Source organism: Mesorhizobium sp. Pch-S (assembly GCF_004136315.1).
Taxonomy (GTDB): Bacteria; Pseudomonadota; Alphaproteobacteria; order Rhizobiales; family Rhizobiaceae; genus Mesorhizobium.
Genome location: NZ_CP029562.1, coordinates 1702693 through 1818035 on the forward strand (window position 1 = coordinate 1702693; position 115343 = coordinate 1818035).

The 115343-nt window shown below is 63.2% G+C and carries 100 protein-coding genes, 1 pseudogene and 1 riboswitch (2 of these 102 only partly in view); of the genes and pseudogenes, 57 read left to right on the forward strand and 44 right to left on the reverse strand.

Translation table 11 applies throughout. From position 1 onward, the window contains the following. From C1M53_RS07890 to C1M53_RS07910, 5 genes are all read left to right on the forward strand, one after another. Nucleotides 1–560 carry the 3' portion of a BMP family protein gene (locus tag C1M53_RS07890; RefSeq protein WP_129411740.1) on the forward strand. It extends 469 nt beyond the left edge of the window, so the window shows 560 of its 1029 coding nt (coding positions 470–1029); its start codon lies beyond the left edge, outside the window; the stop codon is at nucleotides 558–560. 268 nt (nucleotides 561–828) lie between these two features. Beyond that, a complete protein-coding gene (locus C1M53_RS07895) occupies nucleotides 829–2367 on the forward strand; it encodes an ABC transporter ATP-binding protein (RefSeq protein ID WP_129411741.1) in 1539 nt (512 codons plus the stop codon). 405 nt (nucleotides 2368–2772) lie between these two features. Then, nucleotides 2773–3822: an ABC transporter permease gene (locus C1M53_RS07900; protein ID WP_129411742.1), complete on the forward strand. Its 1050-nt coding sequence runs from the start codon at nucleotides 2773–2775 to the stop codon at nucleotides 3820–3822. Further along, nucleotides 3822–4763, forward strand: coding sequence for an ABC transporter permease (locus tag C1M53_RS07905; RefSeq protein ID WP_129416071.1), 942 nt, complete (start codon nucleotides 3822–3824; stop codon nucleotides 4761–4763). The genes C1M53_RS07900 and C1M53_RS07905 overlap by 1 nt, the downstream gene beginning before the upstream one ends. Continuing rightward, the gene (locus C1M53_RS07910) at nucleotides 4760–6037 is read left to right on the forward strand and encodes an amidohydrolase family protein (RefSeq protein ID WP_129411743.1); all 1278 of its coding nucleotides are present in this window, start codon (nucleotides 4760–4762) and stop codon (nucleotides 6035–6037) included. The genes C1M53_RS07905 and C1M53_RS07910 overlap by 4 nt, the downstream gene beginning before the upstream one ends. 218 nt (nucleotides 6038–6255) lie before the next feature. Here C1M53_RS07910 and C1M53_RS07915 read toward each other — a convergent pair whose 3' ends face one another. The 5 genes from C1M53_RS07915 to C1M53_RS07935 form a co-directional block, all read right to left on the reverse strand. After that, nucleotides 6256–6756, reverse strand: a complete 501-nt coding sequence (locus C1M53_RS07915) for a MarR family transcriptional regulator (RefSeq protein WP_129411744.1) — start codon at nucleotides 6754–6756, stop codon at nucleotides 6256–6258. Between the two features lie 229 nt (nucleotides 6757–6985). Then, complete coding sequence (locus tag C1M53_RS07920) at nucleotides 6986–7219, reverse strand: hypothetical protein (RefSeq protein ID WP_129411745.1); 234 nt, start codon at nucleotides 7217–7219, stop codon at nucleotides 6986–6988. 329 nt (nucleotides 7220–7548) lie between these two features. Continuing rightward, nucleotides 7549–8727, reverse strand: coding sequence for a porin (locus tag C1M53_RS07925; RefSeq protein ID WP_129411746.1), 1179 nt, complete (start codon nucleotides 8725–8727; stop codon nucleotides 7549–7551). A gap of 541 nt (nucleotides 8728–9268) precedes the next feature. Next, nucleotides 9269–10741: an ATP-binding protein gene (locus C1M53_RS07930; protein ID WP_129411747.1), complete on the reverse strand. Its 1473-nt coding sequence runs from the start codon at nucleotides 10739–10741 to the stop codon at nucleotides 9269–9271. After that, nucleotides 10738–11487: a response regulator gene (locus C1M53_RS07935; protein WP_129411748.1), complete on the reverse strand. Its 750-nt coding sequence runs from the start codon at nucleotides 11485–11487 to the stop codon at nucleotides 10738–10740. The genes C1M53_RS07930 and C1M53_RS07935 overlap by 4 nt, the downstream gene beginning before the upstream one ends. 293 nt (nucleotides 11488–11780) lie before the next feature. Between C1M53_RS07935 and C1M53_RS07940 the strand changes: the two genes are divergently transcribed. Both C1M53_RS07940 and C1M53_RS07945 read left to right on the forward strand, forming a co-directional pair. Further along, nucleotides 11781–12992 carry an efflux RND transporter periplasmic adaptor subunit gene (locus tag C1M53_RS07940; protein WP_129411749.1) on the forward strand — a complete coding sequence of 404 codons (1212 nt, stop codon included), beginning with the start codon at nucleotides 11781–11783 and terminating at the stop codon, nucleotides 12990–12992. Next, complete coding sequence (locus C1M53_RS07945; protein ID WP_129411750.1) at nucleotides 12989–16138, forward strand: efflux RND transporter permease subunit; 3150 nt, start codon at nucleotides 12989–12991, stop codon at nucleotides 16136–16138. The genes C1M53_RS07940 and C1M53_RS07945 overlap by 4 nt, the downstream gene beginning before the upstream one ends. Before the next feature lie 67 nt (nucleotides 16139–16205). Here the strand turns inward: C1M53_RS07945 and betI are convergent, their stop codons facing one another. Next, the gene (gene betI, locus C1M53_RS07950) at nucleotides 16206–16796 is read right to left on the reverse strand and encodes a transcriptional regulator BetI (protein ID WP_165358092.1); all 591 of its coding nucleotides are present in this window, start codon (nucleotides 16794–16796) and stop codon (nucleotides 16206–16208) included. A 103-nt stretch (nucleotides 16797–16899) separates the two neighbouring features. Here betI and choX point away from each other — a divergent pair, with 103 nt between their 5' ends. Both choX and C1M53_RS07960 read left to right on the forward strand, forming a co-directional pair. After that, the gene (gene choX / locus C1M53_RS07955) at nucleotides 16900–17835 is read left to right on the forward strand and encodes a choline ABC transporter substrate-binding protein (protein ID WP_129411752.1); all 936 of its coding nucleotides are present in this window, start codon (nucleotides 16900–16902) and stop codon (nucleotides 17833–17835) included. Next, complete coding sequence (locus C1M53_RS07960) at nucleotides 17832–18650, forward strand: alpha/beta hydrolase (protein WP_245488480.1); 819 nt, start codon at nucleotides 17832–17834, stop codon at nucleotides 18648–18650. The genes choX and C1M53_RS07960 overlap by 4 nt, the downstream gene beginning before the upstream one ends. A gap of 69 nt (nucleotides 18651–18719) precedes the next feature. Here the strand turns inward: C1M53_RS07960 and C1M53_RS07965 are convergent, their stop codons facing one another. Both C1M53_RS07965 and C1M53_RS07970 read right to left on the reverse strand, forming a co-directional pair. After that, on the reverse strand, nucleotides 18720–19211 hold the full coding sequence (locus C1M53_RS07965) for an SRPBCC family protein (RefSeq protein WP_129411754.1): 492 nt from the start codon (nucleotides 19209–19211) through the stop codon (nucleotides 18720–18722). After that, complete coding sequence (locus tag C1M53_RS07970) at nucleotides 19208–19582, reverse strand: metalloregulator ArsR/SmtB family transcription factor (RefSeq protein ID WP_245488481.1); 375 nt, start codon at nucleotides 19580–19582, stop codon at nucleotides 19208–19210. The genes C1M53_RS07965 and C1M53_RS07970 overlap by 4 nt, the downstream gene beginning before the upstream one ends. Before the next feature lie 225 nt (nucleotides 19583–19807). On the opposite strand from C1M53_RS07970, the gene C1M53_RS07975 reads away from it, so the two are divergent. Next, the gene (locus C1M53_RS07975; protein ID WP_129411755.1) at nucleotides 19808–20605 is read left to right on the forward strand and encodes an MBL fold metallo-hydrolase; all 798 of its coding nucleotides are present in this window, start codon (nucleotides 19808–19810) and stop codon (nucleotides 20603–20605) included. A gap of 99 nt (nucleotides 20606–20704) precedes the next feature. On the opposite strand, the gene C1M53_RS32335 is transcribed toward C1M53_RS07975, so the two are convergent. Further along, nucleotides 20705–21412, reverse strand: a complete 708-nt coding sequence (locus C1M53_RS32335; protein WP_129411756.1) for a glyoxalase superfamily protein — start codon at nucleotides 21410–21412, stop codon at nucleotides 20705–20707. Between the two features lie 327 nt (nucleotides 21413–21739). On the opposite strand from C1M53_RS32335, the gene C1M53_RS07985 reads away from it, so the two are divergent. Beyond that, nucleotides 21740–23209, forward strand: a complete 1470-nt coding sequence (locus C1M53_RS07985) for a nucleobase:cation symporter-2 family protein (RefSeq protein WP_129411757.1) — start codon at nucleotides 21740–21742, stop codon at nucleotides 23207–23209. 73 nt (nucleotides 23210–23282) lie between these two features. On the opposite strand, the gene C1M53_RS07990 is transcribed toward C1M53_RS07985, so the two are convergent. The 8 genes from C1M53_RS07990 to C1M53_RS08030 all read right to left on the reverse strand — a co-directional run bounded on the left by C1M53_RS07990 (nucleotide 23283) and on the right by C1M53_RS08030 (nucleotide 33260). Next, nucleotides 23283–24044, reverse strand: a complete 762-nt coding sequence (locus C1M53_RS07990) for an ATP-binding cassette domain-containing protein (RefSeq protein ID WP_245488576.1) — start codon at nucleotides 24042–24044, stop codon at nucleotides 23283–23285. A 62-nt stretch (nucleotides 24045–24106) separates the two neighbouring features. Next, complete coding sequence (locus C1M53_RS07995) at nucleotides 24107–24835, reverse strand: siderophore-interacting protein (protein ID WP_129411759.1); 729 nt, start codon at nucleotides 24833–24835, stop codon at nucleotides 24107–24109. Beyond that, nucleotides 24835–26802: a Fe(3+)-hydroxamate ABC transporter permease FhuB gene (gene fhuB / locus C1M53_RS08000; protein ID WP_129411760.1), complete on the reverse strand. Its 1968-nt coding sequence runs from the start codon at nucleotides 26800–26802 to the stop codon at nucleotides 24835–24837. Before fhuB ends, C1M53_RS07995 begins: the two co-directional genes overlap by 1 nt. Nucleotides 26803–26806: 4 nt before the next feature. Further along, nucleotides 26807–27580, reverse strand: coding sequence for an ABC transporter substrate-binding protein (locus C1M53_RS08005; RefSeq protein WP_129411761.1), 774 nt, complete (start codon nucleotides 27578–27580; stop codon nucleotides 26807–26809). Between the two features lie 189 nt (nucleotides 27581–27769). Further along, complete coding sequence (locus C1M53_RS08015) at nucleotides 27770–30178, reverse strand: TonB-dependent receptor (RefSeq protein WP_245488482.1); 2409 nt, start codon at nucleotides 30176–30178, stop codon at nucleotides 27770–27772. A gap of 160 nt (nucleotides 30179–30338) precedes the next feature. After that, a complete protein-coding gene (locus C1M53_RS08020) occupies nucleotides 30339–31349 on the reverse strand; it encodes a FecR domain-containing protein (protein ID WP_245488483.1) in 1011 nt (336 codons plus the stop codon). Between the two features lie 117 nt (nucleotides 31350–31466). Further along, nucleotides 31467–31982 carry a sigma-70 family RNA polymerase sigma factor gene (locus C1M53_RS08025; RefSeq protein WP_129411764.1) on the reverse strand — a complete coding sequence of 172 codons (516 nt, stop codon included), beginning with the start codon at nucleotides 31980–31982 and terminating at the stop codon, nucleotides 31467–31469. Nucleotides 31983–32402: 420 nt separating this feature from the next. Then, nucleotides 32403–33260: a LysR family transcriptional regulator gene (locus tag C1M53_RS08030; RefSeq protein ID WP_129411765.1), complete on the reverse strand. Its 858-nt coding sequence runs from the start codon at nucleotides 33258–33260 to the stop codon at nucleotides 32403–32405. A 98-nt stretch (nucleotides 33261–33358) separates the two neighbouring features. Between C1M53_RS08030 and C1M53_RS08035 the strand changes: the two are divergent. Further along, nucleotides 33359–33816, forward strand: a pseudogene (locus C1M53_RS08035) (DUF3237 domain-containing protein). Nucleotides 33817–34037: 221 nt separating this feature from the next. Here C1M53_RS08035 and C1M53_RS08040 read toward each other — a convergent pair. Continuing rightward, nucleotides 34038–34256 (reverse strand): hypothetical protein, encoded by a 219-nt coding sequence (locus tag C1M53_RS08040; protein ID WP_129411766.1) that lies wholly within the window; start codon nucleotides 34254–34256, stop codon nucleotides 34038–34040. Nucleotides 34257–34352: 96 nt separating this feature from the next. Then, nucleotides 34353–34751: a DoxX family protein gene (locus C1M53_RS08045; RefSeq protein ID WP_129411767.1), complete on the reverse strand. Its 399-nt coding sequence runs from the start codon at nucleotides 34749–34751 to the stop codon at nucleotides 34353–34355. Between the two features lie 353 nt (nucleotides 34752–35104). Between C1M53_RS08045 and C1M53_RS08050 the strand changes: the two genes are divergently transcribed. Next, nucleotides 35105–35443, forward strand: coding sequence for a hypothetical protein (locus tag C1M53_RS08050; protein WP_129411768.1), 339 nt, complete (start codon nucleotides 35105–35107; stop codon nucleotides 35441–35443). Nucleotides 35444–35518: 75 nt separating this feature from the next. On the opposite strand, the gene C1M53_RS08055 is transcribed toward C1M53_RS08050, so the two are convergent. The 3 genes from C1M53_RS08055 to C1M53_RS31670 all read right to left on the reverse strand — a co-directional run bounded on the left by C1M53_RS08055 (nucleotide 35519) and on the right by C1M53_RS31670 (nucleotide 36760). Beyond that, a complete protein-coding gene (locus tag C1M53_RS08055) occupies nucleotides 35519–35983 on the reverse strand; it encodes a hypothetical protein (protein WP_129411769.1) in 465 nt (154 codons plus the stop codon). Nucleotides 35984–36236: 253 nt separating this feature from the next. Next, complete coding sequence (locus C1M53_RS08060; protein WP_129411770.1) at nucleotides 36237–36569, reverse strand: cupin domain-containing protein; 333 nt, start codon at nucleotides 36567–36569, stop codon at nucleotides 36237–36239. A gap of 29 nt (nucleotides 36570–36598) precedes the next feature. Continuing rightward, nucleotides 36599–36760 carry a hypothetical protein gene (locus C1M53_RS31670; protein WP_165358093.1) on the reverse strand — a complete coding sequence of 54 codons (162 nt, stop codon included), beginning with the start codon at nucleotides 36758–36760 and terminating at the stop codon, nucleotides 36599–36601. Nucleotides 36761–36852: 92 nt separating this feature from the next. On the opposite strand from C1M53_RS31670, the gene C1M53_RS08065 reads away from it, so the two are divergent. Continuing rightward, complete coding sequence (locus C1M53_RS08065) at nucleotides 36853–37041, forward strand: hypothetical protein (RefSeq protein ID WP_129411771.1); 189 nt, start codon at nucleotides 36853–36855, stop codon at nucleotides 37039–37041. Between the two features lie 11 nt (nucleotides 37042–37052). On the opposite strand, the gene C1M53_RS08070 is transcribed toward C1M53_RS08065, so the two are convergent. The 4 genes from C1M53_RS08070 to C1M53_RS08085 all read right to left on the reverse strand — a co-directional run bounded on the left by C1M53_RS08070 (nucleotide 37053) and on the right by C1M53_RS08085 (nucleotide 40003). Further along, nucleotides 37053–38042: an AraC family transcriptional regulator gene (locus C1M53_RS08070; RefSeq protein ID WP_129411772.1), complete on the reverse strand. Its 990-nt coding sequence runs from the start codon at nucleotides 38040–38042 to the stop codon at nucleotides 37053–37055. A gap of 36 nt (nucleotides 38043–38078) precedes the next feature. Beyond that, the gene (locus tag C1M53_RS08075) at nucleotides 38079–38906 is read right to left on the reverse strand and encodes an SDR family oxidoreductase (RefSeq protein WP_129411773.1); all 828 of its coding nucleotides are present in this window, start codon (nucleotides 38904–38906) and stop codon (nucleotides 38079–38081) included. Nucleotides 38907–39025: 119 nt separating this feature from the next. Continuing rightward, the gene (locus tag C1M53_RS08080) at nucleotides 39026–39238 is read right to left on the reverse strand and encodes a 4-oxalocrotonate tautomerase family protein (RefSeq protein ID WP_129411774.1); all 213 of its coding nucleotides are present in this window, start codon (nucleotides 39236–39238) and stop codon (nucleotides 39026–39028) included. A 30-nt stretch (nucleotides 39239–39268) separates the two neighbouring features. Beyond that, nucleotides 39269–40003: an SDR family oxidoreductase gene (locus C1M53_RS08085; protein ID WP_129411775.1), complete on the reverse strand. Its 735-nt coding sequence runs from the start codon at nucleotides 40001–40003 to the stop codon at nucleotides 39269–39271. Between the two features lie 140 nt (nucleotides 40004–40143). On the opposite strand from C1M53_RS08085, the gene C1M53_RS08090 reads away from it, so the two are divergent. Further along, entirely contained in the window at nucleotides 40144–41037 is an 894-nt protein-coding gene (locus C1M53_RS08090) for a LysR family transcriptional regulator (protein WP_129416074.1), read from the forward strand. Between the two features lie 65 nt (nucleotides 41038–41102). On the opposite strand, the gene C1M53_RS08095 is transcribed toward C1M53_RS08090, so the two are convergent. Further along, nucleotides 41103–41354 carry a hypothetical protein gene (locus C1M53_RS08095; protein WP_129411776.1) on the reverse strand — a complete coding sequence of 84 codons (252 nt, stop codon included), beginning with the start codon at nucleotides 41352–41354 and terminating at the stop codon, nucleotides 41103–41105. Between the two features lie 155 nt (nucleotides 41355–41509). Here C1M53_RS08095 and C1M53_RS08100 point away from each other — a divergent pair, with 155 nt between their 5' ends. Beyond that, entirely contained in the window at nucleotides 41510–42517 is a 1008-nt protein-coding gene (locus tag C1M53_RS08100) for a serine hydrolase (RefSeq protein WP_129411777.1), read from the forward strand. Between the two features lie 131 nt (nucleotides 42518–42648). Here the strand turns inward: C1M53_RS08100 and C1M53_RS08105 are convergent, their stop codons facing one another. After that, nucleotides 42649–43011, reverse strand: coding sequence for a helix-turn-helix domain-containing protein (locus C1M53_RS08105; protein WP_129411778.1), 363 nt, complete (start codon nucleotides 43009–43011; stop codon nucleotides 42649–42651). Between the two features lie 124 nt (nucleotides 43012–43135). Between C1M53_RS08105 and C1M53_RS08110 the strand changes: the two genes are divergently transcribed. The 4 genes from C1M53_RS08110 (at nucleotide 43136) to C1M53_RS08125 (ending at nucleotide 46488) form a co-directional block, all read left to right on the forward strand. After that, nucleotides 43136–44017, forward strand: coding sequence for an alpha/beta hydrolase (locus C1M53_RS08110; RefSeq protein ID WP_129411779.1), 882 nt, complete (start codon nucleotides 43136–43138; stop codon nucleotides 44015–44017). A gap of 166 nt (nucleotides 44018–44183) precedes the next feature. After that, complete coding sequence (locus C1M53_RS08115) at nucleotides 44184–44552, forward strand: DUF2147 domain-containing protein (RefSeq protein ID WP_129411780.1); 369 nt, start codon at nucleotides 44184–44186, stop codon at nucleotides 44550–44552. Nucleotides 44553–44556: 4 nt separating this feature from the next. Further along, the gene (locus C1M53_RS08120) at nucleotides 44557–45984 is read left to right on the forward strand and encodes a deoxyribodipyrimidine photo-lyase (protein ID WP_129411781.1); all 1428 of its coding nucleotides are present in this window, start codon (nucleotides 44557–44559) and stop codon (nucleotides 45982–45984) included. 102 nt (nucleotides 45985–46086) lie between these two features. Continuing rightward, nucleotides 46087–46488, forward strand: coding sequence for a DUF2177 family protein (locus C1M53_RS08125; RefSeq protein ID WP_129411782.1), 402 nt, complete (start codon nucleotides 46087–46089; stop codon nucleotides 46486–46488). A 6-nt stretch (nucleotides 46489–46494) separates the two neighbouring features. Here the strand turns inward: C1M53_RS08125 and C1M53_RS08130 are convergent, their stop codons facing one another. From C1M53_RS08130 to C1M53_RS08145, 4 genes are all read right to left on the reverse strand, one after another. Next, nucleotides 46495–47526 (reverse strand): cyclopropane-fatty-acyl-phospholipid synthase family protein, encoded by a 1032-nt coding sequence (locus C1M53_RS08130; RefSeq protein ID WP_129411783.1) that lies wholly within the window; start codon nucleotides 47524–47526, stop codon nucleotides 46495–46497. Continuing rightward, the gene (locus C1M53_RS08135) at nucleotides 47517–48380 is read right to left on the reverse strand and encodes a DUF1295 domain-containing protein (RefSeq protein ID WP_129411784.1); all 864 of its coding nucleotides are present in this window, start codon (nucleotides 48378–48380) and stop codon (nucleotides 47517–47519) included. The genes C1M53_RS08130 and C1M53_RS08135 overlap by 10 nt, the downstream gene beginning before the upstream one ends. Before the next feature lie 195 nt (nucleotides 48381–48575). Continuing rightward, on the reverse strand, nucleotides 48576–49199 hold the full coding sequence (locus C1M53_RS08140) for a ChrR family anti-sigma-E factor (RefSeq protein WP_129411785.1): 624 nt from the start codon (nucleotides 49197–49199) through the stop codon (nucleotides 48576–48578). Next, nucleotides 49196–49747, reverse strand: coding sequence for a sigma-70 family RNA polymerase sigma factor (locus C1M53_RS08145; protein ID WP_129411786.1), 552 nt, complete (start codon nucleotides 49745–49747; stop codon nucleotides 49196–49198). Before C1M53_RS08145 ends, C1M53_RS08140 begins: the two co-directional genes overlap by 4 nt. Before the next feature lie 255 nt (nucleotides 49748–50002). Between C1M53_RS08145 and C1M53_RS08150 the strand changes: the two genes are divergently transcribed. Then, nucleotides 50003–51349, forward strand: a complete 1347-nt coding sequence (locus tag C1M53_RS08150) for an FAD-dependent oxidoreductase (RefSeq protein WP_129411787.1) — start codon at nucleotides 50003–50005, stop codon at nucleotides 51347–51349. Then, nucleotides 51346–52116: a DUF1365 domain-containing protein gene (locus C1M53_RS08155; RefSeq protein WP_129411788.1), complete on the forward strand. Its 771-nt coding sequence runs from the start codon at nucleotides 51346–51348 to the stop codon at nucleotides 52114–52116. Before C1M53_RS08150 ends, C1M53_RS08155 begins: the two co-directional genes overlap by 4 nt. A 220-nt stretch (nucleotides 52117–52336) precedes the next feature. Here C1M53_RS08155 and C1M53_RS08160 read toward each other — a convergent pair whose 3' ends face one another. The 3 genes from C1M53_RS08160 to C1M53_RS08170 all read right to left on the reverse strand — a co-directional run bounded on the left by C1M53_RS08160 (nucleotide 52337) and on the right by C1M53_RS08170 (nucleotide 59844). After that, nucleotides 52337–54037 (reverse strand): phospholipase D-like domain-containing protein, encoded by a 1701-nt coding sequence (locus C1M53_RS08160; RefSeq protein WP_129411789.1) that lies wholly within the window; start codon nucleotides 54035–54037, stop codon nucleotides 52337–52339. 233 nt (nucleotides 54038–54270) lie between these two features. Then, nucleotides 54271–54597, reverse strand: coding sequence for a PRC-barrel domain-containing protein (locus C1M53_RS08165; RefSeq protein WP_129411790.1), 327 nt, complete (start codon nucleotides 54595–54597; stop codon nucleotides 54271–54273). A gap of 117 nt (nucleotides 54598–54714) precedes the next feature. Next, nucleotides 54715–59844, reverse strand: a complete 5130-nt coding sequence (locus C1M53_RS08170) for a putative Ig domain-containing protein (protein WP_129411791.1) — start codon at nucleotides 59842–59844, stop codon at nucleotides 54715–54717. 306 nt (nucleotides 59845–60150) lie between these two features. On the opposite strand from C1M53_RS08170, the gene C1M53_RS08175 reads away from it, so the two are divergent. Then, the gene (locus C1M53_RS08175; protein WP_129411792.1) at nucleotides 60151–61161 is read left to right on the forward strand and encodes a helix-turn-helix domain-containing protein; all 1011 of its coding nucleotides are present in this window, start codon (nucleotides 60151–60153) and stop codon (nucleotides 61159–61161) included. Between the two features lie 48 nt (nucleotides 61162–61209). On the opposite strand, the gene C1M53_RS08180 is transcribed toward C1M53_RS08175, so the two are convergent. Next, a complete protein-coding gene (locus tag C1M53_RS08180; protein WP_129411793.1) occupies nucleotides 61210–61440 on the reverse strand; it encodes a hypothetical protein in 231 nt (76 codons plus the stop codon). Between the two features lie 151 nt (nucleotides 61441–61591). Then, on the reverse strand, nucleotides 61592–62254 hold the full coding sequence (locus tag C1M53_RS08185; RefSeq protein ID WP_129411794.1) for a hypothetical protein: 663 nt from the start codon (nucleotides 62252–62254) through the stop codon (nucleotides 61592–61594). A gap of 196 nt (nucleotides 62255–62450) precedes the next feature. Between C1M53_RS08185 and C1M53_RS08190 the strand changes: the two genes are divergently transcribed. Further along, the gene (locus C1M53_RS08190; protein ID WP_129411795.1) at nucleotides 62451–63425 is read left to right on the forward strand and encodes a nucleoside hydrolase; all 975 of its coding nucleotides are present in this window, start codon (nucleotides 62451–62453) and stop codon (nucleotides 63423–63425) included. A 468-nt stretch (nucleotides 63426–63893) separates the two neighbouring features. Here the strand turns inward: C1M53_RS08190 and C1M53_RS08195 are convergent, their stop codons facing one another. The 4 genes from C1M53_RS08195 to C1M53_RS08205 form a co-directional block, all read right to left on the reverse strand. After that, nucleotides 63894–64331, reverse strand: a complete 438-nt coding sequence (locus C1M53_RS08195) for a VOC family protein (protein ID WP_129411796.1) — start codon at nucleotides 64329–64331, stop codon at nucleotides 63894–63896. Nucleotides 64332–64611: 280 nt separating this feature from the next. Then, nucleotides 64612–65268 (reverse strand): hypothetical protein, encoded by a 657-nt coding sequence (locus C1M53_RS08200; protein WP_129411797.1) that lies wholly within the window; start codon nucleotides 65266–65268, stop codon nucleotides 64612–64614. 541 nt (nucleotides 65269–65809) lie between these two features. Beyond that, nucleotides 65810–66295, reverse strand: coding sequence for a GGDEF domain-containing protein (locus tag C1M53_RS32055; RefSeq protein WP_245488484.1), 486 nt, complete (start codon nucleotides 66293–66295; stop codon nucleotides 65810–65812). Next, complete coding sequence (locus tag C1M53_RS08205; RefSeq protein ID WP_245488485.1) at nucleotides 66289–67491, reverse strand: 7TM-DISM domain-containing protein; 1203 nt, start codon at nucleotides 67489–67491, stop codon at nucleotides 66289–66291. Before C1M53_RS08205 ends, C1M53_RS32055 begins: the two co-directional genes overlap by 7 nt. A gap of 372 nt (nucleotides 67492–67863) precedes the next feature. Here C1M53_RS08205 and C1M53_RS08210 point away from each other — a divergent pair, with 372 nt between their 5' ends. Beyond that, entirely contained in the window at nucleotides 67864–71835 is a 3972-nt protein-coding gene (locus C1M53_RS08210) for a hypothetical protein (protein ID WP_129411798.1), read from the forward strand. A 391-nt stretch (nucleotides 71836–72226) separates the two neighbouring features. Here C1M53_RS08210 and C1M53_RS08215 read toward each other — a convergent pair whose 3' ends face one another. Continuing rightward, nucleotides 72227–72973, reverse strand: coding sequence for a hypothetical protein (locus C1M53_RS08215; protein ID WP_129411799.1), 747 nt, complete (start codon nucleotides 72971–72973; stop codon nucleotides 72227–72229). A 97-nt stretch (nucleotides 72974–73070) separates the two neighbouring features. Here C1M53_RS08215 and C1M53_RS08220 point away from each other — a divergent pair, with 97 nt between their 5' ends. The 25 genes from C1M53_RS08220 to C1M53_RS08345 all read left to right on the forward strand — a co-directional run bounded on the left by C1M53_RS08220 (nucleotide 73071) and on the right by C1M53_RS08345 (nucleotide 96283). Next, entirely contained in the window at nucleotides 73071–73490 is a 420-nt protein-coding gene (locus C1M53_RS08220; protein ID WP_348630032.1) for a terminase small subunit protein, read from the forward strand. After that, nucleotides 73465–74880 carry a hypothetical protein gene (locus C1M53_RS08225; RefSeq protein WP_129411801.1) on the forward strand — a complete coding sequence of 472 codons (1416 nt, stop codon included), beginning with the start codon at nucleotides 73465–73467 and terminating at the stop codon, nucleotides 74878–74880. The genes C1M53_RS08220 and C1M53_RS08225 overlap by 26 nt, the downstream gene beginning before the upstream one ends. A 405-nt stretch (nucleotides 74881–75285) precedes the next feature. After that, on the forward strand, nucleotides 75286–77541 hold the full coding sequence (locus C1M53_RS08230) for a hypothetical protein (RefSeq protein WP_129411802.1): 2256 nt from the start codon (nucleotides 75286–75288) through the stop codon (nucleotides 77539–77541). Between the two features lie 15 nt (nucleotides 77542–77556). Further along, the gene (locus C1M53_RS08235; protein WP_129411803.1) at nucleotides 77557–77859 is read left to right on the forward strand and encodes a hypothetical protein; all 303 of its coding nucleotides are present in this window, start codon (nucleotides 77557–77559) and stop codon (nucleotides 77857–77859) included. Then, nucleotides 77859–78146, forward strand: coding sequence for a hypothetical protein (locus C1M53_RS08240; RefSeq protein ID WP_129411804.1), 288 nt, complete (start codon nucleotides 77859–77861; stop codon nucleotides 78144–78146). The genes C1M53_RS08235 and C1M53_RS08240 overlap by 1 nt, the downstream gene beginning before the upstream one ends. Beyond that, nucleotides 78143–79177 (forward strand): hypothetical protein, encoded by a 1035-nt coding sequence (locus C1M53_RS08245; RefSeq protein ID WP_129411805.1) that lies wholly within the window; start codon nucleotides 78143–78145, stop codon nucleotides 79175–79177. Before C1M53_RS08240 ends, C1M53_RS08245 begins: the two co-directional genes overlap by 4 nt. A 5-nt stretch (nucleotides 79178–79182) precedes the next feature. Further along, the gene (locus C1M53_RS08250; protein WP_129411806.1) at nucleotides 79183–80148 is read left to right on the forward strand and encodes a phage major capsid protein; all 966 of its coding nucleotides are present in this window, start codon (nucleotides 79183–79185) and stop codon (nucleotides 80146–80148) included. Nucleotides 80149–80343: 195 nt separating this feature from the next. Next, entirely contained in the window at nucleotides 80344–80613 is a 270-nt protein-coding gene (locus C1M53_RS08255) for a hypothetical protein (protein WP_129411807.1), read from the forward strand. Nucleotides 80614–80921: 308 nt separating this feature from the next. After that, nucleotides 80922–81701: a hypothetical protein gene (locus tag C1M53_RS08260; protein WP_129411808.1), complete on the forward strand. Its 780-nt coding sequence runs from the start codon at nucleotides 80922–80924 to the stop codon at nucleotides 81699–81701. A gap of 2 nt (nucleotides 81702–81703) precedes the next feature. Next, complete coding sequence (locus tag C1M53_RS08265; protein WP_129411809.1) at nucleotides 81704–82414, forward strand: hypothetical protein; 711 nt, start codon at nucleotides 81704–81706, stop codon at nucleotides 82412–82414. Nucleotides 82415–82425: 11 nt separating this feature from the next. Beyond that, the gene (locus tag C1M53_RS08270) at nucleotides 82426–84036 is read left to right on the forward strand and encodes a hypothetical protein (protein WP_129411810.1); all 1611 of its coding nucleotides are present in this window, start codon (nucleotides 82426–82428) and stop codon (nucleotides 84034–84036) included. Nucleotides 84037–84048: 12 nt separating this feature from the next. Continuing rightward, nucleotides 84049–84510, forward strand: a complete 462-nt coding sequence (locus C1M53_RS08275) for an N-acetyltransferase (protein ID WP_129411811.1) — start codon at nucleotides 84049–84051, stop codon at nucleotides 84508–84510. Further along, complete coding sequence (locus C1M53_RS08280) at nucleotides 84503–85882, forward strand: tail fiber domain-containing protein (RefSeq protein WP_129411812.1); 1380 nt, start codon at nucleotides 84503–84505, stop codon at nucleotides 85880–85882. The genes C1M53_RS08275 and C1M53_RS08280 overlap by 8 nt, the downstream gene beginning before the upstream one ends. Continuing rightward, nucleotides 85882–86130 carry a hypothetical protein gene (locus tag C1M53_RS08285; protein WP_129411813.1) on the forward strand — a complete coding sequence of 83 codons (249 nt, stop codon included), beginning with the start codon at nucleotides 85882–85884 and terminating at the stop codon, nucleotides 86128–86130. The genes C1M53_RS08280 and C1M53_RS08285 overlap by 1 nt, the downstream gene beginning before the upstream one ends. Then, nucleotides 86127–87203, forward strand: coding sequence for a hypothetical protein (locus C1M53_RS08290; protein ID WP_129411814.1), 1077 nt, complete (start codon nucleotides 86127–86129; stop codon nucleotides 87201–87203). Before C1M53_RS08285 ends, C1M53_RS08290 begins: the two co-directional genes overlap by 4 nt. Before the next feature lie 110 nt (nucleotides 87204–87313). Continuing rightward, a complete protein-coding gene (locus C1M53_RS08295) occupies nucleotides 87314–88123 on the forward strand; it encodes a hypothetical protein (RefSeq protein ID WP_129411815.1) in 810 nt (269 codons plus the stop codon). A 218-nt stretch (nucleotides 88124–88341) separates the two neighbouring features. Beyond that, nucleotides 88342–89793, forward strand: a complete 1452-nt coding sequence (locus tag C1M53_RS08300; RefSeq protein ID WP_129411816.1) for a hypothetical protein — start codon at nucleotides 88342–88344, stop codon at nucleotides 89791–89793. A 158-nt stretch (nucleotides 89794–89951) separates the two neighbouring features. After that, nucleotides 89952–91544, forward strand: a complete 1593-nt coding sequence (locus C1M53_RS08305) for a hypothetical protein (RefSeq protein ID WP_129411817.1) — start codon at nucleotides 89952–89954, stop codon at nucleotides 91542–91544. After that, a complete protein-coding gene (locus C1M53_RS08310) occupies nucleotides 91541–92071 on the forward strand; it encodes a hypothetical protein (protein ID WP_129411818.1) in 531 nt (176 codons plus the stop codon). The genes C1M53_RS08305 and C1M53_RS08310 overlap by 4 nt, the downstream gene beginning before the upstream one ends. Before the next feature lie 80 nt (nucleotides 92072–92151). Next, complete coding sequence (locus C1M53_RS08315) at nucleotides 92152–93198, forward strand: glycosyltransferase (RefSeq protein WP_129411819.1); 1047 nt, start codon at nucleotides 92152–92154, stop codon at nucleotides 93196–93198. A 327-nt stretch (nucleotides 93199–93525) separates the two neighbouring features. Beyond that, the gene (locus C1M53_RS08320; RefSeq protein ID WP_129411820.1) at nucleotides 93526–94380 is read left to right on the forward strand and encodes a hypothetical protein; all 855 of its coding nucleotides are present in this window, start codon (nucleotides 93526–93528) and stop codon (nucleotides 94378–94380) included. 231 nt (nucleotides 94381–94611) lie between these two features. Continuing rightward, on the forward strand, nucleotides 94612–95397 hold the full coding sequence (locus tag C1M53_RS08325) for a hypothetical protein (protein ID WP_129411821.1): 786 nt from the start codon (nucleotides 94612–94614) through the stop codon (nucleotides 95395–95397). Nucleotide 95398: 1 nt separating this feature from the next. Beyond that, the gene (locus tag C1M53_RS08330) at nucleotides 95399–95584 is read left to right on the forward strand and encodes a hypothetical protein (RefSeq protein ID WP_129411822.1); all 186 of its coding nucleotides are present in this window, start codon (nucleotides 95399–95401) and stop codon (nucleotides 95582–95584) included. A gap of 2 nt (nucleotides 95585–95586) precedes the next feature. Continuing rightward, nucleotides 95587–95829: a hypothetical protein gene (locus C1M53_RS08335; RefSeq protein ID WP_129411823.1), complete on the forward strand. Its 243-nt coding sequence runs from the start codon at nucleotides 95587–95589 to the stop codon at nucleotides 95827–95829. A 202-nt stretch (nucleotides 95830–96031) separates the two neighbouring features. Then, nucleotides 96032–96283 carry a hypothetical protein gene (locus C1M53_RS08345; RefSeq protein WP_129411824.1) on the forward strand — a complete coding sequence of 84 codons (252 nt, stop codon included), beginning with the start codon at nucleotides 96032–96034 and terminating at the stop codon, nucleotides 96281–96283. A gap of 39 nt (nucleotides 96284–96322) precedes the next feature. Here the strand turns inward: C1M53_RS08345 and C1M53_RS08350 are convergent, their stop codons facing one another. Further along, entirely contained in the window at nucleotides 96323–98020 is a 1698-nt protein-coding gene (locus tag C1M53_RS08350; protein ID WP_165358094.1) for an amidohydrolase, read from the reverse strand. A gap of 514 nt (nucleotides 98021–98534) precedes the next feature. On the opposite strand from C1M53_RS08350, the gene C1M53_RS08355 reads away from it, so the two are divergent. The 6 genes from C1M53_RS08355 (at nucleotide 98535) to C1M53_RS08380 (ending at nucleotide 104917) form a co-directional block, all read left to right on the forward strand. Beyond that, nucleotides 98535–98828 (forward strand): PilZ domain-containing protein, encoded by a 294-nt coding sequence (locus C1M53_RS08355; RefSeq protein WP_129411826.1) that lies wholly within the window; start codon nucleotides 98535–98537, stop codon nucleotides 98826–98828. Nucleotides 98829–98905: 77 nt separating this feature from the next. Then, nucleotides 98906–99112, forward strand: a riboswitch (cobalamin riboswitch). Nucleotides 99113–99380: 268 nt separating this feature from the next. Next, the gene (locus C1M53_RS08360) at nucleotides 99381–101150 is read left to right on the forward strand and encodes a TonB-dependent receptor (protein ID WP_245488578.1); all 1770 of its coding nucleotides are present in this window, start codon (nucleotides 99381–99383) and stop codon (nucleotides 101148–101150) included. Between the two features lie 15 nt (nucleotides 101151–101165). Further along, nucleotides 101166–102080 (forward strand): ABC transporter substrate-binding protein, encoded by a 915-nt coding sequence (locus tag C1M53_RS08365; RefSeq protein WP_165358095.1) that lies wholly within the window; start codon nucleotides 101166–101168, stop codon nucleotides 102078–102080. Then, nucleotides 102077–103078, forward strand: coding sequence for an iron ABC transporter permease (locus C1M53_RS08370; RefSeq protein ID WP_129411829.1), 1002 nt, complete (start codon nucleotides 102077–102079; stop codon nucleotides 103076–103078). The genes C1M53_RS08365 and C1M53_RS08370 overlap by 4 nt, the downstream gene beginning before the upstream one ends. Further along, nucleotides 103075–103884, forward strand: a complete 810-nt coding sequence (locus C1M53_RS08375) for an ABC transporter ATP-binding protein (protein ID WP_129411830.1) — start codon at nucleotides 103075–103077, stop codon at nucleotides 103882–103884. The genes C1M53_RS08370 and C1M53_RS08375 overlap by 4 nt, the downstream gene beginning before the upstream one ends. Next, nucleotides 103877–104917, forward strand: a complete 1041-nt coding sequence (locus tag C1M53_RS08380) for a hypothetical protein (protein ID WP_129411831.1) — start codon at nucleotides 103877–103879, stop codon at nucleotides 104915–104917. The genes C1M53_RS08375 and C1M53_RS08380 overlap by 8 nt, the downstream gene beginning before the upstream one ends. Nucleotides 104918–104961: 44 nt before the next feature. Here C1M53_RS08380 and C1M53_RS08385 read toward each other — a convergent pair whose 3' ends face one another. After that, the gene (locus C1M53_RS08385) at nucleotides 104962–105501 is read right to left on the reverse strand and encodes an invasion associated locus B family protein (RefSeq protein WP_129411832.1); all 540 of its coding nucleotides are present in this window, start codon (nucleotides 105499–105501) and stop codon (nucleotides 104962–104964) included. Nucleotides 105502–105744: 243 nt separating this feature from the next. On the opposite strand from C1M53_RS08385, the gene C1M53_RS08390 reads away from it, so the two are divergent. Next, nucleotides 105745–115343, forward strand: the 5' portion of a protein-coding gene (locus tag C1M53_RS08390; RefSeq protein ID WP_129411833.1) for a hypothetical protein. Its footprint extends 3895 nt past the window's final position; only the first 9599 of its 13494 coding nucleotides appear in the window; the start codon lies at nucleotides 105745–105747; its stop codon lies off the right edge, out of view.

Below are 115343 nucleotides of genomic sequence, written 5' to 3' on the forward strand. Positions count from 1 at the left end.
GTGCGATGACCAAGTCGAAGAACATCGGCATGGTCGGCGGCTATCCGATCCCGGAAGTGAACCGGCTGATGAATGCCTTCATCGCCGGCGTCAAGGAAAGCGCGCCGGACACCAAGTTCCAGATCGCCTTCATCGGCTCGTGGTTCGACCCGCCCAAGGCCAAGGAAACCGCCTTCGCGCAGATCGATGCCGGTGCCGATCTGCTCTACGCCGAACGTTTCGGCGTTTCGGACGCGGCCAAGGAGCGCAAGGTGCTGGCGGTCGGCAATGTCATCGACACGCAGAAGGACTATCCCGACACGGTGGTCGCTTCGGCGCTGTGGCATTTCGAGCCGACCCTCGACCATGCGATCGCGCAGGTGAAGGCCGGCGCGTTCAAGGCCGAGGATTACGGCGTCTATTCCTTCATGAAGAACGGCGGCTGCTCGCTGGCACCGCTCGGCTCATTCGACGGCAAGGTGCCCACCGAGGTAATGGCCAAGGTCGCCGAGAAGGAGAAGGCGATCAAGGACGGCAGCCTGACGATCGAGATCGACGACAAGGAGCCGAAGTCGAGCTGATAGGGGTCGCGATCAGGGAGTTTCGAAGACATGCAGCATCGATCTGGTGCGTCCTTCGAGGCTCGCCCGCATGGTTCTTGGCAATTTTTTCAAAGCTGTGCTGGCTCGCACCTCAGGATGAGGGCTGTCGTGCAACGGCGCCCAAAATCCAACGTGTTTCGAAGTTTCCTCTCGACCTGCCACAACGGTCCTCATCCTGAGGTGCGAGCCCGCAGGCGGTGCAAGGCAAGCCCTGTCTTGGCCGGGCGAGCCTCGAAGGACGCACCGGATGACATCACCTTCGACCAGCTTCATCCAAAATGCTCCGGCACTCAGGCTCTCGGGCATCACCAAGCGTTTCGGTGCGCTGACCGCGAACGACGGCATTTCGTTCGAGCTTCGGCAGGGCGAGGTCATAGCCCTGCTCGGCGAGAACGGCGCCGGCAAGACGACGCTGATGAACATCCTGTTCGGCCACTATGTCGCCGACGAGGGCAGCGTCGAGGTGTTCGGCAAGCCGTTACCGCCGGGAGACCCGAAGGCGGCGCTGGCTGCCGGCGTCGGCATGGTGCACCAGCACTTCACGCTGGCCGACAATATGAGCGTGATCGACAACATCGCGCTCGGCACGCAGCCATTGTTCCGACTGAAACTGGATCGTTCGGCGGCGCGCACCAAGATCGATCAGCTGGCCCGGGATTTCGGCCTGGCCGTCAAGGCGGATGCGCTGGTGGCCGACCTTTCTGTCGGCGAACGCCAGCGCGTCGAGATCCTCAAGGCGCTCTATCGCGACGCGCAGGTGCTGATCCTCGACGAGCCAACGGCGGTGCTGACGCCGACCGAAACCGAAGCGCTGTTCAAGACGCTGAAACTGCTGGTGGCCAAGGGCCTGTCGGTGATCTTCATCTCGCACAAGCTCAACGAGGTGATGATGGCGAGCGATCGCGTGCTGGTGCTGCGCGCCGGCAAGCTGTCGGGCGAGCGCCGAACAGCTGAGACCAACCGCCACGAACTGGCCGCCCTGATGGTCGGGCGCGAAGTTGCGCCGCCTGTCGTGGCCAAGGTCGAGCGCGGGGCGCTGCTTTATGAGCTGAACAATGTCTCGACCGCACGGCGTGCGCATGGCACGGCGCTGCAGGAGATCGCGCTCGCGCTGCATGGCGGCGAGATCACCGGTGTCGCCGGTGTTTCGGGCAACGGCCAGGCCGCGCTCGCCGGCCTGCTCGCCGGCATGGAAGCGCCGGTGTCCGGCACGGTGCGTGTCAATGGCGCCGCCGTGACGACATGGTCGCCGCTGGCAGCGTTAAACGCCGGCATCGCCCGCGTGCCGGAGGATCGGCACAGACAGGGCGCCATCGCCGATATGAGCGTCAGCGAAAACGTGATCGCCGAGCGCTATCGCGACCGCCGCTTCAGCCGTGGCGGACTTGTCGACTGGGCGGCCGCGCGCGCCTTCGCGCAGTCGATCATCGACGATTACGAGGTGAAGTGCCCTTCACCCGAGGCACGCATCCGGCTGCTGTCCGGCGGCAACATGCAGAAGCTGATCCTCGGCCGCGCACTCGACCCAAACCCGTCCGTGATCCTGGCCAACCAGCCCTCGCGCGGGCTCGATGTCGGCGCCGTCGCCTATGTGCATTCCCGCCTGCTCGAAGCGCGTGCACGCGGTGCCGCGGTGCTGCTGATCTCGGAGGACCTCGAAGAACTGCTGGCGTTGTCCGACCGCATCGTGGTGATCTCGGAAGGGCGGCTGTCGAAAGCCTCGGCGCGCGGCGAACTCACCATCAGCCAGATCGGCGCCATGATGGCCGGGCACGAGGCGGCGTGATGGGTGGTGGCTGGCATTGGTTCGGTGCTGTTCCTCTCGTCGAGGCCGGGGAAATTCTCCTACGTTCCGGAATGGATCCCCGACACGCTCCGGTCGCTTCGCTCCCTCACGCGGTCGAGGATGACGGGCGGCATGGGGCGCTCCGGCCAATCGCCAACGCCGAGGCCGGCAGATGGCATATGACGGCTTCACCATTCTCCAACGTAAGCGCTAGCGGCGGCGTCGAGTTCGGCTCAAGCATTGCAGGCGGCACCGACATCGACAATTGGCGCCGGCAGAAAATGAAGCCCGTCATCCTCGACCTCGCAAGCGACCGCAGGGAGCGGCGAGTGTCGGGGATCCATTCCGAAACGTCGAAGACCATGCACATGACTGGTCGTCCCCCACTCCGTCACGGACCCCACCATGCGGCTTGAACCGAAACCGGCGCCGTCGCTGGCGATGTCGATCCTCTACCCGGCCGCGGCGATCGTCGTGACATTCGTCATCGCCGGCGTGCTAGTGATGCTTGCCGGCGCCAATCCGTTCTCGGTGTTCCGGCTGGTGCTGAAAGGCGCCGCCGGTTCGCAATTCGCCATCCTCGAGACGTTGACGCGCGCGACGCCGCTGATCTTCACCGGCCTGGCCGTGGCCGTCGCCTTCCGCGCCAAACTGTGGAACATCGGCGCGGAAGCGCAGCTCTACATGGGCGCCATCATCACCGTGGTGCTGGGCACCGGCGCGCTGCCACTACCGGCGATCATCCTGGTGCCGCTGGTGATGCTGGCATCCCTCATCGGCGGCGCGCTGCTTCTGGCCGGGCCGGCCTGGCTGAAGCTGCGTTTCGGCGTCGACGAGGTGGTGACGACGCTGCTGCTCAACTTCATCGTGCTTTTGTTCGTCTCGATGCTGCTGGAAGGCGTGCTGAAGGACCCGATGGCGCTCGGCTGGCCGCAGTCGCCGAAGATCATCGCCGAGGCGCAGCTGCCGCGCGTCATCACCGGCAAGCGCCTGCATTATGGTTTCGTCATCGCCGTCGCGCTGGCCGTCGGCCTGTGGTTCGTGATGAAGAAGACCGTGCTCGGCTACGAGATGCGCGCCGTCGGCCACAATGCCGAGGCGGCGCGCTTCCTCGGCATGCCGGTCAACGGCGTGCTGATGAAGACGGCGCTGCTTTCCGGCGGCATCGCCGCACTTGGCGGCTTCTCCGAGGTGGCCGGGCTCAAGGGCAGCCTGACGCTCGATCTGTCGCCGGGCTTCGGCTACACCGGCATCGTCGTTGCCATGCTTGCCATGCTGAACCCGATCGGCGTGGTGTTTTCCGCGATCTTCGTTGCCGGCATCTTCGTGGGTGCGGCCGCCATGAGCCGCAGCGCCGGCGTGCCGAGCTACATTGCCGACGTGATGGTGGCGACCTCGCTGCTGACCATGGTGACGGCGATCATGCTGTCGCGATACCGGGTGAAGTGGAAATGATGGACGCAGTCGAGATCCTCTTCACCGCCAGCTTCTGGGTCGCCGCGATCCGCATCGCCTCACCGCTGATCTTCGCCACCATGGGCGAGCTGATCTGCGAGCGCGCCGGCGTGCTCAATCTCGGCATCGAGGGCATCATGACCGCCGGTGCCTTCGCCGGCTGGTTCACCGTCTATATGGGCGGGGACCTGTGGACCGGCGTGCTGGTGGCAGCACTTGTCGGCATGGCCTTGGGCCTGCTGCACTCGCTGCTCACCGTGCCGCTCGGCCTGTCGCAGCATGTCGTCGGCATCGGCGTGACGCTGCTGGCAACCAGCCTGACCTATTATGTCTACCGGCTTGCCCTGCCCGAGGTGACCTCGCCGCCGAAGATCGAGCCGTTCCAGCCCTGGGCCGTGCCCGGCCTGTCGAAACTGCCGGTGATCGGCGAGGCGCTGTTCACGCAGACGTCGTTGACCTATCTCGCCTTCATCCTCGTCATCGTCGTGGCCTGGGGGCTGTACCGCACGCCGCTCGGCCTTGCCGTGCGCGCGGTCGGCGAGAATCCGGGCGCGGTCGAGGCACAGGGTATCTCGGTAACCGCCGTGCGCATGGGCGCGGTGATGGCCGGCAGCGCGCTGATGGCGATCGGCGGCGCGTTCCTGACCATGTCGGCCTTCAACTCGTTCTTCTTCAACATGATCAACGGGCGCGGCTGGGTCTGCATCGCGCTGGTGGTGTTCGGCTCCTGGCGACCCGGCAAGGCGCTGCTCGGCGCGATCCTGTTCGCCGCTTTCGACGCCTACCAGATCCGGCTGCAGCAGCTCTCCGGCGGCGTAGTGCCCTACCAGGTGTTCCTGATGCTGCCCTATGCGCTTTCGATCCTTGCCCTCATTGTGGTTGCGAGGCGGGCGACCTATCCAAAGGCCCTCATGGTGCCCTACCAGAAAGGCGAGCGATGACTTTCGACCTGATCGTCAAGACGGCAACGCTGGCCGACGGCCGCATCGCGGACATCGCCATCAAGGGCGACAGGATCGCGGCCATCGAACCGAAGATCGAGGCCGATGCCGGCCGCGTCATCGACGCGACAGGCAATCTGGTGTCGGCGCCGTTCGTCGACCCGCATTTCCACATGGACGCGACGCTGTCCTACGGCATTCCGCGCATCAATGCCTCGGGCACGCTGCTCGAAGGCATCTCGCTGTGGGGCGAACTGAAGCCGCTTTTGACGCATGAGGCGGTCAAGCAACGCGCGCTCGCCTATTGCGATTGGGCGGTGTCGATGGGGCTTCTCGCCATCCGCACGCATGTCGACACCTGCGACGACCGCCTGCTGGCAGTCGAGGCGCTGCTCGAGGTGAAGAAGGAGGTCGCGCCCTATATCGACCTGCAGCTCGTCGCCTTCCCGCAGGACGGCCTTTACCGCTCGCCCAATGCGCGCGAAAACACCATCCGCGCGCTCGACCTCGGCGCCGATATCGTCGGCGGCATTCCGCATTTCGAACGCACCATGGCGGACGGCCGCCGCTCGCTGACGGAGCTGTGCGAGATCGCCGCCACGCGCGGGCTGATGGTCGACATCCATTGCGATGAAACCGACGATCCGCTGTCGCGCCATATCGAACAGCTTGCCTACGAGACGCAGCGGCTCGGCCTGCAGGGACGCGTCGCCGGTTCGCATCTGACCTCGATGCATTCGATGGACAACTACTACGTCTCGAAGCTGATCCCGCTGATCGCGGAAGCGCAGGTCTCGGCGATCCCCAACCCGCTGATCAACATCATGCTGCAGGGCCGCCACGACAGCTATCCGAAGCGCCGCGGCATGACACGCGTGCCGGAGATGCTGAAGGCCGGCATCCGCGTCGGCTGGGGCCAGGACTGCGTGCTCGACCCGTGGTATTCGCTGGGCACCGCCGACATGCTGGACGTCGCCTTCATGGGCCTGCATGTGGCGCAGATGTCGAGCCCCGCCGACATGGCACGCTGCTTCGACATGGTCACCAGCGTCAACGCCGCGATCATGGGGCTGGATCATCTCGGCATCGAAGTCGGCAAGACCGCCTCTATGGTGATGCTGGATGCCGGCAACCCGATCGAGGCGCTGCGGCTGCGCGCCGAACGGCTGTGCGTGATCGCCAGGGGTAAGGTGGTAGCCGAACGGCCGAAGCGGGACATGGCACTCAACATCGCCGGGCGTCCGTCGAGCATCAACCGGCGGCACAAGGCTTAAGTTCCTCGATTGGCCGCAAAGCCACCCGCAAGGATCGGACCATCGTTTCCTCAGGGGCCGTCCGTCACGAGATAGATCAGAGACAGGATAATCGCGAGCAGATTCACGGCCAGACCAAACACGAGAATCCACAGGAACGCCCTTCGATCAGTGTCGTTCATGGCTAGCCCTTGGCCATTGCAATTGACCGAAATGGCGACGGATTCCGAACAATGAAACTACTGCCAGCGGTCTTGCCGCGGAGCAGCGTCGGTGCGCGGCAGTGTTTTTTTGCTTCGGTTGCGCGACAGCTTTCCGACATTCGTGGCAATGCAACCGATGACGGCTTGTGCCGTTTCCAGTTCCGAAACGATAACGCCTGATACCAGCTTGGCCAGATTGCCGGCGGTCTTTCTCTTGATCGTCGCGACGAGGTCCCGACCTTCCGCCGTCAGAAGAAGCTGCTTGGCGCGCCGATCACCGTCAGCCTCAAAACGCCAGACCAGGCCTCGGCTTTCCAATCGTCTGATCAGGCGCGCAAAAGTAGGGGGTTCGATGCGAAGTCGGTCGGCCAGCTGTTTTTGGCTGCCCGCGCCGGTGCGAACCAATCCATACAAGGTTTGGCCCTCCGCCAGGGAGAGCCCAAACTCGCCGAATTCCGCTTCGAAAACGTCCTCCATCCTGAGAACGATCTCGGTCATTTCGTCCAAAATGTTCGCCTGGCTAAAATGCTCTTTCATTGCCAACCTATGCGAGAGGTTTTGCACCGGACCTTCAAGGCGAGCCTTTGATGGAATGATTTCGCGGGCCGCGGATTTTCCGGTGCCGGGAATCGGAAGACCGGACCCTATCCACCCGAGCGCCGCTCGAACGGACCCGCCCTGGAGATATCAGCGATCAGGCGGCGCCTTCACAAGGCGCCGCTTTGTCCGGGGAGGATCGTAAGGCTCAGGCGACAGTTGCCGCCATTCAATTTCTACCGGCCCAGGGAGCCCGTCCGTCTTCGGTGTCGTAGGGCCGATTTCCCCTGATCGTCTTCGGCGTCTCGATTGAGGGGACCGACGCCGTATGTTCAGCGGAAACCGACCTGGTCTTCTCAGGCGCAAATCCGCGTGTGGGATCGCGATCCGGGTTCAGGTTTGCTGCGTAAGAAACCCCGCAGGTGGCAGCAAGAACAATAGAAGCATAGATGATCTTTTTCATCTGACTTTCCTGAGTTGCGGCGAACCATCTATCGTCATATGCTAAATAACGAAGATACTTTCGCTCTACGATCTCGTCACTTCGACGAGATTTCGTTCTGACAACTGAAAATCTAGATGGCGCTTGTCGCAGAGGTTTGCCGGGAAACTCTTAAATTGTAAGCAAGTGTAGGCAAATTTCCCCGATGTGAAATTTGGTTACACGATCAGCAAGTCAAAATGCCGCTCGCCCGGCCAGAGACCGGGCGAGCGCAATCTTCGTCACCTCAATAAAAAGAGCGAATGACTGGAGGTCAAACCGGCACCCGCTAAACGGAAAAGGCGTGCGACCTAGAAGTCGCGCTGGAAGCGCAACATGCCGCCGAGGCTGTTCTCCTTGTTGGCACCGGACCAGCTGCCCTTGAAATCGGCATCGTTGAACTTGCCTTCGCGCAGGTAGTCCACTTCGGCCGTGACCGTGAAACCGGGCACCAGCTGATAGGCAACGTTGGCGGCGACACCGAACGCCTCGCTGTCATCATACGAAGCCTGGAGGTTGAAGGTGGTCTTCTCGTTGAACTTGTAGGCGCCACCACCGAAGATGGCCCAGTTGCCACCCCATGGCTTGTAGAAGCTGCGGTAGATGTTGTCGTCGGTGCCGTAGCCACCCATGACCCACAGCGACAGCTGGTCGGTGGCGTTCACGTCGAGACGAACCTTACCGGCCCACTCTTCCCAGGACGAGTTGTAGGCGACGACACCGGTAATGCCACCCCAGCCCTGGGCGTACTTGGCGCCGATCACGACGTTGGGAACGTAGCTGTCGATGGTCTGGTCGAGACCCTGGCCATAGACCCAGTTGCCGCCCCCGTCCTTCATGTAGGTGTTGTAGCTGCCCGATGCCTGTTCGAGAGACACGAGCGCCGAGAAACCGTTGCCGGCGTCAAAGGTGTAGCTGATCAGGTTGGTGTCGAAGTCGCCATAAGGGATCAAGGTATCCTGGATGACGTTGCCGGCATAACCGGTGAAGGTGTCATAGGCCGACTCGTCCTTGCCGACGCGCAGGCCACCCAGCTGGATCCATGCGTGGATGAGGCTGACACTCTTGTTGCCGGCCGTCGTGTCTCGTCCCGTGAGATCGTCGCCGCTGTTGATGTTGCCGAACTGGAACCGTGTCTCGGTGTAGGTCTTCAAGGTGCCGAGCTCGGTTTCCTGACCGGTCCAGGTCTTCACCGCCAGACGCAGGTTCTTGTAGTAGGTGCCCTGCTCCTCACCGTCCATACGGTCTCTGGCGCGAGCGCCATCATAGGAACCGAGGTCACCAAAGCCGGCGTCGTAGCGGACGTAGCCGCCAATGCGCAGGCAGGTCTCGGTGCCCGGGATGTAGAAGTAGCCGGCGCCGTAGACGTCGCAGATCCTGACGTATTCAGCCGGCTCCGGTTCTGCAACGACCACCGCGTCGGCGGCGCGCGCACCGGATACTGCGACCAAAGCCGCAGCAGAGCCGAGAAGGAAGGTTTTGATGTTCACTGCAATCCCCTATTCGTATGTATGTGCATCGATAGCGTGATCTAAACCACAGTGATTTTTGTAACTCCTGAGCCGATCTTTTCATATATTCGGAATCAACTTAAAAATACGTGTGTGAAATGCATCACGATGCATCAATGTTTACTTGCAAAATTGCAACATTAATCAATACATTTGACATGATATCATTTGAAAGCAAATCGCATACGCTTGATAAACAACGAATATCCCTTCAGAAGGGACTTCCTGACGCTCCGTTCATTTGAAATTATGGCCAGATGAAATAATTTCTGGCGACGGCATCGGCCTGTCCGGCATGCGAATAGCCGGCACGCTTTCTCATCGAAGCCAAAGCGGGCCGCGATCTTCCAAGGTCATTCTTCACGGAATTGCTTCGCCGCCATTTCTTGGACGGCAGCCAGACATGAACGCGGCAGAGGGCATCCCACTTTGCCTCGCGGACGAATTTGAGGTCTGCTGTGGTTCCGTTTTCTGCGCAATTCCGGACAGAAAACCGCTGCGCACTTTTCCTGGAATTGCCCTAGGCCGTCTCGGCCACGGCATGTTGCGTCAGCTCGCCAGGGATTGGCGGCAAGTGAAGGATCGCCCGCAGTCCTTCCGGCCGATTGTTCAGCAAAACGTCACCGCCGTGAGCCCTCGCGATGTTGCGGGCGATGGCTAGGCCCAGCCCGATCCCGCCGGTGTTTGCATTGCGGGATTCTTCCAGGCGAACGAAAGGCAGGAACACCCGTTCGATTTCACTCTCCGGAATGCCGGGTCCGCTGTCGTCGATCTGTATGTTCACCCCGGCTTCCGAACTCATGATGGAAACCCGTGCCTGTTTTCCGTAGCGGAGCGCATTTTCGATCAGATTTCGCGTTGCACGCCGCAGGCTGTCGGGCCTGCAGCGATAAGGGACGACGCCGTTCTCCTTGTAAAGGACATCGCGTCCGAGATCGGCAAGATCCTCGCAGATGCTTTCAACCAGAGCCGCGACATCAACCGGTCTCGACGGCTCGTCGATCGACTGCTCCTGGGTCAGCTCGAGCGTGGCCTCGGTGATCGCCTGCATCTCGTCGACCGTCTCGAGAAGACGCGACTTCGTTTCGGCATCGGCCACGAACTCGGATCTCAGTCGCATTGTCGTTATCGGCGTGCGCAGATCGTGGCCAATTGCGGCGAGCATCGCAGTCCGGTCTGCAAGGAAGCGCGAAAGCCGCTGCTGCATCTGGTTGAAGGCAACGGCCGTTCGCCGGATATCGTCCGGCCCCTCTTCGGGGATATGGCCGCCCAATTCGCAGCGGCCGAGCGACTCCGCCGCGGATGTGAGCTGTTTCATGGGCCGCGCAATGCGGCGAGCCACGACGACCGCAAGACCCGACAGCACGATCGTGGTGATGGCCAGGGTCACGATGGTCGGCGCCTTCCAAAGGAATGTCTTGGGCGGTTTGTAGCATGCGGCATTCAGCCAGCGCCCGTCCGGCATCTGCGCGGCCAGCCCGGCGCCGCAATGGCCTTCGAGAGACGCGATCTGCGCCTGTGTCGTCTTTGCTCCGGTCTTGAGTTCGATCGGCTCCCAGCGGGCATTCGCGACACTGTTGACGGACTTCAAAGCGGTGCTGTCCGTTTCACCCCAATCCACGCCTTTCGCGCCTGGTACATCCAGAGGGCCGGAACCTTGCGAACCGTTCTGTGACAGCGGCTGCTGCAACCGCCGCCAGGCGTCCCGGCTCCATGCGTCGAGGTCACCCGGACCCTCCTGGCTCAGCCAGAATCTGGAGTAGTTTGTATCCATGACACCGACAAGCGCATCCTGATACGCGCCCGGCATCGTCTCGATTGCCAGGATCGCCGTCGTGGTGCGAACCACAAACTCGTCCTGCGCCATCTCACGCAGCTCCGTGGCGCGTTCGTCGGCGGTCACGACGAAGCCGACGATCTGCGCAACCAGCAGGATGGGCAGCATGAGCCAGATAATCTGCGCTGCCAGGCTTTTGCCCCAAAACCAGTTCATGCCGGCTCCACCTCGGCGGTGAACAGATATCCTCCGCCCCAATGCGTCTTGATCAGTTCAGGATTGCGGGGGTCGACTTCGACCTTCTTGCGGAGACGGCTGATCTGGTTGTCGACGCTTCGATCGAACACGTCGCTGATCCGCCCGACCGTAAGATCAAGCAACTGATCCCTGGTGAGCACCATCTGGGGATGGTCGAGCAGAACCATCAGTAGCCGGAACTCGGCCGTACTCAGCGGAGTTGCCAGGCCGACCTGATTGATGAGTTCCCGCTTGCCCACATCGAGTATCCATTGCCCGAAACGCAACCGCTGGCTTTTCGTGCGCTGCTGTTTAGGCGGCATGCTGTTGGCGCGACGCAGGACAGCCTTCACCCGTGCCAGCAGTTCGCGCGCGTTGAACGGCTTGGTCACGTAGTCGTCGGCGCCCATCTCCAGGCCGATGATCCGGTCCGTCTCGGTGGAGACTGCCGTCAGCAGGATGATCGGAACCGTCGTGGTTTCACGCAGGAACCGGCAAAGCGACAAGCCGTCCTCGCCGGGCATCATGATGTCGAGCACGACCAGATCCGGCACACTCTTCTGCAGGATGCCACGGAATTCCTGGGCGCTTTCTGCGGCCGTCACACGATAACCATGCTCGCGAAGGTAACGGCTGAGCAGGGCCCTGATCTCTTCATGATCATCAACGATTGCGATGTGCAGCTTGCGGTCCCTCGATCTTGTTTGCCATGCCGACAATACCATCCGGGTATCCGCGCAGTCGTGCGAATTTTTGTATTATTGTTTGTCAACGCGCGCTTGCATCTCGCCGACGGGCTGACCATCCGCCTTTCCAGCCGGCGCAGGGCCCCTGCCTTGCGAACCGTATCCGACACTGGGGAGCGCATCGCAGGCGCTTGCCACCCACCTGAAGCAGCGCCGGACACACATTGATGCATTTTCGGCAAACTGCTGGGACATGTCCGGGCTAGCTGAACCGTGAGTTGCAACGCATGGCGACGCGGTCCCGCGGGCCAAACCAATGAGGAAAACAGCGGATGGCCCCCTTGGACGAAGAGCGTCGGGATTTGCCAAACGGTCGCAGCAAAAGGCGCTGGCTCGCCATTCTGGCCACGGCCGTCGTCGTCACCTCGACCGCAGGAGCCGGCATCATGATCGTCAGCTCAAGACCATCGGCCGCGCCAGTTGCGGCGGCTACTGCACCGGTCCCGGTCCAGGTCTCGCTGGCGCGAACAGATGACGTCCGCCACGAGTTGCGCCTCGTTGGAACGGTGCTTCCCCTGAACGATGTCGTGATCCGTTCCCAGGTCGACGGGATATTGAGCGAGCTCCTGGTTCGGGAGGGAGACATCGTCCGCAAAGGGGATCTGATCGCCACCATCGACGATCGGCTCTTTCGATCGGCGCTTCAGGCCGCCCAGGGCCAGCTCGCACGCAACCAGGCCCTGCTGAGGGCAGCAGAACGCGAGCTGGAACGGTCGCAACGGCTGAAATCGATGAACGCCGTCGCAACCGCCATCGTCGATCAGAGACAATCGGACGTCGAGCAGCTGCGCGCGGCGATCGCGATCGACGAGGCAAATGTCGGAACCGCGCAGGTCAACCTGTCCTTTACCCGCATCTACGCACCCGCCGACGGCCGCGTCGGATTGCGCCAGCTCGACCCCGGCAACAACGTCCGTCAATCCGACACGGCGGGCATCATCTCGATCGTGCAGACCAATCCGATCTCGGTCGTCTTCAACGTCCCCCAGCAACAGCTATCCCAGCTCGAACGCTATACAGCCGGTCTCGATGCGGCATCCGTCGCGGTGCTGAATCGCGCCGCCGGCGCGGAGGTCGGCCGGGGACGGATCACGGCTTTCGACAACAGGATCGGCGGAACGAATGGTGCCGCGCGCGTGCGGGCACAGTTCGAGAATGAGGCAGGTATCCTGGCGCCGGGGGAATTCGTTTCGGTGAGCGTCGAAACAGGCCGGTCCAACCAAGCGGTGGTTGTTCCAAAATATGCCGTCCGCCTGTCGATGGATGGCAATTTCGTGTTCCGGGTCGCTGGCGAGACCGCCGAGCGCGTGCCGGTCGAGATCGGATACAGCAACGATGACATCGCGGTCGTCACCAAGGGCATCGCCGCCGGCGACCAGATCGTGACGGATGGTTTCTCACGGCTGCGGGAAAAAACGCCGGTCAGGGTGCTTGAACAAAAGCCGCGAACCGGCCCCGAGAGCGACATGGGGCTGTCGTCATGACGGACGCCACCGACAAGTCGATTTCAGCCTCGGAGCCGGGCAGTTTTTCAGCCTGGTTCATCCGCCGTCCCATCGCGACCGTCCTGACCGCCATAGCGATGACATTGCTCGGCATCGTCGCCATCCCGAACCTGCCGGTCGCGGCGCTGCCGGAAGTCGACTTCCCAACCCTTCAGGTCAACGCGACGCTGCCTGGCGCCAGCCCCGAGACAATGGCCTCGGCTGTCTCCACCGTGCTGGAAACAGCCCTGACCGGCGTTCCCGGCGTGACCGAGATGACGTCGACCAGTTCGCTCGGTCAGGCATCGATCACGCTTCAGTTCGGGCTCGAGCGCGACATCGACGTCGCTGCGCAGGAGGTCCAGGCCGCGATCAACTCCGTTGCCGGACGACTGCCCGACACGATGCCGACCCTGCCGACATGGCGGAAAGTGAACCCGACGGACGCGCCAGTCCTGGTCCTGGCCGTGACATCCAACACGTTGCCAACCACCGAACTGAGCGACCTGATCGACACGCGCCTCGCCCGTCGCCTCAGCCAGATCGACGGCATCGCGCAGGTTCGGGTGGGCGGTCTCCAGCGCCCGGCAATCCGCATCCAGGCGCAGCCGGAGCGGCTGGCAGCCTACGGACTGACGCTGGAAGACATCCGCACGGCAGTCACCGCAGCGAACGTCAACCAGCCAAAGGGTGCCATCTTTGGCGGCTCTTCGACCTCGACGCTGCAGACCAACGACCAACTCGTCACCGACGCCGAATATCGCGACGTGGTGGTTGCAACACGCGACGGCGCACCTGTCCGTGTCGGCGACGTCGCCCGCGTCCAGGTCGGGCCGGAAGACGCCTATGTCGGCGCATGGCCCAATGGCGAGCCGGGCCTGGGCGTCATCATAGAACGACAGCCCGGTGCGAACGTCATCGCCATCGTCGATGCGGTCCAGTCACAAATGCCCGCCCTGCTGGCCGATCTGCCAGCCGATGTAAACGTGACGGTCATGAACGATCGCACCCGCACAATCCGGGCATCCCTGCATGAGGTCGAGATCACGCTGGTGGTGACGCTCATCCTTGTCGTCGTGGTGATGGGGCTGTTTCTTCGGCAGGTGCCCGCGACATTGATCGTCGGCGTGGTGCTGGCAATATCGGTCATCGCCACCTTCGGTGCGATCTACCTGCTTGGCTTCAGTCTCAACAATCTAACCCTGGTCGCTCTCATCATCGCGATCGGTTTCGTCGTCGACGACGCAATCGTGGTGGTGGAGAACATTCACCGGCACATCGAGAACGGGGAGAGCAGCCTTGCTGCCGCCCTCAAGGGCTCAAGGGAAATCGGGTTCACGGTCATCTCGATCACCCTCTCGCTGATCGCAGCATTCATTCCCCTGCTCTTCATGGGCGGTATCGTCGGCAGGCTGTTCAGGGAATTCTCGCTGACGGTCACGGTGGCGCTGCTCATCTCGGTGGTGGTTGCGCTGACGCTGGCGCCGATGCTGTGTGCGAAATACATGAAATCGTCGGCACGGCATCCGGACACGCACGGACACGCCAATCCGGGCCGCCTCACATCCCTCTACGCCGTCGCGCTGCGCTGGACGCTGCGGAACAAGACGCTCACCATGCTCGTGTTCCTGGCGACGATCGCGGCAACCGTGGCCGCCTACGTCTACATTCCCAAGGGGTTCTTTCCCTCGCAGGATACCGCGTTCATAACCGGCCAGACGAGCGCGGCGGAAGACATCTCCTTCGAGGACATGCGGGAAAAACACCGCCAGATCGCCGAGGTCATCGGCGCCGACCCCGCCGTCCGCTCGTTCAACAGTGCCGTCGGCAGAACGGCCGGCATTACGTCGATCGGCAGCGGCCGCCTGTGGATCGCACTGGAAGATCGCAGCGATCGCGATGTCTCGGTGGAGCAGTTCATGGCCCGCATCCGCCCCAAGCTCGCCGCCATTCCAGGAATTACGGTTCAGCTCAGGGCAGCCCAGGACATCAATCTGGGCATCGGCGGCGCAGCCCAATACGCATATCTGCTGACCTCCGCGGACCAGTCGGAACTGGCGCTATGGGCCAACAGGCTGACCGAAGCGCTGAGCGACACGCCGGGCTTTGAAGACGTCAGGAACGATCTCCAGCTCGGCGCGAGAATGCAGTCGATCACCATCGACCGCCAGGCTGCCGCTCACTACGGCGTATCGGTCGAAGCGATCGACCAGACGCTCTATGATGCGTTCGGGCAGCGCCAGGTCGGCGAATATCAGACCCAGGTCAGCCAGTATCAGATCGTCCTGGAGGTCGACCCAAGCCAGTTCTCACGTGTCGACGCGATCAATTCGCTGTATCTGAGGTCCCAGACATCGGGCGACCTTGTCCCGCTGGCATCTGTGGTGAGGATCGAGCCGCAAAGTCCCGGCCCGACGGTGATCAACCGCACGGCCCTGTCTCCTTCGGTGACGATCTCCTTCAACCTGGCTGCCGGAACCCCGCTCGGCGACGCCATGACGGCCATCAACCGCCTGCAGGAAGAGATCGGAATGCCCGAGACGGTGACGGGACGCACGCAGGGTTCGGCCCAGGCATTCGAGGAGTCCCTGCGCACCCAGCCCTATCTGGTGCTGGCAGCGCTGATCTCGGTCTACATCATCCTGGGCATCCTCTACGAAAGCTACCTCACCCCGATCGTCATCCTTTCGACGCTGCCATCCGCCGGCCTCGGTGCGCTGCTGATGCTGTGGCTGTGGGGGCTGGATTTCTCGATCATGGCATTGATCGGGATCATCCTGCTGATCGGCATCGTCAAGAAGAACGGTATCCTGATGGTGGACTTCGCCATGGATGCCGAGCGCGAGCGGGGACTGGGGCCTGAAGCAGCGATCTACGAGGCGGCACTGGCACGTTTCCGCCCGATCATGATGACGACAATCGCTGCGCTGCTGGCAGCGATACCGCTCATGCTCGCTTTCGGCACAGGCGCCGAGCTTCGCGAGCCACTGGGTGTCGCCGTTGTCGGCGGGCTCATCGTCAGCCAGGCGCTGACCCTGTTCTCGACCCCGGTCGTCTACATCGCGGTCAAGTCGCTGGGCTCGATCCGGAAGCGGCGTACGCTGCCGCAAGCGGACCGGGAACAGCCGCAGGCGGTTGCACCCTGAGAACGACCAACCGATCGATCAATCGCGGCAACCGGTTTGCAATGCGGCCAACATCGCCCATCGGCCATCAGCGCAAAGCCTGGTGGCTGAGCCGCGCGGCAACGAAATCCCTGACCTGCGCAACGGCCTGCTCGCGAGAGATGCTGCCGGGCTGCAGCCCCAGTCGGAGCCAGAGGCCATCGATCAGGGCGGTGACGCCGAGGGCGACTTCTTCGGCCAAAACGGCGGGGGCAAGCTGCCGCAACGCCGACATCAGGTTCGAGCGCATGCGGGCGTGAAGCACGGTCTGGATGCGGGCCAGGTTTTCATCCCGCGGAACCTCGGCGCACAGTGAAAGCCAGGCGTGGCAGACGGATGGCTGGAAGAGGTGCGGCTCGAAATTGCCCTCTATCACCGCATCCAGCCTTTCGGCCGGCGTGCGTGCCCGCTGCAACCTGGCGATCACGGCGTCGCGCAACACGGCATTGGCTTCGCGCATCGCATGCTCGAACAATTCCTGCTTGCTGCGGAAATAGTGCAGCACGATGCCCTTGGATGCACCGGCCTGCGCTGCGACCTTCTCCAGGGTCGTCCCGGCGGCACCTTCTTTCTGCAGAACCGCAAAGGCCGCCTGCCGCAGTTCCCTGCGGCGGATGTCGCTGATGCGTGTGAGTTTCAAAATGCACTCCCGATTCCGCAGGCATATTGACAGCGTCGCCCCATCAGATCAAGAATTGACCCATGGGACAATAAATATACCGAATGGTCAAAGGGAGATTGCCATGCACGGATTCAGGAGTATCGTTTCGTTGTTTGCCCTGACGTTTTCAACGGGAATTGCCATCGCCGGCGACGCGGATTCCTGCCGCACGGTGCGCATGGCGGAGCCGGGGTGGAACGACCTGGCGTTCACAACCGGGGTGGCCAACGTGATCCTCGACGCACTCGGCTATACGCCGAAGAGCGACATACTGGGCATCAACGTCATCTACGAAGGCATGAAGAACAACGATGTCGATGTCTTCCTGGGCTACTGGAACCCGGCCATGGTCAGCTATTTCGACCCTTACAAGAAGGACGGTTCGATCGATACCGTGCGCGTCAACCTGACCGGCGCCAAATACACCTTTGCCGTGCCCAGCTATGTCTGGGAAGCCGGCGTCAAGGACTTCAAGGACCTGAGCAAGTTCGCCGACAGGTTCGAGCATCAGATGTACGGCATCGAGCCCGGATCCAACCAGCTCATGCTCGATGCGATCGCCGACCCGGCGCTCGACCTGAAGGACTGGAAGGTGGTGGAATCCAGCGAGGCCGGGATGCTGTCGGAGGTCGGCTACAAGATCAAGGAGAAGAAATTCATCGTCTTCCAGGGATGGGCACCGCACCCGATGAACACGATGTATGATTTCAGATACCTCACCGGCGGGGACAAATATTACGGCCCGGACTTCGGTGCAGCGACCGTGTCGACCCAGACCCGCAAGGGCTATGCCGGTGAATGCCCGAATGTCGGGCAATTCCTCAACAACCTCGCCTTCGACATCGATTTCGAGAATGCCGGCATGGGCTACCTGATCAACGACGGCATGCAGCCGCAGGACGCCGGCCTGAAAGCCATCAAGCAGAACCCCGAAAAACTGACGACATGGCTGGCGGGGGTCACCACATTCGATGGCAAGCCGGGACTGGAAGCGGTCAAGGCGAAGCTCGGCCTGTGAGCGGCCCTCTCGACCAGGACAGCTGGGTCGATCGCAAGCGCCAGCTTCTTTTGGAGAACGGCAGGCTGGCCTTCATGGAGCAGGCTGGCGCCGAGCCGGCTGTCGTCCTGGTGCATGGCTTCACCGACACCAGCCGCAGCTTCTCCCTGCTGATGCCGCACCTGGCCGGGCATCGGCTGGTGATCCCAGACCTGCGCAATCATGGCAGTTCGTTCGGCGCCGAGCCCGACGGACTGGGCTGCTTTGCGTCCGACCTGATCGCGCTGGCGAAGGCGAAAAACCTGCATCGTCCGGTTCTGGTCGGGCACTCGCTTGGTGCGATGGTCGCCATCGAGGCGTGCGCGGCCGCTCCCGGCCTGTTCGGAGCGCTCGTTCTCATCGGCTGCTCGTTGCGGCCCCGGATCGGAAACGAGCATCCGGTCACGACAGGCCTGCAGGCGCTGCGCGACCCGATCCACCCGGCGGATCCATTCTTCGACTACTGGCATCATTGCCGGGAGGATGTGCCCAGAGCTTTCCTGGAGAAGATCGCGCTGGAGGCATCCGGCATGCCCGCTGCACGCTGGCGCTCGGTGCTGGACCTGATCCGGCACGTCGACCTCACGACCAGGGTGCACGAGCGCGGCAGCATCGAAACCGTGCTCATCAACGGTGTCGAAGACATGCTCTTCGGCAGCGTCGACCGTGCCCTGCTGGTGTCGGCACTGCCGGACGCGACGGCCATCGACCTCCCGCGCACTGGGCACAACCCGCATTGGGAAGAACCCGCACTGGTCGCGGCGGTGATCCGAAACTGCGCAGCGGCCGCGCAGTAGAAGCAGCAATTCATCCGCAGTGAAAAGCGGGCGGCAGGACCACCCGCTTCCAAATCGATCGTACCGCCGTCAGGCTGCCACGCGGCCTGACTTGATGTATTCCACCATCTGCGACACCACCGTGCCCCAGCCATCGTGGAAGCCCATTTCCTCGTGCTTCTGGCGGCTGGCTTCCTCACCATGGATGGCGATGGCGCGATAGCGTGTGCCTTCCCCGTTCCTGGCGAAATCCAGCACGGCGGTGAAGAATGGATTGGACGAGGGCCGATACCCGCCAAGCAGCGTGTCTGTGGTGACCAGGCGCTCGAACGGCTTCACCTCGAGATAGCAGCCGCTGTTCGGGAACTCCTGCCCTTCGGGCGAACGAATGGTGAAGTTCATCGCGCCGCCAGGACGCACATCCAGATCGCAGGCCGTGATCGTCCAGGGCTTCGGAACGAACCAGTGGCGCAGGTGTTCCGCAGTCGTCCAGGCACGCCAGACGAGTTCCACCGGCACATCGAGCTCACGTTCCAACACGAGGTCGAGCTTTGGATCGACCGTGATCTTGGGCAATGTCATCTGGTACCTTCCTCCTTCAGTTTAAGCAGATAGCTGTCGAGCCGGTCGAGCCGCCGCTCCCACAGCTTGCGCTGGCGTCCGAGCCAGTCTTCGGCAAGCCTGAGCTGGTCGGCGGCCAGTTCGTAAGTTCGCACCCGGCCGGCCTTTCGGGAGCGCACCAATCCGCTGCCTTCCAGCACCTTCAGGTGCTCGACGAAAGATGGCAGCGCCATGCCGTAGGGAGCGGCCAGTTCGCTCACCGAAGCAGGCTGCGCCGAGAGCCGTTCCAGCACGCTGCGGCGCGTCGGATCGGACAGAGCGCGGAAGATGCGATCCACAACGGCAGGACTGGGCACCTGCGGCTGGGAGCCGCCAGGCATTTGCGGTGTCATGTTCTGTCTCCTCCAGCGTGCGGCGGGTTGCGACCGGACAGCGTCATAGCTCGACAAAATACTTAGGTCAAATCCTTAGTATATGACCTGGGAAAAGAAAGGAACGCCGCCGCCGATGCATCCTGGCGCAGGTCGGCGCCGTCCACCATTTGCAGGCTGCTGGCACACTGATATCGATGCAGGATGTTGTAGAAACCAGGACATCGAAACCGCGACAGGTGCTGCATGAAGGTCCTTTCCCACAGCGTTGACGTGCTGGCCGCGACATCCGGAGGATGGCGCATCTGGTCGCTCTCGGACGGTCATGTCGACATGGAAGCCAACCTGTTGCGGGATGCCGACGACAATCCCTTCCCGGCAACCGTGACGGCGGACGACAGGGTCCGCCTGTCCGTCAATTGTTTCCTCGTGACGAACCCTGACGGGCAGAGCACCCTCATCGACTGCGGCGCCGGCGGCAGCTGGGAGCCGACCATGGGCCGTCTCGAGAATGTGATGAAGCAAGCCGGGATCGATCCGGCTTCGATCACGACCATGGCGGCCACGCATGCCCATGAAGATCACGTCAGCGGGCTGCTGACGCCCTACGGCCGCCCGCTTTTGCCAAAACTTGAGGCGATCATGATCGGCGAAGACGCCGTCAAGGGCTTCTTCGGCAAGTCGCATCTTTCGGCATTCCGGCCGCTGCTGAAGCCTGTTCGCGACGGCGATCGGCTGGAAAACGGGCTGCAGGCGGTGGCGCTGCCAGGCCATGCCCCGGGCCATGTCGGCTATGCGCTCGGGACAGATGAAGACGATTTCCTGTTCTTCGGCGATGTCGTGCATGTTCCGGCGCTGCAGTTCGCCGACCCGACGGTGAGCTGGGGTTACGACGACCATCAGCCGACCGCGCGCGCGACGCGGTCGAATATCCTTGAGCAGGCCGCGCAGGCAGGAACATGGATCGCCGGCGCGCATCTCGGAAGGCCGGGGATTGGCCGGGTGACCGGCGACGCGTCCTATATCTACGAGCCGGCGAGCTGAGGAACGGTGTTCATCTTCCGCTGCCTACCCGGGAGTGATGACGCGACCCGCTGACACGGGCCGCGCTCCGAAGCCGGATCTGATCTGCGCAGCTGAGGCCTATGGAAGCCGTTTCGAAAAATCGAGATTGACCGGCCTCGATCTTTCCGGCCGCGATCCGACCGTCGGCGTCATCTCGATGCCAACCTCGGCCAGTTCGAAGTCGCGTGCCCACGCGCTTCCAGTGCTGCGCAGGTAGAAGCCAAAATTGATGGTCTCGGCGCCCGCTTCCACATCGAGCACGATGCGGCGCGTCGTCCAGCCGTTTGTTCCGCGCAGAACGCCGTCAGCCGCCCTCGCTTCCATGTTGTCGAAATTGAGCACCTTGCCCTGTGCGCCATCCACCCGTAACCACAGCGTCGCCGCGCCTTCGACGGCTGCCGTCTTGAGGCTTGCCGAAAGCATGATGCGCCTGCCGGCATAACCATCGGCCAGGAAGGCCTGCATCAGCGTGCCGAAGCCGTTCCATCTTTCGGCGTCGCCTTCCACGCCTGCCCGGCTGCGGATCAGCGCGGCTTCCTCAGCCTCGTCTACTCCCATCTCGTAGTCGCTGCTGCGGGAGCCACTCACGATCCAGCCTTCCGGCAGGCGCAGCACGCTCCCATCCGGTTGCGGTTCGATCTTCGCCGCCAGGGTGTTCCAGTCGGCAAGGCCGAACTGGCGGGCGACAAGTTCAAGGCAATCGCTGTGGGAGAGGTCAATCCTTCGTTCGCGTAAGCCCTGTCGCAGGGTCTTCGCCATAGCCTTCGCATCGCGGAATGTGCGCATGTCCAATCCTCTGTAGGGACGAACGTGTGGCCAGTGCTCGCATTGCTGACAGGTTCGTCCACAAAGGTCAGACGATCCATGGAAAGCGTGCATTCACCGAACCCGGAGGCGCGAGCGGCAGGCTGCACAAGCCTTGCCACAAGCTACCGCCGGGACGTTGATTCCGCAAGCGCGCCAGACAGTTGCGAACTGAAATGGCGGCATATCCACCGCGTCGATTACCGCTCTCAGCTTTAAAATGCTTCACCAAAAGCAGGTCTAATCTCTTGCACCCAAGTCATCGAAGATAAAGCTGCGTATTTCGTTCAAGCAGGGGAGGAGACCAGTTTGACCGCAACGTTATCGCAAGTGCAGGTGCAGGAGCGGCCCGAGGACGAACAGCTCGGCCTGTTCGCCAATCTCGCCTATGGCTTTCAACATGTGCTGACCATGTATGGCGGCATCGTCGCCGTGCCGCTGATCGTCGGCCAGGCGGCGGGTCTTTCACCCAGCGAGATCGGCCTGCTGATCACCGCTTCGCTGTTCGCCGGCGGGCTGGCGACGATCCTGCAGACGCTCGGCGTCCCCTTCTTCGGCTGCCAGCTGCCGCTGGTGCAGGGCGTGTCCTTCGCCGGTGTCGCCACCATGACGGCGATCGTGACCGGTGGCGGCGGCCTGCCCCAGGTGTTCGGGGCGGTGATGGTGGCCTCCTTCATCGGCCTGCTGATCACGCCGGTGTTTTCGCGCATCACCAAGTTCTTCCCGCCGCTGGTGACCGGCATCGTCATCACCACGATCGGGCTGACCCTCATGCCTGTCGCGGCGCGCTGGGCGATGGGTGGCAACAGCGCCTCGCCGGAATTCGGCAGCATGGCGAATATCGGGCTGGCCGCGCTAACGCTGCTGATCGTGCTTCTGCTCAGCAAGCTGGGCAGCGCCACGATCTCGCGGCTTTCGATCCTGCTGTCGATGGTCATCGGCACGGCAGCGGCGGTGGCGCTCGGCATGGCCGACTTCTCGAAGGTGATGGACGGGCCGTTCTTCGCACTGCCGACGATCTTCCATTTCGGCCTGCCGGTGTTCGGGGTCGCGGCGACGATCTCGATGCTGATCGTCATCATCGTAACGCTGGTGGAGACGTCGGCCGACGTGCTGGCGGTCGGCGAGATCATCGGCACCAAGGTCGATTCCCGCCGCCTCGGCGACGGCCTGCGCGCCGACATGCTGTCGAGCTCGCTGGCGCCGCTGTTCGGCTCCTTCACGCAAAGCGCCTTCGCCCAGAATGTCGGGCTCGTCGCCGTCACCGGCGTGAAGAGCCGCTATGTCGTGGCCAGCGCCGGCATGATCCTGATCACGCTCGGGCTGCTGCCGATCATGGGCCGGATCATCGCGGCAGTGCCGCCTTCGGTGCTCGGCGGCGCCGGCGTGGTGCTGTTCGGCACGGTGGCGGCGAGCGGCATCCGCACGCTGTCCAAGGTGGAATACACCAACAACATGAACCTGATCATCGTCGCCACCTCGCTCGGCTTCGGCATGATCCCGATCGCGGCACCGCAGTTCTACGAGCACTTCCCGGCCTGGTTCGCCACCATCTTCCATTCCGGCATCAGCTCGGCAGCGGTGATGGCGATTGCCATGAACCTGTTGTTCAACCATTTCCGGACCGGCAATTCCGACCAGCAATCGGTGTTCGTCGCGGGCATGGAACGCACGCTGCGCTACCAGGACATCGCCTGCCTGCATGAGGGCGACTATTTCCTCGACGGCAAGCTCTACGATTCCACCGGCAAGCCGGTTCCGATCAAACACGAGCATTGAAGCGCCCCTCGCATACGCGCCTCTGCAACCACTCGCGTCCCCGAAAAGTGTATTTCGCCTTCGGGGACGTATCCTAGTCAGCGATCGCCACCGGGTATCCACCGGAGGGATGCGGCATCACCTGCATCTCCACGCCATAGATCTCGCGAAGCCGGTGCGGGGTGACGATCTCCCGCGGCGTGCCGCGCGCGATCAGCTTGCCTGAACGCAACGCGACGATCTCGTCGCAGAAGCGCGCCGCCATGTTGACGTCGTGCAGCACCACGACGACGCCGCGCGAATGGCCGAGCGCACGAACCAGCGACAGCACCTCGATCTGGTGGGCGATGTCGAGCGCCGAGATCGGCTCGTCGAGCAGCAGGCATTCGGCATCCTGCGCCACCAGCATGGCGATCCACACACGCTGGCGCTCACCACCGGACAGCGTGTCGACCAGGCGGTCGCCGAAAGCAGCGATGCCGGTGCGCTCTATGGCCTCATCGACCTTGTCGCGATCGGTCTTGCCGAAGCGGCCAAGCGCGCCATGCCAGGGATAGCGGCCAAGAGCCACGAGTTCACGAACCTTTAGCCCGGAAGCCGGCGGCGTGTGCTGTGGCATGTAGGCAAGGCGGCGGGCGAAAGAGCGGTCACCCCATTGGCCGAGCGCCTTGCCCTCGAACATGACACTGCCTTTGCTCGGCGGCAACTGACGGGCGAGGATCTTCAGGAGCGTGGATTTGCCGGAGCCGTTATGGCCGATGAGGCCGACGACGCGCCGCGGCGAAAGCGTCAGCGACACCGCGTCGAGAAGCGTCCGGCCGGCAAGCTGGCACGACACGTCGTCGAGCACGAACATGGGCGCGACGTGTTCAGTTTCCGCTACCGTATCGTCGGACGACCCCGCCGATCGGGCCGCGCTCATCGCACCGCCTCCGTGGCGCGCCAGTAGGCGACATTGATGTAGCGCCGCTTCTGGGTGACCTTCAAAGCGGGACGCAGCGCCTCGCAGTCGGAGAACTCCCCGGCGATCCAGATGAAATGGTCTTCGGCCTCGCCCGCCAATGTCGAGATCGCTTTCTCGGCGGCCGCGATGAAATCATCGTGCCCGCGCTGATGCCGGCAGAACCAGCAAAGATCGATGCCGTCGGGTCTGGCAAGATCGCAGACGCCATCGGCATCGAGCGTCTCGATCAGGACGGTGCCCCGCGCCTCCCGCGGCAAGGTTTCGAGAATGCGGGCAATGGCCGGAAGCGCGGTTTCATCGCCGGCCAGCAGATAGTCGCGCGCCGGCTTCACGCCGAGACCGCAAGGTCCGGAGATGCCGCAGACATCACCGACCCTGGCCCGCCGCGCGAAATCGCAGGCCGGCCCGGCAGCTTCGTGCAGGACGAAATCGACATCGATCCAGCCGCGTTCGGCATCGATGCGCCGGATGGTGTAGTAGCGCGTGATATCCTCTCTACCGCCAACCCGTGCCGCCGTCTTTTGTGCCGCATCGGGAATATGCAGCCGCAGATGCAGGTTGGCCGGGGTGTCGAAACGGAGAAGGTTTTCGCCGGCAAGCCGAAGCCGATGCATGCGTGCCGAGATGCGCTGCGTTGCCACGACGGTGACGAGCCGGAATCCGGCCTCCCTTGCGGTGTTCATCAGCGCCTCGCGATCAGAAGGAGGAGGAAAGGGCCGCCGACGATGGTTGCAAGCAGGCCGGCGGGGATCTGGAACGGAAAGATGACGGTGCGGCCGATCCAGTCGGCGACCAGCAGCACCAGCCCGCCGATCAGGGCGGAGGCAGTCAGCTGCAGGCCGGCCCGCTGGAAACCGGACAGCCGTGCCAGATGCGGCCCCATCAGACCGGCAAAGCTCAGCGGCCCGACGAGGATGGTAGCACCGGCGGTCAGCAGCGCGCACAGCGAAAACAGCAGATTGCGGCTGAGGTTTTCCGGCACACCGTTGGCGATAGCCACGCTTTGCCCGAGCGGCAGAAGTTCGAGCCAGCGCCGGATGAAAGGGACGCAGCACAGGGCGGCAGCCAGCATCACCGTTGCGACCAGCGCCTCGCCCGGACGCACGGCATAGGTGGAGCCCGACAGCCAGGCCAGCACCTGGTCGAGGCGCGGATCCTGCGCGGCCATCAGCACGGCCATGACGAAACCGGAGACGGAGCTGAGCGCAATGCCGATCAGCAACAGGCGGTCGCCGTTGAAACCCGGCCTGCGCGACAGCGCCAGCATCAGCACCAGCACGGCGAATGCGCCCACCGAGCCGGCGACGATCTGGTCGGCGCGTGTCGAAGCGGTCGCGGTCAAGAGCAGGACGATCACCGCCAGCATCGCGCCGGACGAAACACCGAGCACTTCCGGCGAAGCCATCGCATTGCCGGTGACGCGCTGCAGGATGGCACCGGCCAGTGCCAGCATGGCGCCCCCGCTGAAGGCGGCAAGCGCGCGCGGCCAGCGCCAATCGATGGCGGTGTCGGCGAAATTCGATACGAAGGTCCAGCCGTCGACATTGCTGCCGAGCGAAACGGCAAAATAGAACAACACAGCAAGCAGCACGGCCAGCCCGAAGAGCGCCGCCACGGGATGCTCGAGACGGCGCGTGGCCGGCTCGCTAGCCGGCGTCGGCGGCGCCAGCATCCTGAGACGCCGGATCAGCATGAACAGCAGCGGCGCGCCGAGCAGCGCGGTGACCGCCCCGGTCGGAAACAGCCGGTAGGTGACGGGAAGCGAAAGCACGACCTGGTCGGTGGCGGTCAGCAGAACCGCCCCGACCGCCGCGGCCCACAGCATCTCGGCCCCGGTTCCTCTCGCCCCCGATGCACGCGCAAGCGCAGGTGCCGCAAGGCCGACAAAGCTGATGACGCCGACAGCCACCGTCGTCACCGCCGTCAGCCCGGCCGCGACGACAAGTGCCGCCAGGCGATAGGTGTTGAGCGGCAGGCCGAGGCTTCGCGCACTGGCGTCGTCGAGGGCAAGCACCGTCAGCGGGCGCAGTAGCAGGCCGGCCAGCACCGACAGCGCCAGCAGGCGCGGCGCGAGATAGGCCGCACCGCTCCAGTCCTGCTGGTCGAGATAGCCGGCACCCCAGATGAAGATGCCGACGAGGAAATCATGGTTGAACAGCGACAGCACGGCGCTCGCCGCGCCGCAATATAGGCTGACGATCATGCCGGCGAGAGTGACCGTGACCGGCGACAGCCCCTTGCGCCAGGACAGTGCGAGCACGGCGAAAAGCGCCAGCAGCGCGCCGGCAAAGCCAAGCCATTCCCGCTGTGCCTCGACCCATTGCGGCAACCACAGCGTTGCGGCAGCAAGCAGCAGATAGGCGCCGGCGGAGACGCCCAGGGTCGCAGGCTCGGCCAGCGGATTGCGCAGGATGCGCTGCAGGACCGCGCCGGCAAGTCCGAGCCCGGCACCGGCCATCAGACTGACGGCGATGCGTGGCAGTACCGTGTAGTGCAGCAGCATCTCGCCGGTCACGTCCGGGTCGGGAAACAGCATCGTGCCGATGCCGGCGCCTTCGGGCAGCAGCGCGCCGACATTGCGCATGATGAGCACCAGCGACAGCATTGCAAGGAGTGCGGTCGGAACAACAGGATTGACGAGCCTGTTCATCCCCTCACCCCGCCGCCAGCGCGGTCGAAACAAGCCGGGCGAACCGATACGCCGGCGGCAACCCGCCATAAAACAGCACGTCGGCGACGCGCGTCACGCGCCCTTCGCGCACGAAGGGCAGGCTTTTGATGACCGGCGCGGCCAGCAGCCTGTCCAGCCTGTCGCCGCTGCTGTCACCAACGCACAAAAGCCGCGCCTCCGGATAAAGGGCCAGACGGTCCGCAGCGACCGTGGTGTGGCCGTAGAGCGAGGCGTGGCCGTCCCAGGCATTCTCGATGCCCAGCAGATCGAGCACATTCTGGAACAGGCTGTTCCTGCCGAACACCAGCAGGCGGCGGCCATCGATGACGGTTGCCACGATGAGTGGCCTGCCGTCATAGGCGGCAAGGCGCTTCTTCGCTTGTTCGATCTCCACCTCGAAACCGGCCTGGAAGCGATCGAACTGCGTGGTCGCTCCGAGCCGCGTGGCAAGTTCCGACAGCGCCTTGCGGCCACCGTCCAGCCGGTTCGGCAGCGACGACAGGCGCTGGTCGAACAGATAGACGGGGGCGATCGCCTGCAGCCGCGCATTGACCGGCCCTTCGTCGGCGCTCTGCACGAGCAGCGTGGGCCTGAGATGATCGACAAGCTCGAGATTGGGTTCCGACCTGAGGCCGAGTTCGGCTGTCGCGGGCGGCAGCGCCGGCTCGACGACGAGGCTGGTGTAGAGTTCGAGCTCCGGCATGGCAGCGGGAAGGATGCCGAGCGCAAGCAGGTTCTGCCCGCTCACCCAATCCATGGCAATGACGCCGCCCGTCGTTGCTGCCCGGGAGACGCCGTGCGTCAGGAAAAGAGCCCCCGCCCCGCAGAGCAGCGCCCTGCGGGAAAGGCCCGGCGAAAACCGTTTCCCGCCTGGGAGCACGTTCCAACCATCTGATTTCACGCAATTCCGGACGGAAAACCGCAACGCACTTTTCCTGGGACTGCTCTAGAACTTCGCCTGCAGCGAGAACGAGACCATCCGTGGCGTGCCGAGATAGTAGCTGTTCTGCCAGTAGTTCTCGTTGGTGATGTTGCTGACGTTCAGCCGCATCGTCAGCGGGCTGCCGAAGCGGTCGACGGTGTAGCGAAAACCGAGATCGGCGGTGACATAGGCCGGGAGACGGTCGGTGTTGGCATCATTGGCCCACTGCTTGCCGGTGTAATAGACACCGCCGGTCAGGAACAGGCCCTGCACCGCCGGCACCTCGTATTCGGCATAGATCTTGGCCAGGACACCGGCGACATTCATCGGGCGAGTACCGTCGAACTCGCCGCCTTCGACGCGCGGATCGAGCCAGGTCAGGCCGCCGAGAATGGTCAGGTTGTCGGTGATGCGGCCGGTGGCGGTCAGTTCGACGCCGCGATGGCGCTGGCGGCCGTCCTGGGTGTAGAGCCCGTCGCTGTTGGTCAGCTCGTAGGCCCTGGAGATGTCGAACAGCGCTGCCGTCCACAGCACGCCGGCGAGGTCCGCCTTGACGCCGACCTCCTTCTGCTTGCTGACCATCGGGGCCATGATCTGACCGGAATTGGTGGCCGTGTCGGGCGCGACGCCACCCTGCTCCAGGCCTTCGGTATAGGTGCCGTAGAGCGTGATCTGGTCGATCGGCTTGAACATCAGCGACACCGATGGCGAGAGCCGGCCCTGATCGTAATCGGGGCTGGTCAGCGCGCCGGTGCTGTCGAGGCTGCGGGTCTGGATGACGCTGTAGTTGGCGCCGACCAGCGCCGACCACTGCTCGTTGAATTCGATATGATCGCCGACGACGAAGTTCTGGTTGCGTACGTAGCCGGAGTCGTAGCGGAACGACTTGTCGACCGGGAAAACCGGCGTGGCCAGATGCCTGGGCTTTGTCATCGGGAACGGGCCGATCCAGCCGGTGTTGGGGTTGTAGTCTGTCGTCCAGCCCTCGTCCTGATACATGTAGTAGCCGGCCGTCAGCTTGTGCGAGATGCCGCCGGTATCGAAGGAAGCATCGGCAAAGAGATTGGCGGCCGAGAAGGTGTTGCCGGTTTGGCCGGAATGGATGCCGATCTGGTAGTATTCGCCGGGCGCGCGAACCGAATTCATGGTGTGGTCCTGGACGGGCCGGTCGATGATCTCGCGCATATAGCCGCCGCGCAGGGTGATGGCGTCGTTCAGCTCATAGGTGAGCTTGGCCGAGACCCGTTTCTTCTCCATCTCGTCGCGGACCCAGGGCTGGCTCCAGTTCCTGCGGGCATCCGGCGCCTTGCCATGCGGCACGCCATCGCTGAACGCCCAATAGGCGTTCGCGACATCGATATCGTTCTTCGACCAGGAGGCATTGAGCTCGAGTTTCAGCTTCTCGGTGATGTTCCAGTCGAAGGCGCCGCTGGCCAGGAAGCGGTCGGTGCGCTGATCGTCGATTGCAGTGCTGCCGCCCGCCCTGACGATGTTGAAGCGATAGCCCATCCTGCCTTCGGCATCGATCGGCCCGCCGAAATCGCCGTGGACAAAGGCCTGCCCCGCACCATAGGTGCCGGCTGTGACACTGCCGAAACGCTCGGCGGTCGGGCGCTTGTAGACATAGTTGATCATGCCGGCCGGCGAGGCAGCACCATAGAGGAAGCCGGAAAGGCCGGACAGCACCTCGGTCCGCTCCTTGTCCTCCAGCATGGTGCCGTGACTGTAGGAGCGACGGAAGCCGTCCTCGGCGGTGTCGTAGGTGGTGAAGCCGCGCAGATTGGCCATCGGCGCCCAGCCGGAGATCTGCGGCGTCTGGCTGCGCACCGTCGGCAGCACGCGATAGATGTCCTCCGGCGACTGCGCCTGGATGTTCTGGATCAGCTCGCGAGGCGCGACGCTGACGGAAAACGGCGTGTCGCGGATGGGTGTCTGGCCGAGCGGACCGAGCGACGACAACGTCGCGGGCCGGTAGCCATCCCTGGCAAGGCCGTCCTGCTGCAAGGCTGCAGCCGTTCCCACCCCGACAAGCGTGATCTTTTCCAGCAGGGTGGCACTGCCGACCGCAACCGTGTCGCCGCCGGCGACTTCAGCGGCTTCGCCCGCTGTCAGCGCCGCGGTGGATGGCCCGGAAATCCGCGCGGCGACGCCGGTGCCCTCCAGCAGCGTGCGCAGCGCCTGTGCCGGCGACATCGCACCACGCACCGGCGCCGAGCGCTTGCCGCTGACAGCCTGGGTGGTGAAGCCTACCTCCCAGCCCGTTGCCTTGATGAAGGCGGCGATCGCGGAAGAAAGCGGCTGGGCCGGGATGTTGAAATTGACGGTCTGCGCGACGGCCTGCTGCAGATGCGCCACGACCGGACCAAAAACGCCGCCGGCAAGAACCGTCGACGCGATCAGGATCGAGAAAAGACGCCGCCTGCTGCCGCCCACCTTACCATCAATCGCCCTAGAAGAAGCCCACGCACCCCGGTTCATCGACGCCCCACTTGTCCCGATACTGTCTCGATCGGGCCGGCGCGCACCCAAGATTTGCCGGCCCATACACACCTGACAATCGGGCGGTGCAAATCTCACAAAAAAAGTTGAGTTTTTAATGCAGGATTAAAATTCCACCCGGGAGACGGGTCACGGCCGCACCCGTGGCGGTGGCCAGCGAGCGCACGATGCGCTCGGGATCGTCGAGGCGGTAATTGCCGTTGACCCGCAGCCCTTCGAGCCTGCCATCGGTAACGACGATCGAATGACCATAGTAGCGGCCGAGCTGCTTCAGCACCGTACCGAAGGGCTGGTCCTGGAAGACCAGCCGGCCCTGCAGCCAGGCAAGCGATGTGGCGGTATCCGTCTTCCTGACGGCGGAAAGCGCGGTCGCGGTCGCGGTGATGCTTTCGCCGGGTTCGAGCGACGCCGTGTCCCCCCGTTCCGTCAGCCGGGTGACATCGACATGGCCACGTTCCAGAACGACCGTGTCCTCTTCGCTGTCCCTCAGTACGGAAAAGGCGGTACCCTTCACCTCGACTTCCGAGAATGCCGCGGCAACCCTGAATGGGCGCAACGCATCCGGAACGACATCGAAATAGGCCTCGCCCCGGAGCAAGGTGACCGAGCGCTTGCGCCCTTCGAAATCCACCGTGACGGCCGAGCCGGTGTTCAGTGTCATGACGGAGCCATCCGGCAACGTGACCACGTCGCGCGCGCCGGTGGCGGTGATGTAGTCCGCCTGCCATTGCAGCATGAGCGTTGGATATTGCTGGATACCGACAGCGAGCAGCAGCACGGCCGCCAGCGCCATCGCTGCCCCGACCCACCTCCTGCTGCGCGCCCGCGGCGCGGCAACAGGCGCCTGCCGGGACCGATCGACGCGAGAGGCGATGTCCCTGGCGACAAGGTCCATCTCGGGAACATCCCAGGCGCCTGAAACGACAGCGAAGGCCTTGGCATGCATGGCATCAGCCTGGCGCCAGGCCTCGAAATCCGCTCGCAGCGCGGCATCCTGCGGCGTGGCCTGCAGCAGCAAAAACCAATCCAGGGCGGCATCCATGACCGGGTCGGGATGCACGAAGCCCTGCTCGTTGTCGTTGCGTCCTGGTTTATCGCGTTCCACTCAGATGAGCCCGATCCGGCATGAAAGCCGCCTTATACCTGAGACACCCGGCCAGCCGGAATCTCACAAAAATCGCTACCGGGTCGCCCGGGAGCGCACCCCACAATCGGAAAGACATCAGCCGCGATCGATCTTCGCCAGCGCGTCGATGCAGTGCGCGTGCGCCAGCTTGAGATCGTTGAAGACCGTTCCCGGCGAGACGCCAAGATGCTCTGCGATCTTCGGATAGGGCCATTTCTCGATGCGGCTCAGGACCCAGACAGTACGCGCCCGCTGCGGCAACCGCGCCACGGCTTCCCTGAGACACTGCAGGCGCTGCCGATGGATGAGGTCAGCCTCCTGGGACGGACTTGCCGAAGCGATGTTGGCCAGATCCGTCTCCGATATGTCGTCCCGTTCGACCCGGCCGCGCATGTCCTGGCGCCGCTTGTGATTGATCGCCAGATTGCGCGCGGTCTGGAAGAGGAAGGCCTCGACGTGGTCGATGGTTCCGGTTTCGGCCACCTTGCTGGCCCGCATATAGGTTTCCTGGGCGACATCCTCCGCCACCTGCGGATCACGCACGATGCGCATCACGCTCCACATGATGGATTTGCGGTTGCTGAGGAAAATGCTGGTGAGCGTGGCGCTCATGATCGCGGCGCTTCACAAGGCAAGAGAACAACGCCGCGCGCAAAGCGGTTCGCAGTCTCGACTGTCCCGGTTCGATCAATTGCCACGCTCGATACGCCTGCAACCCTGCAGGCGTCCCCATCGGATACGGGGCAATCCACTACCAAATCGAAATCGCCGTGCAACCACAATGATTTAGAATGAATCCAGACAACCGGTCGGAGTCACGCTCCGATCCTTGCCACACACCACCTGCTGCGCAGCAAGCCTGATGATTTCATTGACTCATTCGGGTTCGCGGCCAGCCGCCGACAGCCAAAGCCTTCCGTCGCGGAATCGGCAGACGACGTGGCACAACCGCAACATCGTTTTCGGATGCCCCGAGCTGGCCTCCACCATCTCGCACAGCCCCGAACCGGGTGGCTGCAAGGCAATCGTCTGTCAGGCGGTTTCCTGGGCCTGCTCGTGCAGCCAGGCACAAAGCTGACGGGGCGCGAGGCGAACGTCATCGGCGCGCATCAGCGCAAAATGCCAGGCCGGACCGCTCAACACACAGGAGAAGGGCGCAATCAGCTGCCCCGAGGCAAGAAGCGGCTGGAACAGGGAGGGCGACAGCAACGCCACGCCCAGCCCGGCGACGGCGGCATTGGCGTCGAGCTCATGCGTCGGATAATCGACCGACGCGAAGTGCAGGTCCGCGGGCGTTTCACAGCGGGCCGCCGCAAACCACCGCTGCCAGTCGGGGTGCGGCAGCAGTTCGAAATCGGCCAGCGCGCGTGCGTCATCCAGCACGCGCGGGCCAAGCAGTGACGGCGCCAGCATCGGCGTCACATCGACCGGCGTGAGCCGGTATTCGTCGAGCCCGGCCCAGCCGCCACGGCCGGTGCGGATCGCGACGTCGAAGTCGTGGGTGTCGCGCACATCGGCAGAGACATCGATCTCGATGCTGGACGGCACCGGGGACACATAGCGCGCCAGACGCGGGGCGAGCCAGCGCGAGGCAAATGTCGGCGGCGCCGTCAGGCGAAGCGGCGGTGTCGCGGCCTGGAATTCGGCGAGCGCATCGGCGATGCCGGACAATGCCTCATGAACCCGGCCAGCCAGAACGGAAGCCGCAGCGGTCGGCACGACGCGGCGGCCGACACGTTCGAAAAGCGGCTGGCCAAGTTCGGCCTCGAGGGTGCGGATGCGCAGGCTGACCGCCGCCGGCGTCAGGAACAGGCGTTCGGCCGCACGGGCAAAACTGCCGGCCGATACGCAGGCTTCAAGCACTCGCAGGGATTCCAACGATGGCCGCATGATCAGTTTCTCTTGTGAGGCAGACAAGCAATGCGCGTTTTGAAAATGAACCGCCCGGGCACAGATGTCAGCCGAAACCGGAAAATAGGAGATCGGCCATGTCGCTGCAATCACGACATCTGTTCACGCTTTTCATCGCGCTCCATCCCACGTTGGATCTCGGGCAGACGCCGGCCGGCGGCCGGCGCATCTTTCCCGTCGCGGGCGGGCATTTCCGTGGCGACCGTATTCGCGGCGAGGTGTCGCCGCTGATCGGTTCCGACCTGCTGCTCGCCGCCCGGACGGCACGTTCCAGCAGGATGTCAGGCTGCTGCTGGTGGCCGATGATGGCGGCCTGGTGCTGATGACCTATCGCGGCATTCGGCATGCATCGCCAGAGGTCGACGAGCGGCTGCGCCGCAACGAAGCCGTCGATGCCAGCGAATACTACCTGCGCACCACACCCTGTTTCGAAACCGCGGCACCGGCCCATCAATGGCTGAACCGGATCGTCTCGGTCGCCACGGGCGGCAGGTGCCCGGGCGGCGTCGAATATGAAGTCCATGAAATCCTGTGATGCGTCCCGGCTCACCCGAAAACCCGTTGTCCCGATACATGTGGACGGCTCGATGAGAACGAGGCGACGATACCTGCAGCGGGTCCTGGACTGGTGCCATCGACACCGAGCAAGACAGCGCAGCCGCCTGGAGCTACTCGCTGACAGGGACCTGCAGGATCTCGGCTTCCGGCGCGACGACTTCGACGGCCAGGCATATCCACTGCCGGCTGAAACTCGCGCTATTTTGCCTGCAGCTGCGCGTCATAGGCACTGTCCAGACGGTCCATCATGCTCTGCAGCGCCTTGTCGACGTCGACTGCCGTCGGCCTGATCTGCAGCTGCAGGGCGGCGCGGCGCAACAGGATGGCAATGTCATGCGGAGACAGCGCGGCGAGATTGTCCGCCGCCCGCACGAGTTCCTCGATCAACCACTCGTCGCTGCCCGATGGTACGCCCATGCTTCCCCGCGGAGCGCTGCCTGACCGTTCCCGTATAACACAATCGGGCAGACGAAGAAATCGCCGGGCTTGTCGGCGCGGATTGCGCGCCCGAAGCTATCTCGGCTGCAGGTGACTTGCCAGCTCGGCCCGGAGTGCATCCAGGCTCCAGCGCCCGGCACCGGCGGTGACGAGATACATGCAGACGACGCTCGCCAGCAGGAAGCCGGTCGCCTCCGTCGTCGGCCAATAGAAACCAGACTGATACCAGTAGGGAAACATGACGAGGAAATTGACCGAGAGGACGAATGCGGCGACGCGCGTGAACAGGCCGACGAGGATCAGCGCGCCGGCGAATATCTGCACCCAGCGCGAAGCCCAATAGATCAGGAATGCCGGATGGTCCGTAGCGACGGGCGGATGCACGAGCGTGGGGATGCTGCAGTACAGATAGGTCAGACCGCAAACGATCCGCATGAGACCCAGCATGTGCTGGGAATACTTTTCCGGCTTCATGACACGCGCCCCAATCGTGTCTCATCTATTGCAGAACCGACGACGATGTAAATCGACAAAAATCGCCGACAAATCGATCAAGAAAATCCAAAATACGAAATAAATTTCAATATTTGTCAACCCGTTTTCATATTACAAAACGCATACAGCATCCGTGAATTTATATGGATGTATACTAGTATGCATGACGACAACCATCGTTGTTCATTCCGGCGCCGGCGCGCCGATGGAGCCACCAGACATCGCCTGATCGTGCCCTCGTCACGCTCCCCGCGGTCCGTCAAAATACGTCATCTGCCGTATTTGTGAAACCGCATCGGACTGCTACCTCCGGGAGCAAAACGAGCAGCACCATGGCCCCCTCCGAACCAAGTCGCGACCAGGTCACATGCGAGCAGCATGAGCTCGCCGACCTCAGACACGTGCAGTCGTTCCGCTCGGGGCAGCCGGTGCCCGAATGGCTGCTGTTCCTCGAACCGCAAAGCCGGCAGGCAAACCGCGGCACGTTCTGCTTTGCCGCCGACGCCGACCTCTACGAGAAGCGGGGCAGATACTGGCTGCTGCCCACCAATCCGCTGACGATGGAGTTCATGTTCGCGATGATCGGAACGCAGGATTGCACGCTCATCGCCGGAAGCCAGCAGATGTCATGGCCGGCACAGATCATGACGGCACGTTCGGCCGTGACGTGAGAATGCTCGCGGTGGTGATCGGCCGCCTGCCGACCAACGTCCTGCCGGAATCAGCTGGCCTTCGCGCCTGTTGCGTCAGTTCACCCGGTCGGGGCACAGCGCCTTGAACTGCCCGAGTGCAACGTCGTAACCGGACGCGCTGGAACCGTCCAACGGCTCCTTCCCGTCGGCCTCGACCAGCAGGAATTCTGTCGCGGTTCCGGCCGCGTCATAGTCCGGGTTCCTGCCCTTGAACCGGTAGTCCTGTCCATAGAAGGTCTTGAACGCGCCGGTTTCGCAATTGGCGGTGATTTCCGGCTGCAGTTCGGTCTTCATGGTGTCGGACACGCATTTGCGCGTGACCTTCTGCACATATTCGCGGCAGTAGGCGATGGCGTTGGCCTTGGTGAGTTTGGCGGCGATCCTGGCGTCGACAGAGTCGATGTTCGACTTGTCGGTTATCGTCACTTCCTCGCCGGCGCGTGAGCCGTAGAAAATCGTTTCGGCCTGGGCGACGGCGCTCATGGCAAGCAGCAGCCCGATCGTGGTAACTATGCGCATCTTCGTTCCTTTCCAGCCGGGCTCTGATAACACGCCACGGCTCCCCTTCGCCTCCCATTGCTGCAGATGTTGCGGCGCCCTTCCCCAGCATGCGCGACCTGCCGGAATTCGTGTTCGCCCCAGCTTGGGCTTTTTTGCGGCACCTTGCCCGGCATTGCGCCGTGGACCAAACGATTGGTGCCTTGCCCTGCCATCCGCACAAGGATCGGATGGCCGATCGACAAGCCGGAGGCGACAGGGCTCCTGGCGGCACTCAGGGGAAGATCAGATAGGTCTTGCGAACCGTCTCGATGATGTTCCATTCGCCTTCCGTGTTGGCGGCGAAATAGATCGCGTCGCCGGCACGGAACGGGATCGGTTCGCCGCCATCCGGGGTGAAGCTGCCCTGGCCCGAGATGAAATAGCTGTATTCTGCCTGCGGCACCTGACGACGGAAGCGGCCCGGCGTGCATTCCCAGAAACCGGTGGAGCCGACCGGGATCTCCTGATCGGCCGCGGTCCTGAAAAGAGCTGCCGGCTCGCTCGTCGGCCTGCTGACCGCCACCGGCGCACCGAACGCGTCGGCACGGATCAGGGTTGGGGACACGATAGGGTTCTCCTGTTTTTGGAAGACGATCAGACAAGCCGATAGAACTTGTAAGAGTAATAGGAGATCACCAGCGCAATGGCGATCATACGCAAGCCGTTTCGTCTGTTAATCCACTCTCCGAAGAACGTGCCTAGGAAATCCAGCAGAATGCCGATGAGGTCGACCATCGAATGGATCTGGGCACTCACGCGCGGATTTCCAATAGCCCGTATCCGTTGAAATTGCGCGGCGCCCGTTTCTGGCAGTCTTCGACCGATCCGAAATGACGACCACGTATCGCATGAAGCGCCACAAGAACAGCGTCAGCCACATGCTGCGCCTTCGGCAGGAAGGTCAGCGCACGATCTGTCTGAGCCTGGGTGACGGCGATACCGACCAACAATTTGCGCAGATCTTTCCGCAAGCCATGAAAGACTATGCCGACGAGCTGACACGCGAAGGCCGCAACGTGAGGTTTGACATTCCATAGCGCATCGCCAATCAGGCCGGACCTTCCTGCCTGACGCGCTCGGGCGTCGTACCGGTCCAGCTCCTGAAGGCGCGGTAGAAGGAGTTCGGCTCGTCGAAGCCGAGCAGGAAGGCGATCTCGGCGGCCGGGAGCGTGGTCTTTTCGAGATAGTGGCGTGCCAGCGCCTCGCGCGTTTCGTTGAGGATCTGCTGGTAGCTGGTGCCTTCCGCCTCGACCCGACGCTGCAACGTACGCTTGCTCATGGCAAGCTTGCGGCCGATCGCCTCCATCGAGACGAGACCACTGGGCAGCCCTTCGAGCAGGGCGGAGCGAACACGCCTGGTCGTCGTCACCGGCATGTCGAGATCGGACAGGCGCCGGCGCAGCTCCGGCTCGAAAGCCGCCCACAATTGTTCGTTCGAGGTGAGGAAGGGTCGCCTCGCATCCGCCGTCGCAAAGGTCACGGCATGGCCGGCGCCGCATTTCATGCCGACCCCTAGGAACGCTTCATAGGGTGCGAGCGGTGACGGCAGCACGGTGGTCGAAACATCGAGTGGCCGGATTGTTTCGCGTGTGCCCATGCGCACCAATGCCACACAGAACAGCAGCTCCATCACCACCAGCGAGACCGGTGGTGTCAGCGGCGCGTCGAGCCAGGTGAATTCCATGGTGGTGACGTCACCCTTTTCGAGGACATCGAGCCGGATCGGCGCGACGAGCGCCTTGTATCTGGCGATGCGCTGCGCGGCCACGATGAGGTTCGGGCTGCACAGCGCGGCAAACAGAGGCGGCGAGAAGGACTCCGCCCGGACCACCTCGCAGAAGCGGATGGGCAGGAGTGCATCCTGCATCTCATCCTCGATGCCGTGCCAGAGGCGGTAATAGTCCTGCGAAGACAGGCGTACCGACGGCTGCCGCATGAGATCGTCCGCCAGCCCGGCGCGGCGCAGCACATTGGCCGGCACCACGCCGAGATCGCGCAGCAGCGACTGCGATGTGGTGTTGAGGGCGTAGCTGTGCATGGCAGCGTTAGACCACCAAGGCGCGCCGCGTGTCCATCACTTCGCGCCTTCGATGCTGAAGCGGGCCTTCATGCCGGAGAAGAATGCCGCATCGCTGCTGGCACGGCGCTCCGCCAGAAGGGCCACCGCATCCGCGCCGGCTTCCCAGCGCAGCTGACCGGTCTTGTCGGCCGTCGCGGCGTAGACGACCTCGGCGATGCGCTCGGGCGACGAGCCCTGCGCCATCATCGGGCCGAGCACCTCGATGGCCTTCTGCACCAGTGGCTGGTATTCGACGAGCCCGGGATCGTTGCTGACGTCGAGCGAGCGGCCGCCGAAATCGGTGTCGATGCCGCCCGGCTGCACGATCTTCACCTCGATGCCGAGCGGCGCGAGTTCGTATTGCAGTGCCTCGGACAGGCCTTCCACGGCGAATTTGGTGCCGTGGTAGAGGCTGTTGAGCGGGAAGGTGATGCGGCCACCGATCGACGACACGTTGACGATGGTGCCGCCGCGGTTGGTGCGGAAATGCGGCAGCAGCGCCTTGGTGGTCGCGATCAGGCCAAGCACGTTGACATCGAACTGGCGCGCGATCTTTTCCTGCGACGTCGCCTCAAGCGGGCCATAGGTGCCGTAGCCGGCATTGTTGATCAGCGCATCGATGCGGCCGAAGCGATCGAGGCCGGCATCCACCGCGGCATGGATGGAGGCGTTGTCCTGAACATCGAGGCGGGTGACCAGCGTGTTGTCGAGCCGGTCGAGTTCGTTCTCATGCTCGGGCCGGCGCATCGTCGCGACGACGTTCCAGCCCCGTGCCTGGAACAGCCTGGCCGTGGCACGGCCAAGCCCGCTCGATGTGCCGGTGATGAAGACGGTGTTTGACATGTCATGCTCCTGTTGATGCGGAGCAAGTTATGGAGGAGCAGCGCTTCATACACTGGCGAACGACGCCAATCCGCAATCCGATCGCGCCAAAATGCGGCGCACGGAACGCACCGTCCGCTCTAGTCTTTCGCCCGATAGGCCTCAGGCACGACAAAGACCTCGTCGGCGCGACCGTAGCCGCCGTCCGGCACTTCCTCGATCAGCACCATCGTGTGCGGGCGCGCGGCCTCGCTGAAATAGTCGACGAACAAGGCGGTGACGCGGTGGACGATCTCCTGCTTCTGGGCTTTCGACAGGGCGGCTTGCGGCACCTTGATGTTGGCGAAGGGCATATCGGTTTCTCCAGCTTTGAGTGAAGCGGCTCAGATGACGCCGCCATTGGCGCGGATGACCTGGCCGTTGACCCAGCCGCCTTCGGGCGAGGCCAGGAAGGCGACGACGCCGGCGATATCCTCAGGTTGGCCCAGCCGCTTTAGCGGGTTCATGGCTTTGATGGCGCGAACCTGCTCGTCGCTCTTGCCCTCGAGGAAAAACCGCGTCTCGACCGGACCGGGCGCAACCGCATTGACGGTGATGCCGCGGGGCCCGAGCTCTTTGGCGAGAATGTGGGTCATGGCCTCGACCGCCGCCTTGGTGGCGGCATAGACGCCGTAGCCCGGCTGGTAGAGGCCGACGACGCTGGACGAAAAGGAGATGATGCGGCCGCCATCGCGCAGCCGTCGCGCCGCTTCGCGCATGCCGCGGAAGACGCCACCGAGATTGAGCGCGACCTGGCGGTCGAAATCAGCATCCGCGACGTCGGCGAGCGCACCGAGTTTCATGGTGCCGGCATTGTTGACGAGAACGTCGACGCCACCGAATGCCTGTTCGGCAGTATCGAACAGCGTCGCAGCGCCGGACGTTTCGCCGATATCGGCCTGGACGGCGACGGCATGGCCGCCTTGCGCTTCGATGGCGGCGACGACCTGTTCAGCCTCCTCGCGGCCCCGCGCATAGTTGACGACGACGGCGAAACCATCCTGGGCGAGCCGTTGCGCCATGGCGGCGCCGATGCCTCTCGATGCGCCGGTGACGATGGCGACACGTTGTTTTTCCATGATGCGATCTCCTGTGTTGTGGTCAGGAGATAGCGATCGCAACGTTCGGGATAATCGTCCTTCTCCCGCCATCACTATTCGGATATTCTGAACAATCATGGACGGCTCCCATGAGCCGCTTTGCGAGGTCTCGACGCCAGATGGATCGCCTCGAGCAGATGCGCCTGTTCGTGCAGGTGGTGGAACGGCGCAGCTTCACGGCAGCGGCGGCGGATCTCGGCCTGCCGCGCTCCACCGCCACAGAGGCCCTGAAAAGCCTGGAAACCAATCTCGGCACCCGCCTGCTGGAACGGACGACGCGGCATGTGGCACCGACACCGGACGGGGAGGATTATTACCGGCGCTGCCTGGACATCCTCGCCCGGCTCGACGAGGCCGAAAGCGACCTGCGCGGCGGCCAGCCGCGCGGGCAGCTGCGGGTGGATGCGCCCGGCCTGTTGACCCACACCTTCCTTCTGCCGCGCTTGCCGGAGTTCCTGGCGCGCTATCCGCTGATCGACCTGCATCTGGGACAAGGCGACCGGCTGGTCGACCTGGTGCGGGAAGGCATCCATTGCGCGATCCGGGCAGGCGAGCCGGCGAGCAGCGGCATGATCCTGCGGCGGCTGGGCACGATCGAGGAGATCACCTGCGCGAGCCCGGCCTATCTGGCACAGCACGGCACGCCGCGAAGTCCGGACGACCTCGACGGGCATAGCATGGCGGGCTTCGTGTCGTCGCGCACCGGCGAGGTGATGCCGCTGGAGTTCACGGTCGAGGGCAGCGTGCGCAAGATCGTGCTGCCCAGCCGCGTGACGAGCAACAATTCCGATACGGCGGCGGGCCTGGCGCGGCTCGGCCTCGGCCTGATCCAGGCGCCGCGCTATCGCTTCACGCAGGATCTGTCGAGCGGCGCGCTGGTCGAGGTCCTCAAGGCAACGCCGCCGCCGCCGACGCCGCTGTCGGCGCTCTACCCGCAGAACCGGCAGGTCGCGCCACGCCTGCGGGTTTTCCTGGACTGGGTAGCGGAGGTGTTCCGGCAGGCCGCGCTTTAGGCCGCTGAAGCGGCAAGGCGGTAATATCACCGTGGGTGGCGGGTGCTTCCCAAAGACCCTCAAGGTCAGCGCGGGGGCCAGGGATCATAGTTTCTTTTGTCGATCAGGTCGTAAGTGACGATGCCGCGCTGCCGGCACCATTGCGAGGCCGTGGTTTCCGCCTCGGCCGTGGCAGCTTCGGTGCGGTCCGGGTTCCGGGCAACAATCCAGCCCGAACCTTCTGTCTCCTGTCCGAGGGCGTCGAAGACAGTGACCTTGTAAAGCATCTGCTCACCGACGCGCAGGATCTCAAGTTCAAGAGACAGGGATTCGGCCACTCGTTCCCCCGAAGCTGTAACGCGATGCGCAAGAACAGATAGTTCAATTCACCAACGTAGTCGCGAGGATTCCCGACGCGACAAGCCGCAGTTGCGCGCGGTCAAAAATTTACCGGATTGTCCAAAGCAAATCCGGTCCCGATTGGAGCATGCGCATGCGACTTCCCGGCTGGATGTTCACCTTTGTCGTTGTCCTGTTCATGCACGGCGTGGCCGCTGCGGAGCCATGGCCGACGGCGGACCCGAAAGCCAGCGGCTGGTCGATGCAGGGGCTTCAGGCGGTCGAGGAGGCTTCGAAGGCGCTGAAGCCGGCGGCCTTCCTGATCGTGCGGGACGGCAAGACGGTTGCCAGCTGGGGCGATGTGAGCGCCAAGATCAACGTCGCCTCGGTGCGCAAGAGCCTGCTCAGCGCACTCTACGGCATCGCGGTTTCAGAAGGGCGCATCGACCTTACGAAAAGCCTGGCCAGTCTCGGGATCGACGACAAGGCGCCCGGCCTGACCGACATCGAGAAGACGGCGACGGTGCGCGACCTCCTGACGGCGCGCTCGGGCATCTACCATCCGGCGGCGCATGAAACCAAGGACATGAAACGCAAGCGGCCGGAGCGCGGCAGCCACGCGCCGGGGTCGTTCTGGTTCTACAACAACTGGGATTTCAACGCGCTGGGCTCGATCTATCGCAAGCTGACCGGCGAGGACATCTTCCAGAGCTTCGAGACGCAGATCGCCCGGCCGATCGGCATGGAAGACTATGTGCCCGGCGACGGTCACTATGTGACCGAGGCTTCCTCCGAACATCCGGCCTATCCGTTCAGCCTCAGTGCCCGCGATGCCGCCCGCTTCGGCCAGCTCTACCTCAATGGCGGGACATGGGCCGGCAAGCAGATCGTGCCCGCCGCCTGGGTGAAAGACTCGACGACGGCCTACTCATGGACGAAGCGCGGGCGGCAGGGCTACGGCTACATGTGGTGGGTGCTACCGGCCGAACAGTGGGGGCCGGGTGCAGCCTATGCCGCCGGCTTCGGTGGCCAGATCATCGCCTATGTGCCGGCCAGGAAACTGGTGGTGGTGCAGATGGTGGATCTGAAGCAGACGCCCAAGGGCATCAAGACCAGCGATTTCATGAAGCTGCTGAAGCAGATCGCGGACGCGGCGCCCTAGGCGGACAAACCCGTCGCATCTCTATGCGGCGGCCCGCCACCCCTCGACTGTCCACGCTGCCCCTCACCCGCCTGCCGGCACCCTCTCCCCGTGAACGGGGAGAGGAAGGCTCCCATCGACGATCCCGCGCGTCACAGACTCCTGCCGTCATAGGCTTCCTGGGCCAGCTCGATCTCGTGCAGGTGGCCAATCGCCCAGTCGAAGGCAGCGCCGAGCGGGACCTGCAGCGTGCGGCCGAGATCGGTGATCGAATATTCGACCGACACCGGCGAGGTCGGGAACACCCTGCGCGCGATCAACCCGTTGCGTTCCAGGCGCCGCAATGCCTGCGTCAGCGCCTTGTGGGTGATGCCTTCCAGCCTGCGCCTGAACTCGTTGAAGCGGGTCGGCTTTTCGATCAGCACGGTGAGGATCATCACCGACCATTTGTTGGCGACCTGATCGAAAAAGGAGCGCGCCGCGCAGTCGGCAAAAAACACCGGATCAACCGCCATGGCGATAGCCTCCCGTATATCTACGCACCAGAAAGTGCATTCTTGATCCTAGATATACGTTGGATATCTAGGATGCAACTTGCGGCGCGACCTTGCGGGCGCAAGCCTTGCAAAGAGGATTTCCATGAACCAGTTCGATCTCTCGCGGCGCGGCCTGCTGAAACTCGCAGGTGCCGCCGCCGTCGTGGCCGCGGCCCCTGCCTCTGCCCGGGCCACCGGCGCTGCCGCGACGGCGAAGCTTTTCTACACCGAGGCCGGCAAAGGCCGGAACCTGATGCTGCTGCATGGCTGGACCTGCGATTCCCACGACTGGAGCTTCCAGCTGCCGGTGCTCGAAAGCCGCTACCGCGTCGTCGCCCCCGACCTGCGCGGGCATGGCCGCTCCGAAGTGATGCCGCAGGGCGCCTATACGCCCGACGACTACGCCAGCGACATCGAGGCACTGATCTCGACCCGCTATCCCGGCCAGACATTCATCGTCGCCGGGCACTCGATGGGCGGCCAGATCGCCGCCCGCCTGGCCGCGAAAAGGCCCGACCTGGTCAGCGCCGTCATCTCCGTCGACGGGGCACTGGGTTTTGACGGCGACGCGGCGAAGCTGTTCGACAAAGCCACGGAGACGCTGAGAACAACAGCAGATCCGGCCGCCACGGCGTCCGCACTGTTCAGGCTGGCCTATGATGCCACGACCGATCCGGCCCTGAAACGCTGGCATGCACGGCGCGCGCAGGGCACGCCGGCCCATGTCGTGCGCGAATCCTGGGCGCCACTGTTTACCGACGCCGGCCAGGTGGGCACCAGGGAGCCAAGCGCAGACTTCTGCAAGAGGCTGACCGTGCCTGTCTACCACCTGTGCCTCGATCCCGCGCAGGCCAAACGCATGCGGCCATGGTTCGGCAACGCCAAATCGAAAGTGGACGTATGGGCGAATGCCGGACACTGGATCATGCAGGACCGCAGGGATGACGTGAACGCCGCGCTGACCAGCTGGATCGATGCACTGTAACGGCATGGGGCGAGCTTCCATCGAAATCGCGGCAACGGGCGAACCGGTTGCCGAAAAGGCTTCCGGCAGTTTTTGTCAGGTTTCCGCGATTTCGGGTGATCCGGCGGCGCGCTCCCGACGTACCCCCTTTGCTTTGCGAGAACCGGGGCTTGCGAGGGGGATGGACATGCGCGCACTTGTCGTATCGACCTTGGCGTTGGCCATGGCTTGCGGAACGGCCACGGCCGACGGGATCGAGGGCAAATGGAAGCGAGGCGACGGCAACGCGCTGGTGCGCATAGCACCCTGCGGCGACAAAGTCTGTGCCACCAATCTGTGGATCGGCGACACCAGCAAGGGCGAGGCAGCCGGCGACCGGCTGGTGATGTCGCTGACGCCGGACGCGGCAGGCAGCTTCTCGGGCACGGCCTACGATGCCAAACGCAAGCTGAACTATTCGATCGTGCTGACGCCGCGAAAGGGTGGCCTGATCACCCGCGGCTGTTTCGTCGGCAAACTGATCTGCAAGGACGTGTCATGGACCGCGGCCAGATGACCTCATGACCGGCAGTCCCATCATCGTGCTATTCCGCAACGACCTGCGGATTTCGGACAACAAGGCGCTTGCCGCCGCCGCTGACACCGGCAGGCCGGTCATCCCGCTGTTCATCCTCGACGAAACGGGTGCGGATGCAAGGCCGGCGGGCGGCGCCAGCCGCTGGTGGCTGCATCACTCGCTGGCCGCGCTCGGCAAGGCGATCGAGACGCTCGGCAACCGGCTGCTGCTGCGGGCCGGCGCAACCGACAGCATCGTGGCGGACACCATCAAGGCGAGCGGCGCCGACACGATTTTCTGGAACCGCCGCTATCATCCGGCCGGAATGGCAGTCGACGCGGCGCTGAAGAGCCGCCTGCGCACCGACGCCCTGCAGGCGGAGAGCTTCGACGGTTTCCTGCTGCATGAACCGTCGCGCGTGGCCACGCAATCGGGCGATTTCTACAAGGTGTTCACGCCCTTCCACAAAAGGCTGCTGGCGGACGGCGAGCCGCGCGACCCGGTCGACGCGCCGAAGCATCTCGCCCGTTGCGGCACGACGCTGGCCTCCGAACCGCTCGACGCGCTCGGACTGCTGCCGACGCCGGACTGGGCTGGCGGGCTGGCCGAGCGCTGGCAGCCCGGCGAGGACGGCGCGCTGCAGCGGCTGGAGACGTTCCTGGACGAACGCCTGGCCAGCTACGCAGAAGGGCGCGACAGGCCAGCCGAAGACGCCACCTCCGGCCTGTCGCCGCATCTCGCGCATGGCGAGATCACACCGTTCCGGATCATGGCCGCGTTGCGGCGCAGACGGGGTCGCGGCGCCGAGAGCTTCGCCAGGGAACTGGCCTGGCGCGAATTCTGCTACCACCTGCTCTTTCATCGCCAGGCATTGCACCGCGAGAACTTCCGTCCGGAATTCGACGCCTTCACATGGCGCAGCACACCGGCGGCGCTGCAGGCCTGGCAGCGCGGACGGACCGGCTATCCGATCGTCGACGCCGGCATGCGCGAGCTGTGGCAGACCGGCTATATGCACAATCGCGTGCGCATGATCGCCGCCTCCTTCCTGATCAAGGACCTGCTGATCGACTGGCGCGACGGCGAGGCATGGTTCTGGGACACGCTGGTCGATGCCGATGCCGCCAACAACCCCGCCAGCTGGCAATGGGTGGCCGGGTCGGGCGCCGATGCCGCGCCCTATTTCCGCATCTTCAACCCCGTGCTGCAGGGCGAGAAATTCGACCCGCAGGGCGACTATGTGCGGCGCTGGGTGCCGGAACTGGTAAAACTGCCCGACCGCTTCGTCCACCGTCCCTGGGAGGCGCCGGCATCGGTGCTGCGCGACAGCGGCGTCGATCTCGGCGAGGATTATGCGCACCCGATCGTCGACCACGCGCAGGCAAGGGAGCGGGCGATGGCGGCCTATCGGGCGACGCGCGGCGATGACTGATCCAATCGCGCGGCCGGCGCGTATCTTCTGCACATGCGCCGATGTGCACCGAGGCAACGCCACAGCCGTCGGAAAATGCGCCAGCCACCGGGAGACGACGCCGTGACCTACATCGTTGCCTACATCGCCTCGCTGATCGTGTTCGGCGCACTCGACGCCATCTGGCTGACCACCATGACCAGCCGGATCTACCGGCCGGTGCTGGGCGATATCCTGCTGAGCGACTTGCGGATCGCGCCGGCCCTCGCCTTCTACCTGCTCTATCCCGTCGGCCTCGTCGTCTTCGCCGCCATGCCGGCGCTGCGCTCAGGATCGGCTGGAACCGCGCTTGCCCATGGCGCGCTGTTCGGCCTGATCGCCTACGCCACCTACGACCTCACCAACTATGCGACGCTGCGCAGCTGGACGTTGCAGATCACGCTGATCGACCTCGCCTATGGAACGGCCGTCGCGGGCCTGACCGCGCTGGCCGCCTACCAGGCGGCACGCTGGGTTGCGGGGTGAGGCTGTTCAACCGCGCGTCGGCGCCAGCCGGTAATGGCTGACACCCCAGGCCGTGCCGTCGGCATGGCCGAACAGGCCTGAGGTGGCGAGGAAGAACAGCCGCCAGCGACGATGCCAGAGGGCGGCTTCCCTGCCGTAGACCTCGCGCAGGATCGCGTCGATCTCGCCAGAGCGGGCATCGAAATTGGCGAGCCAGGCATCGGCCGTGTGGCGATAGTGCTCGCCGCTCCAGCGCCATTCCTGCTCCACGGTGAAGCTCTCGGGAAAAGCGCGCATCAGGCCATGGCTCGGCATGAGGCCGCCGGTGAAGAAGTACCTGGCGATCCAGTCGGCAGGGTTGTCGCTGTCGAAGCGATAGGGTGCAACCGCATGGCTGAAGACATGAACGAAGGCGCGCCCGTCCGGCACAAGCCAGCCCTTCATCCGCGCCAGCAGCAGCCGCCAGTTCGCCATATGCTCGAACATCTCGACCGAGACGATACGGTCGAACCTGCCGACAGTGGCAAAATCGTTCATGTCGGCGGTGACGACCGTCAGGTTGCCCAGGCCGCGCCTGGCAGCCTCGGCCTCGATGAAGGCGCGCTGCGAATGCGAATTGGACACGGAGGTGATGCGGGCATTCCTGAAGCGCTCGGCCATCCACAGCGACAGCGAACCCCAGCCGCAGCCGAGCTCGAGGATCGCCTGCCCGTCGCCAAGGCCGGCATGTTCGGCCGTGCGTCTCAGCGCCATTTCCTCGGCTTCGGCGAGCGTGGTTTCGGAAGAGGCAAACAGGCAGCACGAATATTTGCGGCGCGGCCCGAGGACCAGGCCGAAGAAGCGCTCGGGGAGCTCGTAGTGCTGCGCATTCGCATCGGCAGTGTGGATGGCGACGGGGTAGGCCGACATAGCATCGGCGAACTCGCGCTCGATGCCCTCCGCCGAGAGGCCGAGGCGACGGTCGGTGCGGGCGACCAGCAGGCCGATGGCGCTCCTCAGCACGGGATCCGGCCATGGAAACGCTTCGCCCAGTTGCACGGTGCGGTCGATCAGTCCCATGAAGTCACCCGTGTTTTCACGCCCGGAGGCAAGGGGAAGAAGGTGCTGATGCGCCGCTGATAGGCACGATAGGCGTCGCCGCGCGTGGCCAGCATGTGTTCTTCCAGCGGCGGCACGCCGGACACATAGGCGAGCAGCCAGTACATGCAGAGGGGAGCGGCGAGTGCCGCCCAACCCGATTGCCATGCCCCGATGGCCAGCAGCGGATAGGCAAGCCAGCCGAGCCATTCGAAGAAATAGTTGGGATGGCGCGACCAGCGCCACAGACCAACCTCGCAAACCTTCCTGTTGTGACTGTCTGGCCTGTTGTGACTGTCTGGGCCGCGATTGGCCGGATCGGCGGCGAAGCGGCGCAGTTGCGCGTCGGCCGTCGCCTCGCCGACGATCGCGATCGCCATGATCACGACCGCGAGCCAGTCCTGGAGGCGCAGCGTGGGCTCCGGATTGGCGGCGGCCAGCACCATGGCGAGGCCGAGCGGGATGCTGACCAGGGCCTGCTTCTGCAGCAGCAGGAACATCTGCTGCGGCGCATCCGCGCCCCAGCCCTCCAGCAGCCTGGCATAGCGCGGATCATCGGTGATGCCGCGCGTTCGCCGGGCGATGTGCAGGCCGAGCCGCAGCGCCCACAGGCAGGCGAACGCCGCGACCATGAAGCGGCGTGATGCCAGTGCGCCCGAACCGGTGGGTGGCAGGATGGCGCCGGCCAGCCCGACGAAGCCGACGCTGAAGGTCCACACCGTATCGACCCAGCCGGAATTCCTCGTCCGGCGCCACGCCAGCCAGGCCAGCGTCATGCTGGCGGCCAGCGCCAGTGCGACGATGATGAGTGTGGTCAGGAACATCGCGACGGTCATCGGCACGGCGCTCCGGAATGGGCCGGTGTGCAGGCGGGGGCTGCCGGCGTCTCAAACGTCTCGCCAGGGTTCTGCGGCGTTCCGGAATGGATCCCCGACACTCTTCGCTTCGCTACGAGGTCGAGGATGACGGGAATGAGGGCGCGCCGGCTCATCTTCGACGATTTCGATCCATCGCCCGCCATATCACCTCCCTCACAGCCGGATCAGCGGCTGCAGCAGGCGGCCGAGGCGGCTCTGCAGGCGGATGTTGCCCTGCAGGGCGACGATGCAGATGCAGGGCTCGCCTTCGCAGACGGTGGGCTTGTGCTCCATCGTCTCGTCGGCCTCGTCGAAGTCACCGGGTCCATAGCGGCCGAAGGCATGTTCGAAGGCGCCTTCCAGCACGCAGGTCCATTCGTAGCCGGCGTGCTTGTGATGCGGCAGCCTGGTACCGGGCGCGGCCTTCAGCATGAAGACCTTGATGCCGTCGACCTCTGGAACGGACACCGAGCGCTGGCGAACGCCCGGCCCGACCCAGCGCCAGGGACCCAGTTCATAGTCGTCGAGCGGGTCGGCCTGCGCGGTGTCGGCCGGCAGGATGCGTTCGTTCTCGATGAGGCGCAGCGCAACCTCCAGCGCATCGGCCTTCATCGCCACCGCCGGGGCCTGTTCCAGCAAGGCACCGCCAATGGCCTCGAAGCGCGCCACCTCTTCGCGGCAGGCCGGGCAGCGGGCAAGATGCATGGAGACGATCAGCGCGCGTGCCTGGTCGAGCGTACCGGCTGCATACAGGGCGAGCGTCTCTTCGCTCGGGTGATGGGTGATGTGGTCGTTCATTGCAGTTCACCAAGCCGGTCGCGCAGGCGCTGCAGGGCAAGCCTGATGCGCGACTTCACTGTGCCAAGCGGAATGCCGAGCAGTTCCGCGATCTCGGAATGCGCGAGCCCGTCGAAGAACGACAGCCGGATGACCCGGATCTGTTCTTCCGGCAGCGTCGCCATAGTCGAGCGGACAAGACCTTCACGCTCGGCGATCAGCAGATGCTGCTCGGGCTCATTCAGGTCTTCCTCGTCCGGCTCGTCCTGTTCCTCCAGCCAGACGGCGGCGCGACCCTCGCGCCGGATGATGTCGACGCTGACATTGCGGGCAATGGCATAGACCCAGGCCGATGCACTGGCGCGGGCGGGATCGAACTGACCCGCCTTGCGCCACAGCCTGAGCAGCGTTTCCTGGGCAAGATCTTCCGCCCGATCCGCGCTCGCGCCCCGGCGCATCATCATCGCCTTCACGCGCGGGGCGTAAAATTCGAACATCGCCGCGAAGGCCGCCCGGTCCTGGGTTGCCGCGATGCGCGTGATCAGCCGGGCTGGATCGAATTCCACCATCACATCGCAGTATAGGTCCAAGCGTGCTGCGGCTGGCAAGAGATCACCACAAAGCTGCTTCCTGTCGACTTTCCAACCGGATTACGCACGGCCGTGCGATTTGGATCACCCAAGCGCTTCCGCAAAAACAAAGAATTGGAGCGTTTCCGCGTTTCCGCGAAAAACGGAAACGCTGCAGCCGTGATCCGAATGCGCCCGCGACACGTATCTAGTTGCGACGGTCGCATCCTCGGCCGCCGCAGGCAGGGGTGGAGCATGCAGCAGGCAAGAAAACGCATCGCCGTGATCGGCGCGGGCATCTCCGGCCTTTCGGCGGCCTGGCTGCTGGGGCAAGAGCACGAGGTCGTGCTCTATGAACGTGAGAAGCGGCTCGGCGGCCATTCCAACACGGTGATGGTGGAAGGCGCGCCGGAGGCGGTGCCGGTCGATACCGGCTTCATCGTCTACAATGAAACGACCTATCCCAACCTGACGGCACTGTTTTCGCATCTCGGTGTGGCGACCAAGGCCTCTGACATGTCGTTTGCGGTGTCGCGCGACGCCGGCCGGCTGGAATATTCCGGCACTGGCCTCGGCGGCCTGTTCGCGCAGAAGCGCAATGTCGCCAACCCGCGCTTCTGGTCGATGCTGCGCGACCTGGTGCGCTTCTACCGCTCGGCCGCCGCCGATCTCGCCGACCTGCCGGCCTCGCACACGCTGGGCGACTATCTGCAGCGCGGCGGCTATGGCGCGGCGTTCCGCGACGACCACCTGCTGCCGATGGCAGGTGCGATCTGGTCGGCACCCTGCTCGGCCATCCTCGGCTATCCGGCCTGCGCCTTCATCTGCTTCTTCCACAATCACGGCCTGCTGATGCTGAACGGGCGGCCGCAATGGCGCACGGTGGACGGCGGCAGCATCGCCTATGTGCGCAAGCTGGCGGATGCGTTCAGCGGCAGCATCCGGCTGGGCGCCGACATTGCCGCGATCACCCGGCACGGCGACCATGTCACCATCGCCGAGCGACACGGCCACAGCGAGCGCTTCGACGCGGTGCTGATCGCCACCCATGCCGATCAGGCGCTCGCGCTGCTGGCCGACCCTTCGCCGGAAGAACGCGCCCTGCTTGGCGCCTTCCGCTACAGCCGCAACGAGGCGGTGCTGCACACCGACACCAGCGCCATGCCGCGCCGGCGCGCGGTGTGGTCGAGCTGGAACCATGTCGACGGCAGTGCCGGCGACGATGCCGCCAGCGTGACCTACTGGATGAACCGATTGCAGGGTTTCGAGACAGCACAACCAGTGCTGGTGACGCTGAACCCACGCCAGCCGCTGGACGAGGCGAGGGTGTTGCGCCGCGAGACCTATCATCACCCGGTGTTCGACCGCGCCGCGATCGAGGCGCAGAAGCGGCTGTGGACGTTGCAGGGTCAGCGCGGAACCTGGTTCTGCGGCGCGCATTTCGGCTCCGGCTTCCACGAGGACGGGCTGCAGTCGGGCCTGGCCGCCGCCGAGGCACTGGGCGGGGTGGCGCGGCCCTGGAGCGTGGCAGGACAATCGTCCCGCATCACGCTACCGGACAACTGGCCGGCGATGCAGCAACCACGGGAGATCGCGGCGTGAGCGGATCGCGGCTCTATTTCGGCACCGTGTCGCACCGCCGGCTGCGGCCGCGCCCGCACACGCTGCAATACCGGCTGTTCTGGATGCTGCTCGACCTCGACGAACTGGCCAGCCTGGCGGCGCGCAGCGCACTGTTCTCGCATAACCGCCGCAACCTGCTGAGCTTCCACGACAGCGACCATGGCGACGGCTCGGGCGCGCCGCTGCGCCCGCAGGTGGAGCGTATCCTCGCCGACCACCGCATCGCCTTCGACGGCGGCGCCATCCGCCTGTTCTGCATGCCGCGCGTGCTCGGCTACGGCTTCAACCCGATCAGCGTCTATTTCTGCCATCACCGGGACGGCGATCTCGCGGCGATCGTCTACGAGGTGCACAACACCTTCGGCGAGCGGCACAGCTATGTGTTCGACGCGCAGGACGGCAAGCAGCCCGGCGCGCATGGCTGCGACAAGCGCTTCCATGTCTCGCCATTCATGGACATGGGCATGCACTATGAATTCCGAACCCTTCTGCCGGCTGAGCGTTTCGCGCTGGCCATCCGCGGCGCCGACCAGGACGGCACGCTGATCCACGCTTCGCTGGCCGGCACCGCCGCGCCGTTCGACAGCGCCGGCCTGATGCGCGGGCTGCTGCTTTATCCGCTGCTGACGCTCAAGGTGATGGCGGCGATCCATTGGCACGCGCTGCGCCTGTGGCTGAAAGGCATCCGCATCCGCCACAAGCCGGAGCCGCCGCAGGAGCCGACGACGCCGGTGCAGGCGTCATGAGGGTCGACGCCATTTGCGTTTTGATCCGAACCGGGACTTGCCTCGCACAGGACAGGCGGGCGCGTTCGCCGCGATCCGGTGACAGGCTCGTCGTGAACCGACTTCACTCTCGGCTGACGGGCAGCAGCGCCTAGAGGTGAAGTCATATCCCATCCAGCCAGGCGATCCACGCGCCCAGATGACACGCAGACAGGCGAGGCCCTCGACGACCCGATGAGGCTCAGGCGAACATTTCGCGCCGGCGAGACTGATAGGACCCCGGCTGGAAGTGCTTGCCGACCCAGGAATCGTCTGTGCTGAGGAAGCGGTTGCTGTCGACGGCCGCCGCCGTGTTGCGGTTCGCCGCGCCACGATAGAGGAAGTGGCGGTAGAGCCGGTCGAATTCGGTCAGGTAGATGTCCGCGACGCGGCTGTCGCCGCGAACGAGCAGCATGTTCTCGTCATTGCTGGACAGCGACGGCGCCGAGAAATTGGCCGAGCCCGCAAACACCAGCGGGTCATCGCCGAGCGGATCGATAAGGATGAATTTCTGGTGCACGTAAAAGATGTTGCCGCGCGCCCTGTAGTGTTTCTCGACCAGCCAGTTTTCCAGATCCAGCGCGTTCTTGTCAGTGCGTTTCTTGCGGCCGAGCAGCGAGCCGATGGCAAACCAGATGTTGGGATCGACCGCGCGAAAACCGGGCACGACATTGTCTTCGTCTTTTTCCATCAGCACGAAACGCAGCTGATCCTGCGGCAGCAGCAGCTGTTCGTGCATGGTGTTGGTTGCCGGGTTCATGCCGAAGGCGGCCGTGAAGAACCATGGCTTTTTGCGCTCGACCGCGCGCTGGCCATACCATTTCAGCATTTTGGCGCCGACACGCGGGCTGAAGATGACGGTGGTGCCGAGCGGCAGGCTGGCGCCCGGGTTCGGCGAATGTTCGCTGGTCCATGCCTTGAAGTCGTCCGGCACAGGGTCCGTCGACAGCATCTCCCAATAGGCGAGGAAGCTGGCAGCGACAGTCTTGTCGCGCACCAGATGCCCGGTGTTGGCCTGGCCGATGAAGCCCGATTGCGAAAAATTGGTCGAACCGGTCCAGACCGATATTGCCTCGTCGTCACGGACCTTCACAATGAACTTGTTATGCGGGATGGAGGCGCGCTTCGTGCGCTCGATGAGTGTGCCCGGCATGAAATCGGCCCATGGCTCGGCAAGCGCTTCCTTGTTGGATGCCGTTGCCTCGGTGTCGACGACCACGCCTTTCTTTTTCATCGTGCCGGCTTCGTAGACGATCTTGACATCGACCCCGCGCTTCTGTGCCCCGCGCAGGAGCTCGATCACCGGCCTGTAGTGGAATTCGTAGGCGCCGACGCGCAGCAGATCGCCGGGCCGGGCGTCGTCGACAAAACGCCGCAAGGCTTCAAAAAGGCCGCGCGACAGCCAGGCGGTCTGCGGATGATCCGGATTGTCCGGCTCCGGCGGACGCAGCGTGGTGCCGAACCTGTTCATATAGGCCTGCGAGGCGATGGCGCCGCGATTGAAGTAGACGGCGTGATCGCCATCGTCCTCCTCTTCGGTTCGCACCTGCAGCTCGAGCGGATCGCCGAGCTTGCGGCCCGCGAAGGGCCCGTACATTGGATAGATCGTATAGGTGTAGCGCCGGCCCTCGTCGGCGATGTAGTCGCCCCAGAGGAAGCTCTGCATGGGGTGCAGATTGGTCGGGTAGACCTCTCCCTTCCTGGGGTCTGGTTCAACCGCTTCGAACACCTTCGAAGCCTTGAGCCAGATGCCGTCACCCGGCACGCCCGCCTCCGCCCGGTGAATGGCGAAGCCGAGCAGGTCCTTCCTGGCGGCGGGAGTGGCATCGAAACCGAACATCACGACATCGGTGCCAGCGATCACATGCACCGAAATGCCATTGCGGTTTGCCCTAGCACGCATCGCATCGTTCCCCCGACGTTGCACACGCTCTATTTCCTATATTGATACAACCACTTTATGACGCAAGTGATTCCGCATCTATTCTGCCAGATTGTCTTTCGGCAGAAGCTTAAGCGGCGGCATCATGCAGCAATACGGGACGAAGGTGAGCTCAGGGCTGCTTTAGACGCCGCCGGCCAAATTCTTCCGACGTGCAGGGTAGCAACCGCCCCCGCAAGGGACGGCTTTCGTGGTCAGGATGCCGGCCAGGGCGTGCCGCCATCCGGCTCGTGGTGTTCGGGCATCTGCTTCAGCTGGTCTTCGGTGAACGCGGTGACGGCATGAACCTCGCCGTCTTCGTCGCGCATCAGATCGAGCTGGCTGGCCCGCAGCGCCACCGGCTTGGTGCCGATGCCGAGGAAGCCGCCGACATCGACGATGACCTCGCTTTCGCGACCGGCGCCATGGACATGGGAGATGGCGCCGAGATTGGCATCGTCCAGGCCGTAGACCGTGACGCCGGCCAGGGTGGCGGAGTTGATTTCAGCCGCGGTGAGACGGACATGATTGGTGTGGTCCATGGTTGTCTCCTTTCGGACGTTGTCCTTTTCAGGTTCAGACAACCCCAACCGTTGGACCGATCGTGTGTTCCGAAAATCTGCCGGTCGCGACAACGCAAACGAATTGCCAGCTGCCTCTCAGAATTTTGCGCCGGCGTTGATCATGAAGCCATGGCTGGCGTTGCTGCGGTTGCCGAACAGCCCGCGATATTCCAGGCGCAGCGACAGGTCCTGCATGGTCTGGATGTCCAGGCCAAGTCCGAGCTGGAAACGATCCCTCGCCGTTCCATCGGCGGAAGCCGTGAAACCCGGGCCCGCGAAGATATCGGCATAATTCAAGGTGACCGAGCTGCGAGATTCGAAATCGTGCTGGTATTCGAGCCGCAGCTTCGGGGTGATGGAGCCGAAGCCGACCGGGTATTTGTAGTCCAGCGTGACACCGATGTTGCCGGTCTTGCTGCTGATGTCCTGTTCGCCATAGCGTAGCGCGTAGAGCGCATCGCCGGCTTCCGTGTAGCCGCCGAGCGTCGCCTTCGCCACATCCAGCCTTCCGTAAGGCGTGATGCGCCACTGATCGAACTGGAGCCTGGCGCCCGCCGAGACCGAGGCCAGCCACTGTCCGCCGTTACGGCTGCCGGTGACGAAATTTCCGTTCTGCGTCACGTAGCGCAGCGAATCGAAGTTCAGCCACTGGTAACCGGCCAGACCGTCGATGAAGAACACGTCACCCGGGTGATAGCTGGCGTAGACGATGGACGTGTAGCTCTCGCCCTTGCTGCGGCTGCCTTTGTCGCCGATGTCGGTGTCGTCACGGCCGTAACCGACCCCCATGCCGAGCGTGAGGTCGTGGTTCAGGCGATAGTCGATACCGGTGCTGAGGCCGGTGGTGGTGAATTCATAGCCGGCATCGCCTTCGCGCTTTCCGACGGTGATGGACCCTCCCGTCCAGAGGGTGAAGCGTGTGCGGCGACCACTGCTCGGTGCGGCTTCGCCGAACGCGCTCTTGAACGGAGCGTTCAGATCGGGTTTGGCCTGCAGGGCACAATCGGGCTGCATCGGCCGGCAGACGGTGTCGTAGCCCAGCATGATGCCCTGGACGAAGCCGAGCCCTTCTTCGAGCGGTCGCGTGGTGTCATCGTCATGCAGGCTGTCGAGACGCTGCTGGAAATTGCCGACCTGCGATGCCGCGAAGCGCTGCGTCGCCTGGGCCTGTGCCGCCAGCACGCCGGTGACTTCTGGATCGGTGGTGGGATCGACCCTCGGCTGCACCGCGATCGTGACGGTTGCCGGCGCCGAGGTCGCGAAGTCGTTGGTCAGCGTGTAGGTGACGGCCACGGAGCCGCTGAAGCGCGCGTCGGGGGTGAAGGAGAGATCGAGGCCGTTCAGCGCGGCCGTGCCGGAATTCTCCGGCATCACCGCTATCAGGGTGGCCGCCTTGAATGGTCCGCCGGCCGCCATCCTGGCGAGATTGATCATCACGGGCTCGCCGGCGACCGCAGCGGCATTTTGCGGCGCCGGGATCGGCAACGGATCGACGGTCACCGTCACCGTTGCCGGCACCGATGCGCCGCCCGGCCCATTCGCCACATAGTCGAACGTGTCGGTGCCGGAAAAAGTGGCGGCCGGCGTGTAGGTGATCACAAAGCCGGAAATGCTTGTCGTGCCGTTTGCCGGAGCACGCGATACGGCAATGGAGGTGATGGACCCTGCGTCGTTCTTCGTGACATCTATGTCCACCGGCTTGCCACCCATCGTCTGGGCGGTATCGGCAGATGCGGTCGGCACACCATCGGCGATCACCAGGGAATAATTCACCGTCCTGGTGCCGGGTGTCCCCGTGGTGCTGTCGATGGCCGTCACCGCGAAATTGAAGGTGCCTGCCTTGTCCGGCGTGCCGCTGAGCACACCGGTGGCGCTGTCGAGCCCGACGCCTCCCGGCAGGCTGCCCGAGACCTGGTAGGTGTAAGGCGCGACGCCACCGCTCGCGACGACGGTCGCGCTGTAGGGTATCCCCTGCATACCGCCCGGCAGGCTGGCCGGGGTGACGGTCACTGCGGGTGCGGCGATGACCAGCGTGTAGCCCTGCGTGGCCTTTGCCGGCGTCCCGCCGGTGCTGTCGGTGACCTCGACCGAAATCGCGAACGACCCCGCCTGCGTCGGCGTGCCGCGCAGCTCGCCGGTGCCAGGGTCGAAGCCGATGCCCGAGGGCAGGCTTCCCGACAGGGCATAGCGGTAAGGGGCGATGCCGCCGGTGGCCGAAACGACCTGGCTGTAGGCAGCTCCCGAAGTGCCCTGCGGCAGGCTTGCCGGGGCAAGGCCCAGCATCGGAACGCGAACGGTCAGGACATAGCCGGCGCTGACCGATTGCCCGTGCGCATCGGTAGCCAGCACGTTCAGCGGGAACGAACCCGCCTCGATCGGCGTGCCGGAGATCGTTCCGTCGACGAAAGTGAGCCCATCGGGAAGCCGGCCCGACTGCAGGACATAAGCATAGGGTGCGACGCCACCCCTGGCGGACAGGGCAGCCGAATAGTTCGTGCCGGCCGTCGCGTCCGCCAGAGCGGCCGGGGTGAAACCGAGGTTCGGTGCGGCAACCGTCAACGAATAGCTGTTGGAGACCCTGAACGGTGCGCCGCTGCCGGTCGTACCATCGGTCGCCGTTATGCTGATGGGGTAGGTTCCGGGCTGCGTCGGCGTGCCGCTCAGCGTATCACCGGAGAAGGCCATCCCGGCAGGCAATGTTCCGCTCACCGCGTAGCTGAAGCTGCCGGAGCCGCCGGATGCGGTGAAGGCCTGCGAAAAGGTCTCGCCATAGCGCAGCGCGATGCCGCCGCCGGCCGGCGACAGTGCCAGCGTCGGCGCAGCCACCTGGAGGGTGGCATTGCCGCTGACCGGAAAGGGCCCGGTGCCGGTGCTGGCATCGGTCGCCGACACGGCGAGCTGGAAGCTGCCGACTTCGGTCGGTGTCCCCGAAATGGTGACGCTGCTCGCGCCGGTACCACTGACGGCGAGACCCGCCGGAAGCCCGGTTACCGCGATCTGGGTGTAGGGGGCCGCACCGCCCGTGAAGGTGAAGGTCTGCGCGAAAGGCCTGCCGGCCTGCGCCGACAATGAACCGGTGGGCGCGACGACCAGCGTCGGCGGGGTGACGGTGATGCTGACCGTTGCCGGCGCCGATGGCCCGGCCTCGTTGCTGGCCGTGTAGGTGAAGGAATCGGGGCCTGCATAGCCCGCAGCCGGCTGATAGGTGACCGACGTGCCTGACGGAAGCGCCACCCCGTGCGCGGCAGGCGACGCAATGGCGACGGATGTCGCGGCGCCGCCGCCGATGCTGAGCGTGATCGTGTTGGCGCCGCTGCCGTAAGCGACCGTGGCGGAGGCCGGGTTGGCGACGGGCGGGATGTCGGTGATGGTCAACCGGTAGCTGCGAGTACCGATATAGGGACCAGTGCCGCTGCTGCTGTCCCGTGCCGTGACCGTGAAATCATAAATACCGGGCGTTGTGGTCGTTCCCGAAATCTGTCCGCCACTGCCGAGCGCCATGCCGGATGGCAGGGCGCCACCGGTGACGGCGTAGGTATAGGGCGCGGTGCCGCCGCTGGCCGGAGTGATCATGGCGGAATAGGCGGTGCCGACGACGCCGTTGGCCAGCGTCGTCGCCGGCAGGACGATCGTGGCCGGATCGACGGCGAGCGTATAGACACGGGCGCCGGTCTGGTTGTTGGCGTCGCCAGCCGTGACGGTGAAGCCGAAGGATCCGCCGGCGGTCGGTGTTCCGCTGATCGTCCCGCTCTGTTCGTCCAGCTGCAGCCCCGCCGGCAGGGCCCCGCCGGTGCGTGTGAAACGGTAGGGTGCGATGGCGCCGGAGGCCGACAGCGCCTGCGTGTAGGGAAGGCCGACTGTTGCGGCAGGCAGTGTCGGCGGCGCCACCACGATGGCTGGCGGCGTCACCACGAGCGTCATTGCCTGGGTCGATACAATCGCATTGGCATCGGTGGCGCGGACGACGAAATTGAAGGTGCCGCTCTGCGTCGGCGTGCCGGAGATCTGTCCGTTCGAAATCGACATGCCGGTGGGCAGCGCACCGCTGTGCAAGGCGAAGGCATAGGGCTCGGCGCCGCCGATCGCGGAAAGCGCCTGCGCGTAGCCGGTGTTGTAGGCGGCGTTGGGCAAGGTGGCCGGGCTGACCGAGATGACGACGAAATCGACCGAATTGGTGGTGCTGGTCGATGCAAGGTTGGTGAGGCCCGAAGCGCTGGCCACGCCTTCGGGAATTGTCGCGATGACCGTGCCGCTCCGCGTCATGCCGCTGACGGCGATGGTGTAGGTGGTGCCGGAACCGGTGACGGTGGCGGTGGTGGCGCCGGCGGTTCCGGCAAGCTGGACGCCGGTTCGGGCGAACCCTGTCACCGCCCGCTCGAAGACGGCCGTGAAGCTGACCGGTGAGGTGCCGGTGGGGCTGACCTGGCCGGCGGCATTGTTGACCGTGACGTTGGGCCGTGTGTTGACGATCTGGTTGGAGCCCGTCGCCGTGCTCCTGTCGCAGGCGGCGTTGCCCAGGAACTCGGCGGTGACCGCGTGGTTGCCGACAGGCAGCGTCGCGGTCGAGAAATCGGCATAGGAGTCGCCGACGCGATTGGGCCGGGTATAGTTCAGCCCGACGGTCGTCGACTGCGGACCGACAGTGATCTTGACGGAGCCACTGGGCGCCTGGCCCGCATCGCAGCCCAGCGACGACACCCTGGCACGGATCAGCACCGTCTCGCCAGGCAAGGCAGGGTTTGGCGATGAAGAAACGGTGGTGGAGGTACCGCCGCCGCCCTGCTTCGTCGCGGTGGCGTAATTGGTGGTGAAGTCGAAATTGCCGCCGGTGCGGGTTCCAGTGAAGCGGATGTTGTCGCCGAACTGGCCGGTGGTGTTGTCCGTGGCAGTGGTCACATAACTGCCCCTGCAGTTGAATGGAATGACGAAGCCACTGGGCGGAATGGCGTCGCAGGTGATCGGCACGCCCTTGATGTTGGAGCTGGTGGCGTTGATCGATCGTATGTTGACGGAGCCTGGGGTGATCCTGATCGAATAGGTCATGGTGACGCCAGCGCTGGTGTAGGTAGCCGGCGAAATGGTGAGGGTGGCTGATTGCGAGAAGGCGGCCGGCGACGAAGCCAGCAGGCAGAAAAGCGCGATGCAGACCGCAAGGCCCGTGCGCAAGGCAAGGCACAGCCGTGCCGCACGCTGGCCGCACGCGGCAACGTCATCCAGAACAAACACTTGAACCACCCCAGCACTCGCCGCGATCGCGGCCGGATCCCCATCCGATGGCCGCTTGAAACACGAGTCCTGCGGGGAGTCAGCACGCCAATGGGCCGGCTGCCTGAAAAGACGCTGCTTTGAGACGCTGGATCAATTGTTTCGCAAAATATCGAACATCCCGGCGACGCAATTTTCCGGAACGGGGAAGTAACGAGATGCGTTGAGCCAGGATTGCCTGCCCGAAAGGGCACCGCCGTTTCGAAAGAGATTTCGCCGCCTGGCCTGGTGGCTTATAGGCATGAATGGGGGAAGCTTTAGCCACGCATGACCATACCAAGACTTTATTATGTGACGGCCGGGCTGGACCCGGAGACGGCGTTTGCGACCTGGAGCGCGGTGCTGGCGCCGCTGTTCGAGCCGCGGCCATGGGCGCGAAGCAAAAGCCTGCCGACCGGATCGGCCAATGGCGTGATCCTGGGCGACATGGTCATCGCCAAGGTGGCGTTCGAGCCGCAGGCCTTCCTGCGCGACGCCGAGCGCATCGCCGTCACGCCCGGCCACATCCTGCTGCATCTCTATATGAGCGGCGGTTTCACCGGCATGATCTCAGGCGAGCAGACCTCGATCGGCCCCGGGAAAGTGGCGGTGATCGACCTTGCCCACGAGGTGCGAACCCGGGCCTTCGCTTCCAACACGCTGTCGCTCGTCGTTCCGCGCACCATGCTGCCCGATATGGGCACGCTGAAACCACGGCTCGACGCTGCCCGCAATGACCTGCTTGCCGCGCACATCCGCTCGCTGCAGGAACGCAGCCTGCAGATCGCCGAGGACGAGGTCGAGGCCACCGTTGCCGAGACGGCGGATTTCCTGAAGCGGCTGTTCACGCAATCGGAATTCCCGGAAGGGACCGCGCGCAATGCCGATGACGACCTCTTGTCGCTGGCGCAATCGATCATCCGCGACAATCTTGGCACCGGCAAGCTGTCTCCGGATTTCCTGGCCGACAGGCTCGGCATTTCGCGCGCCTCGCTCTACAGGGTGTTTGCCCCGCATGGCGGCATCATGCGCTATGTCCAGGAGCGCCGGCTGATTGCCGTGCGGGCGGCGTTGAGCGATCCGCTCGAAACCCGCAGGCTGACGCGCATCGCAGCCGATCTCGGCTTCAACAGCGAAGCACATTTCAGCCGCGCCTTCCGCCAGCGTTTCGGCGTCACCGCCAGCAACTATCGCAGGACGCAACTCGAGGCTTCCCTGCACACGCAGCTGACCAGCCCGGAAGTCGTCAACCAATGGTGGGTGGATGTCGCCAGCCGGGCACGGTCGGCAGCGGCGTAGCGACCGCGCCGACGAAGCGCGGCGGGGCTGCTGAAATGGCGGAGCGGCTCAGGCCCTCGCCCTGACCGCCCGCCACAGACCAAACAGGAAGAGCGCGCCGCCGAGGACGAAGGTGGGCACGAAAAGCTGTAGCGCCTCCCAGTCATGCCATTTCAGCGAGAAGCCGGTGCATCCGGTCGGGCTCATGCCGCAGGCGAAAGCGTTGAGTAGATACCAGCCGGCGAAGGTTGCGCCGAAAATGACCGCGCCGACGATCATGAAGATGATTGCGGATTTCATGCCCGGTGATAGCGGCGGGTGGGGTGTTGGGCAATGCAAAGACTTTTATGAGAGTGCCGCCTCTAGGGTGCGCTCACAAAAGCCCAATTTCAATCGAGATGCAAAACTCCAGCCCGGGTATTGTCGTCGCCCTGGAAGTCAAAACCCAATTCTATCTTGCAGGAATCCAATACTGCTGAAACTCTTCGATACCCCTTGTGATATCTGGGAAAGGTAACAATGAGGTACCAGCTTCAACGGTCGTCGTTATGCGAGTTGTCGTTATGCAATTGCTTTGACGCACAGGGACAAGACCCTGTCCAAGGTTTGGATTCGGCACCGACTTGAGTGTTTTAACACTCCCATATCCAATGACCCGTTCTAAATTCTTTCGAACAAACGGATGCCCGTTGGCAATCCAACTCTGCATTCGCTGGCGCGATGGTTCAACAAGATTACGTGGGAAGCAAACCGTTTCCATCTGGATTTGAACCGGCGCTGGCTTTGGCAAAGAATCGCAAAGCGAGTATATTAGAGCAATAGCGGTAAATATAAATGAAAATATAACCCGCCGTTCACGCTTGTCTGCTTTTATCCCTGCCTTATATAGAAAATTTTCTATACTATTTTTAGCAATTTCCGGCTTTACGGCACTATATACAGCACAGAATGCCGTGAAAATTGCTAAACAACCAATGATAACACCTCCAAAACTATGAAATTGCACATGGACACCGCCAGTAACGGTAACTGAAGCAGCAATTGCTGACCAATTCCCTGTGTCCAGTCCCGTATTTTTTCTCACGTCAAACTTCGGATCGGGCCAATCAAGCATGGTCCACCCCCATTCAGTATATTGGAAGTATTTCATAGTTAACATGATTTGTCGACATGAAACATTGCGTGATGCTGCCGATTCCGCGCAACTCGCGATGAGTGCTCGTTGATTTGCCGAGGATGGGTTGCCCGTCGAACCTTGACGGCGCCGGCGCTGTGGTCTCCTCTCGTGGCAACTCACAGCGAGGTGCCCGATGGAAAAGATCATCCTGGACTGCGACCCCGGGCACGACGACGCCATCGCCATCCTGCTGGCGGCTGGTAATCCCAACATCGACCTGCTCGGCATCACCACCGTTTCCGGCAACCACAATGTCGAGAACACCACGCGCAACGCGCTGTCGGTGTGCACCGCCTACGGCATCGAGGTGCCGGTGGCGAAGGGATCGCCGGGGCCGATGCTGAGCGAGCAGGTGCTGGCCATCGAGATCCATGGCGAGACCGGACTGGACGGGCCGGTGCTGCCGCCGGCCTCGTTCGAACTCGACAGGCGCCATGGCGTGGATTTCATCATCGACACGGTGATGGCGCATGAGCCGAAGACGGTGACGCTGGTGCCGGTCGGCCCCTACACCAATATCGGGCTCGCCGCGCGCAAGGAGCCACGCATCATCGAGCGGGTGAAGCGGGTGGTCGCGATGGGCGGCAGCTACACACGCGGCAACATCACGCCGGCGGCCGAGTTCAACATCTATGGCGACCCGGAGGCCGCCGACGTGGTGTTCCGCGCCGACTGGGACGTGACCATGGTGGGGCTGGACCTGACCCACCAGGCGCTGGCGACGCCGGACCTGCAGGACAGGGTGCGCGCCGTCGGCGGGCCGATCAGCCAGTTCATCCTCGACATCTGGGAGTTCATCGCGACGACGCATGGCGGCCTGCTGCAGATCGACTATCCCGCCGTGCACGACGCCTGCTGCGTGGCGGCGCTGATCGACCCGAGCGTCTTCACCACCGAAAAGGCCGACATCCGCGTGGAGATCGCCGGGCGCTGGAGCAAGGGCATGACGGTGTGCAATTTCGAGAAGATGGGCGGCATGCGCCATTTCGGCGGCACCGCCAGCGAGCAGATGAACTTCCGCCACAGCGTGGCGATGAAACTCGACCACGCCAAATTCTGCGACCTGATTGTTGATGCACTGGAGCGGCTGACGGCAAGGAAGGGGTGAGCGGGACTGGGGCGGTTGGGAGCTTGAGGCTCGATTGACAGAGCGCCTGCACGTCAAGCGCTGGCGCCGCCCCTCATCGCCCTGCCGGGCACGTCTCCCCGTATAGTGACGGGGAGAAGCAGCCAGCCGCAACCGTGGCGTCCAATCTGCAACCTCGCGCCGGCGATTGGCGAAAACGTCGGCGCCAGCGTCCCTTGCCCCGTTTACGGGGAGAGGATGCCGGCAGGCAGGTGAGGGGCGGAGCTGACGGTGGATCGAGAAATAGCGTCACCGGTCCGGAATAGAACCGGTTTCGGCTGAGCGGGCAGGATCGACGGCTGGTCTGGACCGCTGTGTCTTCGTCACCGGTCCGGCATGGATCCCCGACACTCTTCGCTCCCTGCGGTCGCTACGAGGCCGAGGATGACGGAACTCACTAACCGCCGCGAAACCGAAGCGCGACAGTTCGCCGTGAACCAGCGAACCGCTCTATTTGAGCTCCTGCGCCAGACCGATCAGCAGGCCTTCCGGCCCGCGGATGTAGCAGAGACGGTAGACGTCCTGATAGTCGACGACCTCGCCTTCGAGCTCAGCGCCATGCTTGCGCAGCCGTTGCAGCGTGTCGTCGATGTCGTCGACGGCGAACATGGCGCGCAGATAGCCGAGCGCATTGACCGGGGCGGTGCGGTGATCGGCGATAACGGCCGGCCGGATGAAGCGGGAGAGCTCGAGCCGGTTGTGGCCATCCGGCGTGCGCATCATGGCGATCTCGACATGCTGGTCGCCCAGCCCGGTGACACGCCCGGCCCATTCGCCCTCGATCGTGGCCTGGCCTTCGAGTTCGAGGCCGAGTTCGCGAAAGAAGTCGACTACCTTGGCAAGGTCCTCGACGACGATGCCGATATTGTCCATCCGCTTGAGCGCCATGTGTCTCTCCTTGTTTGGAGCATGATTTCCAAAACCGGTTCCCACTTTTTGGGATCATGCTGTGGCCAGTTCCTTGTTGGAGAATGATCTTTTCCAAAAACCGGTTCCCACTTTTTGGGATCAAGCTGTGGCCAGTTCCTTGTTGGAGCATGATCTTCTCCAAAAAACCGGTTCCCACTTTTGGGATCATGCTCCGGGTGGTAAAATCCGTCTGCCGATGGTCAAGGGCGCCACCGCCGTTCCGCCGTCACGAAATGCACCGGTGCGCCGCGAAGGCCGCTCAATCCGGCAGCATGTGGTCCGCGACGCTGTAGCTGTGGCTGGCCTGGTAGGCGTTGCGGCCACGGTTCATGTGGGTGAGGTTGAAATTGCGGATGGCGCGCAAAGCGCGGGGATTGGCAATGAACTGGCGGATCGAGGCCGCTCCGCGCAGCTTGACGATGAACATGTCGGGGCCGCTTGGGAAGAACCAGCTGAGATCTTCCGGCGCCGCGACGCTCTGTTCGAGAAAGGCTTGATCCATCAGGTTTGGCGTGGCCGAGCCATCGGTGGTGAAATCCGACAGATGCAGGATGAAGCGGGCACGAACACCCTCGCCATCGGCATAGAGGGTGAACAGCTCCATCCAGCTGGCATTGACGCGCACGAGCGGCTTGTCCGAGGTCGACGGCAGGCAGGACACCGACCAGTAGAAACGCTCGGTCTGGCGCGGGATCGGAATGCAGGCAGGACCGTAAAGCCTGAGCAGGTCGAGCACTTCCCTTCCCTGCGGGCGACGCAACAGCTTCTCGAAACGGGCGGCGTATTTGAAGCGATGTTCGAGGGATTCGGTGCGCTCGATGCTGTCGGGCAGGTCGGATTTGCCGTCGAGCCACTCCTGCTGGTGGTCAAGAGAGAGGAACTGGCGGAGGCCGGTCGGGCTGGAGCTCTTGGCCATTCAGGCATCCTGTGCGTGTGCGGCGTGCAGTCTAGAGCAATCGCATGGACTGCCGACACCCCCGTTTGTCAGGAGGCTTTCGGGCATCGACCGTTCGGTTGCTGCGAGGTCGAGTAAGAGGAACCGGCGTCGGCTCGCCTCCGCGAAGCCGCAAGGATCGCTGGTCTGGACCGCCGTTCCTTCGTCCTCGTTCCGGCATGGATCCCCGACACTCTGCACTCCCTTCGGTCGCTCCGAGGTCGAGGATGACGGTGGTGGGGAGCGCTCCGGCCAGTCTCCGGCGCCACCGCGATCCTTGCCGGCGCTCCTGGTTGGCGTTCATTCCCGGTGAGATCGATCGTGACGCCGGCATACGCGATTTGCGCGCGACAGAGAAACCTCGTCATCCTCGACCTCGGAGGGAGCGAAGCGACCGCAGAGTGTCGGGGATCCATGCCGGAACGCTGGGAGCAAACCCGGCCGCTTCGAGTGGCGGATGCGGGCCGGCGCCGTAGAAAGCAGAAACGCTCCCGCGCCAACCGGTGGACTGGCGGCGCGGGAGCTAGACGGCTATGGCTTGGGCAGGATCGACGGCTGCATCGTTCCTGGCGCCCGGCGCTGTCTGGGTCCGGTTGCGGCCGGCGAGTTTGGCGCTGTAGAGCAGCCTGTCGGCCTGCTCGTAGAGCGCCGCGAACGCGGTATCGAACGGCGCATCCGCCATGCCCATGGAGGCGGTAACGGGCCGGCCAAGACCCGGGACGGCGCTGGCGACGATGGCTGGGATCGCCTGACGCCGACGCTCGGCCTGGACGTGGGCATCGTCTCCGCGCGCGAGCAGCACGAATTCCTCGCCGCCGAGGCGGAACGCAAGAACCTGCGGGTCCGCCTGAAGTGCCTTGGCCACGGCTTTCAGAACGGCGTCGCCGACCACGTGGCCGTGAGCGTCGTTGATGGCCTTGAAGTGGTCGAGGTCGAGCACGGCGAGCGTGCGGTAGCCTTCGGCGCGAAACGTCTCGTAATTCTGCTCGAGCACCCGCCGGTTCAGCATCCCGTCAGCGTGTCGCGCTGGGACAGCCGCTCGAGCATGTCGGCTTCGAAGCGCGCGTGGTCTCGCTGGCGCTTGATCGACATGAAGCGGTCTGCCACGCCAAGCGTGGTGAACAGGACTTCGCAGACGCAACCGATATAGAACAACGGCATGGCATCATTGGTCTGCAGCGCGGGAACCAGGCCCGTGGCCAGGCGCACCAGACCGACCAGAACCATGGGCGTGTAGCCGACGGCCTGGAACTTGGCGGCCCGGCTGCCGCGGCGCAGTGCGTCGACAAGCGCCAGGATGAAAATGACGATCACCGGGGCGAACGCCGCCGTATACAGCATCGACTGAACCGGGCGCCCGACGAAGGGAAATGCCGCGTGAGAGGTGCTGAGAAACATCGCCCAAACGGCGCAATAGACCAGCGCCTGGCGCAGGCGCGGATGCATGCGGTCGGGTTCGACGAAGCTGTAGGTGAACATCGCGCCGGAAGCGACGGTGAGGCCGAAGATCACCGTCGTCATCCAGCTCAGGGTCATTGCCGGCGGATCAAAGAGAACGACCGCGAGCCCCGAAGACACCACGATGGTCAGCAGCAGGGAGATGGTGAGCATGGAATGCCAGAGCACGAACGGCTCGCGCAGGATCCGGTAGAAGGCCGCATTGAAGATGAGCGGCATGGACAGCATTCCGGCAAGCACCGCAAGGAGAAGCAGGTCCGGGCCCAGGGCGACATCCGATGGTGAGAGATAGGCCTTTTCCAGCGTCATCTGGTGGCTGGGCAGATCGAACGCGACGATGACCTGCGCCGTGTCGCGGGTCACGGCCGGCAGCGGGACCTTGAAGTAGCCGCCGCGCAGAGCGCTGCGCAGTTCATTCGCCGGCAGGGAGGCCTGGCGCATCGCGCCGTCCCGGTCGATCGCCAGCAAGTGCACGGCCACAAGCGCGCTGCGCCTTGAAAAGAGATATTGCGGAAGGGCATCGCCGATATCAAAACGCAGCAGCGCCCGCTCGCCTTTGAGCGAATAGCTGCGATCTCCGCAGGTCCAGCGCGCGGGCGAGCGGACAATGGTGGGCAGGTCGTCCGACAGGCTGCTCGACGCCCAGCAGGAGCTTCGGATGTCCGTGGCAGCGCCGGCGGGTGCGGCGTATGCAAGCAGCACCACCAGTGTCGTCAGAAGCGCTTTGCGAAGGTCATTCCAGAACATGGATGGACGTTACACGGCCAATGTTGAGATGCGGTTACTGATCCGCTGGGATGTACTCGTGATCTTAGCATCGGCCCATGAAACGGCCGAAATGGGGCCGGCAACCGACAATCTGCTCTTGGTCAACGTTTGGAGAAAGCTGCCATTCGCGGGTCAGAATCAAAAGTTCTCTACCGCTCCCATTTCTGCAAAGCAAAGGTGACATTCGAACATCCTAAAGCGATCACCGGATCAGACGCACCGCCGAGCGCGCCACGGAAGAACAGCCTGATGTCCGAATCTTAGAGGACCGTAATACTTTACATCCGGAAGGCCCCGGATCACCCTGACTGCAATGACGGATTCGTCACCCCTTTACTGCACGGAAGTTCGATGTCGGCATCGGCGTACAATCAGGTTCACATTCCACGACCAAAACTGTGGCAGGACTTCGAAAAGGGATCCGCACTGCTGTGGCGCAGGATATTGGGCGATCCATCGATCCATCGTTTCGGCAAGAACGGCCAAGCCCAGCATGGGATGGACATGTACGGATACCGGGATGGCGAGACCGCCAAGATCGTGGGCGTGCAATGCAAGTGCAAAGGGCAGGGCGAGAAGGCCAGCGAGAAGGAGCTTCGGAGCGATTTCGAAAAAGCGCTCAAGTATGAGCCGAGGCTCACCGAATACTTCTTCACCACGACGGCCGACGACGACGCACCACTTTCTACCCTCGCTGCCAAGCTAACCGAGGAGCAGCGCGTATTGGGTCGCACCATAGTCGTGCGCGCTTGGGGATGGGATACTCTCGAGGATCAGATATCGGCCCATCCCGACGTCGCTTTGATGTTCGACCCGAACCATAGTCCGACTGCGGAGCTCCAGTCCCAGCGCCATGAGGAGATAGTCGGCCTTCACAGCAACACGCTGGTCGAGATCCGAGCAGTGCAGGCCCTGCTACTGGAGCGGGCGACTGTTGATGGATCTTCTGACGATCCGATAGAAGCGGCGCTCGATGCCGAGATCGATCGGTACAGGGACCGCGCCAACAAAGGAAAACCGCAGTCTTCACTGGAGCTTTTGAACGACCTGCTGAAGACCCTGACCGAAAAGAATTCGGGACGCATTTGGTTCAGGGTGAAGGCAAACATCGCCCACTGTCATCTCCAGTTGGGTGACCAGGCTACCGCGGCTGACATGCTGGATGAGGCAGTGGCCCATGCACCAGAGGATCCAAAGGCGGCTGCCAACGCCATATTGGCGATGATGCTGCGGGGCGATCACCAGAAGGCGTTCCAGGAAGGCCTAGCCGAACTGACCAAGTCTCCCAACAACGACGTTCTTGCCGGATACGTCGTTCAAGCGGGCGGCTATGCCGGTGTTGCCGACGCGATCGACAGAATACCAGAGGCGGTTAGAGCTTCCGAAGCAGTCAGGAAGTATCACCTTCTGAATATGCGAAATGCCGGAGATTCGTCGTGGATCGATCTGGCTCGACGCGGACGGGAGGGCAACGCCGAAGACGAATTCTACAAACGCCATGCCGCTGAAGCCGTCATCACCGAAATTGTCGATGGCGACCATCGTACGAGTTGGAAGCTGACTGTGGAGGCCAGGAACCGTCTGCGCCAAGCTGGAAAAGACCTGGTCGATCTTTGGAATCTGGCGAAGCAGGAGGAGGCTCCGGACCGACCTGACCATCTCGCGCTTTGCATCAACGGCGCCTTGGCTCTTCTTGCGGTAGGCGACGGTGACGCTGCGAAGGAGCTAATCCTCGAGGGTTTAGCCGTTTCGGGCGGCAAGGACCCAGACATTCAGGTTCGCGTGGCTGCGTTTGCCATGGAACTGGGCGACGAAGCGCTGGCAAGAGAGGCTTTTCCCAAACTTGCCGACAACGGCCCTGCGCTACTGATGCGTGCACAGATCGCTGCACGGCTCGGCGACTGGGATTATCTGATGAGCCTAGATGGAACCGAGGCTCTCGAGACGATCCCAGAGACCGAACGCGAGTTGGTCAAGGCATTGGCGTCGAGTGCCAGCATAAAAACGAACGCGCTGGACGATCCGGCCGGTGCGTCGTCTGATCTGAACGACATGATCGTGCTTTACAAGAACAACGGTCGTGCATCGGTGCTTTTGGCGCAACTGGCGGATGAGCTGTGTCTGCCGGAAGAATCCTCTCGTGCCTATAGCAATGCTCTAGCCTCGATCTCCAACAACTCGCACATCGCCAGCCGCGCGATGGTGGCCGGTTATGCAACCCGTCTCCACGATCATGCGGAGGTGATCAGATTGATGGACGGCTACGTCGATGACAGCGTCGACTCGAAAGACCTGTTCGATCTGGCCAGTGCCTTCGCATACGAGTTCCCTCCAAGAGCGCGGGCGGTCGAATTCTTCGCGAACCTTGACGATTCGATCAGGAACTTGCGCCAATACGTGATGCTAGAAGGCATCCTGCACTACCACAGGGGCGAGCTGAATCTGGCCGCGGACCGTTTCTTAAAGTCACGGGATCTTTCGCCCGATCTAATCACGCCTATTCTAATGCAAGCCCAGACGCTGCTCCGGTTGAGACGGAAGTCGGAACTTACGGCATTGGTCGCCGATCTGGATTTATCGTTGATGCACGGCAATCCTCGGGAGAGGATGGATTTCGCACACCTACTCGTCGCTGGCGGGCGCGCCGAGGACGGTCTTGACCTGGGTTACGCCGTTCTGGACGCAAATCCGAATGATCCGAAGGTCGCGCTCAAATGGATCGGCTTAGCCCTGGGCCAGTTAAAGCGAATTCACGAACTGAGCGATGCCGCCATCGGCGTAGGAATGTGGACTAGCTTGGAGTCCGACGATGGCCAGATCAACACGTTCTTGGTGGTAGATGGACCCGGCGAACCCTCGGAGAAGAAGTTCGGCAAAGGGCACGTTGTGGCCGAGGCAGCCGTCGGGCACCGCGTGGGTGATTCATTCGACGTCGAGGACCGATTGGGGCGGACCGTTCGCTGGACGGTGCAGCAGGTTCGACACAAATATTCTCATGCTTACGCCGAACTGACCGAGAACTTCAATATCCGGTTCCCTGATGAGGACGGCTTTTATGTCATCCGCACTGTCGGCGATGACATCGGCCCGTTCCTCGATGTGATGAGACGGCAGGGCGAGCAACGGGAGAGGATTCACGAACTCTATACCAATGGACCTTTGCCCATATCGGTGCTGACTGAATTCTCCGGAGGAGGCAGCGCGCTTCGCTTTGCGGATTCACTCAGGATGGAAGGGATCGGTATCGAGGCCTGCGAGGGCACTCTGCCCGAGCGAAATTGGGCGACGCAAACGGCCAAAGCCCATTTTGGCAAGGGTGTAGTCCTCGACACGCTGACTTATTGGGCTGTCGTGGGGATAAACGGTTTGGAGATTTTGAAGGACCTGTACGGCAGGATTCTCCTTGCTAGATCGACCGCAGACGAGATCGGCCAGTTGCATGCAGACGAGGATCTGGTTTCCGAAACCGAACATTCCGGCAGTGCCTACTTCCACAAGGGCCAGTTCCATTTCGACGAGTTCACGCCCGAGCGTGCCAAACAGCTTGCCGACGCCATCGCGATGCGCGAGGACGCTATGCAGGCTGATTGCAACGTCGTACCTGTTCACGCTCCAAATGACATCGACCCGAGGTTGCTCGAGACCGCTTGCCGCGGCGCGCTTGATCCAATTTTCGTGGCTCGCGAACATGGCATGCTGCTCGTCACTGACGACAAGCGATATCGTAACTGGGCCGGTAGCCTAAAGGTACGAGCAGTATGGCTCCAGGCGATTTTCCTCGCGGCCAGGGAGAGTGGACGCCTGGATGACAAGGTGTATGCCCGGTTGGTTGGCCAACTGGCACTGCTGCGGCACACCTCTATCACCTGCAGCACTGGCGACATCGTTGAGATCGTAGCCCAAGCCACCCCGGAGACGAAGTATACTATCGACGCCATCGCCGAAGCGATAGGAGTCGAGAAGGCTGACATTCTCTCCCACTACAAGGTGACGACCGAAGCGGTCATACGGCTTTTGCAGACCGGGCCGACACCCAATGCAGAATATGCCATCGGGCTGCTGATGCGAAATCTTCTCCGGTACAGGACCAGCGACCGGCGCCAAATCCTTACGGGATTGAAGAGGACGCTTTCCGATCAGCCTGGAGGAAGGGCTTTGTTTGACCGTTGGAGTAAAGGCGGTTCGACGGACGATGGTCTCAAGGTAGACGGACCGCGCGCGGCGCATGTTTGGAAACCTGATCCCCGTACCCTATCGAAGCGAAACGCGGCAGTTAAGGCGCGAGCCAAGAAAGCCCACCGACGTGCTTTCGGGAAGCGTTGATCGTCGACGGACGTAGGGTTGGTCGTTGGCAATTGGCTGTCGGTGTGCTGACGTCCCCCTTTTTCCTCGCCTTTTCAAGGGCCTTCTCGATGAGCTTGTCGGAAATGGTGGAAGGTCTCGATCGGACTGGACCGACCTCTTTCAGGATGATGAAAAGGATATTTGAACGGCCGACATGACGGCACAAAGTTGCCGTTCATTGCCATAGGTAAAACATCCTCACGGCCAGCGCTAAGACACCAATAGCATTATCCTGTTAACGCAGGCCGTCTCACCTCTAGGCCAACCCAACCGGCCGCGCTACTTTCTCTGCGAATGATTTGGTGATTTGCTCGTCATGAGCGGGGCCTCAGCGCCACCTGCCGGAGCAATGTCGGTTTTCACCGCCGACCTAGGCAACACTTGTGTCTTGCCGCGGGAGAGCCTCCGACTTTCGAGATTCGTCCCTACATATTTCGCTGATCCACTTGGCAACACTGACTTCATTTTGGCTGAGGGCATGCCAATGTTTGAGATGCTTATGAATTGACAAGCCGACAGGTACGGTCGCAACGAGATTGTTATCGCGGATGATCGTATCAGGCTTCGTCCTATCGAAAATGTATCGAGCGATCTTCATAGCCTTGGGTGTCAGTGTTTTGGATGCTGTTAGCTCTGGAAGCGCAGCTTGAAACCACTCCTCATCGACGACCGCATCGCGGTGTTCTTCATTTAACGCATTAAAGTAACTGACTGCTCCCGATTGGACAGCACTAGGCTCCCTAGCCATCGCATCTAGCGCTATCAAGGAATAGCACTCGCACAGCATTTCCTCGACCCAGTGATTTCCGTCAATTCGGGGATGTCGAAGGTCCGCTCGAGCTGCGAGATGACCAAACTCGTGCGAAAGCTGATAGGCGAACTGCCAAGGCCTATTCTCACCAGCTGTTAGAATAATCAGTTCGTTTGAGGTGTCTGCGGCATACATCGGTGTCTCACGAGTGGTTGTCCGTTTTATCGTTATTGTTTTCGACTTTGTGTCGGGAAAACCATGCACACCGAAGAGAGTAGTGGCCGTTGAGGCCAACACGGCATCTAATTCTGCGCGCTCATAGTCATGAACGCCAACAATCTCAAAACGCGAGAGATCAAGGCTCACAGCCGCTATTCCTTGAATATGAGCAAAAACCAAACTGACGGCTGGAGTGCGTTAGACTGTGACTGTTGGCAGGACTTTCGAACATACGCAAGAGTTGATGGACCTTATCTGCGAACGCCTCGCGGGAGGAGAAAGCCTGCGCTCAATCTGCCGTGACGAGGACATGCCTAGCAGAGCAAAGGTGTTCCGCTGGTTATTGGCGGATACGGAGTTCGCCACCCGCTATGCCCATGCCCGCGACGCCCAGGCGGATGCGCTGGTGGACGAGATGCTCGACATCGCCGATGACAGTTCCAACGACTGGATGGAGCAGCGTGGCCGCGATGGCGAAGTGACCGGCTGGAAGGAGAATGGCGAGTCGCTGAAGCGCTCGGCGCTGCGGCTGAGCACGCGGCAATGGATCGCCGAGAAGCTGAAGCCGAAGAAATACGGCAACAAGGTCGCGCTCACCGATGCCGATGGCGGGCCGCTGACCGTGAATGTGATCCAGCGTGCCGCGCATCGACCTGCCGAGTGACTGGGCGCCGCGCGCCTATCAGGAACCGGCCTGGCAATCCTGGCTCAACGGCTGCAACCGGCAACTGCTGGTGTGGCACCGCCGCGCCGGCAAGGACGACATCAACCTGCGCATGCATTCCGTCGGCTGCTTCAACCGCGTCGGCACCTACTGGCACATGCTGCCGGAATATTCGCAGGCGCGCAAAGCGATCTGGGACGCCGTCAACCCCAACACCGGCAAGCGGCGCATCGACGAGGCCTTCCCGAAAGCGCTGCGCGAGAATACGCGCGAGAGCGACATGTTCATCCGCTTCAAGAACGGGTCGACATGGCAGGTTGTCGGCTCCGACAATTTCAACGCGCTGATCGGCACGCCGCCGGTCGGCCTCACCGCTTCGGAATGGGCGCTGGCCAACCCGATGGCCTGGGCCTATCTGGCGCCGATCCTCGCCGAAAACGGCGGCTGGGCCTCATTCATCTCGACGCCGCGCGGCAACAACCATCTGAAGGCGATGCTGGACCGCTTCCGCAACGACGCGGCCTGGTTCACGCAGGTGCTGACGGCGCGTGACACCGGCGCGATCTCGGATGCGGCGATCGAGGCGCAGCGGGCAGAATATGAGGCGCTGTTCGGCAAGACCGTCGCCGACCTGCTGGTGGAGCAGGAGTTCTACTGCTCGTTCGCCGGTGCCACGGTGGGCGCCTATTGGGGTGCGGAGCTGGCGACGGCGGACGTGCAGGGGCGCATCGGCGTGGTGCCTGTCGACTGGAGCCAGCCGGTGCACACGGCCTGGGATCTCGGCAAGGCGGCGAACAACCCGATCTGGTGTTTCCAGGTGATCGACGGGCGGCCGCACATCGTTGATTTCTACCGGCCGGAAACGGATGACCTGGAAGACTGGTGCCTCTGGCTGGACGCACGCGGCTATCACGGCAACGACTATGTGCCGCATGACGCGGTGGTGAAGAACTGGGGCGACAGGCGCACCCGCGTCGAGACGCTGAAAAGCCATGGCCGCAAACCGAAGATCGTGACGATGGCCAGCGTCGCCGACGGCATCAATGCCGGGCGCGAGACGATCAAACTGGCCGAGTTCCATCTCGGCCCCGACGAACGCGGCGAGCGCATGCAGCACGGCCTCGACGGGCTGAAGATGTACCGCCGCACATGGGACGATGAACGCAAGAGCTTCGTCGAGACCCCGGTGAAGGACTGGGCCGAACATATCGGATCGAGCTTCCGCTATCTCGGCCTCGCCTGGCGCGACGTCGCGCCGGCTTATGTGCCGAAGCGGCAGGTGGAAGGCCCGACCTACCAGGTGACCGCAACCGGCGTGGTGCGCGCCGACATCGGCGTGAAAGCCGCGGTCGAGGCGATGGTGCGGCGCAAGAAGAGGATGGATGGGTGATGCGGGGTTTTGTGGCTTCAATCTTCACGCATGGGTTCATGGACGCTCGAAGTTTGGACCGCCGGGCATTTGTCAGCGTTCCGGAATGGATCCCCGACACTCTTCGGTCGCTTCGCTCCCTCCCGAGGTCGAGGATGACGAGGGTGCTATGCGGTGCGCCAACTGTAAACGCTGGCTCCGGTTTCAGCGCTTGCGCCGTGCCCCCTCTCCGTCGCCGCTTCGCGGCGCCACCTCTCCCCCACTTCATGGGGGCGAGGAACCCAAGCTCGAGGAGCGCCGACGCCGCAACCGCGGTTCCTCGCCCCTGCCAAAGGCGGGGGAGAGGTGGCACGCCCGCAGGTCGTGACGGAGAGGGGGCTTCACGCGCGCTGACCTTAGCGACCGCCCCCGCAGGAGCGTTCTGACATGACCAGGAAGACCGATGCCGGCAAGGGTGCGGCGCTGCGCGACACGGGCCGCACATGGCTGGAGCGCATCAAGGCGGCCGAGGCCGACGAGAAGCGCTTTCTCGACGATGCGGCGGTGGCGACCGCCGTCTATCGCGGCAAGGGCGCGCCGAAGACCGACGGCTCTTCGGATACGGCGCCGTTCGATTTCAACATTCTCTTTTCCAATGTGGAAACGATCGTGCCGGCGGTGATCAACTCGGCGCCGGCGCCGGATATCCGTCGCCGCTTCGGCGCCGACGACCCGGCGGCGCGCGATTTCGCGCAGCTGCTGGAACGGGCGATCTCGGTGCAGATCGACGACAGCCGGCTGCAGAGCGAGCTGGAAGCGATGGCGCAGGACGGCTTCCTGGCCGGACGCGGCATCGTGCGGCTGCGCTTCATGAGCGATTTCGTCGGCGGCGAGGTCACGGATGGCGAACTGAAGGAAATTGCCGAAGAAGATGCGGCTGGCGAGCAAGGCGCTGATGGCGACGGCGCATATGATGCCGGGAAGAGCGACGGTATCGGACATGCCAGCCGTGCCCAAGCCGCCCATGCTGGTACCGGCAACCCTGCAGGTGGCAACGGCACCGACAATGGTGTCGACGGCGGTATCGACAACGCCGCCGCTGGCGGCGCCCACAATGACGCTGGCAACGGTGTGACTGAGAACGCCGGCGTCGGCGAAACGGCCAATGAGCGCATCGTGTTCGAGGCGGTGAGCTGGCGCGACTATCGCCACGGCAAGGCCAAGCGCTGGGACCAGCGGCCGTGGGAAGCGTTCCGGCATTCGATCGCCTCAGACGACTATGACCGGTTCGTCGACGGCGCGCTGGTGGCGCTACAGGCCGATGACAGCGGCGAGAAAGACGACAGCGACCACGAGGTCTGGGAGGTGTGGGACCGCAAGTCGCGCACGGTGCTGTTCATCGGCGCCGGCGACGGCAAGGTGCTGAAACAGGTCGCCGATCCGCTGGGCTGGTCGGGCTTCTTCCCGACGGCGACGCCGGTGCAGCCGATCGAGGTCAACGGCAATCTGGAGCCGGTCAATCCGTTTTCGATCTATCGCCGGCTGGCCGACGAGCTCGACACCACCACCAAGCGCATCCGCATCATCACCCGACAGCTGAAGGTGAAGGGCTGGTATGGGGTGAGCGCGACCGACGTGCAGGCGGTGCTGGAGGCCGACGACAACGAGTTCGTGCCGATCGCCGACGCGGAGGTGTGGGCCAAGAATGGCGGGCTGCAGAGCGCTGTGCTGTTCTGGCCGGTGGAGCGGCTGATCGTGGTGCTGTCGCAGCTCTACGGACTGCGCGACCAGACCAAGCAGGCGATCTACGAGATCACCGGCATTTCCGATATCGTGCGCGGCGCTTCCAACGCCGCCGAGACCTATGGCGCGCAGCAGATCAAGAGCCAGTGGGGCTCGCTGCGCATCCACAAGATGCAGCGCATGATCGAGCGCGCCTCGCGCGACCTGTTCGTGATGATGGCGGAGGTGATCCCGGCGAAGTTCTCGCCGCAGACGCTGCAGAAAATGACCGACGTGCAGCTTTTGCCGAGCGCACAGGACCTGACGCCGGCGGCACCGAAGCCGCTGCCGCAGGGGTTGCCGCCGGAGGCGATGGCGCAGGCGCAGCAGGCGGCGGCGCAGGAGGCGAGCCAGGCCGAGGCGGCGCGGCAGAAGAAGCTGCAACATCTGACCGCGCTCAATGGGCTGATGCATGAGCGGGTCACCGCCGGCTACCGCATCGACGTCGAGACCGACAGCACGGTGCGCGCCGACGTCACCCGCAAGAAGCAGGAAGCGACCGAGTTCATGTCCGCCTCCAGCGCGTTCTTCGCCTCGGTCGGCCCGCTGGTGCAGCAGGGCGTGATGCCGGCCAATGCGGCGATCACCATCTACGGATCGTTCGCGCGGCTGTTCAACCTCGGCAAGGCGATCGAGGACGTGCTCGACGACCTGATCACCAAGGTGCAGCAGGGCGGCGGCGTGCCGCCGCAGCAGGACGGCCAGGCCGATGCCGCGGCTGCGGTCGAGAAACGCCGGCAGGAGGCGGCGCAGCTCGACCAGCAGATCAAGCTGCAGAACGCCGAAGTGGAACGGCAGATCAAGCGCGAGAACGCCTCGCTGGATTTGCAGATCAAGAATGCCGAGCTGCAGATCAAGACCAGCCAGCTCAGCGCGGTGCAGCGGCAATTGCAGCTGCAGCAGCTTGGCTTGGCCGGATAACCAGGAGACACAGCCATGCAACGCTTTTTCCACACGCTGCCCTCCGGGGTGCGTGAAGCCGCCGACGCGACCGTGGATCTCGCCTCGGCGCCAGCCTCGTCGCTCAAGGTGGTGACGCCGCATGCCAGCAACACCCTGCCGGACGGCGTGTGCCGGGCGCTGTGGGTGGGGACCGCCGGCGACGTGGCGGTGATTGCCGAAGACGACACTGTCGCCATCACCCTCACCGCCGTGCCGGCCGGCAGCGTGTTGCCGGTGCGAGCGAAGGCGGTGCGGGCGGCGGGAACGACGGCAGGCAACATCGTGGCGCTCTACTGATGCGCCGCTACGTCTTTCGCGACGGCCATTTCCGCGACCCGAAGACCGGCACGCCGATGACACTTCCGGCCGGACCGCTGGCCAGACCCGGCATCACCAGGCCGATGCCGGAATATGCCAGCCCGATCGACGGCCGCGTGATCAGCACCCGCCATGAGCGCCGCGAGGACATGAAACGCAACAACTGCGTGGAAGCCGGCGACATGCCGTCGCCGACCGGCGGCAAGATCAGGAACAAGGCCTTCGCCGCCAAGCGGGGCCTGACAGTCAGCGAGGACTACCGATGACCATCGAGAGTGGCGAAGCCATGATCCCGGATGCCGCTGTCGCGAACGGCGCCGATACCGCCAGCGACGATGCCGCGCTCGGCGCGGTGTGGGACCAGATCGAGAGCGACAGGCAGGACGACGCGGACGGTGGCCTGGCCGACCGTCCCGACGATTCACCCAAGAATTCCCCACTGGAAGGTGAGGGAACGGGAGGGGCACGCACGAAGGCCGAGGTGTCCTCGCCCCTCGCCGGCGCCGTGCCCCTCCCGGCCAACTGGCGCGGCATGGAAGGCGAGTGGGGCAAGATCCCGGCCGAGGTTCAGGCGAGGATCGCCCAGCGCGACGCCGAGTTGCACACGCGCATGTCGGAACAGGGCCGGCAGATCGGCGCGTTCCGTCCCTACAACGAGATCTTCGAACGCAATGCCGACCTTCTGGCCGGGCGGACCATGCCCGACGGCTCGGCGCCGTCGATGGCCGAGGCGGTCGACTTCCTGTTCAGCGCCCAGCGCCGGCTCGACGAGAACCCCATCGCCAGCCTGATCGACATTGCCGACCGCTACGGCGTGCGCCAGCACCTGGCCGCCGCGCTGAGCGGCCAGATCGACATCCCTGCCGACCCGCAGCCGCCCGCGATGACGCCGGCGGACATTGCCTGGGTGATCCGGGAAATCCAGCAGGAAGACGCCATGGCGCGATCCGCCAACGAGGAAGTGAGCCGCCTGGCCAAGGACAAGCCGCTCTATTCCGAGCTCGCCGAAGACGACATGGTGCATGCGATCCACAAGGCACGTGCCAGGCTTGGCGACACCGCTTCCCACGAAGCCGTGTTCGACCTTGCCTATGACATGGCCGTGAATGCCGACCCAGACCTGAGGGTCAAGGCAGCCGCCGCCCGCAAGGCCGCCGCTGCCGATCCGAGGAGAATGGCCGACGCACGCCGCGCCGCCTCCGTCAACGTGACCTCGACCTCCACCGGCCAGTCACGGCAGTTCAGTGAAGACGAACTGCTCGGCCAGGCCTATGACGAAGCTCAGAACTCAAGGTGATCAAGATGGCAGGACCATCCACTGTGTTCACGCAGATGGTTTCGACCACGCTGCGTAACGCCGCGACGGAAGTCGCTGATAATGTGAGCAAGAACAATGCCTTGCTCGCCCGCCTCAAGAAGAAGGGCAATATCCGCAATCTCGATGGCGGCACCGAAATCCAGGTTCCGCTCGAGTATGGCGAAAACGGCACCTACCAGCGCTATGGCGGATACGAGACGTTGAACACCAACGCCTCGGACGTGGTGACGTCGGCGAAATACGACTGGGCGCAGATCGCGCTGCATGTCGTGTCGAGCGGACGCGAGCTGCGCCAGAATTCCGGCAAGTCGGCGATGATCAACCTGGTGAAGACCAAGAAGAAGAACGCGCTGCACACCGCGGCGAACAACTTCTCGATCGACCTCTATTCGGACGGCTCGCTGCCGAACCAGATCGCCGGTCTCGCCAACATCATCCAGTCGAACGGCCAGGGCACGGTCGGCGGCATCGACAGTTCGCTGTGGCCGTTCTGGCGCAACAAGTTCCGCGAGATCCCCGGCACGGACGCCTACACCAAGGACACGATCCTGGGTGAAATGAACCGGCTGTGGATGGCGCTGACGCGCGGCACCGACACGCCGGACCTGATCACGTTCAGCCACGACCTGTTCTCTGTCTACGAAGCTTCGCAGCAGCAGTTCCAGCGCTACCAGGATGCCGACCTCGCCCAGACCGGCTTCCTGTCCTACAAGTACAAGACCGCCGACGTGATCTTCGACGACAACACCAACTTCGCCACCAATGCGGAGCGGGCCAACTTCCTCAACACCGACTACCTCTACATCTTCCAGCACAAGGAAGCGCAGTGGTCGCAGGACGAGGAGAAGAAACCGGTCAACCAGGACGCCGTGGTCATCCCCTATTACTGGATGGGCAACGTCGCCTGCTCGAACCGTTCGCTGCAGGGCCTCCTGCTCGATGTAAGTTAGTTCCCTCAAACGCCGGCGCGGCCCATCCGGGCCGCTTGGCTTACGCGCCAACGGGCGCGGCGCGCGGTCGCGCGCTCCAACGGTCGAATGACCGTTGGAGCCCTCAATCGCCGGGCGCTGCGCCCACAGTCAATTGGCGCGCACTCCGACGGTCGGATGACCGTTGGCACAGCAACATCAAACAAGGAGAACGAGATGGTTTATTCCGTTACCCCGATCGTCGGCCTGCGTCTCGGCGAGGTGATCAAGGCCGGCGAGGATGCCGCGGCACTGGGCACCGTCGTGACCGGCAATGACGGCCATGACTATATCCTGGCGCTGGCGACGGGCGCGATCGCCAACGCGGCGACCGTGACCCTGACCGAACCGGCAATGACCGTTGCCACCGGCGCCGGCGCCTGGACCAACACCAATGCACCGCTCGTCGCGAGCGACCGTGCCTGGTTCAAAAAGACCGCGATCTAGGGGGAGAGGTCTTTCGTCCTCACGCTGTCGCCGCTTCGCGGCTCGCTCCGGACGGGGCGCGCCAAAAGGCGCGGCGCACGGTCGTGCACGCGGTCTCTGACCGTATGCTAGTCGCCGCTTCACGGCTTGTTCTGCCCCTGCCGACCCATCGCCCCCAGGCTGGGCACGGCATCGGGCACGAAGGCCCCCTCTCCGTCGCGTCCTGCGCCGGCGGCGAAGCCGAAACGGAGAGGGGGCAAGCGTCCCACAGAAACGAGGCGGACCGTTCAGGCCCGCCTCCCCTTCGCTCACCTTCCAAGGAGGCCATCATGGCTGAGAACGACAAGCCGGTCATTCGACTGATCGGTTTCAGGACCACCTATGAAAAGCTGCCGGTGCGCAGCACCGATCCGCTCGGGGACAAGGCCGATGCGCACGGCTTCCTGCTGAACGCGGCCGGCAAGCGCCTGATCGAGCCGCAAGAGGTCGACTGGGCGATCTATGCGCCCGGCCACAGCCCGCTCGGCACGCATACGGTGGAGCGCGTCAAGCACCTCATTCCCGATCCCGACCGCCACGGCGACGACCTCGACGGCACCAAGCTCGCCTTCATGACCGCGCGCTGGGAGAAGATCCGGCCGGCCTACGAAGCCTGGAAGGCCGGCAAGGAGATACCAACTTCGGGCACGCCGCTGACGGCCTGGCCGGCGCTCAACGAAGAGCAGGTCAGGATCTTCCGCCAGGTCGGCATCCAGTCGGTCGAGGAGATCCGCGATCTGGCCGAAACGCAGATCGGGCGCGTGCCGCTGCCCGGCATGCGCGACCTGATCAAGCAGGCCGCCGTGTTCCTGGGCAATCTCGACAGCTCGGCGGTTGCCGAGCGCGAAGCCAAGAAGGACGAAGAGATCAGCGACCTGAAGGAGCGCCTGGTGGAACTGGAAAAGCTGCTCGACAGCCGTGCCCGGCCGGCAGCACCCACCGCCAGTGCCGAGGCGCCGGCGAGCGAGGAGCTGGCCAGCCTGCGCGCCGAACTCGACGCCAGGGGCATCGACTATGACCGACGCTGGGCGGCACCGAAGCTGCGCGCCGCTCTCGCCGAGGCTGCCTGACCATGGCGATCGGCGACGTACTCAAGGACGTCTGCGTGGCGGTGGGCGAGGCTATTCCGCCCGCCTTCTTCTCCACGGCGGCAGGCACCTCCAGGACGTGGCAGCAGCTGCAGCTGCTGGCCAACGAGGGTGCCCGCATGATCGCGGGCGGCTTCGACTGGCAGGTGCTGCGCAAGGTCGCCGAGATCTCCGGCACCGGCACGGCCGAAGGCTTCGATTTGCCGGCAAACTTCTCGCGCATGCTGAAGAAGGCAAGCCTGTGGTCGTCACGCTATCGCTGGGACATGACCCATATCGTCGACAGCGACGACTGGCTGTCGTTCGAGTTCACGACGATCGCGCCTCTGTTCGGCGCATGGACCATGCATGGCGGGCAGATGCACATCCAGCCGGTGATGGCGGTGGGCGAAAAAGCCAAGTTCTTCTACATCTCGAAACAGATCGTGCGGGCGAGCGACGGCACGCCGAAAACCGCCTTCACGGCGGACGAGGATACGTTCCTGCTCGATGAGCGCCTGCTGCGCCTGGCGATCATCGCGCTGTGGAAGCAGCTGCAGGCGCAGGACTTCGCGGCGGAACTTTCCGACTACGAGATCGCCTTCGACCAGGCGAGCGACAGCGACGGCGGTTCAAAACCGGTGCTGTCGGGCAACCTGCCGACCAGCCGCAACGGCCGCATCACATGGCCGGGCACGGTGACGGGACAGGGCTGAAGGGCAGACCGATGAAAAGCGCCACACTTGCACGGCTGGCACAGCCGGCCCGCACCCGCCGCGCGCAGATGACCACCCTGCCCGCGCCGATGGCCGGCTGGTTCACCGCCGGCAACCTCGCCTCGATGCCGCAAGGCACTGCGATGCGGCTCGAGAACTGGCGCCCGACCAACACCGGCATCGTGCAGCGCGGCGGCAGCAAGACGCGCGCCACCATCTCGGACGGGACCAAGCCGGTCGAAAGCTTCATCTCCTACAACGCCACGCAGAAGAAGCTGTTTGCGGCAACACGCACGGACATCTTCGACGTGACGACGGTGGCCAATCCGAACGTGCCGCCACCGCCGGCGGTGTCGGGGCAGACCAGCGGCTACTATTCCTTCGTCAACTTCACCACCTCGGGCGATGAATACCTGACGGCGGTGAACGGTACCGATGCGCTGCTGCTCTATCACCCGAGCAGCGGCTGGAAGAAGATCACCGACACGTCGAGCCCGGCCATCACCGGCGGTTCGACGGCGACGCTGTCCTTCGTGTGGGTGTACCGCAACCGGCAGTTCTTCATCGAGGGCGGCGGGCTGAGGGCACGCTACCTGCCGGTCGCCAGCATCGCCGGCGCGCTCGGCACCATCGACCTGAACGGCGTGTTCCAGCGCGGTGGCTCGCTGATGTTCGGCGCATCGTGGTCTGTCGATGCCGGCGACGGCCTCGACGACAAATGCGTCTTCGTCACCAATCAGGGCGAGATCGCCGTCTACCAGGGTGGCGATCCGGCGACGGCGACGGGTTTCGTGCTGGTCGGGCGATACGACCTGGCCCGGCCGCTCGGACCGCGCGCCACCATGCGCGTGGGCGGCGACCTGCTGATCGCAACCGAGATGGGCCTGCTGCCGCTGTCCCAGGCGATCACCAAGGACATTTCCGTGCTCGACCAGTCCTCTGTGAGCCGGGCGATCTCGCCGGACTGGCGCAGGGAGGCCAAGGCAAGGCGGTCGCTGCCATGGGAAATCGTCAAATGGCCGGAACGCGCCTATGCGCTCGTTAGCCTGCCCGTCACCAATGGCAGCCAGCAGGGGCTGTGTTATGTGCTGAATACGGAAACCGGTGCCTGGTGTACTTTCACCGGCTGGGACGCGCGCTGCCTGGTCTTCCACAATGGCGAAGTGGTGTTCGGCACGAACAAGGGCAAGGTCAAGGACACCGAGGTCACCGGAACCGACGACGGCGTGCCGATCTACTACACCTGCGTCGCCAATCCCGATCATCTCGAGACATCGGGCGTGCTGAAGACGATCCTGCAGGCACGGGCGACGCTGAAGCGGGCAACGCCGAACGAAATCCAGCTTTCCGGCTCGACCGACTACCGCGTCAAGCTGCCGGCGCCGCCCAACCCGGCCCCGGACGTTCCGCCTGTCGGCATCTGGGGATCCGGCCGCTGGGACCAGGCACTGTGGGATGCGACAATGGCGAGTGCCTTTCCCGACATCGTCAAGACCAGCATCGGCATGACAGGTTATGTCTTCCAGTGGCAGTTGCAGGTGACCGGCGCGCAATCCTCGGCGCCGATGGTCGAACTGGTCAGCGTAGACGTGTCGTTCGAGACCGGCGGGCCGGCGCTCTAGGGCGACAAACCGATGCTAGCCTTCTGGGGCCATGACGAGGCGGTGGCGATGTGGGTCGCCCACCACATACCGGGCTGCGAGCGCGGCTTCGAAAAATGTCGGGCGATGGGCGTGCTCGACGGCGAAAAACTCGTCGCCGGCGTGGTCTATCACAACTGGGAACCGGAACACGGCGTCATCGAGATCTCCGGCGCAGCCAGCACGCCACGCTGGCTGACAAGGCCGGTGCTCTGGCAGATGTTCGCCTACCCGTTTCTCGGCATCGGCTGCCAGATGCTGGTGATGCGCGTTTCCGAGCGCAACGAGCAATGGAACGGGCGCGGGCTGCCCCGCCTGCTGAAAGCCTACGGTTTCGACAAACACACCATTCCCCGCCTCTACGGCCGGCACGAGGGCGGACACGTCTTCTCGCTGACCGACGATGCCTGGCGGGCCAACGGATTTCACAGGAAGGAGCTTGCTGCCAATGGGTAAGCCGAAAGCACCGACGCCACCCGATCCGAAAGAAACGGCGGCAGCGCAGACCGGCACCAATGTGTCGACGTCGATCGCCAATGCAGCGCTGGGCAACGTCAACCAGGTCACGCCCTATGGCAACCTGACCTACAACCAGTCGGGCACGCACAAGTTCACCGATCCGACCACGGGCAAGAGCTGGGACGTTCCCACCTATACGGCAACGCAGACGCTGAGCCCCTCGCAGCAGGCGATCTTCGATCAGTCGCAGCAGGCGCAGGCCAATCTGGCCAAGATCGGCAACCAGCAGTCGGCCGCGATGGCCGACTATCTCAGCAAGCCGATGGACTATGGCACGTTGCCGGCCGGCGGCGATGCCTCCAAGATCGGCGCGCCACAATACCAGCAGTTCCAGTCTGGACCGCAGTTGAACACGCAGATCGCCGATGCCGGCCAGATCACCAAGGACTACGGGCCGAAGGACGGCTATGCCAGCAATACACAGGAGGTGCGGGACGCGATGTTCTCGCGTCTCAATCCGGAGCTCGATCGGCAGCGCGCCTCGCTCGAGACCTCGCTGGCCAACCAGGGCATCCGCATCGGCTCGACCGCCTATGACACGGCGATGAACCAGTTCAACCAGGGTGTGAACGACCAGCGCACATCGGTGCTTTTGGCATCGGGCCAGGAGCAGAGCCGGCTTGCCAATCTCGATGCGCAGCGCGCCGGTTTCCAGAACGCGGCGCAGCAGCAGCAGTTCATGCAGAACAGTGCGCAGGGCGAGTTCGGCAACACGGCACGCCAGCAGATGTTCCAGAACCAGAACGCCGTGACCGGGCAGAACAACACGCTGCAGGACCAGCGCATGAACGCCCAGCTCGCCCAGTTCAACGCCGCCAACCAGCAGCGGCAGGCCGCGCTGCAGGAAGCCTATGCGCGGCGCAACCAGCCGATCAACGAAATCACCTCGCTGCTCTCCGGCGCGCAGGTACAGAACCCGAATTTCGTCAACGCCAACATGCCGAACATCCCGACCACCGACTATGCCGGCCTGGTCAACCAGAACTACAACCAGAAGCTCGGCATCTACAACCAACAGGTGGCGGCGCAGAACAGCCTTTTCGGCGGCCTCCTGGGTCTCGGTGCCTCGGCGATCATGAAATCCGACCGCAGGGCCAAGAAGGACATCAGGAAGCGCGGCCGCATCGACGGCACCAACATCTACGAGTTCCGCTACCGCGGCGAGGACGGCGATGCGCCCAAGCATGTCGGCGTGATGGCGCAGGAGGTGGAGAAGACGCGGCCCGACGCGGTGATCGAGGTCGGCGGCGTCAAGCATGTCGACTACGCCAGGGCGCTTCCCGGCCTGTTCGGACTGGGGCAGGCATAATGGAGAGCTTCATCTTCGACGGCAACAAGCCACGCCGGCCGATGACGCCTGAGGAGCAGAGCCAGGCGCAGACGGCGCTGGCCACCAACATGCCGACCGACATCGGCAGCGGCCTCTCGGCGATCGGCCAGGCGCTGATCTATCGCCAGAACAAGGACGGCAGCTTCCCGCCGGCACCGGGCGCCAGCCCGCTGTCGGGGCTTTTCGGCCTCGGCTTGAACCGCAGCGAAAGGATACCCCTCCGATGACCCTTTCCTTCATCTTTGGCAAAGGCCAGCAATACGAAACGCCGGAAGAGCTGGCGAGAGCGCGGGCCTCGGCCGATGGCCTGCTGGCCGACCAGCCGACACCGACCGACCTCGGCTCCGGCTTGAATGCCATCGGCCGGGCACTGCTCTATCGCGCGATGGTGGGCGACATCCAGGCCAGCGAAAGGGCCGGACGCGACAGTGCCGCGGCCGCGTTCAACCCGATTGCCGGCGCGATGAGCGGTCCCGGCGCGTTCCCGCCGCCTCCGGGCGGTTCCAGGATTGCCTACGCCCTGGCTGGGAAACCGACACCCAAGCCCGGCAATCCGAACCTGCCGAGCCGCTTCGACTTCGCGCGAGCCGACACAGGAGGACCTGCCGGCAACGCTGGCGGGCCGCCCGATGTGCCGACGATGGAAAGCTACATCCGCCAGTCGGCCGCGCGGCGCGGTATCGATCCCGGTGTCGCCGTGCGCGTGGCGCGCTCGGAAGGCCTTCAGCGCGGAACCTGGCAATCGAATGTCATCAGGAAGGGCATCCGCGAACCAAGCTACGGGCCGTTCCAGCTTCTCGTCGGTGGCGAGGGCACAGGCTTCCCCGAAGGCGTCGGCAATCGCTTCACCGATGCCACCGGCCTCGATCCGGCCGACCCGGCCAACTGGCGACAGGGCATCGATTTCGCTCTCGATACAGCCGGAAAGCAGGGTTGGGGACAATGGTACGGCTCCAAGGCGGCGGGCATCAGTCCGCTCCAGGGAATCGGAACTGCCGGGCCGGCCGCTTCTGCCTCACGGGCGCCGACGTCGATGCAAGGTCTTCCCATCGAAGCACAAGCAGCGTCCCGAGCCGCTCCGGCGCCCGCAAACGGCATGCCGACGCAGCCTGCGCAGGGCGGTCAGTTCGATCTGTCACGGCTACCGGCCGCTGCTGGAGGCACCGCAGATACGTTCGACGCGTCGAAAGGCCCGACACTGCCGATGCTCTTCAATGCGCTGCAGAACCCCTGGCTGAATGAAACGCAACGCGGGTTGGTCAAGCGCGAGATCGAGCGCGTCACCAAACCACACCCGTAGGCCATGCCGCATCATACACGGGCGCGTCCTGTCCGATGCGCGGAGGCATCCCGAAGCCCACCCAAAACCGATCCTGGAAATGAACAACGCAGACCTGGAGGCACTTGCACATGGTAACCGCTGACGAAGCCCGTCGTGAACTGGCACGCCGAGAACTGGAAAGCAGACGCACGCAACAGTCTGCGCCGGGCGATGACTATGACAACAGCTGGTTCGCCCAGATCGCCTCCGGTGCCAATGAGGGGGTGGCCAGGACATTGGGGGCACCAGTAGACCTGACCAACAACTATATCGTCGGCCCGGCGATGCACGGCATCAATGCTATCGCTGGAACGAATTTCCAACCTTCACAGGAACCCCTGGGCGGCAGTGCCGGCCTGCTGCGCAGCCTGCAGGAGATCGGATCGATCAAACCGCCCACCGATGACCCCGACAAGCAGCTTGGTCGACGGCTGTCCGAAGAAGCCACCAGCGCCCTTCTTACCAACATGGGCGGCATCGCTAAGGCTGAAGCGCCAATCCGCGAGACCTTGAAAGCCCTCTACAGCGGGCTCGGAAGTGGTGCCGGCGCCGCCTTTGCGAACTATATTGCGCCCGACAACGCCTACGCCGAACTTCTCGGCAAACTCGTTGGAGGACGGGTCGGAAATATCCCGTTCGAAATGGGTGGCCGTGCATCGAGGCCGGTCTACGAAGCCGTTCCTGACCTCGAGAGGCGGCAGGCATTGCTGGAGGCGATGTATGAAAAAGCCGGCGATTTCGCATCCCTGTCCGCCCCGGCCGCAGTCGACTATGTCAGCCGGGCGATCAAAAGCCCCCCTGTGAAGCAGGTCCCCCTGGCAAAAGCACCCGCCACGAGGAACCGCATGAATCGCATCTGGGAGGCGCTGACTGCGGGTCAGGCGGCTATCGCCGATTGACCGGCTGCCGTGGTTCCGAGAGCCATTGCGGCGACGTCCGATCTTTCGCTCCCTCAACGGTCTCCAAGGTCCCGTTGTTTACCCTGGCTGAGGGCATGCGACGGCAGCGATCCCACCTCATCTCCGATCGCCGATGCGATCGGGCCGCACATTTCAGTTGACGACAAGCGGCGACAGATCGCCAACGCGACTGCACGCAACCGCCGAAAGGATATGACGTGACGAACGAGTTGCGCGCCTACAATCCCACCTGGCGAGACCGGGTTGCTGCTGTCTTGATCGGCGAAGGGAAACCAAGCCGCTACCACCGCAACGTCGTTTCCGGCCTGGTCGGTTCGGCGGGCATCGGCAGCACCGGCTTTTCCCTCTCCGATCCTACGCCCGCTGGCGCCGTGTTCTCCGCAGACGAGATGGTCCGGAATGCCCGAGACGGCAATTATGGCCAGGCGGCGTTGAACGCGGTGGGGGCATTGCCGGGCAGCGTGCTGCCAGCGGCGCTGAAGCTTGCGGCAAAGGGCAAACCCGCGCAACGGTTTGCCACGAAACTCTCGGGTTACTCTGACAATATTCCTAAGATCTCACCGCAAGCCTTCGACGCGGACCCGTCCATTACCAGAATTCCCGATGGAACCGGCAACTACGGCCAGGCTGCGCAGGCGTTCGCGGCAAAAACCGAGCCATCGCAGCGATTTGCCGCGAAACTCTCGGACTATCATGATAATATTCCTGAAATACCACAACGCGCCTTCGAGGCCGACTACCCCAGAGGGGCAGTTGCCGATGACATGGGAAAACTCCGCTATGACATCGAGGGAAGAACGCTTATCGCACCACAAATCGCCGGCCGCCGAATGGCGGGAGGAGGTGAAGAGGCGCTCGAAATTGAGGGAATCCGATCCATTGGAGAGACAATTACGGGAAGAAGCATTGAGGATCTTCCAGAACGCTATCGAAGGCAAGGATGGCTGGGCGCTACTGGTCAACAAGGGCAGAAACCGGTCCAGATCTACCTGAATCCAGATCTGACACATCGGCAGTATATGGAGGCACTGCCTCATGAAGTTGGCCATGCCATAGACCTTGCAGCAGGTCGCATCCCGATCGACGGATTGCTGGATGAATTGCAGCCTAACTATTCACGTCTTTACGGTCAGAAGACCGTCGGTGCGTTGATAACGCCTGAAAGCATCGGTTATCCTCCGGAAGAGGCGTCTCTTGAATATATGGCGGAAGCGCTTCGCGCATACCAGCTCGACCCCAACTATGCCAAATCACTGATGCCGCGAACGGCGGCGCGCATCCGCGAATATGTGAATTCACATCCCGAACTCAGCAAAATCATCCAGTTCAACAGCATGGCTGCCGCGAGTATCGGCGGCGGATCGTTGCTGGCCTCGGAAACGGCAGAAGCACGCGAGCCAGGTCTTTTCGCCCGTACCGGCGCTAGCGGCATTCCTGACACGGCGCACGGTATTGCCTTCAAAGACGTCGGCAAGATCCTTGAAGCCTTGAAGGGCCGGGATAGCGCTGACGGGCCGGCACGGATTGCAGCGAGCAGTCGAAACGGCGTGGCCCTGGACGTGCCGCTGGCCGGTGGCCTCGACATGGCAACGTTGAAGATCGGTCCTGTCGCCAGGGCGCTGCTTCTGTCTTCAGCCGAACGGCACTGAACGATACATCCTGGGCGTGTTATCGGCAGAAGAGTTGCTGTCGTCGCCGCCACCCAATGGGGGCTATCCGTCTGACGGAAACCTTGTATCACCGCGGCAACCTCTGGATTTCAGAGGGCCGTCTCCCTTCTTCACCGAAACTGCACAGGAGATCGTCCATGCCTCGCGTGAACGGCGTCTATCAGCTTTTGCCCGGCGTCTACGGTGTTCCGAACGAGCCGATCGCATCCGCCCCCTACAACAGCCAGCTGGATGACCTAGCGAAAGACGCCAACGATCCGCGTCCCGTCACGGCCGGCGGGACAGGCGCCCAAACGCCTGGAGACGCACTGACCAATTTCGGCTTCTCGGCCTTCGTGAAGTCATTGCTCGGCAAGGCCAGCGATGTTTTGTTCCGTACGGCCATCGGCGCGGACGACGCAACAAACCTGACCAAGGGTACCTTGCCGGCCGGACGGATCTCGGATGCCAGTCACGGCCAGCTTTCCGGCGGCAACCTTCATGCCGCCGCGACCGGCAGCACCCACGGCTTCATGTCTCCCGCCGACAAGACCAAGCTCGATGGCCTCATCGAGAAGAACCTGACCGGCTGGGTTTCGGGCCGTGACTTTACGAACGGCACCCTGATCACGACCAGCATCCCGGCGGCGGCCTCAGACGGCGAAGCATTCCTGATCGAGATTGTCGGCAATTCCTACGGCTCATCCGTCCCGTTCGACATCAAGGTCCAAGGCTACCTCTACGGCAACGCCATCATCAACCATGGCGCACTGTCTACCGGCAAAAAGCCGACCGAAATCTGGCTGTTCAACGCCGGTGGCTTCCTGTGCTGCTGGCTACCCTACATGGAATACTGGCAGGGCTTTACGGTATTCGCCAGCATTGTCGGCTACAGCGCAACGGATCGCCCCGCCAGGAACGTTGTTACAGCCATCACCAACAGCGCAAAACCCGCAGGCCGCACCAAGGAGGTTTCTGTCCCGATCACGCAAGCGGCGCTGAGCAGCGGGGCCGCCTTTACCGGACCGATCGACATCCTCGTGCCTTCTGGAAAGGCACTGCAGGCCATGACCAATGGCGCGGATTACGCTCTCTTCGGACGCTCGCTGAATTCGGGATATGGCGGGGTGCTGGGATACAATTACAACGCGACCAAATACGGCATTCTCGGCTATGCCAGCGACTATTCGTTTTACGGGAGCGGCGTTATTTACAACGCTGGTGAAATCCGGTCCTCGACCAATATCGTTTCCGATGGTTATCTGTGGGCAAAGAACGGTCAGGTCTACGGCTCGGCCTCCAGTCTTGTCCTGGGCACCAATGGCTCGGGTGGCTATGTCTACCTGAGACCAAACGGCGTCGGTAGCAGCAGTGGCGAATTCCTTGTGACGCCTGGCGGCAGCGTTCAAGCTGTCGGCCATGTCTATTCCGGTAGCGGAGCTGCCTTTCTGCACACCGCGGGCGATGTCTACGGCCCCACTTGGGGCGGGTATCTGTCTACCTATTTGGGCAATTACTACGCTCAAATTTCCAAGACATCGAACCGTGATGAAACGGTCTTTCCCGTTGGTCATTGGCTCATTGTGCGCGACGCAGCAACATCCCGGAACCAAGGGCTTACTCCATATTTAGGTTCGAGTGGCATCGACTACAGAACAGGTGGCAGCTATCCACTATCTGGTTCTTGGTATGCGCGAGGTCATTTTAGCTCTGGTAGCGACAACATGACCTTAGCTCAGAGGGTAGCATGATGACTGAGATCAACGAAAATCAGACCGCCACTCCTCCGACGGATACGAAAGCAGCGTTGCACAAAATATTTTCCGTGACTCGTGCACAACAAGACAATTTCTTCAAAGTAAAATGCGAAATCACCGATACATTCGGAGTTCGATACGTTACCGATTACGTCTCCGCTCCCGGGGATACTTTCGGCCTAGCGCCGATAGTTCGAGCCGGTATTTTCCGATGGATTGCTGATGGGAATGCGATTTCTCTATATCTCCCTCCTACGGATGAAGAACGACGCGTCGCAATGCCGTCACTCACCCCCCGCCAGCTCCGACTTGGTCTGGTAAACAGCGGATTCTCGATAGCGTCTGTTCAGTCAGTCATCGACGCCATAGGCGACGCGACTACGCGAGAGAAAGCACAGATTGAGTGGGAGTTTGCCAGTTCCTATGCACGCATACATCCGCTCATAACGCAGATCACGGCTGCCCTTGCAATCAACGACGACGAGGTCGATACGATGTGGGCAGCCGCCGAATTTCTTTGATACCGCATGCGACTTGAGTTGCCGTTGTAAAGCTGAGAGAACGGCAGCACAGTCCAACATCAAAACGGTGAGCAACCCCTTTGGCAAAGGCGTGCTATTTTTTCGCTGCAGACGCGACGTACTTTCCCCACGCCGTGATCGCAGCGCGGCGAGTAATGAACCTTTCCGCCTCTTTGCCTGGCTTAATCTTGACTACAAAGATACCCCAGCATGAAATTGAACTGGCCCATCAATTTCTTGGAAAGGCCGTGCAAATTGTTGACGTGTCTGCCTACGCCGAAGGCTTAAACGTCAATACGTTCCGCCTTGGCATAGCAACCTATCTTCGCCTGTTCGCAGACATGCTGCCGGAAATGCAGACGTTTAATCGCGCGATCTATCTCGACTGCGACGTGATCGTGAACGTCGATTTAGCCGCGCTGGCTGTAACGGAAATGATCGCGCCACTTGTGGCTGCACACGACGATCAGCGGTATTTTGACGATGAGTTTCGTAAACGCTTGTCGATGCCAGCAGGCGCTCCTTATTTCAATGCAGGCGTCATGCTTCTGGACCTCGATACAATCCGGCGCGACCGGCTCTTCGAGAAGACACGTATATTTGCCGAAGAGCAGCGAGACATTTGCAAGCAGCACGATCAAGACGCGCTCAACATCGTGTTTATGAACCAGTGGCAGACACTTCACCCAAAGTGGAACGCCATGACCAACTTCAGCGGTCACATTAAATATGCAGACGCCTACATCCGACATTTCAGTTGGGGCAAACCATGGTGGAAGCGTCCGCTCGGAGTAGAGCAGCAAGCTATGAACGAATATTACGAGCTGACAAAGGATACGCCTTGGGCGTCGATGTATCAGGGCAAATCGGATCACTTGGGATTCTTCGTCAAGCGGCTTGGTCGGAGTTTCGATCCGCTACTCGGCCTCTTCGGCGACAAACGCGCCAAGCTACGAACGCCTTATAACGCATTTAATGCACAACAGACTCAAATAGCTGACGCAAACTCGCTGCTACTAGCTCGTTGGTTCCCCGAGGGGTCATGGAAATCCGATCCGCGGCAGTTGGAATTTGACCCGGCTACCGATCCAGCTTCAACATCCAAACTGGACGACGCAGTTCGTTAGTCTCTGACCCGTACAGCAATCCTCACGGTTGTGCGCAGCCCCTTTCTAGCGCGCAAATATGATGGCCACTTCTTACTTTCCCAGCATCGTTACATTTTACCAAACTGCACAGTCGGTAAACCTGATCGCATCTGGGATTGCCATTAGATCGCGTGTGCTCGGGATTTTCGGCACCTGCCACACGCAAGGGACGCCGCCTGCGGTCGAAACAGACCATGAGACGCCGCAACCGGCTGAGGCGTTCTGCATCGCAATGGCCCCTGTCCGGTTGCACAAACCACAGGCGCTCAGCCTACAAGCCCGCAGGGAAGCACTGGAGGTGCGTCGATGACAATGTTCTTGGGGACTGGAATTGGCCTGACCACTTCGCGCCGAGGCAGCAGCGGCGGACCGGCGCCGACATTCACGCCTGCTGCCATGTTCGCCGCCGGCGAAACCGGCGCCTGGTATGATCCATCTGACCGGTCAACGATGTTCCAGGACACAGCCATGACCATTCCCGTCACGGCTCATAACCAGCCGGTTGGAGTGATGCGAGATAAGAGCGGTAACGGCATTCATCTGATCGCGCCGAACGATGGCGCCCGCCCCGTGTATCAGGAAACGGGCAACCGCCAGCGCCTCGCCTTCTTTGACGAAGAAAAAATGCTGGTCAGCTCGAATACTTTCCTTACCCGAACGGAGGACGATAGCGTCTATCTGGCGGCGGCAACGGACAACACGTCCCTGAGCAAATCCTGGTGCCCGATAGCCATCGGAGACGGAGTGACCCGCGCGGGTACTGGCAATAGATTTGCCATCTCGTATTTCACCAGTGTCGGCTCTGCCACAAACTATATCAGTGAATTAAGAGATGCCTCGAGCCTCTCCTATCGAATGAACAAGATTGCGACGGCCGACGATCAAACTCACTATGAGGATTTTTACGTCCCGGCCGGCGCCCAGCCTTCAAGTCCCCCGGTCGCCGTGAGTTCTCAAATCGATGGACAAGCTCTGTCTCAAAGCGCCAATGATGGCCCTGATCCCATCGTCGCATCGATGAAGGTTGGCCTGGGTACGTTCAACTTTTCGACCCCTGCGGCTAACGACATCAACTATTGGTATGGTGGCATCGTTGTCTTGCGATCGATGACACAAAGCGACCGCGACAAACTGCGCATCTTCTTCAGCACGTCACACTGAAGCCTGCCCCGCAAGAGGTGACCCGCCGCCGTGGAACTGGCGGCCGACTGTTCTGGTTCGCGTAAGACGCGGCGAACCTACACTATCGTTAAGCACCGTCTCATCAGACCACCGCAAAAGCCCCCCAAACAAGGATTTGGCCCAATGGACCGATCGCGGTTTTTCGCGGCGTTGCGCTTACGCACGTCCGGCGTTTTCGGCACGTCCCTGTCTCAAAGCCAGGTGGACGGCATGGAAGTCATTCTTGACGCAGGCCAGCGCGCCGGCCTGCCCCTAAAACACCTCGCTTATGCTTTGGCCACGGCCTATCATGAAACCGGCTGCAAGATGCAGCCGGTCAACGAAAGCCTCTACTACACTAGCGCCGCCCGCATCCGCGAGGTCTGGCCGAAGCGGTTCACCAGTGTTGCCGCCGCCATCCCATACGTGCGCAACCCGCAGGGCCTTGCCAACCGCGTCTATGCGGATCGCATGGGCAATGGGCCGGAAGCATCGGGCGATGGCTGGCGTTATCGCGGACGCGCATTGCCCCAACTGACTGGCGAGGAAAACTATCGAAAGGCGTCCAAGCTGGTCGGCGTCGATCTGGTCCAGAATCCTGAGGCAGCGAACGATGCCGACATCTCTGCCCTTATCCTTGTCGAGGGCATGCGCGCCGGTCTGTTCACGGCCAGGAAGCTGGCCGACTTCGATGTCTCTTCTCCAACCAGCTCGACAGCCTATGACTATGTAACCGCTCGATCCATCATCAACGATGACGTGCGGACAAATGGGCAGCTTGTCGCCGGCTATGCGAAGGCGTTCGAAATCGCGCTGCACGATGCTGTCTATGATGCCCCTGCGGCAGTCGCTGCCTCGACGGAAAGGCCGGCTGGCGAGCCTTTGCCCGATCCCGTCAATCGGCAGGCTCGGCAGCCGCCGGTCCCGCAGCCGACCACCACGGTCAAGCGTAACCGATGGAGCGCGATCGCGACCCTGCTCACCATCGCTCTTCGCAAAATCCTGAAAGGAGCCTGACATGGGCCCGTATGTCCGTATCATCCTGCGCTACGGCGTGGGCGCCATCCTTGGCTACGAGGTCGGGGATCAGCTGTCGAACGATCCCGACGTGGTGACGGCCGCGACCGTTGCAGCAACCGCGCTTGTCGGGGTCGCAACCGAAGGTGCTTATTACCTGGCTCGCAGATTCGGCTGGGAACGCTGATCATGCTGGCGCTCTTGTTCCGCTTCTGGCCCCACATCGTCGGTGCCGTCGCCGCGATCTTCGTCGGCTGGAAATTCCGGCAGTCCGGCGTCGAGGCGGAACGCGCACGACAGGCGAAAGAGAAATTGGCGGCTGTTGAAGACCGCCTGAAGATGGACCGCGAAGCCACCGACATCGAACGGCACGTCTCCAGTCTATCCGAGGACGAGGCGCGGAAGGAGGCCACACGATGGTCAAGGCATTGATCCTTGCAGTTGCGCTGGCATTCACGGGTTGCGCCACAAGGCGAGACGGGCCGCTGCCTTCCGACCCCCGCTCGATCTGGTGTGAACACAATTCGCCACGCCGGGACGCCGGGGCTGAAACGCCTCGCGCCGGGCTGAACGAAATCAACAAACACAATGCCCTTGGTGAAAAATGGTGCGGGTGGAAGCCATGACGAGACATGTGTCCATCGATCCCGACGAACTGAAGCGCATTGTCAAGGAAGCTATCCGCGAGGAGCTTTCTGCTGCCGGATTGCGTATCGACGAACCCGAACATCAATTTGAAGCACGGGAGGATTTCCGATTTCTTCGGAACTTCCGTCAAGCCCTGGCCGGCATCTCGAGCAAAGTCGGCGCAGCTGTGATCCTGTCTATCGTTTCAGGGTTGCTGTGGCTGCTGTGGAACGGTGTCCAGGCATTGCCAACGAAGTAAGGGGCCGGAACGCGCAGCCGTACGAAAGAGAAGCGGTCTTCAGTCGCCGAGCAATTTGTCGGGATCGAAGACAGGCCTGCCTTGCAGGACCGTGGCAACCACCTTTGCATTGCCTATCGCCTTGACCGGAACCTTGAGGATATCGCGGTCGATTATGGCAAGGTCCGCGATCTTGCCGACCTCGATCGAGCCCGTCGTCTTGTCCTGATGCAGCAGGCGGGCCGGGTTGATGGTCATCCAGGCGATCGCGGTGGCAACGTCGGGTGCGCCGTCTTTCTGCCGGGTGACAGCGGTCTGGATCTTGACCAGAGGCGACAGCTCGTCGGCATCGAAATCGCTGCTCATCACGACATCGGCTCCCATGGCCTGCAGTGTGCCGGCGGGCATCATGGTGTCGGCCCTGTCGCCGATGAACTGGCGGATGAACTGCACGTAGTCCGGATCGACGGAACTCGGGGCGAGCTGAAAATCGGCGACCACGCCCAACTGCTTGAAGCGAGGCAGGTCGACCTTGTCGACCAGATAGAGGTGCGTCAGACGATGCGGCCCGGGCGCTGCATCGGATTGTGCAATCGCATCGAGGGCAAGCCGCGCACCACGATCCCCCGTGACGTGATAGTGCAGTTGAAATCCCTTCTCGGACAGAACCTTTGAATAGCGGTTCAAAGTGTCGACGTCGAAATAGAGGAAGCCACGGTCGAAACCGTGATCGATGCCCGCGCCCTGCCTGTAGGGCTCCAGAACCGCGCCGGTGCGCTGCTCCAGGATGCCGTCGACATAGATCTTGACCTGGTTGAAACGCAACAGGCTGCCAGGGTCGTTCGAGAACTGCCTTGTCAGCGCCGCGACCTGCTCGTCGAAAGGCATGTCGGGATAGACGTAGAGCGCATTGGAGGCCCTGACCGTCAGCGTGTTGTTTGCCAGCGCTTTCTGCCAGACCTTGACATGCCCCTGCGGCCAGAAGCCTCCCGCATCGCTCACGGTGGTGATGCCGTTCTCGGCCATGGTCTTCAGCGTCGGCAACATGCTTTCATAGGCAAACTCGACATTCTCAGGTGTATCCGGGAATGCCAGATTGCGCAGCTTCTGCTGCGCATTCTCCAACACCACGCCGTTCGGCTTGCCCGTTTTCCTGTTGCGCAGGATGATGCCTCCGGGCGGATTGCCCTCGATTGCATCATAGCCGGCAGCATGCATGGCGGCCGAGTTAGCCCATGCGCCATGGCCGATATCGTCGAGGATCAAGACGGGGCGGTCGGGCGAGATTTCATCGAGCAGCGCGATTGGATTGTCGCTCTGGTCGAGCAGGTTGGTCATGCTGACGCCGGATCCCAGCACCCAGTCGGTCTTGCTGCTTTTCACACAGGCTTCGACGGTTGCAAGCGTGTCGTCGAGCTCGTCGAAGGGACCGAATTCGCACAGGATCTCGTTGACACCGGCCTCGACGAGATGGACGTGCGCGTCCTGGAAGCCCGGAAGCACCATCCTGCCGCCGAGATCGATGACTTCGGCTTCCTTGCCGGCAGCTGCCAGGACATCCTGCATCGCACCAACGGCAATGATCATGCCATTGTCGTCAATGGCCATGGCCTCGGCAGTCGGCACCTTCGGGTTGACGGTGTGGATGCTGGCGTTCGTCAGCACCTTGGTCTTGGCAAAGGCAGGGGCGCTTAGCGCCACGCCTGCGGTCAGGAGCAGCACCGGAAGGTACAATCGGCAATCGAGAATGCCAACCATCTGCGGCCCTCCGAACATGGAGCGATCTAAGCTGCTTTGCAGGAGGTACACAAGAAGCGATCTCTCCGTCCACGATTCTGGCCGGTTCGGTTCCGCTGACGCAATCCGTCCTCATATCTCTCGCCGTCGGGCGTGCCACCATCGAAGCCGTATCACCGGCACCGCTCGCGATCGGGGGGGGGCTGACAGGCCGACAGGAGAACACCGATAAGCACGACATGAAACAAGCATATCTGCGACCTCGCTTTGCCGGTCACCCTCCGTTTGCCACATTGCAACAATGTCACGGAGCAACGCATCTCTGGGTTTCGCAACCTCTCGCAGTCATACGCCTTTGCGGATCCGGCAAATGCGTCGACGCTCATGAACTCCCGGCCGCGATGGCGGATCGCACCGATCTTGACGGACAGTTAGCCATCACTTGCGGCAAATCGCCTGCACAGCCCGCGGTGGCATTGATGTTCCCCGCGCCGCTTCTAAAATAAGCAGGACTGCAGCGTGAGTCCCCACCGTCATGTCCGAGCAGGAAGCGAACCATCGCGAACGTGAGCACCGGCAACGGGTACTGAAGGGGGCCACCATCATCACCAGCATCCACAATTCGGAAATCCCCTGCGTGGTGCGCAACCAGCATACGAATGGCGCGGAACTCAAGGTGGCTGCCGACGCCATCATTCCGGAACGATTCAGCCTCTATGTGCCTGTTGACGGCGTCGCCTATGAAGCGCTCGTGCGCTGGCGCCGCAACGACCGCGTCGGCGTGCAATTCACCGGCACCGGGCCGAAACCACGGTTCCATTACGGCTGACCCCGCAACCCGGGCTTGGACATCCTTCTTCCTTTGCTCGACAACCAGACCAGTTGACGCTCGGCACTGCCGTGGCTAGCTTCGAATCTGGAGCTGGTTCCGCCGCAAGGCGGATGAAAAGGGAACACGGTGCGGCCGAACAATCGGCCAGAGCCGCGACTGCCCCCGCAACTGTAACCGTTGAGCCTTCTTCCAAGACGCCACTGATCGCTGCATGCGATCGGGAGGCGGAAAAGGGCGATGACACGGAAGTCAGGAGACCTGCCTGTTCCAGTCACCCATGCTTGACCACGAGGGGTGGTCAGGCGCGGTCGTCCGTGGCGGTGACACGTGAAGTGTTGCCGCATGCCGGAACGGCCGGAAGGTGAAATGCGACTGTCTGCAAATCTGCCTTCGCCCCGTCCACCTGCGGTTCGAAATGAACCTTGCGGCGCCGTTGCGCCGTCGATCCTTTTGGGGGCGGAATTGAAGAAGACTGTCTTTTTGACCGGTGCCGTAGCACTGGTTTCCACAAGCCATGCAGGCGCCCAGGACCCTGCCGGCAACGCCACGATGCTCGAGCGGATCGTCATCAGCACGCCGCTCCGGCGCGAAACGACGCTCGAGCGCTCGACCTCGTCCGTCACGGTGATCGACCGCCAGAGCATCGAGCGCTCTGCGGCGCCCGACTTGCCCTCCCTGCTCAAATCCTACACCGGCGTTTCCATCGTCTCTTATGGTGGCCAGGGTTCGGCATCCAACCTCTATTTGCGCGGCATGTCGGCCAGCCAGACGCTGGTGCTGGTCAATGGCGTGAGGGCAGGCTCGGCCACCACCGGCACGGCCTCGCTCGGCAACATTCCGCTGGATTCGATCGAACGTATCGAGGTCGCCAAGGGCGCGCATTCGGCGCAATATGGTTCCGACGCCATGGGTGGCGTCGTCAACATCATCACCAGACAGGGCGGCCCATGCGCCCAAGGCCGCGACAGTTGTGGCTCGGTTACGGCCGGTGTGAGCCATCCGTGGGGCGGCACATTGTCCGGCAATGTGCGTGGTCAGAGCGCAAGCGGCGTCGATTATTCGCTCGGCGGCAGCCTGATCGGCACGCATGGTTACGATTTCACGGCCCCGACCGCCTACGGACATGAGCCGGACGATGACGGCTTCCTGCTCGGCTCGATCAATGCCTCGCTTTCGAAACGGTTCGACTGGGGCCGGGTGTATGGCGACGCTGTACTTGCCAGAAGCCGTAGCCAATATGACGACGCCTATCCTGGCGCCAACGAAGTCGACACGACCAGTTTTGCCGGCAAGCTTGGCACCGAGATCAAGCATTCCGACGACTGGTCCTCGACCGTCGAACTGTCAAGTTCGCTCGATCGCTCGCGCAATTTCCGCGATGGTGTTGCCGGCGACAGCCGCTTCAACTCCAGCCGCTACGGTCTCTTCGCCTCCACCACGAAGAATTTCGACACCGGTAGCGTTGCACATGTGCTGACCGGTGGGGCCGAAGTCTATCGCGAGCAGGTCGATTCGACCGTCAACTTCGATGTCAGCGCACGCACGCTGGCAGCGGTGTTCAGCCAGTACTCACTATCCTATGACGCACTCAGCATCGACAGCGGCATCCGCTATGACCACAATGGCCAGTTCGGCGGCGCCACCACCTACAATGTCGGTGCGAGCTATGAAATCCTGCCGGATCTCAGGTTGCGCTCGTCCTATGCCACCGGCTTCAGGGCACCGAGCTTCAACGAGCTTTATTATCCAAACTACTCCAACCCGAACCTCAAGCCGGAAAAGTCCAGATCCTATGAGGTCGGGGTGAACTGGCAAGCAGGCGCCGACACCAATCTGGACGTTGCCTTCTATCAAACCTGGCTGACCGACGCGATCGCTTCCAACCCGCCGACCTACCTGCCCTTCAACGTCGCAAGCGCGCGCATCACCGGTTTCGAAGCCGCGCTTGCACATCGCTTCAGCACCGAATGGAGCGGCAGGGTGACCATTGATGTCCGTGAGCCACTGAACCAGGACAACGGCAAATACATCCCCTATCGCGACCGGCTGAAGGCGATGGCGGAAGTCACCTACAGCCCGACCGAACAGATGGAGCTGACGACGCGTGTTCTCTATGGGGCCGCGCGCCATGCCAACGCCACCAACACAGTGAAGTTGCCGGACTACGTCACCGTGGATTTCACCGCGCTTTACACACTTGATGCTACATCGCAGGTCAAATTCGCGGTCGAGAACCTTTTCGACGCGGATTATTCGACGGTGACGGACTACCGTGCTCCCGGCCGCACTTTCAATCTGAGCATCACGCGGACATTCTGAGCCCCGGAGATGGCGATGCAGGCAAGGGCAGAAAATCCGGCGACGACCAGCAGGGCTTCCCGCCAGGGCCGCCGGGCTCTGCCGCTGGGCCTGATGACGGGCGGTCTGCTTCTTGCCGGTGCCTGTGGCGCCGTGGCTGCGGGCCCTCCGAAGCGCGTCGTCTCCATGAATGTCTGCACCGACCAGATGGCACTGCTGGTGGCAGGCGACAGCCAGCTCCATTCCGTGTCCTATCTGGCCCTTGACCCTGCAACGTCCGTGCTGGTTGAAGCGGCGCAGAAGCTGATGGTCAATCACGGCCAGGCGGAGGAAGTCTTCCTGATGCAGCCGGATCTTGTCCTTGCCGGCAGCTATACGACCCGTGCGACTGTCGGCCTGCTTCGGAAACTCGGCATCCGCGTCGAGGAATTCCAGCCCGAAACCTCCTTTGACGACGTGCGCACCAACCTGAGACGCATGGGCGATATCCTCGAACGACGAGAACACGCAGAGGCCCTGGTCGCGGACCTCGACCGCAAACTCGGCGAGGCGAAGGAGAGATCGCACCCCAACATTACGGTGGCGACCTACTATGCCAATTCCTATACCTCCGGTGCCGGCACCCTGATCGATGCCGTGGTGGCCGCATCCGGTCTGACCAACCTGGCTACAAAACTCGGTCTGTCCGGCACCCAGCAATTGCCGCTGGAACTCCTTGTCATGGCGAAGCCGGACTTGCTGGTGGACTCGGAGGCGCGGTATGCGACACCAGCCCTGGCCCAGCAGACCTTTGTGCATCCGGCCTACAGGGCGCTCACCGAGGGAACCGGGCGCGTTTCCGTGCCGGCTAAATATACCATCTGTGGCGCCCCCTTCACGACCACCGCGATTGAGATGCTGACCAAGGCGGCCTCTTCCGGAAGCAGTCAGGCGGAAGAGGCACAGCCGTGACCGACATTGCCCGATATCGCACCGTGCTGGCTGTTCTTGGCCTTCTGGTTGGTTTGCTCTTTATGCTGTCGCTGACCGTCGGTCCCGCAGCCATTGCTTTCAGCGACAGCATCAAGGCGCTGCTTTCGGACAAAGGAGATGCGATCGCCCTGATCATGCGCGAGATCCGCCTGCCACGAGCCCTGCTCGGTCTGATGATCGGTGCGACACTAGGACTGTCCGGCGCCGCGCTGCAGGGCTACCTGCGCAATCCGCTGGCCGAGCCGGGCCTGATCGGCGTCAGCGCCTCGGCTTCGCTGGGCGCCGTGCTTGCCATCTACAGCGGCTTGACGATCGTCTTCCCGCTGGCACTGCCGCTCTCCGCCCTTCTGGCAGCAATGGTTGCGGTGGTCGTCGTGCAGGTACTTGCAGGCCGGCGTTCGAACACGCTCACCATCATCCTGGCCGGCGTTGCCGTTTCCAGCCTCGCCGGAGCCATGACGTCGCTGGCGCTCAACCTGTCGCCCAATCCGTTCGCAGCGCTCGAGATCATGTTCTGGATGCTTGGCTCGCTCACCGACCGCTCCATGACGCATGTCTGGCTGGCCGCACCCTTCATGCTCGCTGGCTGGGTGTTGTTGCTGATGCTTGGACGCGCGCTCGACGCGCTGACGCTCGGGGCAGATACCGCTGCCTCGATGGGTATCGACATGCGCCGCGTGCAACAGCTTGCAGTGCTGGGCACCGCTTCTTCGGTCGGTGCAGCAACGGCCGTTGCAGGCGCAATCGGTTTTGTCGGACTTGTGGTGCCGCATCTGCTGAGACCGCTGGTCGGCGCGCGGCCATCGCGACTTTTGCCTGCCTCGGCGCTCGGCGGCGCGGCGGTGGTGCTGGCCGCCGACATACTGGTGCGCCTTGTCGCGCCGGGCCGTGACCTGAAGCTCGGCGTGCTTACGGCCATCGTCGGCGCTCCCTTCTTCCTCTGGCTTGTCTATCGTGAACGGCGGAGGCTGGCATGAGCCTGCTTGCCGTTTCAGGCCTGTCGGCACTGCTCGGGCAGCGGCGCGTGCTGCATGATGTTTCCTTCGCTGTCGGTCCCGGCGAATTCGTCGGGCTTATCGGACCGAATGGTGCGGGAAAATCGACCCTGTTGAAGGCGGTACTCGGCCTTGTCGCGTCGCAAGGCCGCATCTCGATCGCCGGGCTCGATGCCGCCATGCTGGGAGCACGCGAGCGTGCGGCGAGCATCGCCTATGTCGCGCAGGAGCACGAGATCGCCTGGGCGCTCCCGGTGGAAGCCGTCGTCGCCCTCGGGCGCACACCGTACCGTCCGGCTTTCGCCGCTCTGTCATCGACCGATCATGCAGCCATTGAACAGGCCATGCAGCGCATGGAAGTCGCCACCTTCCGCGACCGCGCTGCCACAGATCTTTCCGGAGGCGAGAAGGCACGTGTGCTGATTGCACGTGCGCTCGCCCAGGAAACACCCTTGTTGCTGGCTGACGAGCCGACGGCTGGCCTCGATCCGTCGCATCAGATCAGCTTGATGCGGCTGTTTGACGAATTGGCCAGGCAAGGACGCAGCGTCATTGCATCGCTGCATGATCTCGGACTGGCGGCACGCTGGTGCAGCCGGCTTATCCTGCTCGACCGCGGCCGGATCATCGCGGACGGCTCACCAGAAACGGTGTTGACCCCTGAAAGCCTGGCCAGCGTCTATGGCGTCGAAGCCTATTTCGGCACCGCGGCAGGGCGCACCGTCATCCAGCCGCTCGATCTGGTCCAGCCCCCCGTCCAAGACAAACCGGAAGAAGACGATGACTGACCTTGAACCGCTGCTGCAGAAGCATCTTGGCGACTGGCGATCGGGCTGGAGCATGGGCTCGTTCGGCGCCATTGCCGAATTCCACCAGGACGCTGACGAGCAGCCCGTGATCGACGAGCCACGGGATCTCACTCGTGCGACGCGGCGTGGCGCCATCCGCCTGGAGCGCCGGCGTCTCGTCGAAGCAACGGCAGTTGCCTATGAGACGCTGAGCCCGAAGCGGCATCGCTGGAGCCATGCCGTGGCGCTCTGCCTGCCGGAGGCGCGTGCGCGGCGCAACGGGCACAAAGTGCTGACAGAGATCGGGCCGGATGACGATGCCATTCGTGGCATCGACCGCACCGGCATCCTGTTCGACATGGGGCTAGGCCTGCCACAATGCGATTTCTGCATCCGCACCAGCGATCCGAAACTGCTCGGCGAATTGCGCGCCAATCTCGGGCGATCACTGTTCGAACCCGGCAACGGCGCCACCGCCGCCATCATGTCTGCTCATCCGCACCGCGTGGCGCTGACCGCGCTGGGGCGCGTCGAGGTCTACCAGAAGATCGGCGGCCCGGACACCGGTGGCGTTTCACCGGCGGGACCGCATACACATCTCCTGCCCAAGCTGCTGGCCAGCGGCCGCACCCATTCAGCCAACACACCGATACCGCATGGCCTGCTGCCGCTCGCCTTCCTGCACCCGGGCAATCCAGTCATCGATCCGATGGGCCAAGACCAGCCCTTCGATCTGGACCTGCACGAGGCATTCCAGAACCTGCTGAACCGCTACGGAGCCGCAGAGGCACGCATGGCGAAACAGGCGATCGGTACAGCTCTCAGCACCGGCGTAGCGCCGCAAAGCTGGACACCACCGCTCAGCCGCACCGCCAAGGCGGCCGCGCGCATCGCGCTGCGCCAGGAAGCGCGGCTGGCGACCCTTCACGACGACGCCAGGCGTATCGGCATCATCACGGACTGGCAGGTGGCTTTTGACCAGCTTGATCCGGAAGCCGCCGACGGCGTCGAAGACGAAGCGCCTGGGCATTGAAGCGGCCCAGCCGAAGCACGCAATCAGGATGAACGACAAGCTGGCTACTTGGTAGCCTGCAGCTTGTCGACCGCTGCGGTAAAGCCCTTGAGCGAGACGGGGATGGTCACGGGCTTGCGTGTCACGGACTCCATGCCGATGTTCAACGAGGTGCCCGATTTCAAGCCTGTAAGAAGTTCCGGGGTCAACGGAACGGCTGCATAGGCACCATTCTGATCACTGGTCTGGATGGCGACAGCCACCTTGTTGCCGGAGTCGATCTGGTAGGATGCGCCAGCGGGCAGGAACAGGCCGTGCGGCAGCGCCAGCAGCATGGCGAGGCTGCCATTGTCGGCCTGGCGGCGCACGGTCAGCGTCAGCACGCGCTGACCGGTCTTGGATTCGGTGAGGTTCTGGGAGGCCTGGCATTCGAGATCCATGCCCGAACCGCCGCTGGCGCAATTGACGACCCAGGGATTGCCTTCGGGCTTGGCCTCGGCTGCCTTTGCATCGGCCGGTTTGGCATTGGGTTTGGCTTCTTCGGCCAATGTAGCAGGCGCCGCGATGCCCAGCACGACAAGCACGGCCGCAGCGCTCGCCCACATACTCCATCGGGAGCCCAAAGACCCACCCACGCAGAACTCGCCTCTCGTCATTTCCTACCCCCACGCGACCCGGCGTGATCTCTACATCAGTGCATACTGCCTGGAAAGCGGAACTTCACCTGCCAGATTACATGCTGTTACCAAATAACCACAGTATTATTGACTCTTCTTGGGAGTGCTTCACTCAAGGACTCGCTAATCAAGCTGTTTTGGATATTGTCTTCCGGCCTGGGGATGGTGTGGATGGGTTCGGGGGAACGTACGTCGTTTCGTAGTCATTTCGGCGTGCGTGGCTCGTTCCTTCGCGCGAGCGACACGCGTTTGCCGCGAACAAGGCAGCTCCTCAAGACATCGGCGCTGTCGACTGCAGCATTGGCGCTGTCCGGCATTACAATCGCGCATGCTGACTCCGACGGGCTCTGGCAGCCGCAGGTGCGGGCTGTCATCGGCGCCGACAATCACGGCGCCAGCACCGCCCTCGAGGGCTTCATCCCGCTCAAGCAGACCGCAGAATCGGTCCTGTTCCTCGATGTTCGTGGCAAACATCGCTTCGACGATGGCTTCGGCCAGGACGTCGGCATTGGCGTGCGACGGCTGGTCAATCCCGATCTGCTCGTCGGCGGATATGCCTATGCCAATGTTCAGACGGTCGACGGCCACACCTACAGCGGAGCGACACTCGGCATCGAGGCGATCACCGCCAATTATGATGGCCATCTGAATGTCTATGTGCCGTTCGGCGGCGACGGCAACGAGAGCAAGAGCAACTCATCGCTCTCGCTCGTCGGCAATCAGTTGCTCGAGCAGATATCGGTCCTCGATCGACGCAGCTACAGCGCCTGGGGCATAGAAGGCGAGTTCGGCGTGCAGGTTCCGCTTGAGCTGCCGGAAAACCATTCGCTGCGGCTGGATGTCGGCGGCTATCATTTCGCCGATCCCGACGGCCGGGATGGCAGCGTTACCGGTGCCAAGGCCGGTATCGAATATGCCATTCGCGACGCGTTCAGCGCCGGCTGGGACCTCACTCTGACGGGCGAAGTGCGCAGCGACAATCGCGACCACACCCAGTTCGCCGGTTCGATCCAACTCAGCGTGCCGTTCAATCCACCCACACGCAATGCCACGCAGGACGAGGCCGCGACGACCTATCCGGTGGGTGACGGCTTGCGCAAACGGGTCAACGAGCGTGTGCGTGGCGATATCGGCGTGCGCGTCAACACCCAGGAAACGAAACGGGACTTCAGCCGCAACGCCGTCAATGCCGCAACCGGCAAGGCGTTCGGCACCTTCTTCTTCGCCGACGGTGAAAACACGCTGGGCCTCGGTACGCAGGGCGACCCCACAACGCTCGACGATGCCGTCGCAAAGGCGGGCAAGGACGGATTCGTGGTCGCTCTCGGCGGCAAGGGCAACATCCTGACCGCCGGAGCAATCCTGGCGCAGAACCAGACCGTGATCGGCGGTGCAGGCACGGTAAAGGCTCTGACGTTCTCCGGCAGCATCGAGACGTTCAGCTTTGGCGGCTTGAACGGCACCGTAGCAGGGACAGATGCCGGCAAAGCGGTGCTCAGCCTCGCGGACGGCAATACGATTTCCGGTATCACCGTAACGGGTGGCGGTATCGGCATCTCGGGCGTCAACATCAACGGCGCGGCGTTGACCGATGTCACGGTGAGCGCCACCGGCTCGCACGGTGTTTCGTTTACCGGCAATTCGACAGGCGTGACCGGAACAAACCTGACGTCCAGCGGCAATGGCGGCGACGGTCTGCATATCGAAAGCGACGGCACTTTCAATTTCGCGGGAACCACCCTGTTGTCCGGTAATGCCGGTGACGGCCTCGATATCAAGGGCAAGGGCACTTACGCATTTGCAACGCTGAACGCCCTCAACAATGCCGGCGACGGCATCCATGTCTCCGGCACCTCCACCACGGGCAGATTCTCGACTACCGGCGGCACCGTCTCCGGCAATGGCGGCACCGGCGTCTTCGTGGACCCGATCACCGCCAGGATCACGCTGGGCTCGGTCAGCCAGAATGGCGGCACATCGGGCATCGTGCTCGAAAATGTCAGCGGCAGCTTTACCATCACCGGCCCGACGACCATCTCGAACACCAACGGCGATGCGATCTCGATCACGAATTCGTCGGCGACGGTCTCGTTCCTCGGCGGCGTCCTCATCACCAATCCGGCCTCCGGCTTTGCCGGGGTCGACATCGAAGGCAACAACGGCGCGATCAGTTTCGCCAACCTGCAGATCGCTCTGCAGTCAGGCAACAGCACCGGGCTCGATCTTTCCAGCGCGCTGGTGAACGGCAACATCACCGCGATCATCTTCAACCTGACCAGCACCACGCCCACCGGCACGGTTGGCATCAACCTGGTCGGCGCGAGCGGCATCGGCACCGTGCGGCTCGGTGACACCAACGCCGTCGGCGCGAATGCATCGATCGGCGGGGCTGGAGGCAATGCCGCCGGTCCGGGAACCGGCGTGCTGTTGTCCGCTGCGACCAGCCTGAATTTCATTTTCGGCGACGGCGAGGCCGGCACTGACGTTGGCTCGACCATAACGGCGGCGACGCCGATCGCAGCAACCGACACCTTGCCGCTTGGCGGCAGCTACAACTTCCTCGACGCCAGGCTCGTCGGCAACACATCGAACCTCGCGACCAACGTCTCCCTCTACTACGTCGACAATGTCACCGACGGCATCGACGACGGCTCGCGCGATCATCCGGGCACGATCCTCGGCGCCATGAACAGCACGGCGGCCGTCATCGTGCTGGTCGACCGCACCGGGGCAGATGTCATCGACACCAATGCCGCCGCGCAAGGCGCACAGGCATCGCTGCTGCTCGACAACAACCAGCGCCTGATGTCGTTCCTGGGCGGAGACACCATCAACGTCGGCGGCGGCGCCCCGGCCAACTTCCTGCTCACCGGTATCGATGTCGGCAAGATCATCAACCCGTTCGCCGGCACCGGCTCGCCGACGCTGACGACCACCGCCGCGGCCAATACGGTGACCCTGGGCAACGCCAACCTGATCGAGGGCGTGCAGATCAGCAACGGCGCCGGAGCCGGCTCGGTTTCCGGGGCGGGCTCCAGCGCGACGCTCCGCAACAGCGCGATCGGCGGCCTGGCGCTCAACGCGATGTCCGGCACAGTCACTGTCGACAACACCACCTTGGACCAGCTCACGGTCGCAGGTGGCAGCGTGGCTGTGGTCGGCACCAAGGCCAACCTCGTCACCGGCGCCAATGTTGCGGCACTGTCCGTAACCGGCGGCCACTCAGGCTCGATCACCTTCGATGCCGCCTCGTCGATCCTGACCAGCAACGGCAGCGGCCTGCAGTTCGACAATGCCGACGGCATCTATGGTTTCAACGGAATCACGACGCTCGCCGGCGGCGATGCAGGCATCGACATCCTGAACGGCTCGGCCGGCTCATTTACCTTTGGCACCGGCGCCTCGATCGCCAGCCCGTCGGGCACTGCGTTCAATGTCAACAGCAGCGCCGCGACATTGACCTTCGCCGGCTCGCTGACACAGAACAGCGTCGCAACGGCAATCTCGGTAACCAACAATGCGGGTGGCACGATCACTCTCGGCGGCATGATCGTCGCCACCACCTCAAGTGCCGACGCCATTCTCTTCCAGGGCAACAGCGCGACGACGACGCTCTCCCTGAATGGCGGGCTCGACGTCAACACCACCTCGGGCGCCGGCCTGCTGGCAAACGCCGCAGGCACGATCAACATCGCGGCGACCAGCGGCGCGGAAAACATCAGCGTGCAGACCGGACAGGCGGTCGACCTGACTGGCGTCACGGCCAACATCGCGCTCGATCTGGTCCACGCCAATGGCAGCACGAATGCGATCAGCCTGATGTCCGTCGACGGAGCGTTTGCCGTCAGCAATTCGACAACGGTCCTGTCAACCGGCAACGACGGCATCCGGATCGTACAGTCCGCAGCCAATGTCTCCTTCGGCGGCACGACCACGATCACCGACACTGGTGGCAACGGCATCTATCTGCAGGACAATACCGGGACCGTCATCTTCAACGGCACCACGACGATCGGCAACCCGGGCGCGGCCGCATCCGGTGTCGCCATCAAGGGTGCCAATGCGGCAATCACCTTCGACAGCCTGGCCATCGACCTCGCTCAGCCCTCGACCACCGGCGTCGATATGTCGAGCGCTGTGCTGGCAGGCAATATCACCGTCACGGATTTCGACCTCACCAGCAGCTCCGCCACCGGCACGATCGGCATCGACATCAGCGGCGTGACGAGCCCGAACAGCAAGACGATCTTCATCGGCGACCCGAGCACGCCGTTCGCAAGCGGCCAGAGCGCCACCATCGCCGGCGTCAACACCGGCGTGCTGGTGTCGCCAACCACCAATATCGGCTTCACCTTCGGCGACGGCGAGGCGGGGCAGGATGTCGGCTCGACGATCAGCGCAACGACGCCGATCCGATCGACCGGCGCGCTGCCCGCGCTCGGCACTTACAATTTCCTCGACGTCAACCTGGTCGGCGACACCACCAACCTCTCCACCAATGTCTCCGTCTATTATGTCGATGACGTCACCGACGGCATCGACGATGGCTCGCGCGACCACCCGGGCACCATCGTCGGCGCACTGGCGGCCGTGGGCATCGACGCGATCGTGCTGGTCAACAACCCGCTGGATGGTGACGGCACCATCGACATCTCCTCGGCCACGCAGGGTTCCCAGACCACTGTGTTGCTGGATGCGAACCAGCGCCTCTATTCGTTCAATGAGAACGGTTCGACGATCAATGTCGGCGGTGGCGCGCCGGGTACCTTCCTGCTGACGGGGATAAGCAACGGCACCCTCACCAATCCTGGCACTGGTACGCCGACGCTGACGTCGTCTGCCGGACTCAGCCAGACCATTACGCTCAACGACAGCAACACGATCGATGGCATCATCGTCTCCAACAGCTTGTCCGCCTCGATCAACGGCTTCAGCACAAGCGGCGGCGTCATCTCGAACAGCAACATCGTCGGGCGTCTGCGCCTGGACAGCGCCATCGGCACGGTGACGATCACCAACACCGCCATGGCGGACTTCCATGTCGACGGCGGCAGCATCAACGTGAACGGCACCAACGCCGATATCTCGAAAACGACCAGCGGCGAAGCGTTCAGGGCGACCAGTGGACACACCGGAACGATCAGCTTCGACGCGGCATCGAGCGTGACCGCGACCAGCGGCACCGGCTTCCGGTTCGACAACGCGGACGGCTCGTACAGCTTCCTTGGCAACAACACGCTGAACGGCGATGACGCCGGCATCGACATCATCAACGGATCGGCCGGCACATTCGTGTTCTCGACCGCCGGCTCGACCACGACGACGATCACCAATCCGACCGGGGTCGCCTTCAACGTCGATGCCAGCACGGCGACGGTGACCTATAACGGCAACATCACGCAGACGACGAATCCGGCCGCGCTGGTGAATGTCACCAACCACAGCGGTGGCACCATCACCTTCCAGAACGGCACCTTGAACGCCACGACCGGCACCGGCCTGCAGTTCAGCAATGCCGATGGCATCTACACCTTCAACGGCACGACGACACTCAACGGCGGCGACGCGGGTGTCGACATCATCGGCGGCTCGGGCGGTACCTTCACCTTCGGCATCGGCGCCTCGATCACCAGCCCCTCGGGCATTGCCTTCAACGTCGCCGCGAGCGCGGCGACCGTCACCTATAACGGCACGATCACGCAGAACAATGCGGCGAGCGCGGTTTCGCTCACCGCCAACACTGGCGGCGCGATCGCCTTCGGCGGCGCGATCACGGCCAACACCACGACCGCGACGGCAATCTCGGTCGCCAACAACACCGGCGGCATCTTCAATTTCAACGGACAGGTCACGACCAATACATCGAGCGGCACCGGTGTGCTGCTCGACACCAACACGGGCGCGACAATCAATTTCACCGGCGGGCTCGATATCACGACGGCCGGTGGCGATGGCTTCACGGCCATCAACAACGGCCCGGGTCTCTATGGCGGCACGGTGACCATCACCGGCGCCGGCAACACGATCGCATCCGGAGGCAACGGCCTCCTGATGGGTGGGATGGTGGTAGGCGCTGGTGGTATTGCCTTCGACAGCATTTCGGCAAAATCCGTCAATCCTGGTGGTGCCGGCGTTGCCTTGGGTCTTGTTGATCTGCAAGGCGACGTGAACATCGGCGGCCTGAAGGATACCGGTTTCACCGGTGGTGTCTTCGCCGGCCTGACAGGCCCGGGGAAAGTCAATCTCACCGGGACCATTGACCTCGACCTCACCGATCCCTTCAGCATCGGCTTCGACTTTGGCGGTCAGATCGGCACGGTCAACATCGCGAACGTCACCGGATCGACACTGACCATCGACGGTGCCTGGATCGGAATCCAGTTCAGCGGCGCGCAGGGTGGCACGGCCAATATCGGCAGCGTCGGCAGTTCGGCCACCATCACCGCAGCTAAGGCCACCGGTTCGGCAATCGCTTTGAACAGCAACACCATTGGCGGCCCGGTGCTCAACTACACCGGCGCGCTCAATGTGAGTGCCGGCGCTGTGGTTTCCACGGGCGGCGCCGACCTTGCCGTGCTCAACCTTGCCGGCACCGTCACCTCGACCACAACCGACACAGCTTTCAACTTCGCCGTGGCATCCGGCACCTACAACATCTCAAGCTCGATCAGCCATACCGGCGGAACCGGCGTCAATGTCGGTCCGGGTGCGCTTGCGACCGGAACCATCACGTTCTCTGGTGCATCGAAGGCATTTAGCACCGGCACCAACACCGCCGTTTCGATGGCCGGCCTGGGCACGCTGTCCTTCACCAATGGCGGCCTTGGCATCACCACCAGTTCGGGCACCGGCCTCAGCGCGACCGCCGGCACCGTCAATGTTTCGGGCGCTACTGGCAACACCGTCAATTCGACTGCAGGTACCGCGGTCAGCCTCAGCAGCGTCACCGCAGGCGTCACGCTCAATTCCATCACCGCTGCGGGTGGCACGAACGGCGTGGCGCTCAGCAACGTGACCGGCAGCTTCAGCGTTTCGGGCGCCACTCAGGTGTCGAACACGACGGGCACGGCAATCTCGGCCTCGAACTCGGCGGCAGCCCTGTCCTTCAATGGCGGCACGACCGTCACCAATTCCGGTGCCGACGGCATCGCCCTGACCGGCAACAGCGGTGCGGTCTCGTTCCTGGGCACGACGACCATCACCAATCCGGCCACAGCCGCCGTGAACATCAACGGCACCAACGGCGTGATCAGCTTCGCCGACCTCGACATCGCGCTGACCGCCGCAAACACGACCGGCTTCGACGTATCCGGAGCGGTGGTCAACGCCAACATCACCGCAACCGATTTCGACCTGACCAGCGCTTCGGCAACAGGCACGGTCGGCGTCAACCTGGTCGGCACGACTGGAACGGGCCTGATCCAGCTCGGCGACGCCAGCCTGCCGTTCAATGCCGGCCACAGCGCTACCATCGCGGGCACCCCCGGCAATACGAGCGGGCCTACGACAGGCGTGCTGATGTCCAGCACCACCAATGTCGACTTCATCTTCGGCGACGGCGAGGGCGGCCAGGACGTCGGCTCGTCGATCATCGCGGTGACGCCGATTGCCGCCACCGACACGCTGCCGAACCACGGTACCGATGTCTACAATTTCCTCGACGCAACGCTGACCGGCGACACGTCGAACCTGTCCTCGCCGTTCAGCGTCTATTATGTCGACAATTTCAACGACGGCACGAACAACGGCTCGCGCAGCAATCCCGGCACGATCGCGGGCGCCATCGCCAGTGGCCGCGACATCATCGTGCTGGTCAACAACGGCGGCAACATCGACGTCAGCAGCGCCTTGCAGGGCAGCGGCACCACGCTGACGCTGCTCAACAACCAGCGCCTTTACTCCTTCCTCGCCGGTGACACGATCAATGTCGGCGGTGGCGCACCGGCGAGTTTCCTGCTGACGGGTGTCGACAGCGGCAACATCACCAATCCGGCCACCGGAACGCCGACGCTGACGACCAGCACGGCCGCGACCAACACCGTCACGCTCGCCAACAACAACGTGCTGCAGGGCGTGCTCATCACCTCCGGCCCGGGCGGCTACAGCGTGTCCGGTACCGGCATCAACACGCTGACGGTCACGAACAGCAACATCGGCGGGCTGCGGCTCGACACGGCAACCGGCATGGCGAGCCTCGGCGACACCGTGTTCAGCCATATCCACATCATCGGCGGCGGTGTCACGGTGAGTGGCACCAATGCCGACATCAACAGCACGACCGCGGTGAATGCGTTCGATATTTCGGGCACCCACACAGGCAACGTCACCTTCGATGCGGCATCGGCGATCAGCCAGACCGGAGCCGCGCGGGGCGTTTCCATCACCGGCAAGACGGCCGGCACGGTCACCTTCGGCGGTCTCGTCACCGCCAACACCGGCAGTGCCGACGGCGTTTTCCTGAACGGCAACACCGGCGCCACGATCAATTTCAATGGCGGCCTCGACGTCGACACCACAACCGGCACCGGCTTCACGGCAACGGGCGGCGGCACCATCAACGCCATCGGCGCCGGCAACACGATCAACTCGACGGGTGGCCAGGCGATCAATCTCGCCAGCATCACGAGCAACATCAGCCTCGCCTCGATTGTCGCCGGCGGTGGGGCAAGAGGCATATCGCTGGACACCGTCACGGGATCGTTCACAGTGTCCGGAACCACCAATATCGGTGGCGTCACCGATGCCGGCATCCAGATCCAGAATTCGTCGGCCAATGCCGCCTTCACCGGCAAGGTGACGATCCTCAACGGCGTCGGCGCCAATGGCGACGGCGTGTGGATGGATACCAACACCGGCACCTACGATTTCAACGGCGGTGTCGACATCACGGTGAACGGCACAGGCGCGTTCGGGTTGCGGGCGCACAATTCCGGCACGGTCAACATCGCCAATGTCGCCGGCAACCAGATCACATCGAACAACGGCACCGCACTGTCGATCGACCCTATGGCGTTCAACGCCACCTTCGACAGCCTGACGGCGGGCGGCGGCACCAACGGCGTGATCCTCGACCAGATGACAGGCTCACTGACGGTGACGGGTGCCATCACCATCAACAATTCGACCGGCGACGGCCTGGTGATCGCCAATTCCGCAGGCACGGTGACGCTTGGCAGCGTCGCGATCAATGGAACCGGCGGCGACGGTATCGACATCTCCGGCACCAACGGTGCAATCATCATCAGTGGCGGCTCGATCGGCGACAGCAACGACCCTGGTGGTATCGGCGTCAAGATCAGCGGCGGCACCGCCGCCATCACGATCAATGCGTCCGTTGCGAAGACGACTGCGGGCGACCTGATCGAGGTCACGGGCCGCACCGCCGGTACCGTCAGCTTCAACGGCAATCTGTCGTCCAGCGCGCAGGGCGGCGGCATCGACGTCAACGGCAACAGCGGCACCGCAGTGATCAATTTCAGCGGTGCGACCAAGACCATCAACACCAGCGCCAGCGGCGTGACCGCGGTCTCGCTCGCCGGCAATGGCGGCGCAACCGTCAGCTTCCTCGGCGGCGGGCTCGCCATCAGCAGCGGTGCCGGTACCGGCTTCAGTGCCACCGGCGGTGGCACCATCAACGTGACGGCCGGCGCGAACCAGAACACCATCACCACAACGACCGGCTCCGCGGTCAACCTCGACGGCGTTGTGATCGGCGCAGGCAACGTCGCGTTCGACACGACGAACAAGACGGCCACGGGCGGAACCAGCGC

Coding starts and splice junctions, on each gene's coding strand:
- C1M53_RS07895 (WP_129411741.1), top strand. CDS start 829: ATGACATCACCTTCGACCAGCTTCATCCAAAATGCTCCGGCACTCAGG.
- C1M53_RS07900 (WP_129411742.1), top strand. CDS start 2,773: ATGCGGCTTGAACCGAAACCGGCGCCGTCGCTGGCGATGTCGATCCTC.
- C1M53_RS07905 (WP_129416071.1), top strand. CDS start 3,822: ATGGACGCAGTCGAGATCCTCTTCACCGCCAGCTTCTGGGTCGCCGCG.
- C1M53_RS07910 (WP_129411743.1), top strand. CDS start 4,760: ATGACTTTCGACCTGATCGTCAAGACGGCAACGCTGGCCGACGGCCGC.
- C1M53_RS07915 (WP_129411744.1), bottom strand. CDS start 6,756: ATGAAAGAGCATTTTAGCCAGGCGAACATTTTGGACGAAATGACCGAG.
- C1M53_RS07920 (WP_129411745.1), bottom strand. CDS start 7,219: ATGAAAAAGATCATCTATGCTTCTATTGTTCTTGCTGCCACCTGCGGG.
- C1M53_RS07930 (WP_129411747.1), bottom strand. CDS start 10,741: ATGAACTGGTTTTGGGGCAAAAGCCTGGCAGCGCAGATTATCTGGCTC.
- C1M53_RS07935 (WP_129411748.1), bottom strand. CDS start 11,487: ATGGTATTGTCGGCATGGCAAACAAGATCGAGGGACCGCAAGCTGCAC.
- C1M53_RS07940 (WP_129411749.1), top strand. CDS start 11,781: ATGGCCCCCTTGGACGAAGAGCGTCGGGATTTGCCAAACGGTCGCAGC.
- C1M53_RS07945 (WP_129411750.1), top strand. CDS start 12,989: ATGACGGACGCCACCGACAAGTCGATTTCAGCCTCGGAGCCGGGCAGT.
- choX (WP_129411752.1), top strand. CDS start 16,900: ATGCACGGATTCAGGAGTATCGTTTCGTTGTTTGCCCTGACGTTTTCA.
- C1M53_RS07965 (WP_129411754.1), bottom strand. CDS start 19,211: ATGACATTGCCCAAGATCACGGTCGATCCAAAGCTCGACCTCGTGTTG.
- C1M53_RS07970 (WP_245488481.1), bottom strand. CDS start 19,582: ATGACACCGCAAATGCCTGGCGGCTCCCAGCCGCAGGTGCCCAGTCCT.
- C1M53_RS07975 (WP_129411755.1), top strand. CDS start 19,808: ATGAAGGTCCTTTCCCACAGCGTTGACGTGCTGGCCGCGACATCCGGA.
- C1M53_RS32335 (WP_129411756.1), bottom strand. CDS start 21,412: ATGCGCACATTCCGCGATGCGAAGGCTATGGCGAAGACCCTGCGACAG.
- C1M53_RS07990 (WP_245488576.1), bottom strand. CDS start 24,044: ATGTTCGTGCTCGACGACGTGTCGTGCCAGCTTGCCGGCCGGACGCTT.
- C1M53_RS07995 (WP_129411759.1), bottom strand. CDS start 24,835: ATGAACACCGCAAGGGAGGCCGGATTCCGGCTCGTCACCGTCGTGGCA.
- fhuB (WP_129411760.1), bottom strand. CDS start 26,802: ATGAACAGGCTCGTCAATCCTGTTGTTCCGACCGCACTCCTTGCAATG.
- C1M53_RS08005 (WP_129411761.1), bottom strand. CDS start 27,580: ATGGATTGGGTGAGCGGGCAGAACCTGCTTGCGCTCGGCATCCTTCCC.
- C1M53_RS08025 (WP_129411764.1), bottom strand. CDS start 31,982: ATGAGCGCCACGCTCACCAGCATTTTCCTCAGCAACCGCAAATCCATC.
- C1M53_RS08030 (WP_129411765.1), bottom strand. CDS start 33,260: ATGCGGCCATCGTTGGAATCCCTGCGAGTGCTTGAAGCCTGCGTATCG.
- C1M53_RS08040 (WP_129411766.1), bottom strand. CDS start 34,256: ATGGGCGTACCATCGGGCAGCGACGAGTGGTTGATCGAGGAACTCGTG.
- C1M53_RS08045 (WP_129411767.1), bottom strand. CDS start 34,751: ATGAAGCCGGAAAAGTATTCCCAGCACATGCTGGGTCTCATGCGGATC.
- C1M53_RS08050 (WP_129411768.1), top strand. CDS start 35,105: ATGGCCCCCTCCGAACCAAGTCGCGACCAGGTCACATGCGAGCAGCAT.
- C1M53_RS08055 (WP_129411769.1), bottom strand. CDS start 35,983: ATGCGCATAGTTACCACGATCGGGCTGCTGCTTGCCATGAGCGCCGTC.
- C1M53_RS08065 (WP_129411771.1), top strand. CDS start 36,853: ATGAAGCGCCACAAGAACAGCGTCAGCCACATGCTGCGCCTTCGGCAG.
- C1M53_RS08070 (WP_129411772.1), bottom strand. CDS start 38,042: ATGCACAGCTACGCCCTCAACACCACATCGCAGTCGCTGCTGCGCGAT.
- C1M53_RS08075 (WP_129411773.1), bottom strand. CDS start 38,906: ATGTCAAACACCGTCTTCATCACCGGCACATCGAGCGGGCTTGGCCGT.
- C1M53_RS08080 (WP_129411774.1), bottom strand. CDS start 39,238: ATGCCCTTCGCCAACATCAAGGTGCCGCAAGCCGCCCTGTCGAAAGCC.
- C1M53_RS08085 (WP_129411775.1), bottom strand. CDS start 40,003: ATGGAAAAACAACGTGTCGCCATCGTCACCGGCGCATCGAGAGGCATC.
- C1M53_RS08090 (WP_129416074.1), top strand. CDS start 40,144: ATGGATCGCCTCGAGCAGATGCGCCTGTTCGTGCAGGTGGTGGAACGG.
- C1M53_RS08100 (WP_129411777.1), top strand. CDS start 41,510: ATGCGACTTCCCGGCTGGATGTTCACCTTTGTCGTTGTCCTGTTCATG.
- C1M53_RS08105 (WP_129411778.1), bottom strand. CDS start 43,011: ATGGCGGTTGATCCGGTGTTTTTTGCCGACTGCGCGGCGCGCTCCTTT.
- C1M53_RS08110 (WP_129411779.1), top strand. CDS start 43,136: ATGAACCAGTTCGATCTCTCGCGGCGCGGCCTGCTGAAACTCGCAGGT.
- C1M53_RS08115 (WP_129411780.1), top strand. CDS start 44,184: ATGCGCGCACTTGTCGTATCGACCTTGGCGTTGGCCATGGCTTGCGGA.
- C1M53_RS08120 (WP_129411781.1), top strand. CDS start 44,557: ATGACCGGCAGTCCCATCATCGTGCTATTCCGCAACGACCTGCGGATT.
- C1M53_RS08130 (WP_129411783.1), bottom strand. CDS start 47,526: ATGGGACTGATCGACCGCACCGTGCAACTGGGCGAAGCGTTTCCATGG.
- C1M53_RS08135 (WP_129411784.1), bottom strand. CDS start 48,380: ATGACCGTCGCGATGTTCCTGACCACACTCATCATCGTCGCACTGGCG.
- C1M53_RS08140 (WP_129411785.1), bottom strand. CDS start 49,199: ATGAACGACCACATCACCCATCACCCGAGCGAAGAGACGCTCGCCCTG.
- C1M53_RS08145 (WP_129411786.1), bottom strand. CDS start 49,747: ATGGTGGAATTCGATCCAGCCCGGCTGATCACGCGCATCGCGGCAACC.
- C1M53_RS08150 (WP_129411787.1), top strand. CDS start 50,003: ATGCAGCAGGCAAGAAAACGCATCGCCGTGATCGGCGCGGGCATCTCC.
- C1M53_RS08160 (WP_129411789.1), bottom strand. CDS start 54,037: ATGCGTGCTAGGGCAAACCGCAATGGCATTTCGGTGCATGTGATCGCT.
- C1M53_RS08165 (WP_129411790.1), bottom strand. CDS start 54,597: ATGGACCACACCAATCATGTCCGTCTCACCGCGGCTGAAATCAACTCC.
- C1M53_RS08175 (WP_129411792.1), top strand. CDS start 60,151: ATGACCATACCAAGACTTTATTATGTGACGGCCGGGCTGGACCCGGAG.
- C1M53_RS08180 (WP_129411793.1), bottom strand. CDS start 61,440: ATGAAATCCGCAATCATCTTCATGATCGTCGGCGCGGTCATTTTCGGC.
- C1M53_RS08185 (WP_129411794.1), bottom strand. CDS start 62,254: ATGCTTGATTGGCCCGATCCGAAGTTTGACGTGAGAAAAAATACGGGA.
- C1M53_RS08190 (WP_129411795.1), top strand. CDS start 62,451: ATGGAAAAGATCATCCTGGACTGCGACCCCGGGCACGACGACGCCATC.
- C1M53_RS08195 (WP_129411796.1), bottom strand. CDS start 64,331: ATGGCGCTCAAGCGGATGGACAATATCGGCATCGTCGTCGAGGACCTT.
- C1M53_RS08200 (WP_129411797.1), bottom strand. CDS start 65,268: ATGGCCAAGAGCTCCAGCCCGACCGGCCTCCGCCAGTTCCTCTCTCTT.
- C1M53_RS32055 (WP_245488484.1), bottom strand. CDS start 66,295: ATGCTGAACCGGCGGGTGCTCGAGCAGAATTACGAGACGTTTCGCGCC.
- C1M53_RS08205 (WP_245488485.1), bottom strand. CDS start 67,491: ATGTTCTGGAATGACCTTCGCAAAGCGCTTCTGACGACACTGGTGGTG.
- C1M53_RS08210 (WP_129411798.1), top strand. CDS start 67,864: ATGTCGGCATCGGCGTACAATCAGGTTCACATTCCACGACCAAAACTG.
- C1M53_RS08220 (WP_348630032.1), top strand. CDS start 73,071: ATGGACCTTATCTGCGAACGCCTCGCGGGAGGAGAAAGCCTGCGCTCA.
- C1M53_RS08230 (WP_129411802.1), top strand. CDS start 75,286: ATGACCAGGAAGACCGATGCCGGCAAGGGTGCGGCGCTGCGCGACACG.
- C1M53_RS08235 (WP_129411803.1), top strand. CDS start 77,557: ATGCAACGCTTTTTCCACACGCTGCCCTCCGGGGTGCGTGAAGCCGCC.
- C1M53_RS08240 (WP_129411804.1), top strand. CDS start 77,859: ATGCGCCGCTACGTCTTTCGCGACGGCCATTTCCGCGACCCGAAGACC.
- C1M53_RS08245 (WP_129411805.1), top strand. CDS start 78,143: ATGACCATCGAGAGTGGCGAAGCCATGATCCCGGATGCCGCTGTCGCG.
- C1M53_RS08250 (WP_129411806.1), top strand. CDS start 79,183: ATGGCAGGACCATCCACTGTGTTCACGCAGATGGTTTCGACCACGCTG.
- C1M53_RS08255 (WP_129411807.1), top strand. CDS start 80,344: ATGGTTTATTCCGTTACCCCGATCGTCGGCCTGCGTCTCGGCGAGGTG.
- C1M53_RS08260 (WP_129411808.1), top strand. CDS start 80,922: ATGGCTGAGAACGACAAGCCGGTCATTCGACTGATCGGTTTCAGGACC.
- C1M53_RS08265 (WP_129411809.1), top strand. CDS start 81,704: ATGGCGATCGGCGACGTACTCAAGGACGTCTGCGTGGCGGTGGGCGAG.
- C1M53_RS08270 (WP_129411810.1), top strand. CDS start 82,426: ATGAAAAGCGCCACACTTGCACGGCTGGCACAGCCGGCCCGCACCCGC.
- C1M53_RS08275 (WP_129411811.1), top strand. CDS start 84,049: ATGCTAGCCTTCTGGGGCCATGACGAGGCGGTGGCGATGTGGGTCGCC.
- C1M53_RS08280 (WP_129411812.1), top strand. CDS start 84,503: ATGGGTAAGCCGAAAGCACCGACGCCACCCGATCCGAAAGAAACGGCG.
- C1M53_RS08285 (WP_129411813.1), top strand. CDS start 85,882: ATGGAGAGCTTCATCTTCGACGGCAACAAGCCACGCCGGCCGATGACG.
- C1M53_RS08290 (WP_129411814.1), top strand. CDS start 86,127: ATGACCCTTTCCTTCATCTTTGGCAAAGGCCAGCAATACGAAACGCCG.
- C1M53_RS08295 (WP_129411815.1), top strand. CDS start 87,314: ATGGTAACCGCTGACGAAGCCCGTCGTGAACTGGCACGCCGAGAACTG.
- C1M53_RS08305 (WP_129411817.1), top strand. CDS start 89,952: ATGCCTCGCGTGAACGGCGTCTATCAGCTTTTGCCCGGCGTCTACGGT.
- C1M53_RS08310 (WP_129411818.1), top strand. CDS start 91,541: ATGATGACTGAGATCAACGAAAATCAGACCGCCACTCCTCCGACGGAT.
- C1M53_RS08320 (WP_129411820.1), top strand. CDS start 93,526: ATGACAATGTTCTTGGGGACTGGAATTGGCCTGACCACTTCGCGCCGA.
- C1M53_RS08325 (WP_129411821.1), top strand. CDS start 94,612: ATGGAAGTCATTCTTGACGCAGGCCAGCGCGCCGGCCTGCCCCTAAAA.
- C1M53_RS08330 (WP_129411822.1), top strand. CDS start 95,399: ATGGGCCCGTATGTCCGTATCATCCTGCGCTACGGCGTGGGCGCCATC.
- C1M53_RS08335 (WP_129411823.1), top strand. CDS start 95,587: ATGCTGGCGCTCTTGTTCCGCTTCTGGCCCCACATCGTCGGTGCCGTC.
- C1M53_RS08350 (WP_165358094.1), bottom strand. CDS start 98,020: ATGGTTGGCATTCTCGATTGCCGATTGTACCTTCCGGTGCTGCTCCTG.
- C1M53_RS08355 (WP_129411826.1), top strand. CDS start 98,535: ATGTCCGAGCAGGAAGCGAACCATCGCGAACGTGAGCACCGGCAACGG.
- C1M53_RS08360 (WP_245488578.1), top strand. CDS start 99,381: ATGCTCGAGCGGATCGTCATCAGCACGCCGCTCCGGCGCGAAACGACG.
- C1M53_RS08365 (WP_165358095.1), top strand. CDS start 101,166: ATGCAGGCAAGGGCAGAAAATCCGGCGACGACCAGCAGGGCTTCCCGC.
- C1M53_RS08375 (WP_129411830.1), top strand. CDS start 103,075: ATGAGCCTGCTTGCCGTTTCAGGCCTGTCGGCACTGCTCGGGCAGCGG.
- C1M53_RS08380 (WP_129411831.1), top strand. CDS start 103,877: ATGACTGACCTTGAACCGCTGCTGCAGAAGCATCTTGGCGACTGGCGA.
- C1M53_RS08385 (WP_129411832.1), bottom strand. CDS start 105,501: ATGTGGGCGAGCGCTGCGGCCGTGCTTGTCGTGCTGGGCATCGCGGCG.